The 115343-nt window shown below is 69.0% G+C and carries 83 protein-coding genes and 2 pseudogenes (2 of these 85 cut by a window edge); 41 read left to right on the top strand and 44 right to left on the bottom strand.

All coding sequences use genetic code 11. The features are described from left to right. From nirB to FOB47_RS02955, 3 genes are all read right to left on the bottom strand, one after another. A protein-coding gene (nirB, locus tag FOB47_RS02945; RefSeq protein ID WP_174779901.1) for a nitrite reductase large subunit NirB crosses the window boundary here: on the bottom strand, positions 1 to 1766 show its 5' portion. It extends 841 nt beyond the left edge of the window; the window shows 1766 of its 2607 coding nt (coding positions 1-1766); the start codon lies at positions 1764 to 1766; the stop codon falls past the left edge of the window. Positions 1767 to 1844: 78 nt separating this feature from the next. Next, positions 1845 to 3197: an MFS transporter gene (locus tag FOB47_RS02950; RefSeq protein WP_053824255.1), complete on the bottom strand. Its 1353-nt coding sequence runs from the start codon at positions 3195 to 3197 to the stop codon at positions 1845 to 1847. Positions 3198 to 3492: 295 nt separating this feature from the next. Further along, positions 3493 to 4059, bottom strand: a complete 567-nt coding sequence (locus FOB47_RS02955) for a winged helix-turn-helix transcriptional regulator (protein WP_053824254.1) — start codon at positions 4057 to 4059, stop codon at positions 3493 to 3495. Positions 4060 to 4120: 61 nt separating this feature from the next. Between FOB47_RS02955 and FOB47_RS02960 the strand changes: the two genes are divergently transcribed. After that, complete coding sequence (locus FOB47_RS02960; RefSeq protein WP_174779902.1) at positions 4121 to 4741, top strand: GNAT family N-acetyltransferase; 621 nt, start codon at positions 4121 to 4123, stop codon at positions 4739 to 4741. 15 nt (positions 4742 to 4756) lie between these two features. On the opposite strand, the gene FOB47_RS02965 is transcribed toward FOB47_RS02960, so the two are convergent. From FOB47_RS02965 to FOB47_RS02975, 3 genes are all read right to left on the bottom strand, one after another. Beyond that, complete coding sequence (locus FOB47_RS02965) at positions 4757 to 5416, bottom strand: DsbA family oxidoreductase (protein WP_174779903.1); 660 nt, start codon at positions 5414 to 5416, stop codon at positions 4757 to 4759. A 113-nt stretch (positions 5417 to 5529) separates the two neighbouring features. Continuing rightward, positions 5530 to 5772: a hypothetical protein gene (locus FOB47_RS02970; RefSeq protein WP_144425978.1), complete on the bottom strand. Its 243-nt coding sequence runs from the start codon at positions 5770 to 5772 to the stop codon at positions 5530 to 5532. After that, complete coding sequence (locus FOB47_RS02975; RefSeq protein ID WP_174779904.1) at positions 5769 to 6224, bottom strand: DUF6932 family protein; 456 nt, start codon at positions 6222 to 6224, stop codon at positions 5769 to 5771. Before FOB47_RS02975 ends, FOB47_RS02970 begins: the two co-directional genes overlap by 4 nt. Positions 6225 to 6471: 247 nt before the next feature. On the opposite strand from FOB47_RS02975, the gene FOB47_RS02980 reads away from it, so the two are divergent. The 3 genes from FOB47_RS02980 to FOB47_RS02990 all read left to right on the top strand — a co-directional run bounded on the left by FOB47_RS02980 (position 6472) and on the right by FOB47_RS02990 (position 9072). Further along, the gene (locus FOB47_RS02980; protein ID WP_053824250.1) at positions 6472 to 7065 is read left to right on the top strand and encodes a TetR/AcrR family transcriptional regulator; all 594 of its coding nucleotides are present in this window, start codon (positions 6472 to 6474) and stop codon (positions 7063 to 7065) included. Between the two features lie 129 nt (positions 7066 to 7194). Then, complete coding sequence (locus tag FOB47_RS02985) at positions 7195 to 7884, top strand: type 1 glutamine amidotransferase domain-containing protein (RefSeq protein WP_174779905.1); 690 nt, start codon at positions 7195 to 7197, stop codon at positions 7882 to 7884. A 90-nt stretch (positions 7885 to 7974) separates the two neighbouring features. Further along, complete coding sequence (locus FOB47_RS02990; protein WP_174779906.1) at positions 7975 to 9072, top strand: NADH:flavin oxidoreductase/NADH oxidase; 1098 nt, start codon at positions 7975 to 7977, stop codon at positions 9070 to 9072. A 40-nt stretch (positions 9073 to 9112) separates the two neighbouring features. On the opposite strand, the gene FOB47_RS02995 is transcribed toward FOB47_RS02990, so the two are convergent. The 3 genes from FOB47_RS02995 to FOB47_RS03005 form a co-directional block, all read right to left on the bottom strand. Then, positions 9113 to 9967, bottom strand: a complete 855-nt coding sequence (locus FOB47_RS02995) for an EamA family transporter (RefSeq protein ID WP_174780839.1) — start codon at positions 9965 to 9967, stop codon at positions 9113 to 9115. 230 nt (positions 9968 to 10197) lie between these two features. Further along, the gene (locus FOB47_RS03000) at positions 10198 to 10509 is read right to left on the bottom strand and encodes a hypothetical protein (RefSeq protein WP_244959266.1); all 312 of its coding nucleotides are present in this window, start codon (positions 10507 to 10509) and stop codon (positions 10198 to 10200) included. Between the two features lie 108 nt (positions 10510 to 10617). Beyond that, a complete protein-coding gene (locus tag FOB47_RS03005) occupies positions 10618 to 11040 on the bottom strand; it encodes a VOC family protein (protein ID WP_244959267.1) in 423 nt (140 codons plus the stop codon). Positions 11041 to 11553: 513 nt separating this feature from the next. Between FOB47_RS03005 and FOB47_RS03010 the strand changes: the two genes are divergently transcribed. Next, a complete protein-coding gene (locus FOB47_RS03010; RefSeq protein WP_174779907.1) occupies positions 11554 to 12942 on the top strand; it encodes an FAD-binding oxidoreductase in 1389 nt (462 codons plus the stop codon). 66 nt (positions 12943 to 13008) lie between these two features. Here the strand turns inward: FOB47_RS03010 and FOB47_RS03015 are convergent, their stop codons facing one another. Beyond that, the gene (locus FOB47_RS03015; protein ID WP_232963429.1) at positions 13009 to 14178 is read right to left on the bottom strand and encodes an MFS transporter; all 1170 of its coding nucleotides are present in this window, start codon (positions 14176 to 14178) and stop codon (positions 13009 to 13011) included. Positions 14179 to 14489: 311 nt separating this feature from the next. Between FOB47_RS03015 and FOB47_RS03020 the strand changes: the two genes are divergently transcribed. From FOB47_RS03020 to FOB47_RS03050, 7 genes and pseudogenes are all read left to right on the top strand, one after another. Beyond that, complete coding sequence (locus tag FOB47_RS03020; protein WP_174779908.1) at positions 14490 to 16166, top strand: RecQ family ATP-dependent DNA helicase; 1677 nt, start codon at positions 14490 to 14492, stop codon at positions 16164 to 16166. An 82-nt stretch (positions 16167 to 16248) separates the two neighbouring features. Then, positions 16249 to 17463: an efflux RND transporter periplasmic adaptor subunit gene (locus FOB47_RS03025; RefSeq protein ID WP_174779909.1), complete on the top strand. Its 1215-nt coding sequence runs from the start codon at positions 16249 to 16251 to the stop codon at positions 17461 to 17463. A 13-nt stretch (positions 17464 to 17476) separates the two neighbouring features. Further along, on the top strand, positions 17477 to 20632 hold the full coding sequence (locus FOB47_RS03030; RefSeq protein ID WP_174779910.1) for an efflux RND transporter permease subunit: 3156 nt from the start codon (positions 17477 to 17479) through the stop codon (positions 20630 to 20632). Positions 20633 to 20824: 192 nt separating this feature from the next. Continuing rightward, a complete protein-coding gene (locus FOB47_RS03035) occupies positions 20825 to 21163 on the top strand; it encodes a hypothetical protein (RefSeq protein ID WP_174779911.1) in 339 nt (112 codons plus the stop codon). 82 nt (positions 21164 to 21245) lie between these two features. Next, positions 21246 to 21770: a host attachment protein gene (locus FOB47_RS03040; RefSeq protein ID WP_053824242.1), complete on the top strand. Its 525-nt coding sequence runs from the start codon at positions 21246 to 21248 to the stop codon at positions 21768 to 21770. 13 nt (positions 21771 to 21783) lie between these two features. After that, positions 21784 to 22746, top strand: coding sequence for a YihY/virulence factor BrkB family protein (locus FOB47_RS03045; RefSeq protein WP_174779912.1), 963 nt, complete (start codon positions 21784 to 21786; stop codon positions 22744 to 22746). A gap of 95 nt (positions 22747 to 22841) precedes the next feature. Beyond that, a pseudogene (locus tag FOB47_RS03050) lies at positions 22842 to 23573 on the top strand (YoaK family protein); the annotation flags it as partial. 17 nt (positions 23574 to 23590) lie between these two features. Here FOB47_RS03050 and FOB47_RS03055 read toward each other — a convergent pair. The 4 genes from FOB47_RS03055 to FOB47_RS03070 all read right to left on the bottom strand — a co-directional run bounded on the left by FOB47_RS03055 (position 23591) and on the right by FOB47_RS03070 (position 28565). Then, on the bottom strand, positions 23591 to 24478 hold the full coding sequence (locus tag FOB47_RS03055) for a DUF3626 domain-containing protein (protein ID WP_174779914.1): 888 nt from the start codon (positions 24476 to 24478) through the stop codon (positions 23591 to 23593). 127 nt (positions 24479 to 24605) lie between these two features. Beyond that, on the bottom strand, positions 24606 to 26885 hold the full coding sequence (locus FOB47_RS03060; protein ID WP_217488903.1) for a xanthine dehydrogenase family protein molybdopterin-binding subunit: 2280 nt from the start codon (positions 26883 to 26885) through the stop codon (positions 24606 to 24608). After that, positions 26878 to 27876, bottom strand: coding sequence for an FAD binding domain-containing protein (locus FOB47_RS03065; RefSeq protein WP_174779915.1), 999 nt, complete (start codon positions 27874 to 27876; stop codon positions 26878 to 26880). Before FOB47_RS03065 ends, FOB47_RS03060 begins: the two co-directional genes overlap by 8 nt. Beyond that, positions 27873 to 28565: a 2Fe-2S iron-sulfur cluster-binding protein gene (locus FOB47_RS03070; protein ID WP_174779916.1), complete on the bottom strand. Its 693-nt coding sequence runs from the start codon at positions 28563 to 28565 to the stop codon at positions 27873 to 27875. Before FOB47_RS03070 ends, FOB47_RS03065 begins: the two co-directional genes overlap by 4 nt. Before the next feature lie 367 nt (positions 28566 to 28932). Here FOB47_RS03070 and FOB47_RS03075 point away from each other — a divergent pair, with 367 nt between their 5' ends. Beyond that, positions 28933 to 29877 carry a LysR family transcriptional regulator gene (locus FOB47_RS03075; protein ID WP_174779917.1) on the top strand — a complete coding sequence of 315 codons (945 nt, stop codon included), beginning with the start codon at positions 28933 to 28935 and terminating at the stop codon, positions 29875 to 29877. Between the two features lie 36 nt (positions 29878 to 29913). On the opposite strand, the gene FOB47_RS03080 is transcribed toward FOB47_RS03075, so the two are convergent. Beyond that, a complete protein-coding gene (locus tag FOB47_RS03080; protein ID WP_174779918.1) occupies positions 29914 to 31350 on the bottom strand; it encodes an alpha/beta hydrolase family protein in 1437 nt (478 codons plus the stop codon). Between the two features lie 221 nt (positions 31351 to 31571). Beyond that, the gene (locus FOB47_RS03085) at positions 31572 to 32276 is read right to left on the bottom strand and encodes a glutathione binding-like protein (RefSeq protein WP_053824236.1); all 705 of its coding nucleotides are present in this window, start codon (positions 32274 to 32276) and stop codon (positions 31572 to 31574) included. A gap of 237 nt (positions 32277 to 32513) precedes the next feature. Here FOB47_RS03085 and FOB47_RS03090 point away from each other — a divergent pair, with 237 nt between their 5' ends. Both FOB47_RS03090 and FOB47_RS03095 read left to right on the top strand, forming a co-directional pair. Beyond that, entirely contained in the window at positions 32514 to 35261 is a 2748-nt protein-coding gene (locus FOB47_RS03090; protein ID WP_174779919.1) for a penicillin-binding protein 1A, read from the top strand. 66 nt (positions 35262 to 35327) lie between these two features. Next, positions 35328 to 35999, top strand: a complete 672-nt coding sequence (locus FOB47_RS03095) for a MarC family protein (RefSeq protein ID WP_006578648.1) — start codon at positions 35328 to 35330, stop codon at positions 35997 to 35999. Between the two features lie 34 nt (positions 36000 to 36033). On the opposite strand, the gene FOB47_RS03100 is transcribed toward FOB47_RS03095, so the two are convergent. After that, positions 36034 to 37467: a methyl-accepting chemotaxis protein gene (locus tag FOB47_RS03100; protein WP_174779920.1), complete on the bottom strand. Its 1434-nt coding sequence runs from the start codon at positions 37465 to 37467 to the stop codon at positions 36034 to 36036. 428 nt (positions 37468 to 37895) lie between these two features. Here FOB47_RS03100 and FOB47_RS03105 point away from each other — a divergent pair, with 428 nt between their 5' ends. Together FOB47_RS03105 and FOB47_RS03110 are read left to right on the top strand one after the other, a co-directional pair. Continuing rightward, positions 37896 to 38753 carry an SDR family oxidoreductase gene (locus FOB47_RS03105; protein WP_174779921.1) on the top strand — a complete coding sequence of 286 codons (858 nt, stop codon included), beginning with the start codon at positions 37896 to 37898 and terminating at the stop codon, positions 38751 to 38753. A gap of 179 nt (positions 38754 to 38932) precedes the next feature. Then, the gene (locus FOB47_RS03110) at positions 38933 to 41080 is read left to right on the top strand and encodes an ATP-binding protein (RefSeq protein WP_174779922.1); all 2148 of its coding nucleotides are present in this window, start codon (positions 38933 to 38935) and stop codon (positions 41078 to 41080) included. A 27-nt stretch (positions 41081 to 41107) separates the two neighbouring features. Here FOB47_RS03110 and treY read toward each other — a convergent pair whose 3' ends face one another. The 4 genes from treY to FOB47_RS03130 all read right to left on the bottom strand — a co-directional run bounded on the left by treY (position 41108) and on the right by FOB47_RS03130 (position 50434). Further along, positions 41108 to 43690 (bottom strand): malto-oligosyltrehalose synthase, encoded by a 2583-nt coding sequence (gene treY / locus FOB47_RS03115; RefSeq protein WP_174780844.1) that lies wholly within the window; start codon positions 43688 to 43690, stop codon positions 41108 to 41110. 85 nt (positions 43691 to 43775) lie between these two features. Further along, positions 43776 to 45836: an alpha-amylase family glycosyl hydrolase gene (locus FOB47_RS03120; protein ID WP_174779923.1), complete on the bottom strand. Its 2061-nt coding sequence runs from the start codon at positions 45834 to 45836 to the stop codon at positions 43776 to 43778. Positions 45837 to 45923: 87 nt separating this feature from the next. Next, the gene (gene glgA, locus FOB47_RS03125) at positions 45924 to 47705 is read right to left on the bottom strand and encodes a glycogen synthase GlgA (RefSeq protein ID WP_174779924.1); all 1782 of its coding nucleotides are present in this window, start codon (positions 47703 to 47705) and stop codon (positions 45924 to 45926) included. A 239-nt stretch (positions 47706 to 47944) separates the two neighbouring features. After that, entirely contained in the window at positions 47945 to 50434 is a 2490-nt protein-coding gene (locus tag FOB47_RS03130) for a glycogen/starch/alpha-glucan phosphorylase (RefSeq protein ID WP_390884822.1), read from the bottom strand. A 542-nt stretch (positions 50435 to 50976) separates the two neighbouring features. Here FOB47_RS03130 and FOB47_RS03135 point away from each other — a divergent pair. Next, a complete protein-coding gene (locus tag FOB47_RS03135; RefSeq protein WP_151022023.1) occupies positions 50977 to 51996 on the top strand; it encodes a DNA topoisomerase IB in 1020 nt (339 codons plus the stop codon). 7 nt (positions 51997 to 52003) lie between these two features. Here FOB47_RS03135 and FOB47_RS03140 read toward each other — a convergent pair whose 3' ends face one another. From FOB47_RS03140 to FOB47_RS03175, 8 genes are all read right to left on the bottom strand, one after another. Then, positions 52004 to 52369, bottom strand: coding sequence for a response regulator (locus tag FOB47_RS03140; protein ID WP_144425974.1), 366 nt, complete (start codon positions 52367 to 52369; stop codon positions 52004 to 52006). A 128-nt stretch (positions 52370 to 52497) separates the two neighbouring features. After that, positions 52498 to 54702 carry a 4-alpha-glucanotransferase gene (malQ, locus tag FOB47_RS03145; RefSeq protein WP_174779925.1) on the bottom strand — a complete coding sequence of 735 codons (2205 nt, stop codon included), beginning with the start codon at positions 54700 to 54702 and terminating at the stop codon, positions 52498 to 52500. A gap of 75 nt (positions 54703 to 54777) precedes the next feature. Next, positions 54778 to 56907 (bottom strand): glycogen debranching protein GlgX, encoded by a 2130-nt coding sequence (glgX, locus tag FOB47_RS03150; RefSeq protein WP_232963153.1) that lies wholly within the window; start codon positions 56905 to 56907, stop codon positions 54778 to 54780. 11 nt (positions 56908 to 56918) lie between these two features. Further along, positions 56919 to 59186: a 1,4-alpha-glucan branching protein GlgB gene (gene glgB, locus FOB47_RS03155; protein ID WP_244959269.1), complete on the bottom strand. Its 2268-nt coding sequence runs from the start codon at positions 59184 to 59186 to the stop codon at positions 56919 to 56921. A 9-nt stretch (positions 59187 to 59195) separates the two neighbouring features. Beyond that, a complete protein-coding gene (gene treS, locus FOB47_RS03160) occupies positions 59196 to 62621 on the bottom strand; it encodes a maltose alpha-D-glucosyltransferase (protein WP_151021886.1) in 3426 nt (1141 codons plus the stop codon). Beyond that, a complete protein-coding gene (locus FOB47_RS03165; RefSeq protein ID WP_174779926.1) occupies positions 62618 to 65956 on the bottom strand; it encodes an alpha-1,4-glucan--maltose-1-phosphate maltosyltransferase in 3339 nt (1112 codons plus the stop codon). Before FOB47_RS03165 ends, treS begins: the two co-directional genes overlap by 4 nt. Before the next feature lie 273 nt (positions 65957 to 66229). Beyond that, positions 66230 to 67429, bottom strand: coding sequence for an ATP-binding protein (locus tag FOB47_RS03170; protein WP_174779927.1), 1200 nt, complete (start codon positions 67427 to 67429; stop codon positions 66230 to 66232). Positions 67430 to 67457: 28 nt separating this feature from the next. After that, a complete protein-coding gene (locus FOB47_RS03175; protein ID WP_053824227.1) occupies positions 67458 to 68069 on the bottom strand; it encodes a type 1 glutamine amidotransferase domain-containing protein in 612 nt (203 codons plus the stop codon). A 332-nt stretch (positions 68070 to 68401) separates the two neighbouring features. Here FOB47_RS03175 and FOB47_RS03180 point away from each other — a divergent pair, with 332 nt between their 5' ends. Genes FOB47_RS03180 through pdeM form a run of 4 tightly spaced genes read left to right on the top strand, consistent with a single transcriptional unit; the run spans position 68402 to position 74671 of the window. After that, positions 68402 to 69604, top strand: coding sequence for a ligase-associated DNA damage response exonuclease (locus FOB47_RS03180; protein ID WP_174779928.1), 1203 nt, complete (start codon positions 68402 to 68404; stop codon positions 69602 to 69604). Next, entirely contained in the window at positions 69601 to 71298 is a 1698-nt protein-coding gene (locus FOB47_RS03185; protein ID WP_174779929.1) for an ATP-dependent DNA ligase, read from the top strand. The genes FOB47_RS03180 and FOB47_RS03185 overlap by 4 nt, the downstream gene beginning before the upstream one ends. Further along, on the top strand, positions 71295 to 73988 hold the full coding sequence (locus tag FOB47_RS03190; protein WP_174779930.1) for a ligase-associated DNA damage response DEXH box helicase: 2694 nt from the start codon (positions 71295 to 71297) through the stop codon (positions 73986 to 73988). Before FOB47_RS03185 ends, FOB47_RS03190 begins: the two co-directional genes overlap by 4 nt. 8 nt (positions 73989 to 73996) lie before the next feature. Further along, positions 73997 to 74671, top strand: a complete 675-nt coding sequence (gene pdeM, locus FOB47_RS03195) for a ligase-associated DNA damage response endonuclease PdeM (protein WP_244959270.1) — start codon at positions 73997 to 73999, stop codon at positions 74669 to 74671. 29 nt (positions 74672 to 74700) lie between these two features. On the opposite strand, the gene FOB47_RS03200 is transcribed toward pdeM, so the two are convergent. Continuing rightward, positions 74701 to 75459 (bottom strand): IclR family transcriptional regulator, encoded by a 759-nt coding sequence (locus FOB47_RS03200; protein WP_151021889.1) that lies wholly within the window; start codon positions 75457 to 75459, stop codon positions 74701 to 74703. Positions 75460 to 75558: 99 nt separating this feature from the next. On the opposite strand from FOB47_RS03200, the gene FOB47_RS03205 reads away from it, so the two are divergent. The 7 genes from FOB47_RS03205 (at position 75559) to FOB47_RS03235 (ending at position 82176) form a co-directional block, all read left to right on the top strand. Continuing rightward, positions 75559 to 76542 (top strand): tripartite tricarboxylate transporter substrate binding protein, encoded by a 984-nt coding sequence (locus FOB47_RS03205; protein ID WP_174779932.1) that lies wholly within the window; start codon positions 75559 to 75561, stop codon positions 76540 to 76542. A 90-nt stretch (positions 76543 to 76632) separates the two neighbouring features. Beyond that, positions 76633 to 77316 carry an RraA family protein gene (locus FOB47_RS03210; protein WP_053824225.1) on the top strand — a complete coding sequence of 228 codons (684 nt, stop codon included), beginning with the start codon at positions 76633 to 76635 and terminating at the stop codon, positions 77314 to 77316. After that, positions 77316 to 78245, top strand: a complete 930-nt coding sequence (locus tag FOB47_RS03215) for a hydroxyacid dehydrogenase (RefSeq protein ID WP_174779933.1) — start codon at positions 77316 to 77318, stop codon at positions 78243 to 78245. The genes FOB47_RS03210 and FOB47_RS03215 overlap by 1 nt, the downstream gene beginning before the upstream one ends. Positions 78246 to 78380: 135 nt before the next feature. Next, positions 78381 to 79322: a Bug family tripartite tricarboxylate transporter substrate binding protein gene (locus FOB47_RS03220; RefSeq protein ID WP_053824223.1), complete on the top strand. Its 942-nt coding sequence runs from the start codon at positions 78381 to 78383 to the stop codon at positions 79320 to 79322. A gap of 37 nt (positions 79323 to 79359) precedes the next feature. Further along, entirely contained in the window at positions 79360 to 80295 is a 936-nt protein-coding gene (locus tag FOB47_RS03225; protein ID WP_174779934.1) for an SMP-30/gluconolactonase/LRE family protein, read from the top strand. 34 nt (positions 80296 to 80329) lie between these two features. Beyond that, entirely contained in the window at positions 80330 to 81124 is a 795-nt protein-coding gene (locus FOB47_RS03230) for an amidohydrolase family protein (protein WP_174779935.1), read from the top strand. Between the two features lie 50 nt (positions 81125 to 81174). Next, positions 81175 to 82176: a Bug family tripartite tricarboxylate transporter substrate binding protein gene (locus FOB47_RS03235; protein WP_174780847.1), complete on the top strand. Its 1002-nt coding sequence runs from the start codon at positions 81175 to 81177 to the stop codon at positions 82174 to 82176. A gap of 36 nt (positions 82177 to 82212) precedes the next feature. On the opposite strand, the gene FOB47_RS03240 is transcribed toward FOB47_RS03235, so the two are convergent. The 7 genes from FOB47_RS03240 to FOB47_RS03270 all read right to left on the bottom strand — a co-directional run bounded on the left by FOB47_RS03240 (position 82213) and on the right by FOB47_RS03270 (position 91351). After that, positions 82213 to 83622 carry an efflux transporter outer membrane subunit gene (locus tag FOB47_RS03240; RefSeq protein WP_244959271.1) on the bottom strand — a complete coding sequence of 470 codons (1410 nt, stop codon included), beginning with the start codon at positions 83620 to 83622 and terminating at the stop codon, positions 82213 to 82215. Beyond that, complete coding sequence (locus FOB47_RS03245) at positions 83619 to 84809, bottom strand: HlyD family secretion protein (RefSeq protein WP_244959272.1); 1191 nt, start codon at positions 84807 to 84809, stop codon at positions 83619 to 83621. The genes FOB47_RS03240 and FOB47_RS03245 overlap by 4 nt, the downstream gene beginning before the upstream one ends. Positions 84810 to 84842: 33 nt before the next feature. Beyond that, a complete protein-coding gene (locus tag FOB47_RS03250; RefSeq protein ID WP_053824220.1) occupies positions 84843 to 86510 on the bottom strand; it encodes an MFS transporter in 1668 nt (555 codons plus the stop codon). A gap of 190 nt (positions 86511 to 86700) precedes the next feature. Continuing rightward, positions 86701 to 87507, bottom strand: a complete 807-nt coding sequence (locus tag FOB47_RS03255) for a sterol desaturase family protein (RefSeq protein ID WP_174779936.1) — start codon at positions 87505 to 87507, stop codon at positions 86701 to 86703. Positions 87508 to 87687: 180 nt separating this feature from the next. Next, complete coding sequence (locus FOB47_RS03260) at positions 87688 to 89067, bottom strand: MFS transporter (protein WP_174779937.1); 1380 nt, start codon at positions 89065 to 89067, stop codon at positions 87688 to 87690. A 182-nt stretch (positions 89068 to 89249) separates the two neighbouring features. Beyond that, complete coding sequence (locus tag FOB47_RS03265) at positions 89250 to 90560, bottom strand: iron-containing alcohol dehydrogenase (protein WP_174779938.1); 1311 nt, start codon at positions 90558 to 90560, stop codon at positions 89250 to 89252. Beyond that, positions 90557 to 91351, bottom strand: coding sequence for an alpha/beta fold hydrolase (locus tag FOB47_RS03270; protein WP_244959273.1), 795 nt, complete (start codon positions 91349 to 91351; stop codon positions 90557 to 90559). The genes FOB47_RS03265 and FOB47_RS03270 overlap by 4 nt, the downstream gene beginning before the upstream one ends. 220 nt (positions 91352 to 91571) lie before the next feature. Between FOB47_RS03270 and FOB47_RS03275 the strand changes: the two genes are divergently transcribed. The 7 genes and pseudogenes from FOB47_RS03275 to purT all read left to right on the top strand — a co-directional run bounded on the left by FOB47_RS03275 (position 91572) and on the right by purT (position 99366). After that, a complete protein-coding gene (locus FOB47_RS03275; RefSeq protein ID WP_174779939.1) occupies positions 91572 to 92645 on the top strand; it encodes a type IV toxin-antitoxin system AbiEi family antitoxin in 1074 nt (357 codons plus the stop codon). 55 nt (positions 92646 to 92700) lie between these two features. Continuing rightward, positions 92701 to 92892 (top strand): annotated as a pseudogene (locus FOB47_RS26080) (hypothetical protein); the annotation flags it as partial. A 90-nt stretch (positions 92893 to 92982) separates the two neighbouring features. Continuing rightward, positions 92983 to 93705, top strand: coding sequence for a GntR family transcriptional regulator (locus FOB47_RS03285; protein ID WP_053824214.1), 723 nt, complete (start codon positions 92983 to 92985; stop codon positions 93703 to 93705). Between the two features lie 93 nt (positions 93706 to 93798). After that, positions 93799 to 94809, top strand: coding sequence for a hypothetical protein (locus tag FOB47_RS03290; RefSeq protein ID WP_174779941.1), 1011 nt, complete (start codon positions 93799 to 93801; stop codon positions 94807 to 94809). A gap of 175 nt (positions 94810 to 94984) precedes the next feature. Next, positions 94985 to 95776, top strand: coding sequence for an SDR family NAD(P)-dependent oxidoreductase (locus FOB47_RS03295; protein WP_174779942.1), 792 nt, complete (start codon positions 94985 to 94987; stop codon positions 95774 to 95776). Between the two features lie 196 nt (positions 95777 to 95972). After that, a complete protein-coding gene (locus tag FOB47_RS03300; protein ID WP_174779943.1) occupies positions 95973 to 98003 on the top strand; it encodes a gamma-glutamyltransferase family protein in 2031 nt (676 codons plus the stop codon). Between the two features lie 157 nt (positions 98004 to 98160). Beyond that, positions 98161 to 99366: a formate-dependent phosphoribosylglycinamide formyltransferase gene (purT, locus tag FOB47_RS03305; protein ID WP_174779944.1), complete on the top strand. Its 1206-nt coding sequence runs from the start codon at positions 98161 to 98163 to the stop codon at positions 99364 to 99366. A gap of 265 nt (positions 99367 to 99631) precedes the next feature. Here purT and FOB47_RS03310 read toward each other — a convergent pair whose 3' ends face one another. Then, on the bottom strand, positions 99632 to 101065 hold the full coding sequence (locus FOB47_RS03310; protein WP_174779945.1) for a sensor histidine kinase: 1434 nt from the start codon (positions 101063 to 101065) through the stop codon (positions 99632 to 99634). A gap of 3 nt (positions 101066 to 101068) precedes the next feature. After that, positions 101069 to 101776, bottom strand: coding sequence for a response regulator transcription factor (locus FOB47_RS03315; protein ID WP_174779946.1), 708 nt, complete (start codon positions 101774 to 101776; stop codon positions 101069 to 101071). A 352-nt stretch (positions 101777 to 102128) separates the two neighbouring features. Here FOB47_RS03315 and FOB47_RS03320 point away from each other — a divergent pair, with 352 nt between their 5' ends. Continuing rightward, on the top strand, positions 102129 to 104081 hold the full coding sequence (locus tag FOB47_RS03320; protein ID WP_174780851.1) for a ligand-gated channel protein: 1953 nt from the start codon (positions 102129 to 102131) through the stop codon (positions 104079 to 104081). Positions 104082 to 104177: 96 nt separating this feature from the next. On the opposite strand, the gene FOB47_RS03325 is transcribed toward FOB47_RS03320, so the two are convergent. Further along, the gene (locus FOB47_RS03325) at positions 104178 to 104678 is read right to left on the bottom strand and encodes a DinB family protein (protein ID WP_390884819.1); all 501 of its coding nucleotides are present in this window, start codon (positions 104676 to 104678) and stop codon (positions 104178 to 104180) included. Positions 104679 to 104814: 136 nt separating this feature from the next. Beyond that, on the bottom strand, positions 104815 to 105168 hold the full coding sequence (locus FOB47_RS03330; RefSeq protein WP_174779947.1) for a thioredoxin family protein: 354 nt from the start codon (positions 105166 to 105168) through the stop codon (positions 104815 to 104817). A 168-nt stretch (positions 105169 to 105336) separates the two neighbouring features. On the opposite strand from FOB47_RS03330, the gene FOB47_RS03335 reads away from it, so the two are divergent. Beyond that, complete coding sequence (locus FOB47_RS03335) at positions 105337 to 106941, top strand: methyl-accepting chemotaxis protein (protein ID WP_174779948.1); 1605 nt, start codon at positions 105337 to 105339, stop codon at positions 106939 to 106941. 39 nt (positions 106942 to 106980) lie between these two features. Here FOB47_RS03335 and FOB47_RS03340 read toward each other — a convergent pair whose 3' ends face one another. The 3 genes from FOB47_RS03340 to FOB47_RS03350 form a co-directional block, all read right to left on the bottom strand. Next, positions 106981 to 109578 (bottom strand): PEP/pyruvate-binding domain-containing protein, encoded by a 2598-nt coding sequence (locus FOB47_RS03340; protein WP_174779949.1) that lies wholly within the window; start codon positions 109576 to 109578, stop codon positions 106981 to 106983. After that, positions 109575 to 110279 carry a TetR/AcrR family transcriptional regulator gene (locus FOB47_RS03345; RefSeq protein WP_244959274.1) on the bottom strand — a complete coding sequence of 235 codons (705 nt, stop codon included), beginning with the start codon at positions 110277 to 110279 and terminating at the stop codon, positions 109575 to 109577. The genes FOB47_RS03340 and FOB47_RS03345 overlap by 4 nt, the downstream gene beginning before the upstream one ends. Before the next feature lie 75 nt (positions 110280 to 110354). Further along, on the bottom strand, positions 110355 to 110822 hold the full coding sequence (locus FOB47_RS03350) for a YybH family protein (protein ID WP_174779950.1): 468 nt from the start codon (positions 110820 to 110822) through the stop codon (positions 110355 to 110357). A 316-nt stretch (positions 110823 to 111138) separates the two neighbouring features. On the opposite strand from FOB47_RS03350, the gene FOB47_RS03355 reads away from it, so the two are divergent. The 3 genes from FOB47_RS03355 to FOB47_RS03365 all read left to right on the top strand — a co-directional run. After that, positions 111139 to 112479 (top strand): PQQ-dependent sugar dehydrogenase, encoded by a 1341-nt coding sequence (locus FOB47_RS03355; RefSeq protein ID WP_174779951.1) that lies wholly within the window; start codon positions 111139 to 111141, stop codon positions 112477 to 112479. After that, on the top strand, positions 112476 to 114602 hold the full coding sequence (locus FOB47_RS03360; protein WP_244959275.1) for a TonB-dependent receptor family protein: 2127 nt from the start codon (positions 112476 to 112478) through the stop codon (positions 114600 to 114602). The genes FOB47_RS03355 and FOB47_RS03360 overlap by 4 nt, the downstream gene beginning before the upstream one ends. Before the next feature lie 162 nt (positions 114603 to 114764). Continuing rightward, positions 114765 to 115343, top strand: partial view of a DUF4382 domain-containing protein gene (locus FOB47_RS03365; RefSeq protein ID WP_174779952.1) — the 5' end (the start) only. It continues 591 nt past the right edge of the window; the window shows 579 of its 1170 coding nt (coding positions 1-579); its start codon is at positions 114765 to 114767; the stop codon falls past the right edge of the window.

A 115343-nucleotide genomic window follows, 5' to 3' on the forward strand; every position in this document is an offset into this window, starting at 1 on the left:
TATTTCTTCGCCACCCGGCCCACCGCGATCAGCCCGTCGGGCGTGACCTCGCCGCCGGGCATGCGCGGCACCACCGAATAGGTGCCGTCCTTCTGGATATTGGCCAGGAAGTAGTCGTTCGAATCCTGCAGGCTGGCGTGCTCGGGCTTGAGCACGAATTCGTTCCAGCACGAGGCCAGGATGCTGGCGACGGTCGGCTTGCAGATATCGCAGCCGTGGCCCTTGCCGTGCGCGGCCAGCAGCGCGTCGAAGGTACGGAAGCCGCCGACTCGGACCAGGTGGTACAGCTCCTGGCGCGAGTAGGCGAAGTGCTCGCACAGGTGGTTGTTGACCGCCAGGCCCTGCTTCTTCATCTCAGCCTTCATCAGCTGCGTGACCAGCGGCACGCATCCGCCGCAGGCAGTGCCGGCCTTGGTGCAGGACTTCAGCGCGCCGATGCTGGTGGCGCCGCCGCCGACCGCGGCGCAGATCTCGGCCTTGGAGACGTTGTTGCACGAGCAGATCTGCGCGCCGTCGGGCAGCGCATCGACGCCGAGGCCGGGCCTCGCCTTGCCGTCGGACGACGGCAGGATCAGGAATTCCGGGGATTCCGGCAGCGGCATCCGGTTCAGCATCATCTGCAGCAGCGTGCCGTATTCCGCCGCGTCGCCGACCAGCACACCGCCGAGCAGATAGGTGCCGCACTCGGAGACCACCAGCTTCTTGTAGACCTCCTTGCGCTCGTCGGCGAACTGGTAGACGCGCGCGCCGGGAGTGTGGCCGTGCGGGTCGCCGAGGCTCGCCACGTCCACGCCCATCAGCTTGAGCTTGGTGCTCATGTCGGCGCCGGTGAAGGCGGCCTCGTCGCCGAGCAACTGGCTCGCGGTCACGCGTGCCATGTCGTACCCGGGCGCGACCAGGCCGAAGATCTTGCCTTGCCACAGCGCGCATTCGCCGATCGCGAAGATGTCCGGGTCCGAGGTACGGCACTGGTCGTCGATCACGATGCCGCCGCGCTCGCCGATCGCCAGGCCAGCGGCGCGCGCCAGTTCGTCGCGCGGGCGGATGCCGGCCGAGAACACGATCATGTCGGTGTCCAGGTGCGTGCCGTCGGCAAAGCGCATCCGGTGCGTGCCGTCCTCGCCGTCGACGATCTCGACGGTGTTCTTGCCGGTATGCGCGGTGACGCCCAGCGCCGCGATCTTCCGCCGCAGCATCTGGCCGCCGGCATCGTCGACCTGCACCGCCATCAGCCGCGGCGCGAATTCGACCACATGGGCTTGCAGGCCCATGTCGCGCAGCGCCTTGGCACATTCCAGGCCCAGCAGGCCGCCGCCGACCACCACGCCGGTGCGCGAGCGCGCGCCGCATTCGCGCATCGCTTCCAGATCTTCGATGGTGCGGTAGACGAAGCAGTCGGCGCGATCGCGGCCCGGCACCGGCGGCACGAACGGGTAGGAACCGGTCGCCAGCACCAGCTTGTCGTAGTGCAGCGTCTCGCCGGTCGACACGGTAACCGTGCGCGCGGCGCGGTCGATCGCGGTGGCGCGCGCGTTCAGCCGCAGCGCGAAACCGGTCTCGTCGAAAAAGCCCGGCTCGACCAGCGACAGGTCGTCGGCGCTCTTGCCCGCGAAGAATTCGGACAGGTGAACGCGGTCATAGGCCGGGCGCGGTTCCTCGCACAGCACGGTGACCTGCAGGTTGGCGCCGCCTTCGTCGCGCGCCTGCGCCAGGCATTCGAGCAGTTTGTGGCCGACCATGCCGTGGCCGATGATGACGAGCTTCATGATGCGTTCCTTGTTCGTGGGCGCCTGCGTGGGCTTCTCGTGGTGCGTTCTTGTCGGGAGTAGGGCGGGCGGTATCGGCTAGCTGGCGAGCGCGTTCTCGAGCAGTGCCTGCTCGCGGGCCTTGTGCTCGGCCGAGAAGCGCACCGCCACCGCGCACAGCGCCGACAGCACGACCAGCACACCGAGCACCATCAGGGTCTGCTGCAGGCTGCCCAGCCCCTTCATCAGCAGGCCGGCGGCGACCGCGCCGACGTTGCCGCCCGCGCCGATGATTCCGGACACGCCGCCCAGCGCCTTGCGGTCGATGAACGGCACCAGCGCATAGGTCGCGCCGCAGGCCATGTGAGTGAACAGGCCGAAGGCCAGCATCGCGATCACCGCCAGCACGACTGAACTCGATTGCGAGAACCACAGCAGGCCCAGGCCCTCGCCGAGCATCAGCACGAACAGCAGCGTGGTGCGGGCGCTCAGGCCGTGCGTGCGCGCGACCCTGTCCGAGGCCCAGCCGCCCAGCGCGCGGGCGAACAGCGCCAGCAGGCCGAAGCTGGCGGCGGCCAGTCCCGCGGCCTTCAGCGACAGCTCGAAGCGGTCGACGAAGTACATTGCCGCGACGTTGTGGATGAAGATCTCGACGCCGAAGCAGGCGCCGTAGGTCACGAACAGCAGCCACACGCGATAGTTGGCGCTGGCGGCGACGAAGCTGGCCCAGCCGCCCTTCTTGCCGCCGTCGATGGCGATGCCCTGCGCGCGCAGCTCGGCGTAGTTGCCCTGCGGGCAGTCCTGCGTGAAGCGCCAGTACAGCGCGGCCATCAGCAGCATGGCAATGCCCGGCACCAGCAGCGCCACGCGCCAGCCCATCGTCTCGCTGACGCCGAGCATCAGCACGCCGGCCAGCAGCAGCGGCATCAGGCCCTGCGCGGCGCCGCCGCCGGCATTGCCCCAGCCGGCAGACGCAGCATTGGCGGTGCCGACCACGTTGGGCGCGAACATCACCGAGGTGTGGTACTGCGTGATCACGAAGCTCGCGCCGATCGCGCCGATCAGCAGCCGGAAGAACAGGAAGGCCTCGTAGGTCTGCGCCATCGCCACGCCCAGTACCGGAATCGAGCCGAGCACCAGCAGACCGGTATATGCCTTGCGCGGTCCGTACCGGTCGCACAGCGGGCCGATGATCAATCGCACCAGGATCGTCACGGCGACGGCCGCGATATTGATGTTCGCGACCTGATCGGGCGTCAGGCCGAATTCGCCGCGCAGCATCGGCATCAGCGGTGCGCAGGCGAACCAGGCGAAGAAGCAGACGAAGAACGCCATCCACGTCATATGAAAGGCCCGCATCTGCGGCGTGCGGAAGGAGAACAGCGCGATGCGGGTCGCTTTGCTTTGCGCGCTGGAATTCAGGCTTGCATCCGGGCTGAGGGTCGCTGCCATGCTGGCTCCAAGAAAACAAAAGGCGTCCCGAGAGCCGATGCGGTCAATGCGATCGATTCAGGGGACGCCGTTGTCCTGACGCCGGCGGTGAAGACCGCCGGCGCGCTGTGTGTCTGGAGCGGGCCGCCGTTGGTCCGCTCGCGTCACAATTCAGCAAGCGGCATGCCAGCGCGTTTTGTGCTGTTCGATGCGGATACAGCGCTGCCGCAGCGCGGCGAAGGTCACGCGATGCGCGCTGTTGGGGCGGGGCGGCACGACGATGGTGCGCCGCAATGCGCGGCGGCGGTGCGCGGGGTCAGCCGGCGCTGGCGAGATCCGGCGCGTCGGGTGTGGCGTCCGCTTGAGCGGCGGAGGGCGACGCGTCCGAGTGGTCTGCCCGGGCCGGCATCGCATGACGCGAGCGCACGGTCTTCAAGTCGTTCAGGGGCACTTCATTGCCGGCTTCGTCGATCAATGCGGCGTGGACCTTCAGCCCGCTGGTGGCCGAGCGAACCTCCACCAGGCCGCAGCCGTCCCGCAGATGGCGATCGCCCCACTGCATCAACCCGATCAGCACGGGCAGCAGCTCGACGGCGGCCCGCGTGGGCCGGTAAGCGAAGCGCTCGCGCGCGCCCGGCTCACGGTAGCTGACCCGACGCAGCAGGCCCGCCTCGGTCAGCGTCTTGAGCCGGGCGGACAGCACGGCCGGGGAGCATTGGAGCCGGGACAGGAAGTCGTCAAAGCGGCTGACGCCGCTCAGCACGTCGCGAAGGATCAGCATCGACCATTTCTCGCCGATCAGGGCGAGCGTGCCGGCGATCGAACAATGACGGAGGTCTTCGGAGGTCGGTTCCATGATCGCAGCATAGCAGGCTGACTTCATTTGCAAAAGTCAGGATCTCGCCTATACTCTGGCTACGATAAATGAAGTCAAGATGCCAGCCATGCCCGCCGTCTTGCGTGCCGCCGAGATCGCTCCCTTCCTGTTTGCCAAGCCCCTGGCCTTCGGCGACTTTCCGCAGACCTGGACCGTCAACGGTGGACAGACGTTGACGGCGCGGGCCGTACGTCTCGACGACTTTGTCCGCCAGCGGGCCTTTGTCGACGGCCTGTCGCGCGAGAGCCGCTACTACCGTTTCCTGACCGGTGGGCTGGTGTCCGACGATCTGGTCAGGCAGTTCGTCCGCAGCCGTTCCGCGCTTGTGCTGACCGCCCGCGGCGATGGCGATGGCGAGGAGATCATCGTCGCCAATGGGGAATACGCGGTGGGGGAAGGGGGCGTCGGCGAACTGGCCCTGGTCGTCACCGACCGCTGGCAGGGGCGCGGTATCGGCCGCCGATTGGTGCAGGCGCTGGTGCAGGGCGCCCGCACGCAACGTCTGCGTGTCTTGCGTGGCGAGGTATTGAGCGAGAACCGCCGCATGCTGGCGATCCTGCGCGAGCACGGCTTCTCGGTGCGGCTGCATCCGGGCGATGCGTTGCTGCACGAGGCCACGCTGACACTGAGCTCCCCGGCCCGGCAGGCCACCGAGTGGCTGCCGGAGGATTGGTTTGCAATGCGCTGAGCCGCGGCGGCGCGTTCAGCGTTCAGCGCCTTCGGCGCTTTCGGCGAGGATCTGCCGGATCGCCTGTTCGAACGCTTCCGCCGGCTGGCCGCCGGTGACCAGGTAGCGATCGTTGAAAATGATCGACGGCACCGACTGGATGCCCATCGACTGGTATTCCCGCTCCTCGGCGCGGACCTCGTCGGCATAGTCGCCGTTCTCGAGCACGCGGCGCGCCGCGGCACCATCGAGGCCCGCGGATTGCGCCGCCTCGACCAGCACGCCATGGTCGCTCGGATCCTTGCCCTCGCCGTGATAGGCCCGCAGCAGCGCCAGCTTCAGCGGTAATTGCCTGCCTTCCAGGCGGGCCCAATGCAGCAGGCGATGCGCGTCGAAGGTGTTGTAGACGCGCTCGCGCGGACCGAACGAGAAGCCGACGTCGGCGCCGCGCTCCCGGATCATTGCCTGCGTCTCCGCAATCTGCGCCGGCGTGCGGCCGTATTTCTTGCCGAGATAATCGACGATGGCCTCACCGCCGGGCCCCATGTCCGGGTTCAGTTCGAAAGGGTGCAGCACCACCTCGGCATCGACCTGATCGCCAAGCCGGGACAGCGCCAACTGCAGCGAGGACAGGCCGACCGCACACCACGGACAGGCGATGTCGGAGACGAAGTCGATTTTCAGGGACTGGGGCATGTGGGGGTTCCTGACAGAGGAGTGGATCCGAACAACGGTCGGAATCTTCAATTCGAGCGCGACAGGGTAGCGCGAATATCCGAACCCCGCAGGAACGGCTTGCATGGAGCGATTCAGGTGCTGCTCCAACCCTGGGCCTTCGTGGGAGGCGCAATCAAGCGCAATTCGCATGGTTGCCGCGTCTGTGCTGCTCGTGCAACGGCAAGCTCGTGCCAAGCTTTGGCGATGGCTTGGTACTGTACTTTTAGCGCTGCAGCACACCAGAAGTCATGAGGATCCTTCGCTAGTTGTTCCTCTGTTTCCCTGGCAAACGCAATCAAGGCCTTTACATGCTGTTCGAGAAATTCGGCGCTCACAATGCGATCTCCACGAATCCTTTCGCTGTAATCCGGTCGTGGCAAAAACCAAACACGCCAGACCAGTAAGCCTCTCTCTGGAAGCGGTCGCCGCTCCAGGGTCCCTCCATAAAAAAATCCAGCCCAAACTCACTGTCTACGTGGTCCTTGTCGATTAGCGGTCCAAGGAGTTCTTTTGTAGCCTGTGTCATCTCGCCCTCCACTCGGGGATTCCAAAGGATGCAATCGATGTCGCGCGGGCCGGGTTTTTCCGTGGCGAACGAGCCGTCGAGCCAGAGTGTTGCCTTGACACCAAGGGACTGAAGCCTCTTTATCCAGGCTTCCAGACGAAGGTACAACTCTCGCCGCCGCCCATCGCGCGGAAACCGTTCCACCGCGACGGCGCGAAAGTCCGGAAGCGTAATCCTGTGACGCCCGGGAGGCCACAAAGACGGATAGTCCTGCTTGGGCAAGGCTTGTTCCCTCACTAGCGAGTGCCTGGCAGTTCGCGCAGTGGGGCACGATTTGTCCAGACGGAGCCATTTGCGACCCTTTCATACAGAAAGGAGGTCACGAATATACTGTGCATCCATACAGCCAGTGCGGCGCATCGGGACAAAAACGAACAAGAATGCCGATTCGCAGAACTACCGGTCCTTACGCTGTCCGGGTCCATCGCCCTACTAGACGACCGGTCTAATTCTGCTATCATTCGATCCCATGCCACCCTCCACCACCGCTGACGTCCGCCAGCACATTCTCGACACGGCCAAGCCGATCATGCTCCGCAAGGGTTTTTCGGCGGTAGGGCTGAACGAGATCCTGCAGGCCGCCGGGGTGCCGAAGGGGTCGTTCTATCACTATTTCGGCTCGAAGGAAGCGTTTGGCGAGGCGTTGCTCGAATCGTATTTCGCCGACTATCTGGCGCATCTCGAGCAAATGCTGGTGCGCGGCGAGGGCAGTCATGGCCAGCGGCTTTTGCGCTACTGGACCGAGTGGCAGAACGCGCAGAATGCAGAGGATCCGGAGGGCAAATGCCTGGCGGTGAAGCTGGGCGCCGAGGTGTGCGACCTGTCGCAGGCGATGCGCGGCGTGCTGGAGCGCGGCACCGGCCAGATCGTGCAGCGGCTGGCGGCCTGTATCGAAGCGGGTTTGCGCGATGGCTCGCTGCGCGGAATCGACGACCCGTATGAGCTGGCGACCACGCTGTACCAGTTATGGCTCGGCGCCACGCTGTTGGGGAAATTCCGGCAGGACGGCAAGCCGTTTGCGCTGGCGATGGCCGCGACACGGCAATTGTTGAAGCTGTCGTAGCAAAGCAGGGCCGGCGGAAAAGAAGCCGCCGGTGGCGACGCGGAAGGCGCGTCGCTTTTTTTGACTTCGTCACTAGACGACCGGTCTAATTCCGGTCTTCGTCCGACTGAACCGACAAGGATTCGCATCATGAAACTGCTGATCGTACTGACTTCGCATGACCGTCTTGGCGACACCGGCCAGAAGACCGGCTTCTGGCTGGAAGAGCTGGCGGCGCCGTACTACGTGTTCCGTGATCAGGGCGTCGATATCACGCTGGCATCGCCGCAGGGCGGACAGCCGCCGCTGGATCCGAAGAGCAGCGACCCGGCCTCGCAGACCCACGCCACCCGGCGTTTCGAGGCCGATGCCGAGGCCCGGGCCGCGCTGTCCTCGACGCGCAAGCTGGCCGACGTGTCGATCGACGATTTCGATGCGGTGTTTTACCCGGGCGGCCACGGCCCGCTGTGGGATCTCGCCGAAGACCGCCATTCGATCGCGCTGATCGAACGCGCCATCGCCGCCGGCAAGCCGGTCGCGGCGGTGTGCCATGCGCCGGGCGTCCTCCGCCATGTCAAGGGGCCTGACGGCAATCCGCTGGTCCACGGCAAGTCGGTGACGGGCTTTTCGAATACCGAGGAAGCGGCGGTCGGCCTGACCGATGTGGTGCCCTTCCTGGTCGAGGACGTGCTGAAGGCCAATGGCGGCCGCTACGAGAGGGCCGCCGACTGGCAGCCGCATGCCGTCACCGACGGCCTGCTGATCACCGGCCAGAATCCGGCCTCGTCGGAGGCCGTCGCGCATGCGTTGCTGGACGCCGTGGCGGTACGAGGCCGTTGAGCCGGCCGCCTTTTCCCCATTTGCCAATCTGGCAATTTGCTGTTTTGCCTTACCCGCTGCTGTTTCGATCTCACTGAAGGAAAACGATAGATGTCCGCGCTGTTCCAACCGTTCCAACTGAAAGATGTCACGCTGCGCAACCGGATCGCGGTGCCGCCGATGTGCCAGTACGTCGCCGAGGATGGCGTCATCAACGACTGGCACAAGGTGCACCTGGCCGGCATCGCGCGCGGCGGCGCGGGTCTGGTGATCGCCGAGGCGACCGCCGTTTCGCCGGAAGGCCGTATTACGCCGGGATGCGCCGGCCTGTGGAACGACAGGCAGGCAGAAGCCCTGGCTCCGGTCGTGGGCGCGATCAAGGCCGCCGGTGCGGTGCCCGGCATCCAGATCGGCCATGCGGGACGCAAGGCCAGCGCCAACCGGCCCTGGGAAGGCGATGATCACATTCCCGAGGGGGATCCGCGCGGCTGGCAGACCATCGCGCCGTCGGCCGTTGCCTTCGGGGCCGGCCTGCCGAAGGTGCCGCGCGCGATGACGCTCGACGATATCGCTCGTGTCCGCGCCGATTTTGTCGCAGCGGCCGAACGGGCACGCGACCTCGGCTTCGAATGGCTGGAGTTGCATTTCGCGCATGGCTATCTGGCGCAGAGCTTCTTCTCGCCGCACTCCAACCAGCGCGATGACGCGTACGGCGGCTCCGCCGAGAACCGCGGCCGCTTCCTGGTCGAGACGCTGGCGGCGGTGCGCAAGGTCTGGCCCGAGCGCCTGCCGTTGACCGCGCGTTTTGGCGTGATCGAATACGACGGCCGCGACGAGGAAACGTTGAGCGAAGCGATCGCGCTGACGCAGCGGCTCAAGCAGGAAGGGCTGGACATGCTCAGCGTCAGCGTCGGCTTCTCGACGCCGGAGGCCAACATTCCATGGGGGCCGGCATTCCTTGCGCCGGTGGCCGAGCGGGTGCGGCGCGAGACCGGCCTGCCGGTGGCGTCGGCCTGGGGCATCGATACGCCGCAGCTCGCCGAACGCGTCGTCGCCCAGCAGCAGCTGGATCTGGTGATGGTTGGTCGTGCCCATCTGGCCGATCCGCACTGGCCGTACCACGCGGCCAAGGTGCTCGGTGTCGAGCGCGCCGCGTGGACCCTGCCCGCGCCGTACGCGCACTGGCTCGAGCGCTACAAGGTCGCCTGAGCGTGACGGAGGCCCGGCCGCCGCAGGGCCTCCGCCGACCTCACGCCGCGGTGCCGGTACCGCGTGCGTCCGCCTTGGCAGCCGGGCGGCGCGCACCGGCCGTCGCGGTGCAGCCGATCGACGCGACGATGATGCAGCCGATCGCCAGCCACTGCGTGGCGCTCAGCTGCTCGTGCAGCATCACCAGTCCCGCCAACGCGCCCATCGCCGGCTCCATGCTGAGCAGGATGCCGAAGGTCCGCCGCGGCAATCGCTTGAGCGCGACCATCTCCAGCGAATACGGAATCGCGCTGGACAGCACGCCCACGGCCAGCCCGGCCAGCAGCAGCGCCGGGCTGAACAGCGCCGTGCCCGCATGGGCGAGGCCGAACGGGAATACCACCAGCGACGCCATCAGCAAGCCTAGCGAAGTCGCCTGGCCCCCGTGCGCATTGCCGGCGCGTTGGCCGAAGATGATGTAGAGCGCCCAGCCGACCCCGGCCGCGAGCGCGTAGCCGATACCGACCGGATCGAGATTGTCGGTGTGTTCCCGCAGCGGCAGCAGCAACAGCAGTCCCGCCACCGCGAAGGCGATCCAGACGAAATCGATCGCCCGCCGCGACGAGGCGATGGCCACGGCCAGCGGTCCGGTAAATTCGATCGCAATCGCCAGTCCAAGCGGCACCGTCCGCAGCGACATATAGAACATCAGATTGGTCGCGCCCAGCGCCGCGCCGTACAGCGCAATGGCGCGCGCATCCGCCCCCTTCAGCGGCCACCGCCACGGCCGCCACGCCACCAGCAGGATCAGCGCGGAAAACCCGACCCGCAGCGCGGTGGTGCCCTGCGCGCCAACCGCATCGAACAGGCTTTTGGCAAACGACGTGCCGACGCACAGCGATGCCATCGATCCCATCAGGGCGAGCACGGCGAGCAGGGTGGAGCGGTCTTGGGACGATGGGGAGGACACGATTTCTTGTTGTTCAACTCGGCCGGCGAGCCGAGGGCTGGAACGATGCCGGCACGGAATAGGGAAGCCGCAAGTGTAGTGGAAGGTGGGGTGCGGGGCATACCGCGGGATGGGTGGAGTCTGGTTGCGCGGAACGACGCTGATCCGCTACCGGGGCATTTCACTCGGGGCCACGGCTACTGCGCCTCCGCGCTCCCCGCCGGCCCCGGTTGCGTTTCCCCGTTCTGTTCGATCTGCCTGGCCTTGCGCATCCCGCGCAGATTGAGCGCGGCCAGCGCGAACTGCAGCACCACCAGGGCGTAGGCGCTGGTGTGCAGGCCCCATACGACCCACAGCACGTTGCTCAGCAGGAAGATCCAGAAGCCGATCTTCCGGCGCGTGGCGACTCGCGAACCGATCAGCCAAGTGGCCGCGACGGTGATGGCCATCGCGGGCCATTGCAGCATGTCGATCCAGTCCATCGCCTCTCCCGGTTGCGTGCCGCCCATGCGGGCCAAACGTGGCCAGCATAGGCGGGCGCGGCGATGGCAGGACACCGGCGTCGGGCCGCATCGGCTGTCAGCCGATTCCGACAGCGACGCCGTTCGCACCTGCGATCAGCTGGCGAAGGTGACGTAGCCCTCGGGCGAGATTGGCCAGGCGGGGTTGTGGGCCACCTCCCAAAGATGCCCGTCCGGGTCGGCGAAATAGCCGGAATAACCGCCCCACGGCAAGGCGCGCGCCGGCGACACCAGTGCCGCGCCGCTGGCGACTGCCTGCGCGATCAACCGGTCCACTTCCTCGGGCGATTCGACGTTGTGGCCGAGCGCCGAGCCGCGCGCGCCCGGGCTCGATGGACCATGGATTTCCGCTTCGAATGAGCTCTTGTTCCACAGGCCGACGATAAAGCCGTTGAACTGGAAGAACGCGATATCGCCGTTGTCGAATACCGGCGACCAGCCCAGTCCACCGCAATAGAACGCCTTGGCGCGGTCGAGATCGGCGACGGGCAGGGTAACGACGGAGATGCTCTGTTTCATGATGGCCTCGCTGAATGGGCGGAACGGCATGCCGATGCGGCAGCCGGACCAGCGTCGAACGAAAGGCATCGCCGCAACAAGCGGGCAGGGATCGAGGCGGCAGACGAAGTGGACGCGCGCGACCCAGCCCGCTCGCACGCGGGCGAAGGTCGCGGGTCGGCGGGCGCCGACAGAACTCCGGGAGCCGGAGCGGGCGGACTAACCGATACCGCCGCTGTCTTTTTCGACCGTGCGATTTTAGCGCTTGGCGGTGGCGATACGGGCAAATCCTGCTTGCCTTTGCCTCCAATGTCCGGGCGGCGGCGTGGCTTTACATTTGCCGACCTCGTGCCTTAAATGTTCCGCACCAGCGCCCTCCGCCGATCCCGCCTTCCACCCTCATCCCTCGCAGGTCGCAGACCGATCGATCCGGGCACACACACCACGTGATGGCCATCACCCCGCCACCGCGCGGCCTCCAGGCCGGACAGCCTGTCGAGGACGCTGCGTCCAGAGCAAGACGAGAGGTGCGCCATGACCAGTGCGAGCAGGGAAACCATCGACCAATGGAAGTCGGGGATGCGGGGAGCGGTGTTGCAGGCCGACGATCCCGGTTATGAAGAAGCGAGAAAGGTGTGGAATGCCACGGTGGATTGCCGGCCGACAGCGATCGCGCGCTGTGCCGGCGCCGCCGACGTGATCAGCGCGATCGGCTTTGCCGCAACACATGGCATGCGCGCGGCGGTGCGGGGCGGCGGCCACAACATTGCCGGCACGGCGGTCTGCGACGAGGGGCTGGTGCTCGATTTATCCGGCATGCGGTCGGTCGTGGTCGATCCGCAGGCACGGGTCGCCTGGGTCGAGCCCGGTGCGACGCTGGCCGATTTCGACCACGAGGCGCAGGCATTCGGGCTGGCGACGCCGCTGGGCATCAATTCGACGACCGGCGTTGCGGGGCTGACGTTGGGCGGCGGTTTTGGCTGGATCAGCCGCAAATATGGGACGACGGTGGACAACCTGCTCGGCGCGCACATGATCACCGCCGATGGAAGGCACCACCGTGTCGATGCCGACAACGATCCCGACCTGTTCTGGGCTATCCGGGGCGGCGGCGGCAACTTCGGCGTGGTCACGCAGTTCGAGTTCGAGCTGCATCCGGTCGGCCCCGAGATCTACGGCGGCCTGGTGGTGTACCCGTTCGAGCAGGCCGCACAGGTGTTTCCGCGCTATCGCGACTTCATGGACGCCGCCCCGGACGAGCTCACGGTATGGGCCGTGTTCCGGCTGGCGCCGCCGCTGCCCTTCCTGCCGGCCGAGGTGCACGGCAAGCCGGTGATGGTGCTGGCCAGCTGCTATATCGGCCCGTCGGCGCAAGGTGCCGACGCCATCGCGCCGATCCGCGAATTCGGTCAGCCCTATGGCGAGCATCTGGGGGCGATGCCCTATGCCGCCTGGCAGAAGGCCTTCGATCCGCTGCTGACGCCGGGCGCGCGCAATTACTGGAAGTCGCACAATTTCTCGCGGCTCGACGACGGCATGCTGGCCGTGCTGGAAGACGGGCTGGCGACGTTGCCATCGCCGGAATGCGAAATCTTCATCGGAGCGCTGGGCGGACGGGTCGGCCGCGTGCCGGTCGATGCCACCGCCTATGCGCATCGCGACGCCAACTTCGTGATGAATATCCACGGCCGCTGGCAGCAGGCCGAGGACGACCAGCGCTGCATCCAGTGGACGCGCGGCCTGTTCGAGGCGCTGACGCCATTCGCGCTGGGCAGCGTCTACGTGAATTTCCTGACGCAGGACGAAACGGCGCGGGTCGATGCGGCGTATGGCGCCAACTATGCGCGGCTGGCGCAGATCAAGCGCGAATACGATCCGGACAATCTGTTCCGCGGCAACCAGAACATCCGTCCGGCGCAATAAGGCGTCGCGCAAGTCGGCGCGCATGAAGTGTCACCAACGCGCGGCGCGACGCCGTGCGTGACGCGGCTAGGCCGTCGCCACCCGCGGCGGCCGCGGCCGCGTGACGACGGCGAACGCGATCTGCGCGAGGCCGGCGGCCAGGCCCAGCGATACGCCGACCTGCCATGCCAGCGTGTACGAGCCGAGCGCATCGAACAGCAGGCCGCCGCCGAAGGCGCCGACGAAGCTGCCGATCTGGTGGCTGAAGAACGCCACGCCGCCCAGCATCGCCTGCCAGCGCAGCCCGAAGGTCTCCGCGATCCAGCCGGCAACCAGCGGTGCCACGCCGAGCCACAGGAAGCCCATCACCGCGGCGAACAGCAGCGTGCTTTCCGGCGTCGGCGCCGACGAGAAGTACCAGATCAGCGCCAGCGAGCGCAGCGTGTAGATCCCGCCGAGCAGCAGCAGCTTGTTGACGCGCCCGCCGGCCCAGCCGAAGAACAGGCTGCCCAGCACGTTGAAGCCGCCGATCACGCCGAGCGCCTGCGCGCTCAGCATCGCGTCCATGCCGCAGACATCGAGATAGGACGGCAGATGCGTGGTCAGGAAGACCAGCTGCATGCCGCAGACGAAGTACGCCAGCGCCATCACGAGGAAGGGCGCATGGCGCAGCGCGGTCCCCAGCGCCTGTCGGGCGTTCTGTTCGATGCCGCTCGGCGACACCGGCGCCGGCAGCCGGTCGACCCGGCCGGCGAACCACGCGGCCGGCAGCATCGCCAGCGCCAGCACGACGAAGGCGACCATGCCGACGCGCCAGCCGTAGCCCTGCGCAACGACCTGTCCGATCGGCGCGGCGATCAGCGCGCCCAGCGACCCCGCGGCCGACACGATGCCCAGCACCGTGCTGCGCAGCGTCGGCGAGATCGGGCGGGCGGCGACCGCCATCGCGATCGCGCTGCCGGTGCAGGCCATCGAGGCGCCGATCGCGACGCCGGCGCCCAGCGTGACGCCGATCATTCCTTCGGCCCCGGCAAGCAAGGCCAGCCCCAGCACATAGAGCGAGGCCCCGCTCATCATCAGCGGGCGAAAGCCCACTCGCACCGCCCACGCGCCGGCGATCGGCTGCAGCAATCCCCAGGCGAGGTTCTGCACCGCGATCGCGACGGTGAAGTCCGATACCGAGATGCCGATATCGCGCGTCAGCGGCGGCATGAAGATGCCCAGGCTTTGCCGCAGGCCCATCGCCAGGCTCAGCATCACGGAGGCGCCGATCAGGATCGGCAGGGCGGGGCGCAGCTCGCTGAGCAGCGAGGGGTTCAGGCGGGAGGAAGGCACGGCGGGGCTGTCTCGGAGAGTCTTGTCGTTATGGGTATGGAGGAACTGCGTGGCCCGGAAGGGCTTGCGGCGCGGCGGCGCGAGGCGGCGGGCGGGGCATGTCCAGGGACGACCGAGCGTAAGTCCGTCCATTCGGGGGTGTCAATTTTTCTCAAAGACGGACCGCGGCGGCCGCATCGTGGAACGAGCGCGGCAGCGGCGTGCGGCACGGAAATTGCTGCCGCCGCTCTGACATGACCTCCACGCTGCCCGACTCCATCCGGCGCCTGCTGCGCGAGCGCTTCGACATCCAGCAGCTGCGCCCCGGCCAGGCCGAAGTCATCGACAGCGTGCTCAAGGGGCACGACACGCTGGCGGTGATGCCGACCGGCAGCGGCAAGTCGCTGTGCTACCAGGTACCGGCGCTGTGCCTGGACGGCCTGACAGTCGTCGTCTCGCCGCTGATCTCGCTGATGCAGGACCAGGCCGAGAAACTCGAAAGGCTGGAACTGGATCCGGCGGTCGTCAACAGCGCCGTCGGCGATGCCGCGGCCGATGCCGCGCTGGACAGCGTCGCCCGCCGGGACGACCGGATCGTGCTGACCACGCCGGAACAGCTGCAGGACCGCGAGGTCATCGCGTCGATCCAGCGCAATCGCGTCGCCCTGCTGGTCGTCGACGAAGCGCACTGCATCTCGCAATGGGGCCATGATTTCCGGCCGGCGTATCTGGGCATTCCCGAGGCGGCACGCGCGCTCGGACGGCCGCCGGTGCTCGCGCTGACGGCGACCGCCACCGACGCGCTGATCCACGACATCGCCGCGCAGCTGGACCTGCAGTCGCTGTGCGTGGTCAAGGCCGGCCTGTACCGGCCCAATCTGATCTATGCGGTCCAGCATGTCGCCGGCGACGACGAGCGGCTCGCGCAGGTACGCAGCCTCGTCGCGCGCGAGAAAGGCGCCGGCATCGTCTACACGGCCACGGTGCGCGAAGCCGATCGGCTGCATGCGGGCCTGAAGGAGGCAGGGCAGCAGGTGGCGCTGTATCACGGCCGCTGCACCGCGGCGCAGCGCCGCGACAGCCAGGCCGCCTTCATGACCGGTGAATGCCGCGTGATGGTCGCCACCAATGCGTTCGGCATGGGCATCGACAAGCCCGACGTCCGCTTCATCGTCCATGCCCAACTGCCGGGCAGCCTCGATGCCTACTACCAGGAGACCGGCCGTGCCGGCCGCGACGGCGAGCCGGCGCGCTGCACGCTGCTGCATGACGAACGGGACAAGCGGGTCCAGCAGTTCTTCCTGTCGAACCGCTATCCCGGCGCCGATACGCTCGAACAGATCGTCGCGCAGATGCGGGACATCGATGCCGCCGAACCGCTGTCGCTCGACGCGATGCATCAACGGCTGCCGAACGTGGCCCGGCGCAAGCTTCAGGTCGCGCTGACGATGCTGTGCGAGGCCGATGTCGCCCACCGTCACGAGGACGGCCGCTACAGCCGCCAGCCCGGCAAGAGCGACGTGCAGGCGGTGCGGACCATCGCAGCGCAGTACGCCGAACGCAGCGACAAGGACCGCGCCACGCTCGAGGCCATGCTGCACTATGCGCGCAGCGGCCGCTGCCGCTGGGCGATGCTGCTGGAGTACTACGGCGAGCACGGCGGCCCGGAGCGCTGCGGCACCTGCGACAGCTGCGTGCGGGCGGCCGAGGCCGCGCGCCATCCGGTCGAGCCGCTGCCCGAATCGAAGCGCGGCGCGAGCGCCCCGCCTTTCGCCGAAGGGGACAGGGTGCGCGCGCGCCGCCATGGCGTCGGCACCGTGGTCGCGACCACGCGCGAACGCGTCGATGTGCGCTTCCCGGATGGCACGGTCCGCCGCTTCGTGCCGCGCTATCTGAAGCGCGAGGCCCAGGCGGCAAGCCGTGCTACATGACAAAACCGTCAGGCTGGCGCCAGCGGCCTGACCGGCATGGACGGCTAGCATCGGTGCCGCCCGATGTATTCCGATTCCCGCCATGCCCGCCGATCCCACCTTCGCCGCATCGCCCTCGCCGGCTGCACCGGTTTCGTCTCTTCCCTGCAGGCTGCGCGCCACCTCGCTGGTCCTGCTGACGGCACTGACCGTGGCCGCCTGCGGCAGGGGGGAGGCCCCCGCCGCCGCCCGGACCCCCGAGGTCGCCTATGTCACGCTGCAGCCCCAGCCGGTGGCGCTCAGCACCGAACTGCCCGGCCGTACCGTGGCCTACCGTATCGCCGAGGTTCGGCCGCAGGTCGACGGCATCATCCTGAAGCGGCTGTTCAAGGAAGGCAGCGAGGTCCGGCAGGGTCAGCAGCTGTACCAGATCGATCCGTCCACCTACCAGGCCGCGCACGCCAGCGCCGCCGCAACGCTCGAGTCGGCCCGGCAGACCGCACAGCGCTACGAGCGGCTGGCACGCGAGCGGGCGGTCAGCCAGCAGGAATACGAGCAGGCGCGAGCGGCCTGGCTGACGGCGCAGGCGGCGGTGGACCGCGCCGCGATCGACCTGCGCTACACCCGGGTGCTGGCGCCGATCTCCGGGCGCATCGGCCGCTCCTTCGCCAGCGAGGGCGCGCTCGCCACCAACGGCCAGGCCAACGCGCTGGCCACCGTGCAGCAGCTCGATCCGATCTACGTCGATGTCACGCAGCCGTCGTCCGCGCTGCTGGGCCTGCGCCGCGATCTCGCGGCCGGTCGTCTGGAAGCGGCGGGGGAGAACGCGGCCCGCGTGCGGCTGATCCTCGAAGACGGCAGCGAGTACGCCGAGCCCGGCCGGCTGGAGTTCACCGAGGTGGGGGTGGACACCGGCACCGGCTCGGTGACCCTGCGCGCGGTGTTTCCCAATCCGCGGCACGAGCTGCTGCCCGGCATGTTCGTGCGCGCTCGGATGCAGCAGGGCGTGCGGCCCGCCGCGATGCTGGCGCCGCAACGCGGCGTGACGCGCGACGCGAAGGGGCAGGCCACGGCGCTGCTGGTCAATGCGAACGACGAGGTCGAACTGCGCCGGATCGACGCCGAACGCGTGATCGGCGACAACTGGCTGGTCAGCGCGGGCCTGCAACCGGGCGAGCGCCTGATCGTCGATGGGCTGCAGTTCGTGCGGCCGGGCATGAAGGTGCGTGCGCTGCCGCTGGCGGGGGCAGCGCCGGCCAGCGCGCCCGCCTCCGCAGTCGCGGCCCCCCCGGCGCGCGCCGCCGTCTCGCAGCGTTGAACGGAGCGCCCCGATGTCCCGCTTCTTTATCGAGCGCCCGATCTTCGCCTGGGTCATTGCGCTGGTGATCATGCTGGCGGGCGCGCTGTCGATCGGCGCGCTGCCGGTCAGCCAGTATCCGGCCATCGCGCCGCCGACCATCGCGATCCAGGTCAACTACCCCGGTGCGTCGGCGCAGACGGTGCAGGACACCGTGGTGCAGGTCATCGAACAGCAGCTCAATGGGCTGGACCGGCTGCGCTACATCTCGTCCGAGAGCAACGGCGACGGCAACATGACCATCACCGTCACCTTCGAGCAGGGAACGAACCCGGACATCGCCCAGGTGCAGGTCCAGAACAAGCTGCAGCTGGCCACGCCGCTGCTGCCGCAGGAGGTGCAGCAGCAGGGCATCCGCGTGACCAAGTCGGTGCGCAACTTCCTGATGATCGTCGGCGTGGTGTCCAGCGACGGCAGCATGACGCGCGAGGACCTGGCCAACTACATCGTGTCGAACATCCAGGACCCGCTGTCGCGCACGCCGGGCGTCGGTGACTTCCAGGTGTTCGGCGCGCAGTACGCGATGCGGATCTGGCTCGATCCGGCGAGGCTGACCGCCTACCAGCTGACGCCGTCGGACGTCAGGGCCGCGATCCAGGCGCAGAACGTGCAGGTCGCTTCGGGCCAATTGGGCGGGCTGCCGTCGGTCGCCGGCCAGCAGCTGAACGCGACGGTGGTCGGCAAGACGCGCCTGCAGACGCCCGAGCAGTTCCGCGAGATCCTGCTCAAGGTCAACGGCGACGGCTCGCAGGTCCGGCTCAAGGATGTGGCCGAGGTCGGCCTCGGCGGCCAGGATTACAACATCAACGCGCAGTACAACGGCCGCCCCGCCTCCGGCATCGCGATCCGGCTCGCCAGCGGCGCCAACGCGCTCGATACCGCCAAGGCGATCCGCGCAACGCTGGGCGAGCTGGAGCCGTTCTTCCCGCCGGGCATGCAGGTGGTCTATCCGTACGACACCACGCCGGTGATCTCCGCGTCGATCGAAGGCGTGGTGCGCACGCTGCTCGAAGCCGTAGTGCTGGTGTTCCTGGTGATGTATCTGTTCCTGCAGAACGTCCGGGCCACGCTGATTCCGACCATTGCGGTCCCGGTGGTGCTGCTCGGCACCTTCGGCGTGCTGGCGGCGTTCGGCTATTCGATCAATACGCTGACGATGTTCGGCATGGTGCTGGCGATCGGGCTGCTGGTCGACGATGCCATCGTGGTGGTCGAGAACGTCGAGCGGCTGATGGCCGAGGAAGGACTGCCGCCGAAGGAGGCCGCGCGCCGGTCGATGGGGCAGATCCAGGGCGCGCTGGTCGGCATCGCGCTGGTGCTGTCGGCGGTGTTCCTGCCGATGGCGTTCTTCGGCGGTTCGACCGGCGTCATCTATCGGCAGTTCTCGATCACCATCGTGTCGGCGATGGTGCTGTCGGTGCTGGTCGCACTGGTGCTGACGCCGGCGCTGTGCGCGACGATGCTGCGCCCGCTGCCAAAACATGGCGATGGACTTGGACACGGCGCACCCGGGCGCGGCCCGCTGGGCTGGTTCAATCGCGGCTTCGAAGCCGCCACGCGCGGCTACGAGCGCGGCGTGGTGGCGGTGCTCAATCGGCGCGGCCGCTACTTCGCCGTCTACCTGCTGATCCTGGCGCTGGCGGCGTGGATGTTCACGCGGATCCCGACCTCGTTCCTGCCGGACGAGGACCAGGGTGTGCTGTTCGCGCAGGTGCAGACGCCGCCGGGCGCGTCGGCGCAGCGCACGCAGCAGGTGCTCGACCGGCTGCGCGACTATCTGCTGCAGGAAGAGGGCGGCGTGGTGCAGTCGCTGTTCACCGTCAACGGCTTCAATTTCGCCGGCCGCGGACAAAGTTCCGGCTTCGCCTTCGTGCTGCTCAAGCCGTGGCACGAGCGCATCGGCGAGGCGACCAGCGTGTTCGATCTCGCCCGGCGCGCGCAGGCGCGGTTCAGCGGCATGCGCGATGCGATGGCCTTTGCCTTCGTGCCGCCCGCCGTGATGGAGCTGGGCAACGCGACCGGCTTCGACGTCTATCTGCAGGACCGTGCCGGCGTCGGGCGCGGGGTGTTGATGCAGGCGCGCGACCGCTTTCTGCAGCTCGCCGCTCAACGTCCCGAATTGCAGCGGGTACGGATGAATGGGCTGAACGACGAGCCGCAATATCGGCTGGAGATCGACGACGAGAAGGCGCGCGCGCTCGGCGTGTCGCTGGCCGAGATCAACAGCACGGTGTCGATCGCCTGGGGCTCGAGCTACGTCAACGATTTCATCGACCAGGGCCGCGTCAAGCGCGTCTATCTCCAGGGCCGGCCCGATGCGCGAATGCATCCCGATGACCTCGCCAAATGGTTCGTGCGCAACGACCGCGGCGCGATGGTGCCCTTCACCGCGTTTGCCAGCGGCAGCTGGGGCCATGGCTCGCCCAAGCTGCAGCGCTACAACGGCGTGGCGGCAATCCAGATCCTGGGCGAGCCCGCGCCGGGCCACAGCTCCGGCGAGGCGATGGCCGCGGTCGAGGCCATCATGGCGCAGATGCCGGCCGGCGTCGGCTATTCGTGGAGCGGGCTGTCTTACGAGGAGCGGCTCTCGGGCGCGCAGGCACCGGCGCTGTATGCGCTGTCGCTGCTGGTGGTGTTCCTGTGCCTGGCCGCGCTGTACGAGAGCTGGACCATTCCGTTCTCGGTGATGCTGATCGTGCCGCTGGGCATCGTCGGCGCGCTGGCGGCGACGCTGCTGCGCGGGCTGCCCAACGATGTGTTCTTTCAGGTCGGCCTGCTGACGACGATGGGTCTGTCGGCCAAGAACGCCATCCTGATCGTCGAGTTCGCCAAGGCGCTGCACGACCAGGGCAAGGGCATCGTCGAGGCCGCGATCGAGGCGAGCCGCATGCGCTTGCGGCCCATCGTGATGACATCGCTGGCCTTCGTGCTCGGCGTGGTGCCGCTGGCGACGTCGGTCGGCGCCGGCTCGGGCAGCCAGCATGCGATCGGCACCGGCGTGATTGGCGGCATGATCACGGCGACGGTGCTGGCGATCTTCTGGGTGCCGCTGTTCTATGTCGCGGTGCACCGCTGGTTTGGCGGCCGGCGCGGCACGCCCGCCAGCGAAATTTCGACAAGGACCGCGTGAAGAACCTTACCGCCCGCGTATTTGTTACTCGCGGGTGCGACGCGCAGGCCCGGGCGCATCGGTGCCACCGCAGCCCGAAGCCCGCCCCACGCGCGCGCCGACAAGTATTGCGGCCCCGGCTGCGCATCCGTATCGGCCAATGGCAGGCTTCTTGCAGCTTGACTCCAGACATCGTGACGTATGGAGGACACCATGGCACAGCAATCGCAGGGTGGGCAGGGCGGACAAGGCGGCGGTGCGAAACAGCAGAACCCCGCCACCGATCCGGCGCAGCGTCCCGATCCCGAGGGCGCCAATACCGATGAAACCGTACAGGCGGAGGAGCGCGCCGCGGGCGGCGTGTCCGGCAGCGGCAACACGCTGGGCGACGGCATGACCGCCGGCGGCGCGGAGAACGTCGAGGAGCGCAAGGTCTTCAAGCAGGAGGACCAGCAGGACCAGCAGGGTCAGCAGGGCAAGAAGCCGCAGGGCCCGGTGAAGATCGCTGTCGCGGGAGACGAACACGGGGACGAGGACGCAACCAGCCAGTAGGGCGCGATCGCATCGATCCATCGACGGGGGCCGTCACGTCCCGCGCGTCGGACGTCAGGCACCCACAGCAGAGGAGCATCCGATGAAAACCACCTGGGTCCTGGTGGCCGACGAGGCCATCGCCCGTATTCTCGAAGGGCACAAGCCCGGCCAGGAACTGGCCTGCATCGATGAACTGACCGACGCCGGGGCGCATGCCGACGCCGCCGACCTGCGTCGCGACGCGTACGGACGCCGCGCCGGTGCCGGAGCGGGCCCCGGCGCGGGGCCGGCGGTGGGCGGCGGGACCGGCCGCCAGCGTGCGCCGTCGAGCGTCACGTCGTCGGCCGGCGAGGACGAGCTGCATCTCGAGGCGGAGGGCTTTGCCCGCCGTGTTGCCGAGCATCTGGCCGACGCGCTGCAGAAGCAGCGCTACGACGAGCTGCGCATCGCCGCGGCCCCGCGTTTCCTGGGCCTGCTGCGCAAGCACCTGCCCGCGCAGGTCGCCAACGTGGTGACCGAGGAAGTCGACAAGGACCTGGTACATCTGCCCGAGCGCGAACTGACCGAACGGCTGTTCGCGGCCAGGTTCGCCGGCGACCGGTCCGGCGGCCAGGCCGCGGGCTGAGCGCGAGGCCGCCATGCCGCGCCGCGCGGTGGGCGCGGTCCGTAACCTCTACGGACTGCTGAAGGACACGGTCAGCGCGTGGATCGACGACTACGCGCCCAGCATGGGCGCGGCGATCGCCTACTACACGGTGTTTTCGGTGGCGCCGCTGCTGCTGATCGTCATTTCGGTGGCGGGCGTGGTGTTCGGCGCCGAGGCGGCGCGCGGGGCCATCGTCACCGAGCTGCAGGGCTTTATCGGTACCGAGGGCGCGAAGGCGATCGAGGACATGCTCGCGGCCGTCAGCGAACCGGCCACCAGCACGCTGACGACACTGGCCGGTCTGGTCACGCTGCTGATCGGCGCGACCACGGTATTCGCGGAACTGCAGAGCGCGCTCGACCGCATCTGGCGCGTGCCGGAATGGCAGAAGAGTTCGGGACTATGGGGATTGCTGCGCGCGCGCGTGCTGTCGTTCGGCATGATCCTGGGCATCGGCTTCCTGCTGATCGTGTCGCTGCTGGCCAGCGCCGCGCTGGCGGCGCTGTCGCGCGGATGGGCGCCGCTGTTCGGCGAAGAAGAGGCCCTGGCCCATGCCGTCGATTTCGTCTTCAGCCTGGCGGTGATTACCACGGGCTTCGCGATGATCTACAAGATCATGCCGCGCGCCCGCGTGCGCTGGCCGGACGTCTGGCTGGGCGCGCTGGTGACCGCGCTGCTGTTTACGTTCGGCAAGTTCCTGATCGGCCTGTATATCGGCAAGACCGGCGTGGCCTCCGGCTACGGCGCCGCGGGCTCGCTGGTGGTGCTGCTGGTCTGGGTCTACTACTCCGCGCAGATCTTCCTGCTGGGGGCGGAATTCACCTGGCTGTACGCGCACCGCTACGGCTCGCTGCGCGGGCAGCAGCCGGCCGAGCGGACGGTGCAGGTCAAGACCGGGCGCTTTGTCGAACGGCAGCCGGCCGAGCATCCAGGCGAGCGCCCGGGCCAGTCGTAGGCGCGGATCCGGCGGCCGTCGCGGCGGGACGCCATGGTAGAGTACCCGCGGCCGCTGCCCTGTGCGGCGGTGCCCCTCCGCCGAGCGCCCGCACCATGCCGATCACGTACCTGCGCAATCTGACCGGAAAGGACAGGAGTACCCTGGCCAACTGGCAACTGGCCCGCTACCTGGCCTTCGTCGCCGGGGCCATCAATGCCGGCGGCTTTCTCGCGGTACACCAGTACACCTCGCACATGACCGGCATCGTGTCCGCGATGGCCGACGACCTCGCCGTCGGCCATGCCGCGCTGATGCTGGCCGGATTGGGCGCGTTGATCTGCTTCGTGGCGGGCGCCGCACTGTCGGCGATGCTGGTCAATTGGGCGCGGCGGGTGCGGCTGCACAGCCAGTACGCGCTGCCGCTGATGGTCGAAGCCGCCCTGCTGCTGTGCTTCGGTCTGCTGGGCGGCAATCTCGAACGTCGCGAATGGCTGTTCGTGCCCGCCACCGTCGCGGTGTTGTGTTTCATCATGGGTCTGCAGAACGCGTTGATCACCAAGCTGTCGCGCGCCGAGATCCGTACCACGCACGTGACCGGCATGGTCACCGATATCGGAATCGAACTCGGCAAGCTGTTCTACTGGAACCTGACCGAAGGCGAGGGCGCGGCGCGCGTCGTCGCCGATCGGCGCAAGCTCGTCATGCTGGCCACGCTGGTTGGCCTGTTCTTCGTCGGCGGCGCCGCCGGTGCGTTGGGTTTCAAGCAGGTCGGTTTTGGCATGACGGTGCTGTTCGCGGCGCTGCTTGGCGCGCTGGCGGCCGTACCGGTCTGGGATGATCTGCGCCGGCTCGCATCGCGCCGCTAGTCCGCCGCCGGCTCGCGGCCCCGCTCGCCGAAACGGGCGAGGTAGTGCCATACCTTCTTCAACTCCTGCGAGTCATGCTGTCCGCCGCGGGCCGCTTCGCCGATCAGCGCGGGCGTCAGCCAGCCGTCGCGCGCCAGCGCGCAGCCCAGTTCGACGTAGCGCGGGCCGCGATAGTCCGGGTGGCGGCGCAGCTCGTCAACCGACAGCATGAAGCCCGCATGCCATTCCAGCGCGCAAGGCAGTGCGCGTGCCATCGTCTCGACCTCCGTGCCGCGATAGCAGGGATCGAGCACCAGCGCCTCGACATCGCGCGCCAGCTCGACCGGCCCGTGCACCTGTGCCTCGATATAGTCGTCCAGTGGATCCGGCTGCGGCGTGGCTGCCAGCGCCATCAGGCCCATGCGCTCGGCCACGCCGAACGCGGTGGGCTCGTAGACGCTGTCGGGATAGCAGAAGGTGGTGCGGCCCAGCACCGCGCCGGTCAACCGCAGATGCGCCGAGCCGAAGCGCGGCGAGCCCCCGGTCGCGCGGCGACGGAAATTCAGTGCGCCGTACTTCGGGCGCTCGGCCGGCGCGGCGTCATCGTAGGCACCGCCGAACAGCCGGCTCTCCCACTGCCAACGGTCGCCTCCGGGATGCGCGGTCAGGCCGCCATTGCTGGTGCCGGTCTCGAACTGCGAGCGATAGACCCCGTCGTTGGCGAGCGCCTGCAGGAACGGCATGCCGTGGTGCAGGCGGTCGGGATGGAAATTGAGCGTGACGCGCAGCGTCGGGTCGACCGGCTCGCCGAGGCTGCGTGCGGCGACATGGGCGAGGGCGCGCGCCTGCGGAGAATCCGGGGGCGGCACCCATGCATTGCGGGCATCGATGGCGTGGACGGGCATGACGGTCGCTCGGCGTTCGGCTTGCTTGCGGCTTGATCTTGCGCTCACCGCGTCGGCGCTCACTGCGCGCCTTGCATTCTAACGTCGCCGATGTCGATGCCGATGCCGATGCCTGTCCTTCGTCCCATCAAGCCTGCATGCCGTCCAGCACCTTGTCCAGCGTCAGCGGATAGCTGCGCAGCCGGATGCCGGTCGCGTTGAACACGGCGTTGGCCAGCGACGCCCCCGCCCCGCAGATGCCGAGCTCGCCGACGCCCTTCGCCCCGAGCGGATTGGCCTTGTCGTCGTATTCGTCGAGAAACACCGCGTCGATGGCCGGGATGTCCGCGTGCGCCGGCACGTGGTAGCCGGCCAGGTCGCGGTTGACGAAGGCGCCATGGCGCGGGTCCACCATGGTCTCTTCCATCAGCGCCGCGCCGACGCCCCAGATCATGCCGCCGATCATCTGCGAGCGCGCCGTCTTCGGGTTCAGGATGCGGCCGGCCGCGAACACGCCGAGCATGCGCCGCAGCCGGATTTCGCCGGTATCGATGTCGACGCCGACCTCCGCGAAATGTGCGCCGTAGGCGTGCTGCGAGTAGGTCTGATATTCCGGGCCGCGCTGCACTTCGCCGATGACGCCGAGCCCGTCGGGCATCGCACGGGCCAGCAGCGCGCCGACAGGCTCCGATCTGCCGCCGGCATGCAGGCGGCCGTCCGCCAGGCGAGCCTGCGCCGGGTCGGTGCCGAACAGCGGCGAGGCACGGTCGGCCGAGGCGACTTCCGCCAGCCGGCGGCACAACGCCGCGCAAGTATTGAACACCGCCGAGCCGGTGCTGGCCGCGCCCCACGAGCCGCCCGAGCCCGGCGTCGGCGGGAAGTCGCTGTCGCCCATCTCGACCTGCACCGCCTGCAACGGCAGCCCCAGCGATTGCGCCGCGATCTGCGTCAGGATCGTATAGGTGCCGGTGCCGATATCGGTCATCGACAGCCGCACGCGTGCGGTGGCATCGCGGTACAGCGTGACCTCGGCCTTCGACGCCTGCAGGTAGTTGGGCCGGATCGCCGCCGACATGCCGTAGCCGATCAGCCAGCGTCCATCGCGCATATTGCCCGGCGTCGTCGGCCGGCGCGACCAGCCGAAGCGCTCGGCGCCCTCGCGCATGCAAGCGACCAGTCCGCGCGTGGAGAACGGAACGTTGCGCTCGGGATCGACACGGGGCTCGTTGCGGATGCGCAGCTCGATCGGGTCCATCCGCAGCGCATGCGCCAGCTCGTCGACCGCGCACTCCAGCGCCAGCGCGCCCGGGGCCTCGCCCGGCGCGCGCATGATGTCCGACGGCGGCAGGTCCAGCCGCACCAGCCGATGGCTGGTGCGCCGGTTCGGCGCCGCATACAGCGAGCGCGTAAAGGCCGCGGTCTGCTCGGCGAATTCGTCGTACATCGCGGTCTGCTCGATGACGTCGTGCGCCAGCGCCGTCATGCGGCCATCGCGGCCTGCGGCCAGGCGGATGCGCTGGCGCGTTTCGGTGCGATGGTTGGTGTTGGCGAACATCTGCTGCCGCGTCAGTGCGACCTTGACGGGCCGGCCCGTCATGCGCGCGCCGATCGCGGCCAGGATTGCGTCGGCATGGGTCGGCACCTTGGAGCCGAAGCCGCCGCCGACATGCTTGCATACGACGCGCACGTTCCCGGTCGGCAGATTCAGCGTGCGGGAGACCGCGATCCGGCAGGTGTCAACCATCTGCGTCGAGGTGTGGATCAGCAGCCGGTCGCCGGACCACTGCGCGATGGTGCCGTGCGGCTCCATCGGGTTCACGTGTTCGTACGGGGTCGTGTAGGTGGCATCGATCCGCACCGGCGCGGCGGCAAACGCGGCATCGAAGTCGCCGACCGCGGTGTCGTGCGGCATGCCGGCATTGATGCCGTCCGGCACGTAGGCGTTGCGCAGCTCGGCCGTCATGTCGAACTTGCCGCCCCATTCCGGCGCGTAGCGGACCCGTACGCGCGCGGCAGCGTCGCGCGCGGCCTCAAACGAGTCGGCGATCACCAGCGCGACCGGCTGGCCGTAGTGGCGCACCTGGTCGCTGTCGAGCATCGGCTTGGGCCGCTCGAAGCGCCGCGCCACCTTGGGCGGACCATAGGGGGACTGGGCCGGCGCGTTGCGATGGGTGACGATCAGGATCACGCCGGGCATCTGCGCCGCATCCTCGGTATCGATGGCGGCGATGCGGCCGCGCGCGATCGTGCTTTCAACCAGATAGCCGTAGGCGAGCGGGCCATTGGGCACGTGATCGCAGGCGTAGACAGCCCGGCCCGTGACCTTGAGGCGCCCCTCGACCCGATCGACCGGCGCACCGATCCATTGCTGGCCGGCGTTCTGGCCCATGCTCCACGCCGTGTTCTGGCGCTGCTGAAGTTCATCCATGGTGGGCTCCGTCGCGTTGCGATGCCTGCGTCAGGCTGGCCTGCAATACCCGCCTGGCCAGCGGAATCTTGAAGTCGTTGCCGCCGAAGCCGCGGGCGCCGGCCAGCGCCGCATCGGCGGCCCGGGCGAACAGCTGCGCCGACGGCGCCTTGCCGGTCAGCATGGCCTCGGCCTCCGGCACCCGCCAGGGCCGGTGCGCGATGCCGCCGAAGGCCGCGCGCACGTTCTGCAGGCGGCCGCCTTCGGCCTGCGCGATCAGTGCCACCGACACCAGCGCGAAAGCGAACGACGCGCGGTCGCGCACCTTGCGGTACGACTGCACGCCGGGCGGGGGCGGCGGCAGCACGACTGCACCGATCAGCTCGCCGGGCGCCAGATCGGTTTCCAGATGCGGTGTCTGTCCCGGCGCGCGATAAAGCTGGTGGATCGGGATGACGCGCATGCGCCCATCGGGCTGCACGGTCTCGATGCGCGCGTCGAGCGCGCTGAGCGCGACCGCCATGTCGGATGGATGCACGGCGATGCAGGCCTCGCTGTGGCCGATCACCGCATGCATGCGGTTGCTGCCGCGCAGCGCCGCGCAGCCCGAACCGGGCTGCCGCTTGTTGCACGGCATTGCCGTGTCATAGAAGTAGGGGCAGCGCGTGCGCTGCAGCAGGTTGCCGGCAGTGGTGGCCTTGTTGCGGATCTGCGCTGACGCGCCCGACAGCAGCGCGCGCGTCAGCAGCGGATAGCGTTCGCGCACCAGCGGATGGGCCGCCAGATCGCTGTTGCGCACGGTCGCGCCGATCCGCAGCGTGCCGTCGGCCCCGGCCTCGATGCGCTGCAGCGGCAGCGCATTGACGTCGACCAGCCGAGCCGGCCGCTCGATCTGCAGCTTCATCAGGTCCAGCAGATTGGTGCCGCCGGCGATGAAGCGCGCGTCGGGCTGCGACGCGGACGCGATCGCGTCGCGCAGCGCCGTCGGGCGCTCGTAGCTGAATGGCATCATCGCTGGCTCCCGGCCGCGCTGCGGATCGCGGCGACGATATTCGGATAGGCGCTGCAGCGGCACAGGTTGCCGCTCATGCGCTCGCGCACTTCGGCCTCGCTCAGGTCCTGCAGCGATACCGTGCGGGCGCCGCCCAGGTCGGCGCTGGCATGGCTGGGCACGCCGTCCGCGACCTCGCGCAGCATGCCGACCGCGGAGCAGATCTGCCCGGGCGTGCAGAAGCCGCACTGGAAGCCGTCGTGCGCGATGAAGGCGGCCTGCACCGGATGCAGTTGCCCGTTGCGCTCCAGCCCCTCGATCGTCGTGATCTCGTCCTGCTGGTGCATCACCGCCAGCGTCAGGCACGCGTTGATGCGCCGGCCGTTCAGCAGCACCGTGCAGGCGCCGCATTGCCCGTGGTCGCAGCCCTTCTTGGTGCCGGTCAGATGCAGCGACTCGCGCAGCGCATCGAGCAGCGAGGTGCGGACATCGAGCGCGAGCCGATGGCGTTTGCCGTTGACCGTCAGCGTGACCGGTGCGTTCGGGGTGCCGCCGGCAGCCGGCATCGGCTCGCTGGCGGCGGCGCCTGGCGTTTGCGCGCAGGACGGAGCGGCCGGCAATACCGTGATGCCGCCTGCGGCCACCGTGGTGCCGAGAAACGCGCGCCGGCTGAGCCGCGGCGTGCCTGTATCGTCGTTGCGATGTCTCATCTGTGGGCTCCCGAGTCGAGGTGGCGGGGCGCGATGCTGGCGTCGATGGATCGGGGAGGAACCGGCACGGCAGCAGCGCGATCGGGCGCAGTTTGCGCAATCGCTCGAACGGCCGGTAGCCTCGGCGCGGTTGAAACCTCTTCAACCGAATGGCGGGGAACGAGGCGGGGCCTGGGGTTGGCGGCGATGGCGTCAGCGCATCGTCACGGCGCTGTCAGCGTGCTGACAGTTTCGGGTCAGCGGCCTGTCAGCGCGTTGCCGCGATACTGCAGGCCAGGATGCCGCCGGGCGCGACGCGGGGGCGATCGAGCCCCACGCGGCGGGCGGCACTTGCCCCCAACTCGACCCGCACCGACAGGATGGCGCGATGGACCGCTTGCGAGCGCTGACCGTATTCGTGCGCGTGGCCCAGGCCCGCAGCTTCAGCCAGGGCGCGCGCGAACTGGGCATGACGCCGCAGGCCGCCAGCAAGCAGGTGATGCTGCTGGAACGGATGCTCGGCGTGCGGCTGCTGCACCGTACCACGCAGAAGGTCGGGTTGACGCGCGAAGGCGAGTTGTTGCTGGCGCAGTGCCAGCGTCCCGTCGAATCGCTCGAGGTCGCGCTGCGCCATATCGACGGCGAGCGCGAGCAGGTCGCGGGCGTGGTGCGCGTCGCGGCGCCGTATTCGCTGGCGCGCAGCTATGTCGCGCCTGCGATCGGCCAATTCGTGCAGGCCTATCCCGACGTCGCGGTCGAACTGATGGTCGGCGACCATCTGACCGACGTGATCGAGCAGGGCATCGATATCGGGCTGCGCACCGGCACGCTGCCCGACAGTTCGCTGGTGGCGCGCCGCATCGCGCCGCTGCAGCTGATCGTCTGCGCGGCACCGGCCTATCTGGAACGGCACGGTGTGCCGAAGCGCATCGCCGAGCTGGAGCGGCATCGCTGCACCAGCTTCCTGCATCCGCGCACGGGCAAGGTGTTTCCCTGGGAATTCCTGGTCGATGGGGCGATCGAGACGCGCATCTTCGCGCCGTTCGTCGCGACCAACGATGTCGATGCCGAGGTCGAGGCGGTGGCCAGCGGCGCCGCGATCGGGCAGTTCTTCCAGTATGCGGTGGCGCAGCATCTGCGCGCCGGGCGGCTGGTGCCGGTCCTGCCGCAGCATGTCACCGAGCGCTACGGCGTGTTCCTGTACATGCCGGCACGGGCGCATGTGCCCCGGCGCAACCGCCTGCTGGCGGATTTTCTGGTGCAGACGCTGGCCGGACATCAGGATTTCCGGCGGCTTGCGCTGGAGATTCCGCCCTTGCGGCGGCGCGCCTGAACGACGCGCCGCCGCGGTTGCACTACGCGGCTGGCCTTACGACGCCGGGCAAGGCAGTGCCGCCGCGATCTGCGGCCGGCCTTGGGCGATGGCCGGCGAATCGTCCGCGCTCACCGTGTTGTCGGTGAACCGGCAGCCGTAATCCGGCCGCGCCACCGTGGCCGCGTCGAGCACGTCGTCGCCCGCGGGTCTCGGGCCGCCCTGTTCCCACTGCACCATCGCGTCGAACGCCGCCTTCTGCTCGGCCACGGTGAAGTCGCAATGGCTGACGCCGCGGATCGCCCGCTGCACCAGCCACTGCGCGGTGCCTTGCGCATCGGCCCGCCGCTTGTAGATCTGCTGCATGCTGAACGGCACGTACATGTCGCCGAGCGTATGCAGCGTGACGACCGGCACGTTGATGCGCGCGTTGGCCTTCGGGATCCAGCGCAGTCCGTCGCGCCGCAGGCGATTGGCCTCGGGGTCGGCCCGGGCGCGCAGGATGGTGTCGTTCAGCGTGGTCTCCTCGGCGGACAGCGCCGGATCGCTGTCGAGCTGATACACGATGCTGGTGGTCGACACGCCGTTGCGGTTCAGGATGCCGTTGATGGTGCCGTCGCCGCCGAACGTGCCCCACACCGTGTTCTGCACCGGGCCGGCAAAGCCCTGATCGAACATGGGCCGGGCGCCGCCGGTCAGGTTCTGCACGATCGCCTTGACCTTGTCGCCCTGCGCGGTGGTCGCGCTCGGGAACGTGGTGAACAGCGCGTCCCGTACCGCCGGTGCGATCTCGGCCCAGTTGGTCACCGGCCACGCCGTCGCCGGACGCCCCGCATACTGCTGCGCCGCCAGCTGATAGGCCGCGAAGTAGTCGAACAGTTCGGTGTCGCCCATCACGCCGCACATCGGCACCGCGCCGTGATAGCGGACCTTGTTGTTGGCGGTATCGAGCGTTTCCTGGTCGACGGCCGCGGCGGCGATATGGCCGCCCATCGAGTGGCCGACGATGTAGATGCGGCTGGGCGGCGCGAGCGGGCGCCGGTTCTGCGCGGCGATCTGCACGAAGGCCAGCGCCAGCGCATTGGTGTCCTCGACGCCGGCGCGCACGTCGTAGTAGTTCTTGCTGTAGCTTGACGCCGCCCACGCGTAGCCGGCCTCGATCAGATGGCGGCGGATGCTCGGCGTGGTGACGCCCAGTGCCGCGCCGGTGCCGGCATAGCCGTGCGCGTACATCACCAGCTTGCCGTTCCACTGCTTCGGAACCTCGATCCGATAGCCGGAGCCCTTCAGCGTGCCGGTCCAGCGGTCGGTCTCCGGGGCGTTGGGCAGTGCCTCGAAGGCGAGGGCGGCTTCGTTGACGGTGAAGGTGCGGCTGTCCTGGGCGCGGGTCTCTTCCGGCTGGCGCGGGGGATCGTCGTCGTCCCCGCCGCAGCCGGCGAGCGGCAATGCGGCGGCCAACGCCAGCGCCAGGGCGGCGCGCGTGGTGAGCTGCATGGTTGTCTCCTCGTTATCTCGTTGTCGATTTCGGGAGGCCTTCGCCTTCATGCCGCACTGCCACATCGCTTCGTCACGAAAACGAACGACCGTGCACGAAGTCTAAAGACGAGGAGACAAAAAGTAAAAGAAAAGCCGCCCGATGTTTCGCGTAGCGAAATCAACGCCGGCGGCTTGATCGTCGCCGCGGAAGCGCGGACGACGGTGAAAGATGCAGCTGTTCAGCCGCGCTTCGGAATTTCCAGGCCGCGGATCACCGCCGGCCGCGCGACAAAGGCGTCGAGCACGCGTTGCACCTGCGGGAAATCGTCGAAGCCGACGAGCTCGCGGGCCTCGTAGAAACCGATCAGGTTGCGGATCCACGGGAAGGTCGCGACATCGGCGATGGTGTACTGGTCCCCCATGATCCAGTCGCGGCCCGCCAGATGTTTGTCGAGCACGCCCAGCAGGCGCCGGGATTCGGCGACGTAGCGGTCGCGCGGGCGCTTGTCCTCGTATTCCCGGCCGGCGAACTTGTGGAAGAAGCCGAGCTGGCCAAACATCGGGCCGACGCCGCCCATCTGGAACATCACCCACTGGATGGTCTGGTAGCGCGCGGCCGGATCGGCGGGCAGCAGCTTGCCGGTCTTCTCGGCCAGGTACAGCAGGATCGCGCCGGATTCGAACAGGGCCAGCGGCTTGCCGCCCGGGCCGTCCGGATCGAGGATGGCCGGAATCTTGTTGTTCGGATTCAGCGACAGGAATTCCGGCGACAGTTGATCGTCGGTGTCGAACCGCACCAGGTGCGGCTCGTAGGGGAGCCCGATTTCCTCCAGCATGATCGACGCCTTGACGCCGTTGGGCGTCGGCAGCGAATAGAGCTGCAGCCGGTCGGGATGTTGGGCGGGCCATTTACGGGTGATCGGGTATGCGGAAAGATCGGGCATGGTTCCTTGGGTTGGGCTTGAGCCTGGGCTGGACAGGGCGCTCGCCGCCACGGCGGGCACACGCGATCATAAGCGCATTGGCGGCCGGGCGCCGGGGCGGCGTCTGGCGCGGACATCGGCGGATCGTCGGTCTGGGCCGCCGGCCGTTTTGGTACGATGCACGCTTCCCGAATCCGCAGTACTCCGTGTGAAGCGTCTTTCCCTACTCAGCGCCGGCCATGCCGGCGAGCGCGCGCCATGATGCGCGACCGTCTGCGCAGCACCCTCGCCGACTGGCGTGCGCGGCTGCGCCGGCCCACCGGCCGCCAGATCGCCTGGGGCGTGGCCGCGGTGCCCGTCCTCTTTCTCGCCTATACGCTGGTGCTGGTGCCGTTCACGCCCGGCATCAGCGATATCCGCAAGGCCAAATCGGAACGGCCGGCCCAGGTGCTGTCGGCCGACGGCAAGCTGCTGGCCGAGTTCAAGCGCGCGAACCGCGACTGGGTGCCGCTGGACAAGATCTCGCCCAACGTGGTGGCGGCCTTGATCTCGACCGAGGACCACCGCTTCTACGAGCATTTCGGCCTGGACTGGCGGCGTACCGCGGCGGCGGCCTGGTACACGTTGTCCGGCGACCGGCAGGGCGGCTCGACGCTGACCCAGCAGCTGGCGCGCAATCTGTATCCGGAGGAGATCGGCCGCGCGGCCAGCGTGACGCGCAAGATCAAGGAAGCGATCACGGCGCTGAAGATCGAGGCGCTGTATTCGAAGGACGAGATTCTCGAGACCTATCTGAATACGGTGCCGTTCCTGTACAACGCGACCGGCATCGAGATGGCGGCGCGCACCTATTTCGACAAGCCGGCCGACCGCCTCGACGTACTCGAGAGCGCGACGCTGGTCGGCATGCTCAAGGGCACCAGTTACTACAACCCGGTGCTCAATCCCGAGCGCGCGGTCGAGCGCCGCAATACCGTGCTGGCGCAGATGGTCAAGCGCGGCAAGCTCAAGAGCGCGCAGTTCGAGGCGTTGAAGAAGCGCCCGCTGCGGATCGACTTCGAACGGCAGACGCCGGAGGAGGGGCCAGCGCCGCATTTCGCGCAGCAGCTGCGCAAGTGGCTGATCGACTGGGCCGACCGCAACGACTACAACATCTACACCGACGGCCTGGTCGTCCATACGACCATCGATTCGCGGCTGCAGGCGATGGCCAACCAGGCGGTGGCGCGCCAGGGGGCGCGGCTGCAGGGCATCGCCGATGCCGCGTGGTCCCCGCGCGGCGGCTGGAGCGCGAACCGCGCACTGGTCGAGGCCTTCATGCGCGAGACCGCCCAGTACCGGGCCGCGCGCGAGGCGGGTCTGAGCGATGCCGATGCGCTGGCGCAGCTGCGCAAGGACGGCGACGCGATGCGCAAGCTGCACGAGCAGAAGACGCGCATCCAGGCCGGCTTTCTTGCGCTGGATCCGCGCAGCGGCGAGATCCGCGCGTGGGTCGGCAGCCGCGACTTCGCCGACGATGCCTTCGACCACGTGCAGCAGGCGCGCCGCCAGCCCGGCTCGACCTTCAAGCCCTTCGTCTATGGCGCTGCCTTTGCGCAGGGCATCGGCCCGGACACGACGTTGCGCGACGAGGCGGTGGAGATCCGGCTGGCCGGCGGCGAGGTCTGGCGCCCGACCGACGGCGGTCCGCCGAGCGGGCGCGACCTGACGCTGCGCGACGGCCTCGTCTATTCGAAGAACACCATCACCGCGCAGCTGATGCAGCAGGTGGGCCCCGTGCGCGTGGCCAATCTGGCGCGGGCCATGGGCGTGCGGCAGAGCCGGCTCGATACCGTGCCGTCGCTGGCGTTGGGCACCAGTCCCGTGACGCTGAAGGAAATGGTCGCGGCCTACGGCACCATCGCCAACGGCGGCGCCTATCTGCAGCCGACCATGGTGACCCGCATCGAGGACCGCGACGGCCATCTGCTGGAGTCCTTCCGCCCGGCTTCGCCGGAGCGCGTGTTGCCGCCCGCCGTCGCCTACACGCTGCTCGATGTGATGCGCGATGTGGTCGATCGCGGCACCGGTGCCAGCATCCGCAGCCGCTATGGCATCCGTGCCGACGTCGCCGGCAAGACCGGCACCACGCAGGACAACGCCGATGGCTGGTTCATCCTGATGCATCCGCAACTGGTGGCCGGCGCCTGGGTCGGCTTCAACGACGCGCGCGTGACGCTGCGCAGCGACTACTGGGGCCAGGGCGCGCACAGCGCGCTGCCGATCGTCGGCGACGTGGTGAGCCGCGCCTTGCGAACGCGGGCCATCGACCAGCGCGTGCGCTTCGAGAACCAGCAGCAGCCCGGCATGCTGGATCCTTGGCTCAAGTCGGTGGAAGGCTGGTGGGCGCGCACCTTCGGTCCCGCGTCGGAGCCCGAGGCGGCGGCCGAGGTCCACGTCGCGCCGGCACCGGCGGCGCGGCACGAGCCACCGGCCGACAGCGGCATGGCGTCCGAGCCCGAGGTCCTGGACCAGGCCGAGCCGGTACCGGTGCCGACCGATCCGCAGGCATCGGCGCCGTTCGGGGAACCGGTGCCCGGGTCCGGCCAGCCGGCATCGGCCGCGGCAGCGCCTGGGGCGATCAACGGAACGAACGGTGCGGCTGGCGCGGCCGGCACCAATGCGGGGCCGAATCCGGGGGGCTACCCGGGCACCTATCCGGGAGCGGCTGTCGGTACGGGCACCGGCACCGGCGCTGGCACCGGCACCGGCACTGGTACCGGCAACCCCACGCCGCCCGCGGTGCAGGGCAATGGCGCCGCGCAAGGCGCGGCCAACGGAGCGGCCGGGGCACGGCCATCGGCAACGTCGCCCACGCCGTCTGTTGCGCCGCTGCCGCAAGCGGCACCGCCCGCCGCGCCGTCGGCACCGCCATCCACGCCGGCCGCATCGCCGGCACCGGTTCCAACACCGGCCCCGGCACCGCCGGCCAACAACGGCACGGCGAGCCCCAATGCCCCCGGCTGACCGCAGTAGTCGCCGCAGTGCCCCATGCGCTATGCTTGCGCGATTTGGTGAGGATAGGCGCGCACAATGGGCATCCTGAGCTTGAGCAACCTGGTCGCGGAGTTCCTGCTCGCGTTCTCCGCGCTGCTCAGTATCATCAACCCGTTCGGCATGGCCTTCGTGCTGTTCGACCGGACGCGCTTCCTGACCGTCGAGGAGCGCCGCAAGCTCAGCCGTCAGGTCGCGATCAATTCGCTGATCGTGCTGCTGGTGACGTTCTTCCTCGGCACCGCCATCCTGGGCTTCTTCGGCATCTCGCTGCAGGCGTTGCGCCTGGCCGGCGGCTTCGTGGTGGCGTTCAGCGGCTGGACCATGCTGAATGCGCCGACGCAGCCGGCCGAGAAGCGCATCGAATCGGTGTCGACCGGCGATGTCACGCAGATGGCGTTTTTCCCGCTGACGATCCCGCTGACTACCGGTCCCGGGTCCATCGCCACCGCGATCGCGCTGAACGCCAGCCGCAGCCGCGAATGGCGCGATGCGATCGAGTCGGCGGTGGTGTCGGTGACGGTCAGCGTGGCGGTCGCGATCGTCGTCTACGTCGTCTACAGCCGCGCCGAGCTGCTGGCCCGCGTGCTCGGGCCGGAAGGCACCAATGTCGTCACGCGGCTGTCGGCCTTCCTGCTGCTGTGCATCGGCGTGCAGATCATGATGACCGGCATCAGCGAATACCTGACGTCGTTGCCGGGCCTGGGCTGATCCGCGCGGCAGCCGTCGGCACGCCGGCTGCCGGTCAATCCAGACGGAACTGTCCCACCGCGCCGGTCAGCCGCGCCAGTTGCTGCTGCTGGCGCGCGACCTCTTCGGCGGTCTGGTCGACATGGTCGGCGTTCTGGCGCGCTGCCGCGTCGATGCCGGCGATATTTCCATCCACCTGATCGATGCCGGCGCGCTGTCCGCCGGTGGCGAGCGCCATCTGGTCGACGATGGCGGCGAGCCGCGCGACGCTGGCCTCGAGTTCGCCCATCGTGCTGCCGGCGGTGCCGACCAGCGCCGAGCCCGCGCGTGCGCGATCGACCGATTCGCCGATCAGCGCGCGGATTTCCTTGGCGGCCGCTGCGCTGCGCTGGGCCAGCGTGCGCACCTCGCCCGCCACCACGGCAAAGCCGCGGCCCTGCTCGCCGGCGCGCGCGGCTTCGACCGAGGCGTTCAGCGCCAGGATATTGGTCTGGAACGCGATGCCGTCGATCACGCCGATGATGTCGGCGATCCGTTCGCTGGCGGCATGGATTTCGCCCATCGTGCGGATGACCGAGCCGATCACCTCGCCGCCCTGCGCCGCCACCGCGCGCGACGTGCCCGCCAGCGTATGCGCCGCCTGCGCGTGGTCGGCGTTCTCGTGGGCGCTGCGGCGCAGTTCGCTCATCGCCGTGACGATTTCCTCCAGCGCGTGCTGCTGGCTGTGGGTGCGTTCGGCCAGCACCGCATTGCGCTGCAGGATGTCGCCGGAGGCGGCCGCCGCCTCGGCGGCGCTGTCACGCACCTGCAGCAGCGTGCCGCGCACCGCATCGAGCGTGGCCTGGAACGAGCGCGCCAGCGCGCTGACGGGCTGCGGCTCGCCGGCGCGCGCCGGCGTCAGCGTCAGATAGCCGGGATCGCGGCCGATGCGCGCGGCCAGCGCCGCCAGCTCGCCGGCGGAGCGGGCGTCGGCCTCCATCCGATAGGCCAGCACCACCAGTACCGCTGTCTGCACCACGACAAAGGCGGCATGCAGCAGCACGATGCCCAGGCCCGGCTCGGTGAAGCAGATCACGCCCCAGCCCCACGTCTGAAAGTAGTTGAAGCTCAGGTGGTGCACGGCGATCAGCGCCGCCGCCAGCAGGATCGGGCGGAAATCGCGATACGCGAGCAGCACGGACAGCAGCACGAATACCGCGAAGTGGTACTCGGCCTGTCCGTGCGCCTGGTGGATCAGCAGCCCGACCATCGCCATCGAGATCGCCGCGGTGGCCAGCCGCGTGCCGAGCCGGCCCGGCAGCGCCGCGGCCCACAGGCTGGCCGCCGCCGACAGCGGCAGGCCGACCGCCAGGCTCGGGCCGACCGTACCGTAGCGCCAGCCCGCCAGCAGCGAGGCGGCCCACAGCAGCCAGATCGTACCGACCAGCAGGCGGTCGGCGCGACGGTGAACGGCGGCCAGCAGCGTGCCGCCGGCCTCCGCCTCGGCCATCTGTTGATCCGGTCGGGCCGCGGCGCGATCCGTTTCGGCGCGCAAAGCCAGTGTGCTGCTACCCATTCGATCCCCCTGTCGTTGCAATCAGTACGCACTCGTTGTGGATGTTGTTATCGCGGCTGCACGACGGCATGCCGCCGCACCGACGATATCGGCAGATTCGGCGCGGACCTGAGGCCGGATGCGGTCATCGTTTACCCGCAGGAAGACGGCGTTTGCCGGTAAGGATTGCCAGCGCCGTTGTAAGGACGCATCGGCGGGCCGGCGTCGCGCGGATCGGCGTGCGGGGGGTGAGCTGGCAGCGGGCCCGCCTGGGCGGCCGCCAAGGGGCATATGGCGGCGGCGGCATGAAAGTTGCGGCCGCACGGCCAGGTGCCACGCGAGGGCGTGGCGTTCGCCAACCTTTGCCAGACAGGAGACAGCCCATGGCCACACCCGAGCAACTCCCGCCGCAGCATCAGGACCGGCAGCCCGGCCTGGAAAGCGAAATGCATCCGAAGCCCGACAGCGGCGCCGACGACTATGTCGGCAGCGGCCAGCTGACCGGCAAGGTCGCGCTGATCAGCGGGGGCGACAGCGGCATCGGCCGCGCCGTCGCGGTGGCGTTCGCGCGCGAGGGCGCCGATGTCGCGGTGGCCTATCTGAACGAGCACGAGGATGCCAGGGAGACTGCGCGCCTGGTCGAGGCAGCGGGCCGCCGCTGCCTGCTGATGGACGGCGACCTGGGCGACAGCGCCCATGCCGCGCAGGTGGTCGAGCGGACCGTCAAGGAACTCGGCAAGCTCGACATCCTTGTCAACAACGCGGCCGAGCAGCATCCGAAGCAGCAGCCCGAGCAGATCGACGAGGGCCAGCTCGAGGCGACCTTCCGCACCAACGTCTTCGCGATGTTCCACCTGACCCGCGCCGCGCTGCCGCATCTGCAGCCGGGCTCGGCCATCGTCAATACCACGTCGGTCACCGCCTATCGCGGCAGCGCGCACCTGCTCGACTACTCGTCGACCAAGGGCGCGATCGTCTCGTTCACGCGCTCGCTGGCGCTGCAGGTGGTCAAGCGCGGCATTCGCGTCAATGGCGTGGCACCGGGGCCGATCTGGACGCCGCTGATCCCGTCGACCTTCCCGCCGGAGCAGGTCGAGAAATTCGGCAAGGAGACGCCGATGGGCCGCCCCGGCCAGCCGTTCGAGGTGGCCGCCGGCTTCGTCTTCCTCGCCTCGCACGCGGCCAGCTATATCACCGGGCAGGTGCTGCATATCAACGGCGGCGAGGTGATCAACGGCTAGCGCGAAGGCAAGTTTCGTTGTGGCAAGGGAACCGATGGGCCGGGCCGGCACCGGCCCGGCGGGGTGGCGTTCGCGCTTGACGTTCGGGGCTCGGCGTCTAACCTGAAGGCTTGCTGGGGTAAGCTGCGCATTCGTGCAGTGCGCCGCCATCGCGGTTGCCCGGTCCAGTCCTTGCCACCATGGCCCACAGCTATCTCGGTACGCGCCACTACTTCGCCACGCAGCGCCGCACCCTGGTGGCGCTGCTGTTCGGCGCGATCCTGTTCCCCGCGGCGGTGCTGGCAACCTGGGCGTGGCTGTCGCTGCGCGCGGACATGTCCGAGGCCGAGCAGCGCTCGGCGCGGCTGGCGCGGGTGATCCAGGAGCACGCCAGCAAGGTCTTCGAAGGCAATCACCAGATCAACAGCCGCATCCGCGATGCCACCGCCGGCTGGAGCAACGCGCAACTGCGCCAGCACGAGGACGACATCCACACCCGTCTTGCCGATATCGTCGGCGGGCTGCCGCAGGCGTCGTCGCTGGCGGTCTACGACGAGCAAGGGTTGCTGCTGGCCAGCAGCCGCTTCTATCCGGTGCCGCGCGTATCGATCAGCGAGCGTGAGGATTTCCGTGCGATCGTCGGTGGGCTGCGTCCGTTCGACGTGACCGGTGTCGTCACCGACAAGGTGGTTCCCGAACGCGTGATCAACGTCAGCATGCCGCGGCTCGGGCCCGACGCGAATGTCGCCGGATTGGTGTCGGTGGCAATGCGCCCCTCGTATTTCGCCGACTTCTATCGCGACGTGCTGAGCCAGGAGACCGGCGCCGAGGCCGCGCTGGTGCGCAGCGATGGCGTGGTGCTGGCCGCGTATCCGGACAGCGTGCCCGAACAGGTGCCCGATGCGGTGCGCGAGGGACTGCAGCAGGTATCCGAGGGTTCCGGCGACAGCGTCGCGCGGATGGCGGGTCCTGGCGGCGACGACAGCATCGTCGCGCACTGGTCGATCGGCGGCGGACAGCTGCACGCCGTGGTCGGCATTCCGATGCGCGTGATTCACGCCCAGTGGCGGCACCGCCTGTATATCGGCGCGACCGTGGCGGCGATTCCCGCCTTCGCGCTGTGGGCGCTGGCCTGGATGAGCCTGCGCCGGCTCAAGCGCGAAGAGCAGTCGTATCTGCGATGGCAGGAGGAGGTCACGCGCCGCCAGGAAGTCGAGGAACGCTATCGGCAGTCGCGCAAGCTCGAGGCGGTGGGACATCTGATCACCTCGGTCGCGCACGACTTCCGCAACGTGCTGTCGGTGATCTCGTTCAATACCGATCTGATGATCACGCGTCCCGATGTCGCGCGCGAGAAGGCGCTGGCCGGCATCAAGCGCAGCGTGGCGAGCGGCGTCGCGCTCAGCAACCAGCTGATCGGCATGGCGCGCAAGCGCCAGCACCGCAAGGAGGTGTTGCTGCTGCCGCAGGAGGCCGAGGGCTGGACGCCGCTGATCCGCTCCGCGCTGGGGCCGCGCGTGCAGCTGCGCTACGAGGTCGACCCGGCCTGCTGGCCGGTCTGCGCCGACCGCAACGAGCTCGAACTGGCGATGATGAACCTGGCGTCGAACGCGCGCGACGCGATGCCCGGCGGCGGTCAATTCGTCGTCGCGGCCTCCAACGTGACGCTGGACGGCAGCCGTCCCGGAGGCGTGCGCGGCAATTATGTCTGCCTGTCGGCGCGCGACAACGGCAAGGGCATGCCGCCCGAGGTGGTGGAGCGGGTCTTCGAGCCGCTGTTCACCACCAAGACCGCGGGGCTGGGCAGCGGCCTCGGCCTGGCGCAGGTGCACGACTTCTGCCGCGAAGTCGATGGCGTCGCGGTGATCGAGTCCGAAGTCGCCAAGGGCACGACGGTGCGGCTCTATCTGCCGGCCTGGGAACATGGCGACAGCCATGCGCGGACACGCTGGGGGGCCGGCGCCAGCGCCGTGCTGATCGTTGCCGATCAGCCGCGCAGCGTGCAGAGCGCCGTCGAATCGCTGCAGGCCACCGGCCACCGGGTCACGCTGGTGCGCGACGAGGCCGAGGCGATGGCGGCGACCGACCGTTACGGCTTCGATCTGGTGATCGCCGATGCGCGCCTGGGTCCCGCGCTCGGGGGACTGGCGCTGCGCGACCGGCTGACTCGCAGCTTTCCCTTCCTGCCGGTGATCCTGATGACCGACGACGCCGACATGATCGCGCTGGCGTCGGTATCCGGGCTGCCGTTCCTGCTCAAGCCATGGAACGCGCAGACGCTGGTCAAGGCCGGCATCCTGGCGCCGACCCGCGCGGTGGACGGGCAGTCGAGCCCGTCGCGGCTGTAGCGCTCGGCCGCGCCTGCCCGCTGCCGTTCAACCGGTACGGCGCAACAGCGCGACCGGCAGCGGATCGAGTATGTCCGCGACGCGCAGCCGGCCGTTCGGCGCGGACAGCGTGCGCCCGGTCAGCGCATCGGTCCAGCGGCTGGCGCCTGGCTCGCCGACGCACAGCAGCGTGTCGCCCCATGCCGCCTGCGCGATCGCCGGCCGGTCCTGCACCAGCCGGGCGGCCAGCCGCGCGGTGATCGCGATCGCGCGATCGTCGCCGCGCCGCCGCTCGAACGCCAGCAGATGCGACGCCGCCGGGCCTTCGCCATGCAATTGCCGGTAGCCGCCATCGCGGAACAGCGCGGGCTGTTGCTGCCGCGCGGCCAGCAGTGCGCGCACCAGCTGCACCTTGATGCGGCCGTCGCGCCATTGTTCGAGCCACGCTTGCCAGCCCGCCGAGCAGGCCAGTGCCGCGCGCAGCGAGTCGTAGTCGACGGGGCGGCGGTTGTCGGGATCGACGAGGCTGAAGTCCCAGCCCTCCGTGCCCTGATACCGGTCCGGCACGCCTGGGGCGGTGAGTTGCAGCAGCGTCTGCGCCTGGCTGTTCAGCGCGCCGGCCGGTGCGATGCGTTGCGCGAAGCGCGCGATGCCGCCGAGCAGGTCGCTGTGCGCCATCGCCTGCAGCAGCCCCGCATAGGCCTGTTCGTAACCCTCGTCGGGCCGCGTCCAGTGGCCGTGCCGCTTGGCTTCGCGCACCGCCTTGGTCTGCCACGCGCCGACGCGTTCGAGCAGTGCCTGCACGGCCGGGTCGCCGGCATCGCGGTCGGCGCGCAGTTCGGGCGGCCAGGCGCCGACCAGGGTTTGATACAGCATCAGCCGGTCGGCGCCATCGGGACCGGCGCGCTGGGCCGAACCTGCGAGCCGCAGCGCGCGGGCTTCCCACTCCCCGACCGCGGCCTGCCATTCCGGCGCGAGTTCGCTCAGCACCGCCAGCCGCATCCGCATGTCCTCGCCGCGCTTGTGGTCGTGGGTCGCGGTCGCCAGCATCGCGTGCGGCCAGACCTGCGCGCGCACCGCCATGCGGGCATGGAAGCGGTCCGGTGGCATCGCCAGCGTGGCGGGGTGGCTGCCGACCTCGTTGCGCGACAGCAGCCGGCCGTAGCGGTAGAACATCGTGTCTTCGGCGGCCTTGGCGGCCAGCGGCGGCATCAGTTGCTGCACGCGGGCGCGCGCCTCGCGCAGCGCGGCGTCGCCATGCGGACCCGCGCAGAGCCAGGCCAGCAAGCGATCGACGGTCGCGCTGTCGTCGGGACGGACCGCGCGCCGGGCCAGTTCGGCGGCGGTCTCCAGCCGCAGGCGGTCCTCGCGCGACCACGCGTGTTCTCCCAGATAGGTCCGGTAGACCTCCAGCGGTTCGAGCAGCGCCGCCAGCGCGCGGCGCCAGCTCGCCAGCGTCAGGTCGCGCGTGGCGGGCTCGGCGCGGGCACAGGCATGCAGGCGGCGGCAGGCGCCTTCGAATTCGGTGACCAGAAAGCGCGACAGCAGGTGGCGGCGTGCCTCGCGCACCTGCTCGCCATATTCGCGGCTGTCCCCGCTGACCTGCTGCCACAGTGTGGTCAGCGCCGTTTCGCCGGCGCCGTCGTGCAGCACCGCGCCGACCTCGTCCATGAAGTCGTAGCCGGTGGTGCCGTCGATCTGCCATTCGGTGCGCAGCGTTTCGTGCTCGGCCAGGATCTTTTCGATGACGATCCAGGGCCGCGCGCCGCGCGCCGCCATCGCGGCGTTCAGTTGCCCGCGCAGCTGCTGGCAATAGCCGCCCGGGTCGGCCAGGCCATCGACATGATCGACGCGCACGCCGTCGATCAGGCCATCGCGCGCAAGACGAAGCACCAGCGCATGCACGTCGTCGAACACCTGCGGCTGTTCGACGCGTACCCCCACCAGCTCGCTGACCTCGAAGAAGCGCCGCCAGTTCAGTTCGTCGGCCGCGGTGCGCCACCAGGCGAGCCGATAGTTCTGCTGCTCCAACAGCGCGTGCAGCCGCTCGACTCCGCCGGGCGCCGCCGCATCGAAGCCGTCGCCGCCGGCGTCGAACGCGGCCATCGACTCGTCGGACAACGGTACCTCGTGCTCGCCGTACTGCAGCCAATGGCGCTGCCCGTCGCCGCGGACCGCAATTTCGCCGGCCTGCAGCGTGTCCCAATACGGGCGTCCCAGGATCGGCAGCAGTACCTTGCCATGCAGTTCGGGATCGGGCGAATGCCAGTCGATATCGAAGTGTCCGGCGTAGGGGCTCTCCGCGCCGCGCGCCAGCACGTCGGCCCACCAGCGGTTGTGGGTCGAGCTGGCCGCCATATGGTTGGGCACGATGTCGATGATCACGCCCAGCCCCGCGGCGCGCGCGCGTCCGGCCAGCGCCTGAAAGGCGGCGTCGCCGCCCAGCTCGGGGTTGATCCGCTGGAAGTCGATGACGTCGTAGCCGTGCGTCGAGCCGGGTTTGGCCGCGAAGATCGGCGACAGGTACAGATGGCTGACGCCGAGCGAGGCGAGATAGTCGACCTGGCGCTCGGCGTCGGCGAAGGTGAAGCCCGCATGCAGCTGCAGCCTTGCCGTGGCGCGCGGCACCAGGGTGTGGCCGCGGTCGGCGGCGTGATCGGCGTCGGAATGCGATTCGTTGCTGGAGGCTGACGACATGGTGGCAAGCGGCCGGCGTTCAGCCGGTAGTGTCTTCGGACCGCGTCTGCTGCCCGGATTGCAGATAGGCGACCGTGGCGCCGGCGGACAGCGTGCCCGCTTCGAGCAGACGCGCGGCGCCGGGCTCGCTCTCGGCCAGCAGCTCGCCTAGCGGCGCGTCGCCGCAGGAAACGACGGCGTCGCCGAGGTTGGCCCACAGTGTCAGCAGCGCGCCGTCCCCCAAGCGCCAGCTGGCGCGCACCGCCGCGTCGCCGAGCACGGCGGCGCCTTCGCTGCGCGTGCCGGGCAGCCGCGGCAGCAGCTCGCGCCGGCGCAGCGTGATCAGCGACTTGTAGTACTGCGCGTATTCGCCGTCGGGGTCGAACTCGGGGCGCGATGCCTCGAAGGTGGTCGGCGCATTCGGGTCCGGAATGCTGTCCGCGCGCGCGCCGTCGGCAAAGCCGGCCATCGAGCCGAATTCGCGGCGGCGGCCTTCGCGCACGGCGTCGGCCAGTTCCGGCGGATGGCTGGTGAAATAGAGGAATGGCGTCTGCGTGCCGCCTTCCTCGCCCATGAACACCATCGGGATCTGCGGGCACAGCATCTGCAGCGCGATCGCGGCGCGCAGCGGGCGTGGCCGGGCCAGCGCCGCGATGCGCTCGCCGAACGCGCGATTGCCGATCTGGTCGTGGTTCTGCAGGAAGCTGATGAACGCGGTCGGCGGCAGATGGGCGCTGCGCTGGCCGCGGTGGACAGGCTTGTCGCCGCCCGATTCGCGCGTGCGGTGCGGCGACGCCTCGCCCTGATAGGCGAAGCCCTCGGCCAGCACGCGCGCCAGATGGCGGGTGGTGGGGCCGAGCGGCTGGTGGTCGCCCCGCGGTGCCGCGTCCTGGTCATAGGCGCGGCCGTAGTCCGGACCGGGATGGCTGCCGGAATCGGCGCGATGCGCGGCATCGGCGCCGGCGCCGAATTCGGGCGCGACCACCGCGCCATAGTCGGCGTAATAGCCGTCGTGTTCGCCGGTCAGCAGCACGTGCAGCACGTGGTGCGCGTCATCGTTCCACTGCGCGTCGTAGCCGCCGGCCAGCAGCGCGGCGTCGTTGTTGTCGTTCTCCAGCACCAGATGGATCTGGCGGCCGGCGCAGCGCTGCCGCAGCGTCGGCGCCAGTTCGGCCAGCCAGCCCTCGTCGGCGATCGCATGCACCGCATCGAGCCGCAGCCCGTCGAAGCGGAAGTCCTGCAGCCAGTAGCTGGCGTTCTCGGTGAAGAAGTCGCGCACCTCCTGCCGGCGGAAGTCGATGGCCGGGCCCCACGGCGTGCGCACATCCTCGCGGAAGAAGGCGCTGGCGTAGCGCGGCAGATAGTTGCCCTCGGGGCCGAAGTGGTTGTAGACCACGTCCAGCAGCACCATCATGCCCAGGCCGTGCGCCGCATCGATCAGCGCCCGCAGCTGGTCGGGCGTGCCGTAGCTCGATTCGGGCGCGAACGGCAGTACGCCGTCATAGCCCCAGTTGCGGCTGCCGGGAAACTCGGCCAGCGGCATCAGCTCGACCGCGGTAAAGCCCAGCGCCGCCAGCCGCGGCAGTTCGCGCATCGCGCCGGCGTAGCCGCCGCACAGGCCGACGTGCATTTCGTAGACGATGGCTTCGTGCCAGGGCCGCCCCTGCCAGTACGGATGGCACCACTGGTAGGTGGCCGGATTGACGACCACGCTGGCGCCGTGCACGTCGCCGGCCTGGGCCCGCGAGGCCGGGTCCGGCACGATGGTGCCGTCGCCCAGGCGGAACCAGTAGCGCGCGCCCTCGCAACAGGCCACGGTGGCCTCGAACCAGCCGTCGCCGGCCGGCGTCATCAGCACTGGGCCGGCGTCGTGGATCTCGAGCCGGGGAATCTCGCCCTCGGCCGCCATATCGGGCGCCCACAGACGGAAGCAGGTGCGGCCGTCGGCCAGCCGCAACGGTCCGAAGCGCGGCTGGCTGGCCGGCGCCGCTTCAGGCGCGCTGCCCAGCGGCGCGGCCGCCGGCGCGGTGCCCAACGTTTCCCAGCCGCCGCGCGGCTGGGCCGCGGCCGCCGCGGCAGCGGGATTCGGCTCTACGTTCATGATGATTTCCGTATCGATGAAAGGCGGGCGGCGGCAGCGGCGATGGCGCGCGGCCCGCGCACCATGCCGTCCCGCCGGCCTCGGACATCAGGCGGCCGCCGTGGGCAGCGCATCGCCGAATCCGCCGTTGTTGGCAGTCGCGTTGGCCTGCGCGGGAACCGGGCCGCGATCGACGCGCGCGCCGCGGCTGCGCCGCCGCGACGGCGAGGCCTGGATCGCCAGTTCCGGCGCCGGCTCCGGCGCCATGGCACGGGCCATGGCGGGAGCGATGGCGGGCGTGGAGCGCGGCACCGGCTGCGGGAGGCGTTGCGGCTGCGGCGCGGCTTCGACCTGCGCCACCTCCGCTGCCCGCTGCGTGGCGCGCTGCATCGCCAGCGCGGATGCCAGCGCGGGCGACAGCGCGCTGTACAGCGACAGGTATTGCTCGGCAGGCCGGGTCCAGCAGAACAGCGCCTGCATGCCGGCGCGCTGCAGTACCTTCCACGCGCGCGGCCGCCGCAGCCATTGCAGCGCGCGCTCGATCGCCGCGCTCATTGCCTCGACGGTCTCGCCGTCGAACAGGAAGCCGGTGGCCCCTGAGCGCGGGGTCGAGCCGTGGCCGGCGTCGCGGACCGTATCGACCAGGCCGCCGACGCGCGAGGCGACCGGTACGGTGCCGTAGCGCATCGCATAGACCGGTGTCAGGCCGAACGGCTCGAAGCGGCTGCCGTGCAGCAGCACGTCGGCGCCCGCATGCAGCAGGTGCGCGGTTTCTTCGCGATAGCCGATCGACACGCCGACGCGCTCGGGATGACGGGCGGCCAGCGCCTCGAAGCCGCGCTCGATCGCCGCGTCGCCGCAGCCGAGCACCGCGAACTGCACGGTGTCGTCGGCCTGCAGCGCGCGCTCGATGGCACCGAGCGCGACATCGGCCATCTTCTGATGCGTCAGCCGGCTGCCCATCGCGACCAGCGGCGCGGCGGGATCGGCCGGCAGCCCGAAGCGGTTTTGCAGCGCCGTCTTGCAGGCGCGCTTGCCGGCCATCGAATTGGCCGTATAGCAGTGCGGCAGCAGGTCGTCGCTGGCCGGGTCCCAGTCCTCGGTGTCGATGCCGTTCGGGATCGCGCCCAGCACATCGCGCCGCGCCTGCAGCAGTCCTTCGAGCCCGTGGCCGAACTGCGGCGTCAGCATCTCCTGCGCATAGTTGTGGCTGACCGTGGTGACGCGGTCCGCGTAGCGGATGCCGGCCTTCAGGAAATTGAGCTGGCCCCAGAACTCGACGCCGTCGGCGCTCAGGCTGTCTTCCGGCAGACCCAACTGCCGCGCCAGGCACAGCGGGAAGATGCCCTGGAAGGCGAGGTTGTGGATCGTCAGGATGCTCGGCGTATCCAGCCCGGCGGCGCGCATCAGCAGCGGCGTCAGTCCCGCATGCCAGTCGTGCGCGTGCACGGCCGCGGGCATCGGCAGCGGCGTGCGGCCGGCGGCGATCGCGGTGGCGGCATGGGCCAGCGCGGCAAAACGCTGCGGATTGTCGGCGAAGTCGCGCCCGGTCGGGTCGGTGTACGGCGTGCCGGCCCGATCGTAGAACGACGGGCAGTCCAGCAGGGCGACCTGCACGTTGCTGCCCGGCATTCGGCCGAGCATCAGTCGCATCTGGCTGTGGCCGGGCGGCAGCGCCAGCCCGGGCGCGTGGTCGCCAAGCTTGAGCGCGCCGAGACTGCGCAGTCCCACGGCGCCGGCCAGGGCCTGCGGATAGCCCGGCATCAGGATCGTGACATCGAGGCCCCGCTGCTGCAGGGCGCGGGCCAGCCCGCTGACGACATCTCCCAAGCCGCCTGTCTTGGCCAAGGGCATGGCCTCGGCCGCCACGAATAGCACGTTCGTGTTCAAGTTGATCTCCGCCATTCTGAATGCGCTGGTGGTGGGGCGGCGGTCGGGCTGCACCGCCGCTGCTGCGCTTCACTTGCGGAGCGTCGTGCGGGCCCCGGCGCGTGAAGCGTTGGAGCCATGCGAATGGCATGCCAGCGTGGCGTGTTTTTCGCAAAGGCTTTGCGTTCAACGGTTTGCGTAACCGGTTCGTAACTGTTGAAACAAGCGCTGCGTAAAGGCTCCGCCGGCCGATGTAAGAACTACATGCCTGGGCCGCCCTTGTGGCGGGTGCCGGCGGTGCTCATCGCCGCGCGATGCAGCAGCGGCACCGGCACCGGCTTGACGCGCCAGATCCGCTCGCAGTACTCGCGGATCGCACGATCGGACGAAAAACGCCCCGAGCGCGCGCACGACAGCACCGACATCCGCTGCCAGCGCGGTTGGTCGGTGAAGGCGGTCGACACATCCTGCTGGCAATGCAGATAGGACGCGAAGTCGGCCAGCAGCATGTAGGGGTCGTGCTGCAGCAGTCCGCCGAAAATCGGCTGGAACACCGACGGATCGCCGCGCGAAAAGAACCCCTGGGCGATCAGGTCGATTACCGCGCGCAGCTCGGCGTGACTTTCGTAGCAGGCGGCCGGCCGGTAGCCGGCGGCCTTCAACGCGTAGACCTCCGAGGCCGAGAGCCCGAACGGGAAGAAGTGATCGGCGCCGATCGCGTCGCGCAGCTCGATATTGGCCCCGTCCATCGTGCCGATCGTGATCGCGCCGTTCATCGCGAACTTCATGTTGCCGGTGCCCGAGGCCTCCTTGCCGGCCAGCGAGATCTGCTCGGACAGGTCCGCCGCCGGGTAGATCTTCTGCCCATAGGTCACATTGAAGTTCGGCAGGAATACCACCTTGAGCCTGTCGCGCACCTGCGGATCGCGGTTGATCACGTCGCCCACCGAGGTGATCAGCCGGATCATCAGCTTGGCGTAGTGATAGCCGGGGGCGGCCTTGCCGGCAAACAGGAACGTGCGCGGCACAATGTCTGCGTTCGGGTCGGACTTGATCCGGTGGTATAGCGCGACGATATGCAGCACCGCCAGATGCTGGCGTTTGTATTCGTGGATGCGCTTGACCATCACGTCGAACATCGACGCCGGATCCACGACGACGCCGGTGGTCTCGCGCACCAGCCGCGCCAGGTCCTCCTTGTTCTCGCGCCGCGCCGCCTGCCACCTGTCGCGAAAACCCGTGTCGTCGGCGTACGGCTCCAGCTCGCGCAGCTTGTCGAGGTCGCCGATCCACCCATCGCCGATCGACTCGCACACCAGCCGCGACAGCCGCGGATTGGACAGCGCCAGCCAGCGGCGGGGCGTGACGCCGTTGGTGATGCTGGTGAATTTCTCCGGCCACATGGCGTAGAAATCCTTCAGCACGTCCTCGCGCATCAGCCGCGAATGCAGCTCGGCGACGCCGTTGATGGTATGGCTGCCGACGCAGGCAAGGTGCGCCATCCGCACATGGCGCTGGCCGCGCTCGTCGATCAGCGACAGGCGCGACAGCTGCGATTCGTCGCCGAAGAAGCGGATCCGGACCTCGTGCAGGAAGCGCGCGTTGATCTCGTAGATGATCTCCAGATGGCGCGGCAGCGTGCGCTGAAACAACGGCAGCGGCCACATTTCCAGCGCTTCCGGCAACAGCGTGTGGTTGGTATAGGCGAAGGCCTGGCGGGTGATCTGCCAGGCCTCGTCCCAGGGCACATCGTGCTCGTCGACCAGCAGCCGCATCAGCTCCGCGATGCCGATGGCCGGATGGGTGTCGTTCAGCTGGACGGCGAACTTCTCGTGAAAGCGCGTGACCGGAATGCCATGCGCATCGAGCAGCCGCAACATGTCCTGCAGCGAACACGACACAAAGAAATACTGCTGTTCGAGACGCAGTTCCTTGCCTTGCTCGGTCTCGTCGTTCGGGTAGAGGACCTTGGTCAGGTTCTCCGAAGTCACCTTCTTGCTGACGGCGCCGAGATAGTCGCCGCGATTGAACACGCCGAAGTCGAAGGCCTCGGTCGCCTCCGCCCGCCATAGCCGCAATGTGTTGACCGTGTTGACGCGATAGCCCAGGATCGGCGAGTCGAACGGCACGCCGACCACCGTCTTGGCCGGCACCCAGCGCACCCGGTAGTGGCCGCGATCGTCGGTGTAATGCTCGGTCTGGCCGCCCAGCTTGACCTGGACCGCCCATTCCGAGCGCTGGATCTCCCAGGGATTGCCGTGGCGCAGCCAGGTATCGGTGCTCTCGACCTGCATGCCGTCGATGATCGACTGATGGAAGATGCCGTACTCGTAGCGGATGCCGTAGCCGAGCGCGGGGATCTGCATCGTCGCCAGCGAATCGAGGAAGCAGGCCGCCAGCCGGCCCAGGCCGCCGTTGCCCAGGCCTGGCTCGAGCTCCTGCGCCAGCACCGTGTCGAGGTCCAGGCCAAGCTCGGCCATGGTTTCCTTGACCTCGTCGAAGATGCCCAGGTTGACCAGGTTGTTGCCCAGGTGGGGGCCCAGCAGGAATTCGGCCGACAGATAGGCGACGGTGCGCGAAGGCTGGCCCAGGTAAGTCTCGGCCGTACTGATCCAGCGCTGCACCAGCCGGTCGCGCACCGTATGGGCAAGTGCCTGATACAGATCGTTGGGGCTGGCAAGGCCCGGCAGCTTGCCCTGCGTATAAAAGACATGGTCGAGGAAGGCGCGGCGGATGGTCGCGCCGGACATCGCAGTGCGGGTGTCCTCGTGGCTGTCTGGGGGCATGGTCTCGGCGAGCTGCGCCCGGGCGGCTTGCGGCATGGCGGTCCTCCGGTTGGAAAACCGCAAGCAGCTGCAAGAGGCGTACCTTGCCGTCGGTAAGCGCGTTTTGCTTGACCAGACGGGCATCGGCGCCGGGCAGGTCTTGCCAATTATTGGCGAGTTTGTAGAAAACGGTAGATCTGACGAGGCAAGCGTTCGGCTCCTCCCGCTGGCGGGAGAGGGAGAACCCATTTGGCGACGCGCGTGTTGTCCCCATGTCATCCCATTCCTACAAAGGATTGCGCGCGCGGCGGGATGCATCGGGCGCCGCCCCGGACTAATGTCGGAATGCCATCCCCCGCAATGCCGCAACGACGGCGCAACAACGGACCGACAGGGCGCTGCAGGGAAGGGCGGAGACGGGAGCCACGATGCGCGCTTCGACGCCAGCCGCTGAAAGCGTGACAGCAGGAACGACTGCAGGATCGACGGGAGCGACCGCGGCAACGACGACGGCGGCGCGCGAGGCGCTGCCGCCCGGCGTCCGCTATGTCAACGACACGGGGCCGGGCATTACCCGGCGCCTGCTGCGCGGCCGCTTCGCCTACTTCGCGCCGGACGGCACCCGTATCCGCGATCGCGACACCATCGCCCGCATCGACGCGCTGGCGATTCCCCCCGCCTACCAGGACGTCTGGATCTGTCCCGATCCGCGCGGCCATATCCAGGCCACCGGCCGCGACGCGCGCGGCCGCAAGCAGTATCGCTACCACCCGGCGTGGATCGCGCTGCGCGACGAAAACAAGTACGACCGCCTGCTGGCGTTCGGGCGCGCGTTGCCGCGGCTGCGCCGGCGCGCCCGGCGCGACCTGCAGCGCAACGGCATTCCGCGCGAGAAGGTGCTGGCCGCCGTGCTGCTGCTGCTCGACGCGACGCTGGTGCGGGTCGGCAGCCGGCGCTACGCGCGCCAGAACCGCACCTACGGTCTGACCACGCTGCGCCGTCGCCATGTGCAGGTGCGCGGCAGCCGGCTGCGCTTCCTGTTTACCGGCAAGAGCGGCGTCGAGCATGACGTGACGCTGCAGGACCGCCAGCTGGCGCGGCTGGTGCGCACCTGCGCGGACCTGCCGGGCCAGCACCTGTTCAAGTACCGCGACGAGGACGGCCAGCTGCGCGAGGTCGGTTCCGACGATGTCAACGCGTACCTGCGCGAGCTGGCCGGCGAGGACTTCACCGCCAAGGACTTCCGCACCTGGGCCGGCAGCGTCCACGCACTGGCCGAGCTGCGCAAGGCGCCGGCGGCCGAGACGGACGCGGCCCGCAAGCGCGCGGTCGCCGCGACGATCAAGATCGTGGCCCGGCGCCTGCGCAATACGGTAGCGGTATGCCGCCAGTGCTATGTCCACCCGGCGGTGGTCGATGCCTATATGAACGAGCGGATGGCGGCCTGCGCGCAGTGCCGTCGCGCCGTCGCGGCGCTGAGCATGGATGAGACCCGGCTGCTGGCGTTGCTCGAAGCGCAGGGCGCGGCGGCGGGCGGCCGCGGCTAGCGCGGCCTCACGAGGGCTCGCTGTGCTCGAGCAACTCGTCGATGGTGCGGATCAGCGCATCCGGCGCGCACGGCTTGCGGCAGTAACGCACGTTCGGATTGGGCACCTCGGGCAGCGTCTGGATGCTGGTGAAAACGACAATCGGTGTATGACTTAGCGACGCGTCGCCGAGCAGCAGATGGCATAGCAAGGCACCGTCGCCGCGCGGCATGACCCAGTCGGTGACCACCACCGCTGGGTGCAGCCGCTGCGCGGCATCGAAGCCGGCCAGTCCATCTTCGGCCAACTCGACGGTAAATCCCGCGCGGCTCAGGGCACTGGCCATCGCGTGAGCCACGGCGGGATCGTCGTCGACGACGAGTACGGTTCGCACGGTGATACCTTGTGTTGGCAGATCGCAATGGTGTCGCCGTTGCCATGCAAGCCGCGCGCCAGGGTCATGCTTGCCGCCGCGCGGCAACCGGGGCGCGCCAGCGGACGGTGCGGTCTTCCGTCCGGCGTTCAACTCTTCGGGGCACGCCCCGTGCGCAGCGCATCGATGCGCCGCTGCACGCCCGGCTGGCCGAACAGCGCCTGCACATCGAAGCGCAGCCGGCGCTGCCAGTTCGGATGGCCGCTGGTAGTGCCCGGCAGATTGGGCTGCTCGACGTCGGCCAGCAAGTCCTCGACGGGCACCAGCCGCAGCGGCGTGCGCGTGCGCGACAGCCAGGCGAGGATCGTGGCGACCGGCGCGCGGTCGGGGTCGGGCGCCTGGCCCCTGGCCAGTCCGGCATCGCACAGCGCCTGCCACAGCGCCTGCCGGTCGCGGGCGCGCTCGGCGCGCGCGCCTGCCTCGGTGACATCCGGGCCAAGCTGGTCCAGACGCGCGCGCCAGGTGATGTCCTGCCCCGCCCACCAGCCGGCGATGGTCGGCAGGTCGTGCGTGGTCGAGGTCGCCACCGCGTTGGCCGGCCATCGCTCCGGCGGCACGAAAGGCGCGGGAGCCGGCGGGGGCTCGGCCGCCTTGCCGTTGTCCTGTCCGTCCGGCTGCTCGCGCTCGAACCACAGCACGTCGATGCCCAGCATGCCGCGCTCGGCCAGCGTGGCGTTGAAGGTGTCCGGCACCGTGCCGAGGTTTTCGCCGATGATGATGGCGCGATGGCGCCACGATTCGAGGGCAATCAGCCGCAGCAGGTCGTCCATCGGATAGCGCAGATAGGCGCCCGATTCCGGCGGCATGCCCTCGGGCACCAGCCAGACGCGCGCGAGCCCCAGCGCGTGGTCGATGCGCAGCCCGCCGACATGCGCGAGGTTCGCCCGCAGCATCTCGATGAAGCCGGTGTAGCCGTGCCGGCGCAGGCCGCGCGGCGAAAACACCGTGATGCCCCAGCTTTGGCCCAGCGCGTTGTACACGTCGGGCGGGGCGCCGGCGGAAAACCCCTGCAGCATTTCGTTCTGCCGCGTCCAGGCATGGCTGCCGGTGGGGTCGGTGCCGACCGCCAGATCGCCGATCAGGCCGATCGCCATGCCGGCATCGCGCGCGCTGCGCTGCGCCGCGCGCAGGCCGTCGTCGGCCAGCCATTGCAGGAACACGTGGTAGCCGATCTCGTCGGGAAAGGCGCTGGCGAAGGCCGACAGCGCCGCGTCCTGCGGCGAGCGATGCGTGACGGGCCAGCGCCGCCAGTCGCCGGCCACCTGCAGCTCGGCGCGGGTGCCGGCCTGCGCCACGTGCTGGGCCTGCAGCGCTTCGAATGCGGCGTGCGCGAGCAGCGGCGTGCCGCCATTGGCGCGGAACTTGGCCAGATCGTCGGCGGCGTCCGCGGGTAGCAACTGGTCGCGGTGGTCCCACAGCCAGCGCGTGATTTTCAGCCGTGCCTGCGCGACCGCCGGCCAGTCGATCTCGGCCTTCGATTCCAGCGTCTGCGTCAGCCCGCCAAGCTGCAGCGCCGAGATCGCGCGCGCCACCGCCGCCTGGCCGAACACCGGCGCCGGATCGGCGTACAGCACGTTCAGGAACAGCCGGCTGGACGGCGAGTATGGGCTGTAACGCTCGGGAAAGGCCGCAAAGCCGGCGTGCAGCGGACTGATGGCGACCGCGTCGGCGCCTTCGCGGGCGGCCGCCTCGGCGAACATCGCCAGCGCGCTCAGATCGCCGATGCCGGCCGGCGCGCCGCGGCGCAGCCCGTAGACCTGTACCGACGGGCCCCAGGGCTTGCGGCTGATCCGCTCCTGCTCGGACAGGCCGATGCCGCGCAGCGCGTCCTGCACGCCGAAACAGCGCAATGGCGCGACCGCCACCTTGACCTCGACATCGCCCATCAGCAGCCGATGATAGCCATGGCTCTGCACCGCGGGGACGATCAGCGCGCCATGCGCATCGCGCCGCGCGACGCCGGTCTGCACGCTGCCGTCTTCCAGTTCGAGCCGGAACGGCTGCTCCTGCCGGGTATGGACGAGCGGCACGCGGATCGGCTTGCCCTGGTCGGCGGTCAACAGCGGCGCCAGCGCGGTGGCGGCATCGTCGGCCAGCATCCGGGCACGCGAGGCCTCGCACTGGCCGATGGTCCTGCACGGCAGATCCAGCCGTTCGAGCACGGCCCGCAGCGATGCCTCGGGGACCACGCGTTCGCGTCCCTGAGCGTCCTGCCAATGGACCAGCAGGCCGGCGCGCTGGGCGAGCAGATGCAGCGATGCGAGCGCGGCATCGGGATTGGCTTGGCGCGGCATGGTGAGACTCCTTTGTGGCTGGCTGGTCGGGATGGCGGACGATGGCAAGGATGGCCGTTGAACCGGGTCCGTCCGCTACGACGGCCCCGACGGCGCCAGCGTGGCGGCCAGCAGCACCGCGGCATGCGGCGCGACAGGCTGGACCGGGTGATCGAGCGGCGCTTCGGGCAGCTCCGGCCGGGCGCTGTCGAACAACCGGGACCAGATCAGCGCCGGCGGCGGCAGCTGGTATTCGACCGGCTCGGTGCCGGCGTTCAGCAGCAGCACCGTCACATGGACCTGGCCGTTGGCGTCGCGCGTCGCGCGCCTGAGCGCCAGCGTCCGCTCCTCGGGATTGGACCACTGTTCGGGTGTCAGCGGTTGGCCGTCGACGCCGAACCAGCCGATATCGTGAAGTCCCGGTGCGAATTCCTGACGACCGTGCAGGAAGTGGCGCTCGGCATAGGCGGGCAGCCGCGCGCGCAGGCCCAGCAGCCGGCGCACGCACTCGACCATGCCTCGCCCGGTGGGCGTCCGTGCCTCGTCCCAGTTCAGCCACGACAACTCGTTGTCCTGGCAGTAGGCGTTGTTGTTGCCCTGTTGACTGCGCAGCCATTCGTCGCCGGCGGTCAGCATCGGCGTGCCTTGCGACAGCAGCAGCGTGGCCATCATCGCGCGCGCGACCTGGCTGCGGGTGGCGAGGATGGCCGGATCGTCGGTCGGGCCTTCCACCGTGCCGTCGGGGCTCCAGTTGGCGCTGGCGTTGTCGTCGGTGCCGTCGCGGTTGTCCTCGCCGTTGGCCTCGTTGTGCTTGGCGGCGTAGCTGACGAGGTCCGCCAGCGTGAAGCCGTCATGCGCGGTGACGAAGTTGATCGAGGCCCAGGGCTTGCGGTGGCGCCGGTCGAACAGATCGGCCGAACCGGTCAGCCGCGCGGCCAGATCGCCGCGCTGGCCGGGGTCGCCGCGCCAGTAGCGCCGCACGGTGTCGCGGAACTTGTCGTTCCATTCGGCGAAGCCGGGCGGCTGGTTGCCGACCTGATAGCCGCCCGGACCGAGGTCCCAAGGCTCCGAGATCAGCTTGACCCGCGACAGCACCGGGTCCTGCAGCACCGCGTCGAAAAAGCCGGCACCGGGATCGAAGCCGTTTCCCTCGCGGCCCAGCGTGCTGCCCAGGTCGAAGCGGAAGCCGTCCACGTGGTAGCACTGGACCCAGTAGCGCAGCGAATCGAGCACCATCTGCAGTACGCGCGGATGCGACAGGTTCAGCGTGTTGCCGCAGCCGGTGTCATTGATGTAGTGGCGCTCGTCGCCCGGCACCAGCCGGTAGTAGCTGGCGTTGTCCAGTCCGCGCCACGACAGCGTCGGACCCAGCTCGTTGCCCTCGCAGGTGTGGTTGTAGACCACGTCGAGAATCACCTCGATGCCGGCCGCGTGCAGCCGGCGGATCGCGACCTTGACCTCGTTGAGCTCGCCGCCGCTCAGGTAGGCGGGTTCGGGCGCGTAGTAGCTCAGCGTGCTGTAGCCCCAGTAATTGCGCAGACCACGCTGGACCAGGAAGCGGTCCTGCAGGAAGGCGTGGATCGGCAGCAGCTCGATCGTCGTCACGCCGAGGTGGTGCAGGTGGTCGACGAAATGCGGGTCGGCCAGCGCCGCGAAGGTCCCGCGCTGATGGGGCAGCAGATCGTCGCGCCGCATCGACAGCCCGCGCAGGTGCGCCTCGTAGATGACGGTGCGCTCCCACGGCACCGCCGGGGGACGGTCGTCGCCCCAATGAAAGCTTTCGTCGACGACGATCGCCTTGGGCATCATCGGCGCGCTGTCGCGCCGGTCCGGCGTCAGGTCGGCGCGCGGGCTCTGCAGCCGGTAGCCGAACAGCGCATCGGCCCAGCGCAGCGGCCCGGTCAGCTTGCGCGCATAGGGGTCCAGCAGCAGCTTGGCGGGGTTGAAACGATGGCCGTGGTGCGGTTCGTACGGGCCGTGCACGCGATAGCCGTAGACTGTGCCGAGCGCGGCGTGCGGCAGATAGCCGTGCCAGACCTCGTCGGTGCATTCGGGCATCGTCAGCCGTGCCAGCTCCTTGCGGCCGTTGCGCGAGAACAGGCACAGCTCGACCCTGGTGGCGTTGGCCGAGAACACCGCGAAGTTGATTCCCAGGCCGTCCCAGTGGGCGCCGAGCGGGTAGGGTTTGCCGGGAAGCAGCGTGCTGGCGATCGGGGAACGCGACAAGCAGGACCCTCCTAGTCGGGCAGATGGCGCAGCAGCAGCGTCGCCAGCGGCGGCAGCGTCAGCGACAGCGAGGCGGGCAGCCCATGCGACGGCTCGGCTTGCGCGAACAGTTCGCCGCCGTTGCCGACATTGCTGCCGCCATAGCAGGCGGCATCGGTATTGACGATTTCCTGCCAGCGCCCGGCATGCGGCACGCCGAGCCGGTAGCCTGGCCGCGGCACCGGCGTCATGTTGACCACCGCGAGCACCACGTCGCCGCTGTCAGGCGCCGCGCGGCGCAGATAGGCGAACACGCTGTTGTGGCTGTCGTCGCCGATCACCCAGCTGAAGCCGCCTGGATCGTGGTCGCAGGCGTGCAGCGCGGGCAGCTCGCGATAGACGCGGTTCAGGTCGCGGATCAGCATCTGCATGCCGCGATGGCTGGGATGGTCGAGCAGCGCCCAGTCGAGCTGGCTCTCGTGGTTCCATTCGAGCCATTGCGCGAGCTCGCCGCCCATGAACAGCAGCTTCTTGCCCGGGTGGGTCCACATGAAACCGAAATACGCGCGCAGGTTGGCCAGCTTCTGCCAGTGGTCGCCCGGCGCCTTGTTGATCAGCGAGCCCTTGCCGTGCACCACCTCGTCATGCGACAGCGGCAGCACGAAGGCCTCGGACCACGCGTAGACCATGCCGAAGGTCATGTCCTGGTGATGCCAGGCGCGGTGCACCGGATCGTGCGACAGATAGCGCAGCGTGTCGTGCATCCACCCCATGTTCCACTTGAAGGTGAAGCCCAGCCCGCCGCTGTCGACCGGCGCGGTCACGCCCGGCCACGCGGTCGATTCCTCGGCGATCGTCATCGCGCCATGGCAGCGCTCGCGCACCACCGTGTTCAGCTCGCGCAGGAACGACACCGCTTCCAGGTTTTCGCGTCCGCCAAAGCGGTTCGGCACCCACTGGCCGGCCTTGCGGCTGTAGTCGCGATACAGCATCGAGGCCACTGCGTCGACCCGCAGTCCGTCGATATGGAATTCGCGCAGCCAGTGCAGCGCGCTGGCCAGCAGGAAGCCGCGCACCTCGTTGCGGCCGAGGTTGTAGATCAGCGTGTTCCAGTCCTGATGGAAACCTTCGCGCGGGTCCTGGTGCTCGTACAGCGCGGTGCCGTCGAACTGCGCCAGGCCGTGTGGGTCCGTCGGGAAATGCGCGGGCACCCAGTCGAGGATCACGCCGATGCCGGCCTCGTGGCAGCGGTCGACGAAGGCGGCGAAGGCCTGCGGCGGCCCGAAGCGCGCGGTCGGCGCGAACAGCGACAGCGGCTGGTAGCCCCACGAGCCGCCGAACGGATGCTCGGTGATCGGCAGCAGCTCGATATGGGTAAAGCCCAGGTCGCGCACATACGGAATCAGGCGTTCGGCCAGGATCTGCCATCCGCGCGAAGGATCGTTGACCTCGCGCAGCCACGAGCCGGCATGGACCTCGTAGATCGACATCGGCGCCGAATAGGGGTCCTGGCTGGAGCGGCGGCTCATCCAGGCCTGGTCTGTCCAGCCGAACGGCGGTGCCGACACGCCGGTCTGCGTGACCACCGACGCGGTGCCGGGCGGCAGCTCGGTCGCCAGCGCCAGCGGATCGGCCTTGTCGGGCAGCGGATGGCCATTGGCGTCGCTGAGGTCGAATTTGTAGCGGCTGCCGGGCTGTACGCCGAGTCCGGCCGGCACGAACAGCTCCCACACGCCGGCGCCATAGCGCAGCCGCATCGGATGGCGCGCCGGATGCCAGCCGTTGAAGTCGCCGATTACCGAGACGCGGCTGGCGTTAGGCGCCCACACCGCGAAGCGCACGCCCTCGATGCCATCGACCGTCATCCATTGCGCGCCCAGGCAGCGGCCCAGCTCGAAATGCCGGCCTTCGCCGATCAGGTGCAGGTCCAGCTCGCCGAGCAGCAGGTCGAACGAATACGGATCGGCGCTCAACTGGCGGGTGCCGTCGCCCCAGGTGATATCGAGCCGGTATTCGCGGCGGCCCAGCTTGTCGGGCAGCGTGCCGGCGAAGATGCCGCCGGCGTGGATGCATTGCATCGGACCGATCGCGTTGCCTGCGTTGTCGGCCAGCGCGACCGACTGCGCGCCGGGCAGGCAGGCACGCACCACCATCCGCTCGCCCTCCCGGTGCGGGCCGAGCAGCGAAAACGGATCGGCATGCCGCGCGCCCAGCAGGGCGTCGAACTGGGCGGCGGTGTGTTCCGATTGCCCGTGCTGGCCCCGCGTCGACGCGGGGCCGGAAAAAGTCGTCGTGGCCATGATTGCGTCTCAGACGTGAGGGGCGGGAGGCGGTGAGGCCGGCGGGGGCGCGGCCGTGCCGGCGGGCGCGCCGGTCAGCGTGCGGATCAGCCGCGCCAGTCCGTGCACCGGCAGGTCGATCCAGGTGACCCGATTGTCGGCCTCGTACTTGACCTCGTAGGCGGCGCGCTCGAGCAGGAACAGGTCGAGCAGCGGCTGCATCTGGCCGGGAGCGGCCCACGGGTGCAGCGCGGTCTCGGCCACCTCGCGGTAGCCGCCGAGGAAGGCCTCGGTGGCGGTCTGGCGGAAGCGCTCGAGCAGGCCTTCGCGCCGCTCCGCCTGCGCAGGCGGCAGCGTCGAATGCGTGCGCTCGCTGCGGTCGGTGCCGACCGTCGCGGCGGCATAGTCGAACGAGCGCAGGATGCCGGCCACGTCGCGCAACGGCGACGTCTTGCGGCGGCGGTAGGCCAGCGGCAGGCCCGGCTCGCCCTCGAAGTCGATGATGTAGGTGTCGTTCTGCGCGATCAGCACCTGGCCCAGGTGCAGGTCGCCGTGAATACGCGTCTGCAGGCTGCCCGGTGCCGCCGCGGCCAGCGCGGCGACCAGCTCGGGCAACCGTTCGCGGCTGTCGAGCACCGCCTGCACGTCGGCGCGGTAGCGCTCGCCGATCGCGCCCTGCGGCGGCTGGCCGGCGCCGGCGCTCATCAGCTGCAGCGCGGTGTTCAGCGCGGCCATCGCATCGTCGGTCCACTCCCGTACCTGCGCCTCGCCGGCCGGCACCGGCGCGAAGGCCTCGTCTTCGCTGGGCCGCGCCAGCACCGCGTGCAGCTCGGCCAGGCGCCGGCCCAGCGTCGCCGCCATCGCCGCGAAGCCATGCATCGCTTCGGTGAACTCGTCGTCGCCGTTCTCGTTCTCCATCGGCAGCGCATCGTCGATCGCGCGGCCGATATAGTCGAGCGTCCAGTTCCAGCCGTCGCCCTGGTTCAGGATGTAGCCCTGCAGCAGCATCAGCGTATGCGGCGTACCGTCGGCGCCGGTGCGCACCACTTCGCCGAGCAGCGCGGCGGCGTTGGCATAGCCCTGCTCGGTCAGATAGCGCGTCATCTCGGCTTCCGGATGGATGCCGCCGGAGACGCGCCGCACCAGCTTGAGCACCGCCGAGTTGTTGAACGACAGGGAACTGTTCGATTGCTCCGCCGACATCCACTGGACCGGATCGTCTTCCAGCGCCAGCGCCGCCAGGCCCGGGCCGCCCCGGAAGTGGATCTGCCCGTGCGGCGTGGCGATCTCGGTGCCGGCGCGCAGCGCCTTGACGACCTCGCGGGCGAAGCGTTCGACCACGAAGCCGTCGGTCGCAAGGCCGACCCGGCTGCCGCGGCGCACGCGCGCCATCGCGAGCCCGTGCGCCAGTTGCGGCACGCTCGCGCCGGGCGCGTCGTGGTCCCACAGCACGCTGACCGGCAGCTGGTAGCACTCGCTGCGCCCCTGCAGCGCGACCTCGACCTCGGACAGATAGATCGCTTCGCCGGGCGCGGCGGCGCCGAACGGCACCGCATAGGCAATGGTGACGCCCTGGATCTTCTCGCTCTTGGCGCCGAACCAGCGGCGCCGCGCGATGTAATCGGGCAGTACCTCGTTCGACAGGATGCGACGCGACGCTTCGGTCAGGTCGGCTTGCGCGGTGTTTTGCATGATCAGCGTGATCAGCTCGGGCATCTGCTGCGGCGCGTCGACGTGCCAGGACGGCGGCTGCGCCTCGGTGGACAGCACGAACCAGTAGAAGCCATAGGGCGGCAGCGTCAGCAGATAGGTCAGCTGGCCGATTGCCGGGAACGGGGTCGCGCCGAGCATCTCGACCGGCACCCGGCCCTCGAACTCGGACAGGTCCAGCTCGACGGCCTGCGGCGCGCGCGACAGATTGGCCACGCAAAGAATGTGCTCGCCCTCGTATTCGCGCAGATAGGCCAGGATCTTCCGGTTGCCGGGGAACAGGAAGCGGAAGCTGCCGCGGCCGAACGCCCGGTGCTGGCGCCGCAGCGCCAGCATGCGGCGCATCCAGTTGAGCAGCGAATGGGTGTCGCGCGACTGCGCCTCGACATTGACGGCTTCGTAGCCATACAGCGGGCCCTGCAGCGGCGGCAGCACCAGCCGCTCGGGATCGGCATGCGAGAAGCCGCCGTTGCGGTCCGGCGACCACTGCATTGGCGTGCGCACGCCGTCGCGGTCGCCCAGGTGGATGTTGTCGCCCATGCCGATCTCGTCGCCGTAGTAGATCACCGGCGTGCCGGGCATCGAGAACAGCAGGCTGTTCATCAGCTCGATGCGGCGCCGGTCGCGCTCCATCAGCGGCGCCAGCCGGCGGCGGATGCCCAGGTTGATGCGCGCGCGGCGGTCCGACGCATAGACCTCCCACAGATAGTCGCGCTCGCTGCTGGTCACCATCTCCAGCGTCAGCTCGTCATGGTTGCGCAGGAAGATTGCCCACTGGCAGTTCGGCGGAATTTCCGGCGTCTGGCGGATGATGTCGGTGATCGGGAAGCGGTCCTCCCGCGCGATCGCCATGTACATGCGCGGCATCAGCGGGAAGTGGAACGCCATGTGGCATTCGTCGCCGTGCGCGGGCCGCTCGCCGGTGGCCGGCGCGCCGCCGAAGTACTGCTGCGCATCCTCGGGCCACATATTGGCCTCGGCCAGCAGCAGCCGCCCCTGGTAGTGGTCGTCCAGATGCTTGCGGATCTGGCGGATCACCGCATGGGTCTCGGGCAGGTTCTCGTTGCTGGTGCCCTCCCGCTCGACCAGATAGGGCACGGCGTCGAGCCGCAGCCCGTCGATGCCCATATCGAGCCAGAACCGCATCACCGACAGCACGTCGCGCAAGACCAGCGGATTGTCGAAGTTCAGATCCGGCTGGTGCGAATAGAAGCGGTGCCAGAAATAGGCCCCGGCCACCGGGTCCCAGCTCCAGTTCGACTTCTCGGTATCGCAGAAGATGATGCGCGTGCCGCTGTAGGCCTGGTCGGTGTCGGACCAGACGTAGTAGTTGCGCGCGGCCGAGCCTGGCTTTGCATGGCGCGCGCGCTGGAACCACGGATGCTGGTCGGAGGTATGGTTGATCACCAGCTCGGTGATCACGCGCAGCCCGCGCGCATGCGCCGCCGCGATGAAGCGCCGCGCCTCGGCCAGCGTGCCGTATTCCGGGTGGACATTGCGGTAGTCCGCGATGTCGTAGCCGTCGTCCCGGCGCGGCGATGGATAGAAGGGCAGCAGCCAGATCGTGTCGACGCCGAGGCTGACCAGGTAGTCGAGCTTCGCCAGCAGCCCGGCGAAGTCGCCGACCCCGTCGCCATTGGCGTCGTAGAACGACTTGATGTGCAGCTGGTAGATGACCGCGTCCTTGTACCACAGCGGATCGGCGTTCAGCAGCGCGGTGCTGCCGCGCTCGGAGAGGCGCTTCATGCAGACTCCTCGCGTCTTGGCTTGACATGCCACAGGGCGAACGGCAGCGCGTGCGGATCGAGCCGGATGCGCTGATGCTTGCCTTGCCACTGGAAGCGATGGCCGTGCATCAGATCCTCGGCGGCCAGCGCGCCGTGATCGGGCAGGCCCCACTCCCACAGCGGCAGTTCGATATCGGCCTCGCGCACCGCGCGCGGGTCCAGGTTCACCGCGGCCAGCAGCACGTCGTCGCCGAAGCCCGCGTCCGGGTCGTGCGAGGTCGGCACATAGCGCGCGAAGTACAGCACCGCGTCGTCGCTGGCATGCAGGAAGCGCAGGCCGAGGTGGTTCTGCAGCGCCGGATGGCTGGCGCGGATCTGGTTCAGCCGCGTGATCTCGGCAACGATATTGCCGGGCCGGTTCCAGTCCCAGGCGCGCAGCTGGTACTTCTCCGAATCGAGATACTCCTCCTTGGTCACGCCGTTGACCACCAGCGGCGTGCCTTCGCACAGCTCGAAGCCGTTGTACATGCCCCAGAGCCCGGACAGCAGCGTTGCCAGCGCGGCGCGGATCAGAAAGCCGGGCCGCCCCGAGTCGTGCAGGAAGTAGGGATTGATGTCCGGCGTATTGACGAAGAAGTGCGGGCGGAAGTATTCGCGCAGCGGCGTGCGCGTCAGCTCGGTCATGTACTCGATCAGCTCGCGCTTGTGGTTGCGCCAGGTGAAGTAGGTGTACGACTGGCTGAAGCCCAGCTTGGCCAGCCGCGCCATCATCTTCGGCCGCGTGAAGGCCTCGGCCAGGAAGATGGTGTCGGGATGGCGCTCGCGCACGTTGGCGATCATCCATTCCCAGAACGGCAGCGGCTTGGTATGCGGGTTGTCGACGCGGAAGATGCGCACGCCTTCGTTGACCCAGAACATCACCACGTCGCGCAGCGCGATCCATAGCGCGGGTGCGGCGCCGCCCTTGGCGTAGAAGTCGACGTTGACGATGTCCTCGTATTTCTTCGGCGGATTTTCCGCATAGCGCAGCGAGCCGTCGGGCCGGTGCGCGAACCATTCGGGATGCTGGCGCAGCCACGGATGGTCGGGCGAACACTGGATCGCGAAGTCGAGTGCCAGCTCGAGCCCCGCCTCGGCGCTGGCCGCGCGCAGCCGGCGGAAGTCCTCGATCGTGCCCAGTTGCGGGTGGATCGCGTCGTGGCCGCCCTCCGGCGAGCCGATCGCGTACGGGCTGCCCGGATCGTCCGGTGCGGCCCGCAGGCTGTTGTTGCGGCCCTTGCGGTTGGCATGGCCGATCGGGTGGATCGGCGGAAAGTACAGCACGTCGAAGCCCATCGCGCGGATGGCCGGCAAGCGCGCGATCACGTCGTCGAAGGTGCCGTGGCGCTCGGCATCGCCGCTCTGCGAGCGCGGAAACAGCTCGTACCAGCTGGCGAAGCGCGCCGCCAGCCGGTCCGCCTCGACCGGCATCGCGACCGGATGGCGCGTGGCGAAGTGGCGCGGGTCGGCTGCCTGCATCAGCGTGCGGGTATGCGGCGACAGCAGGATCTCGAGGCGGCGCAGGTCGTCGCCGGCGGCCGCCTCCAGCTGCGCGGCGACGTCGCGCAGTGCGCGCGATGCTTCGCGCTCACCGCTGCGGCCGTGCCGCAACGTATTGGCGACCAGGCGCGCGCCTTCCTCGATTTCCAGCGTCACGTCGACGCCGGCCTGCTTCTTCTTGGTGACCTCGTCGCACCAGGTGGCAAACGCATCGTGCCATGCCTCGACGGTGAATTCGTGCCGGCCCAGCGCGGTCAGCGCGAAGCTGCCGACCCAGCGGTCATTGACGGTGGGCACCATCGGCGCCTCGTGCCAGCTTTGCTCGCCGGGGCCGCGCCACAGCACGACGGCGGCGAGCTTGTCGTGGCCGTCCATCCAGATATCGGCGCTGACCTCGACGCGCTCGCCGGTCACCCGGCGCACCGCGAAGCGGCCGTTGTCGCAGGCCGGGGCGATGTTTTCGATGGCGATGCGCGGCGCCTGCACGGCGGCGGCGACGCTGCGTTCGAGCGCGGCGCGCACCGAGGCGCCGAAGCGCTTGCCCTCGCGCCGGGCCGGCTCGGCCAGCGCCGCCGACGGGGCGGCATGGAACAGCTGGACGCCGGCCGGAGCCAGCGTGATGTTGTCCAGCGCATCGAGCAGCGTGCCCGCCTCGACGCCGCCGCCCGGTCCGCCGTCGGCGGCCAGCAGCGTGCCCGCGCCATGCGGCAGGGCGCTGAGGATGCGATCGGCGCCGAGGCTGGCCGGCTGCTGCGTATCGGGATTGATCACGATGGCCAGCGGCAGCGGCGCGCCTGCGGCGGGCATCGGCAAGCGCGCCAGCGCGATCAGCGTGCCATCGGCGCCGCTCAGCTGGCGCACGGCCAGCGCAGGAGCCGGACCGCGCGCGGCGATCCAGGCGTTGGCATGGATCAGTTCGTGCGACAGGTCGTAGCTCAGGCCCGGGTCGGCATCCCCATCGCCATCGCGGAGGCCGGGCCGGTCGTCGGGCTGGTCGCGCGGAGGGTCGTCCTCGCAATCGCCGCCGCCGCATTCGAAGCCGGCGGGCACCAGGATGCCGTCGCCCAGCGCTGCCGCGGTCCACAGCGCGCGCCGTGCGGCCAGCGCGTCAAGGCCCCGGGCCTGGATCGCCGGCGCCGCCAGCACCGCGCCGAAGGGGCGCAGCCGGGCGATTTCCTCGGCCAGCCAGGGGCTGCGGTAGTCCCACCACGGCAGCGAGCAGAAGGCGCCATCGAAGCCCCCGCCGCTCAGATCGGCCAGCTGCGCCGGGCTGGTGCCGGGCGTCCACGCCAGCATCAGCGGCGGGCGCCGTCCGCCCGTGTGGCTGCCGCCCGTGCTTGTGTCACTGGTGCCCTTCAACGCGGCGCTCAGCCTGGCCCAGTGCCGTCCCGCCACGCGGGCCGGCGCCCGGCACACATAGCCGGCGATATCGAGCTCGGCCAGCCCCTGCAGCCGCTCGGTCCACCACGACACCAGCGCGGCGGCGACCCCTTCGTCGTGCCAGCGCAGCCGTGCGCCCGGCAGATGGTTGTCGGTGTCGCGCGGATCGAGCATCGCGCCGTCGTGCCGCCAGAGCGGATCGATCGGCGCGGCGCTGTCGGGATAGCGGTCCAGCGCCAGTTCGAGCAGGCAGGCGAGCCCTTGCGCCCGGCAGTGGGCGGCGAGCGCGGCCAGTGTCTCGGGCGGGGTATGCAGCGCGGAGGCGCCTGTCAGCAGCACATGATCGAAGCCGAGCGCCTTGGCCCGGGCCAGGGCCCCGAGGGTGCCGTCATTGGCCTGGTGGACAACATTCGGATCGATCTGGCAGATGCGCACGGATTGGCTCGTCGGAGGCGATGGACAGTCCGGGCACTGATGCGAAGCGCGTGCCAATATACCGCCGCGTCGGACAAGCACCGACGCGGCGGCGGAGCCGCCCTTGCCGGGCAAGGCATCGCGCAGGATTGCGGCAAGGACGCCGCTTGCCGATATGACAAGCCACGAAATGTGGCCTGTAAAAACTACAGTGCCGCGCTGGCAGAAAGTATCCGAAGGCGTATCCGCCGCGTGTATCCGCGGCAAGTATTCGAGCCGTCGGCGGGACCGGGTTCAGGCGGCCGGACGTCCGGTCGCCGCACCGCGCCGGCGCCGGCCGCTGCTGGCGGGCCGCCGTGCGGCCGCAACGGGGCGGCCGCCGTCTCCGTCGGCGGACATCGCGGCAACCGCGGCGCCATCGACTGTGGCCGCGGCCGGCAGCGCGGCGCGGCCAGACGCCGGCACGGTGCATTCACAGCTGCGGCGGCACACCAGCACGCAGCCATGGCCTGGCTGCCGGCAGTAGTCGCGATGCAGCACCGCGGCAACGATGGCCGGATGGCAGGCCATCAGGCCCGGATAGGACTCCAGCGCCCACGGCCAGGACAGGCCGTCGTCATGCAGCACCAGCAGCGCCTGCGGCGGCCAGCCGGTTTGCGCCTGCGCCAGCGGCCCGCGCACCATCGCGCCGCCGTCGACCAGGGCCTCGCGCTGGCGCAGCAACGGTTGCACCGCGATCGGGCCCGTCACTTCGGTGCCCGCCTGTATCACGCAGGCGCAGAAGCGGCCCGCACCGCCGACGCGGACGTGTCCGGCCTGCGCTTCGATCTGCGCGGCCGCCAGCGCCATGTCGCCGCCTCCGGGCAGCGTGGCGCGGACGCGATCGATCTGCTGCATCTGGGCACCGAAGCCCTGCAGAGCGGCGACGCGCCGCGCCGCTTCCGCGCCGCGGCCCAGTCCGAGCACCACCGTCGACAGTCCGCGCGCCGAATGGATGTTCAGACCGCCCGGGGCCGGATCGCCGTCGGACGGTGCCCATACGACCCCCACCGCCACGGCCGGCAGCGTCACCGGGCCGGGCCGATCGGCGGGGGACAGCGTCATCCGGATGACCGAACCGGCCGGGCTGTCGTATCGATCGAGCGCGGTCACCAGTTCGTACAGCGCGGCCAACCGGCCGCCCGCGCGGGCGCCGGCGTGCCTGCCATCGCCGCCTCGCGATGAATCGCACGCGCCATCGCGGGGGCGGGGCCGGTCCACCGCAAGGATCTCGACCTGCGGCGCGGCGGCGCCAGTGACCTCTTCCTGCAGCGGCCGCAGGTGCAGCACACCTCCGCCGGCGTGGCCGAGCATGCCGGTGGCCGCGGCGACCGCTGCGCGGCCGAGCCGTTCGGTGGCGATTTCGCCGAAGCCGCAGCGCACCGCCAGTTCCGTGGCCGCGTCATGCGCGTGCGCGAGGTCGTCGGTGCCGTCGATCGCAAGTCGGGTCTGCATGGCTGCGTGGTGCGGTGAACAGGCGCGATCAGGTCTGGCCGGCGCGGGCTTCGCTGCCCTGCGCCGTGCGTTTGCCCAGCTCGGCAAACAGCGTGACGATCTGCTGGTTGAACGCCGGGATGTCGTCCGGCTTGCGGCTGCTGACCCAGTTGCCGTCACGCACGACCTCGCGGTCGACCCATTCGCCGCCGGCGTTGCGGATATCGTCGGCGAGCGACGGCCAACTGGTCAGTGTGCGGCCCTTGACCAGCCCGGCGGACACCAGCAGCCACGGACCGTGGCAGATCACCGCGATCGGTTTGCCGTCGTCCTGCATTTTCTTGACGAAGCGCTGCGCGGCCTGGTCCATGCGCAGCGCATCGGCGTTCATGGTGCCGCCGGGCAGCACCACGCCATCGAAGTCGTCGGGATGGGCGTCGGCCAGCGTCGCCTGCACGCCGAAGCGGTCGGCCTTCTTGTCGTGCTGGGCGCCTTGCACCTCGCCATCGTGCGGCGCAACGATGACGGTTTCGGCACCGGCCTGTTGCAAGGCCTGGCGCGGGCCTGTCAGTTCGACCTGCTCGAACAGGTCGGTGACCAGGAACGCGATGCGCTTGCCGGTCAGCGGATGATTGGCGTCGGGAGACGTGTTCCGGTTCATGTTGCGGTCCTCGTTGCGGTCCTCGTTGCACAGGGAAGTCGATACGTCGATTCATCGAATCGCCGAGATGGAGCCGGACGCGGCCCGACCTTGTAGCTTTTGCGGCCGGCGGTAAAAAAGCGCTCGCCGCCGCGCCGCCGGTCTTGCGGGATGGCGGCGTCCGTGCCCACTTCGGTCCAGAGCGGCAAGAAGCGTGCCCCCGAGGCGCAGGTGCCGGGCCACGTCGGCCGCAGTCCGATGGGCCCGCAGCGGCCGCTGGCATAACATCGTCTTATCGATGTGCCGGCCGATGGACTCGTCGGCAAGGCCATCGCAGCCGGAGTCCGCACCCCATGGACCTTGTCGTAGCGCGGCCCGAGGGCCTGTACTGCCCGCCGGGCGACTTCCATATCGACCCGTGGCGCCCGGTGGCGCGCGCGGTTATCACGCACGCCCATTCCGACCATGCGCGCGCCGGCAGCGGCCACTATCTGTGCGCGGCGCCAGGACGCGGCGTGCTGCTGTCGCGCCTGCCCGATATTCATCTGGACAGCCTCGGCTATGGCCAGGCCATCGTGCACAACGGCGTTCGCATCAGCCTGCATCCGGCCGGGCACGTGCTCGGCTCGGCCCAGGTCCGGCTCGAGTACCGCGGCCAGGTGTGGGTGGCATCGGGCGACTACAAGCTCGCGCACGACGGCACCTGCGCGCCATTCGAGCCGGTGCGCTGCGATACCTTCATTACCGAGAGCACCTTCGGCCTGCCGATCTATCGCTGGCAGTCGCAGGCCGAGCTGATGGCGCAGATCCTGTCGTGGTGGCGCGCCAATGCCGAACAGGGCCGGGCCAGCGTGCTGTACTGCTACGCCTTCGGCAAGGCGCAGCGCATCCTGCATGGACTGATGACGCAGGCCGGCGAAGCGGGCCTTCCCGGTCCCATCGTCGAGCATGGCGCGATGACCGCGTTGAACCGGGCCTATGCCGCTGCCGGCGTGGCGTTGCCGGCGACGATGCATGCCTCGGAACTGCCGGCACGCAGCCCGCTGCTGCGCCATGCATTGGTGATTGCGCCCCCGTCGGCCCAGCGCTCGCCGTGGCTGCGGCGCTTCGGCGATGCCTCGCAGGCCTTCGCCAGCGGCTGGATGCGGATTCGCGGCACGCGCCGGCGGCGCGGCGTCGATCGGGGCTTCGTCATTTCGGACCATGCGGACTGGCCCGGCCTGCATGCCGCCATCGAGGCAACCGGCGCGCAGCGGGTCTTCGTCACGCACGGCTATGTGCATGCGATGGTGCGCTACCTGTGCGAAAGCGGGTTGCAGGCGCAGGGTTTCGAGACGCAGTACGGCGACGAGGAGGATCACGATCGGGACGAGCCGGATGGTGCGGCCGGTGCCAGCGGCGAGGGCGGAGCAACCGGCCAGGCGGCGGAGGCAGCGAACGGCGAAATGGAGCCCAATGCGGACGCAAATGCAGACGCCAATGCGGACGCAAATGCAGGCGGCAAAGCGGGCGGCAAAGCGGGCGCCGTTTCCGCCGGCACGAGGGAGGCATCGTGAAGGCCTTCGCCGAGCTCTACGCCGCGCTCGACGCGACCACCTCGAACAACGCCAAGCTCGCAGCGCTGCGCGGCTATCTGCAGGCCGCGCCGCCGGCCGATGCCGCCTGGGCGGTCTATTTCCTCGCCGGCGGCAAGCCGCGCCAACTGGTGCCGGTGGCGATGCTGCGCACGCTGGCCGAGCAGGCGGCGCGCCTGCCGACCTGGCTGTTCGAGGAGAGCTACCAGGCCGTCGGCGATCTGGCCGAAACCATCGCGTTGCTGCTGCCCGAGTCCGAGCATACCGACGATGCCGGTCTGGCCGAATGGGTCGAACAGCGGCTGCTGCCGCTGCGCGGCCTGCCGCCCGACGTGCTGCTGCCCAGGCTCGACGCGCTGTGGCGGCCGCTCGATGCGCAGGCGCGGCTGGTGCTGTTCAAGCTGATCACCGGCGCCTTTCGCGTCGGGGTCTCCCGGCTGCTGGTCACGCGCGCGCTGGGCGAGGTGGCCGGCATCGATCCGAAGCGCGTGGCCGAACGGATGGTCGGCTATACCGATATCTCGGCGCGGCCCGATGCCGAGCACTATCTGGCGCTGATTGCGCCGGACGGCAGCGGCGGGCACGGCCAGGACCTCGGCGATGGGACGAACGTCCCGCGCGGCCGGGGCGGCCAGCCTTATCCGTTCTTTCTGGCCCATCCGCTGCAGGCCCCGCTCGAGCAGTTCGACGCGGTGCTGGGCCCGGTCTCGCAATGGCAGGTCGAATGGAAATGGGATGGCATCCGCGCGCAGATCGTGCGGCGCGACGGCCAGACCTGGATCTGGTCGCGCGGCGAGGACCTGATCACCGAACGCTTCCCCGAACTGGCCGAGGCCGCCGCGCCGTTGCCGGACGGCACCGTGATCGACGGCGAGATCGTGGTCTGGCGCGACGATCGCGTGCAGCCGTTCGCCTTGCTGCAGCAGCGCATCGGCCGCAAGAACCTGGGAGCGAAGCTGCTGCGCGACGCGCCGGCGGCGCTGCTGGCCTATGACCTGCTCGAATGGCAGGGCGAGGACTGGCGCCGCCGCGCACAGGGCGAGCGCCGTGCCGCGCTGGAGCGCGTGCTGGCCGCGCATCCGCATCCGTCGCTGCGGCTCAGCCCGCTGGTGCAGGCCGAGGACTGGCCGGGGTACGCTGTGCTGCGCGAGTCGTCGCGCGAGCTCGGCGTCGAGGGTTTCATGCTGAAGGCGCTCGATGCCGCCTATGGCGCTGGCCGGACCAAGGATGTCGGCGTCTGGTGGAAATGGAAGATCGATCCGTATGCGGTCGATGCGGTGCTGATCTACGCGCAGCGCGGCCACGGCCGGCGCGCCAGCCTGTACACGGACTTCACCTTCGCGGTATGGAGCGCGCCGCCGGGTACCGAGGGCCGGGTGCTGGTGCCGTTCGCCAAGGCGTATTCGGGCCTGACCGATCAGGAGATGCGGCAGGTCGACGCGATCGTGCGGCGGACCACCATCGAGACCTTCGGGCCGGTTCGCAGCGTCGAGCCGACCCAGGTGTTCGAGCTGGGCTTCGAAGGCATTGCCCGCAGCAGCCGGCACAAGAGCGGCATCGCGGTGCGCTTTCCGCGGATGCTGCGCTGGCGTACCGACAAGACGATCGACGAGGCCGACACGCTGCAGACACTGCAGGGCATGCTGCCCGCCGGCGAACGAGGGAAGGCGGCATGAACGCGCGCGTCGCCGATGCGCCGGCCGTGCCCGCCGCGCCGCTGGCGCAGGCGCTGCCGCAATGGTTCGCGCGGCGCGGCTGGCAGCCGTTTCCGTTCCAGCAACAGGTGTGGCAGGCGATCGCCGCCGGCCGCAGCGGCCTCGTGCATGCGACCACCGGCACCGGCAAGACCTATGCGGCATGGCTCGGCGCGCTGCTGCGCCATGGCGAGCCGGCGGCGCAGTCTTCCATTGCGCCGCCGCTGACCGTGCTGTGGCTGACGCCGATGCGCGCGCTGGCCGCGGACACCGCGCGTGCGCTGCAGGCGCCGCTGGCCGAGCTCGGCCTGAACTGGACCGTCGGCCTGCGCACCGGCGACACGGGCAGCAGCGAGCGCGCCGCGCAGGCGCGGCGGCTGCCGACCGCGCTGGTCACCACGCCGGAGAGCCTGTCGCTGCTGCTGACGCGGGCCGATGCCAGGGAAGCGCTGGGCCGCGTGCGCATGGTCGTGGTCGACGAATGGCACGAGCTGATCGGCAACAAGCGCGGCGTGCAGGTACAGCTGGCGCTGGCGCGGCTGCGCCGCTGGTGTCCCGATCTGGTGGTCTGGGGTTTGTCGGCCACGCTGGGCAATCTCGAACACGCCAGCGAGGTGCTGCTGTCCGGCATGCCGGCCGATCGGCGCGAACTGGTGCGCGGCAAGATACCGAAGCAGCTGATCGTCGATACGCTGCTGCCTGACGCCGCCGGACGCTTTCCGTGGGCCGGGCATCTGGGCCTGTCGATGCTGCCGCATGTGGTGCGCGAGATCGAGGCCAGCAGCACCACGCTGGTGTTCCTGAACACCCGCTCGCAGGCAGAGCGCTGGTACCTGGCGTTGCTGGAGGCGCGGCCGGATTGGGCGGGACAGCTGGCGCTCCATCACGGCTCGCTGGATCGCGACGTGCGCGAATGGGTCGAGGCCGGCCTGAAGACCGGCACGCTGAAGGCGGTGGTGTGCACCTCCAGCCTGGATCTGGGCGTCGACTTCCTGCCGGTCGAGCGCGTGCTGCAGGTCGGCTCGCCCAAGGGCGTGGCACGGCTGCTGCAGCGTGCGGGACGCTCCGGCCACGCGCCGGGCCGGCCGTCCCGCGTGACGATCGTGCCGACCCACAGCCTCGAGCTGGTCGAAGCGGTGGCGGCGCGCCACGCGGTGATGGCGGGGCGCATCGAAGCGCGCGAGTCGCCCGACAAGCCGCTCGACGTGCTGGTCCAGCATCTGGTCACGGTGGCACTCGGCGGCGGCTTCGTTCCCGAAGCGCTGCTCGACGAAGTGCGCGGCGCCTATGCGTACCGCACGCTGACCGACGCCGAATGGCAGTGGTGCCTCGACTTCGTGCGGCAGGGCGGCAGCAGCCTGTCGGCCTACCCGGACTACCGGCGCGTACAGCCCGACGAGCAGGGCGTCTGGCGCGTGCCGGACGTTCGCCTCGCGCGCCGCCACCGGATGAGCGTCGGCACCATCGTCAGCGATGCAACGATGCAGGTACGCTACTGGAGCCGCGCCGGGCGCGGCGGCGCGTCGCTTGGCACGGTCGAGGAAGGCTTTATCGCGCGGCTGTCGCCGGGCGACTGCTTTCTGTTCGGCGGCAGGCTGCTGGAACTGGTGCGCGTGCAGGAGATGACCGCCTATGTCCGCCGTGCCGACAAGGGCCGCCCCGTGGTGCCGCGCTGGAACGGCGGACGCATGCCGCTGTCGACCGAACTGGCCGATGCGGTGGTCGCGACGCTGGAGGACGCCGCCGCTCGCCGGCTCGATCCCGCGGACACGCCCGAGCTGCCATTGATCCAGCCGCTGGTCGAACTGCAGCAGCGCTGGTCGGCGCTGCCGACGCGCACCACGCTGCTGGCCGAGACGCTGAACTCGCGCGAGGGCTCGCATCTGTTCCTGTATCCCTTTGCCGGCCGCTCGGTGCATCTTGGGCTGGGCAGCCTGCTGGCGTGGCGGCTCGGCTCGCAGTTGCCGACGACGATTTCGGTTGCGGTCAACGACTACGGGCTGGAACTGTTGTCGGCCGCGCCGCTCGACTGGGCCCGCTGGCTGCCGCTGGTGCTGGCGCAGGAGCGGCAGCGCGATCTGGTCGCCGACGTGCTGGCCAGCCTCAATGCCGGCGAGCTGTCGCTGCGGCGCTTTCGCGAGATCGCGCGGGTATCGGGGCTGGTGTTCCAGGGTTATCCCGGCGCGCACAAGAGCGCGCGGCAGTTGCAGGCATCGTCGAGCCTGTTCTACGAGGTGTTTCGCAAGCACGATCCAGAAAACCTGCTGCTGGGCCAGGCCGAGCGCGAGGTCCTGAACCAGGAACTCGACGCCGCGCGCCTGTCGCGGACGCTGGATCGGCTCGCCGGGCTGCGGCTGGACTTGCGCGTGCTGAAGCGGCCGACGCCGCTGTCGTTCCCGCTGATCGTCGAATTCCTGCGCGAGAAGCTGAATACCGAGAAGCTGGCCGACCGCATCGCGCGGATGCTGGCCGATCTCGAACGGGCGGCGGGGCCGGAGGGCGAGGGCGACGAAGTATTGGTGCCGGCGAACGAGCCGCCGCCCGATCGCGTCGCGGAGATTGCGCGCTTCGGCATGGCCGATCATGCCGGCCGCTCGTCGTCGCCCTCATCATCGTCATCGTCCCGGCGTCGGCGCCCGCGCAAGGTCTCGAAGCCGCTGCCGCCGCTATGAGCGTGCCGATGTCATCCGCTTCTTCGTCCGCACGGCAGGTGGAGGTCGCCGGCGAGACGCTGTGGCTGCTGCCCGAGCGCGCGCTCTGGTGGCCGGCCGCCGCGATGCTGCTGGTGGCCGACGTCCATTTCGGCAAGGCTGCCGCCTATCGCGCGCTGGGTCAGCCGGTGCCCGCCGGCACCACGCGCGACAACCTGGCACGGCTGGCGGAGCTGGCGGCGCGCTATCCCGCGCGCGAGCTGGTCTTTCTTGGCGATTTCCTTCATGCCCGCGCGAGCCGCACGCCGGCGGTGCTGGCGGCCCTTGCGGATTGGCGCCGTGGGTTGCCATCGACGCTGCGCTGCACGCTGGTACGCGGCAATCACGATGCGCGCGCCGGCGACCCGCCGTCCTCGCTCGATATCGCGGTGGTCAGCGAACCGTGGCGGCGCGGCCCGTTCGCGCTGTGCCACCTGCCGGGCGCGGCAAACGGCGGCTACGAACTGGCCGGGCACCTGCATCCGGCCTATACGCTGCGCGCCGGGTCCGATTCGGTCCGGCTGCCTTGCTTCGTCTTCGATGCGCATGCCGGCATCCTGCCGGCGTTCGGCGCCTTTACCGGCCATGCGCCGGTCAGTCGGGCGCCGGACCGGCGCCTCTATGTCGTCGGCGACGGCCGGGTCTGGACGGTGCCGGCGCGCTAGCGTAGCGGAAGAAGGCGTCGAGATCGGCCTCATGGGTGCCAGGTGGCCGGCGCGTCGATGCGCGGCGCCGGCCGCTGGCTTCCCGCCATCGCATAGGAGAGCCGGTTCGCCGCCTCCACCACGGTCTTGGCCATCTTCAGCAGCCGGGCCTCCGTCAGCCGGGAGGTCGGGCCGGAGATGCAGATCGAGCCGAGCAGCCGCCAGTGCAGCCCGAACACCGGCGCCGCCACGCTGGACACCTCGGGCTCGCGTTCGCCCATCGAAAGATGAAAGCCCCGCTGCCGGATGGCTTCGTACGGCCGGCCTGACGCCCCGGAGAAGGCCAGGATCACGCGGCCCGGCGCGCCCTTGTCCAGCGGCAGCGTGGAACCGATCCGCACATGGTGCCGGATGGCCTGCGGCCCTTCGACGCGCAGCAGGCAGGCCCGTTCGTCGCCCTCCCGCACGTAGAAGGACGCGCTTTCGCCGGTCTTGCGCGACAGTTCGCGCAGTACCGGCTCGACCACTTCCTGCACGTTGAACGTGGCCTGATAGCAGGCGCCGAGCCAGCCGGCCGCGCGCCCCAGTCGCCAGTTTCCGTCCTCCTTCTGCACCAGGTAGTTGTGCGCGGCCAGCGTTCTGGCAAGGCGCAGCACGGTGGTCTTGTGGATTCCGGTGCGCCGGCTGATCTCGGCCAGCGGCAGATCGGCGTCGTTGACGCCAAACGCTTCCAGCACCATCAACGCCCGCGAGACGGCCGTCACGCCGCCCCGGGCGTCGTCGTCGTCGCGCTCCGCGGAGCCCTTCATCGCGTCCCCTCTGAAATGAAGTGCGTTTTGCACAATGCAACGGCATTGTATGAGGTGAAACGACGCAACACAATGCATCAAAACCATACGGAGACAACCATGCAAGGGCCCTGCCGCTTACCGATCGCCGCCATCTGCCTGGCAACCGCGTTCGTCACTTCCACCGCTGCCGCCGCCGCTCCCGGCTATCCCGCCAAGCCGATCCGGGTCGTCGTGCCGTTTCCCGCGGGCGGCGGGACCGACATCATTGCCCGCGAGGTCGCGAACCGGGTGGCGCTGTCGACCGGATGGACCTTCGTCGTCGAGAACAAGCCCGGCTCGGGCGGCAACCTTGGCATCGATGCCGTGGCCAAGGCGGCGCCCGATGGCTACACGATCGGGCTGGGCCAGACCAGCAATCTGGCGATCAACGCCACGCTTTATCCGCGCCTTCCCTACAAGCCGATGACCGACCTCGCGCCGATTGCGCTGGTGGCCAGCGCGCCGCTGGTGCTGGCGACGTCGACGACCTCGCCCTACAAGACCCTGGGCGAAGTCATCAGCGCCTCGCGTGCCAAGCCATCGGCAATCAATTTCGCCTCGCCGGGCAACGGCACCGTGGCACACCTCGCCGGCGAGCTGTTCCAGAAAACGGCTGGCATCGAGCTGACCCATATCCCGTACAAGGGCGCGTCGCAGGCGGTCAACGATCTGATCGGCGGCCAGGTCGACCTGTACATGGCCTCGGTGCCAAGCCTGCTCGGCCATATCCGCAACGGCAAGCTGCGCGCGCTGGCCGTTACGTCGACCGGCCGCGTCGCGGACCTGCCGCAAGTGACGACCTTCGCCGAATCCAACGTGAAAGGCTTCGAGGCCTCGACCTGGTTCGGTTTCGTGGCCCCGGCCGCTACGCCCAAGGACATCGTCGTGCGCCTGAATTCGGAGTTCAACAAGGCGCTGCAAGCGGCGGAGCTGAAGAAGAAGCTGAACGACCAGGGTGCAACCGTTCTCAGCGGTACGCCCGATCAATTCGGCGCGCTGATCCGTCAGGACATCGCGCGCTGGGCGGCGGTCGTCAAGGCGTCCGGAATCACGCTGGATTGACGTCTCCGGTCATCCCGCCCGCCGTCGCCATTCGATCGATCCGATTCCATCCGATTTCATCCCACCCTTTCTGCCTCACGGAGTAGCACCATGGCCCTGCCCAACATCCTGAAGTCGTTCGAGCGCGTGTCGCCCGATATCGTCGCGCGCGCCGCCCGATTTCAACCCGCCATCCTTGCCGACGTCGCGGGTCGCCGCGGTGCGGTGCACGGCCGCATCAAGCCTCTGCGTCCGCAGATGAAGCTGGCCGGCCCCGCATTTACCGTGGAAGTGCGGCCCGGCGACAACCTGATGATTCACGCGGCGCTGGCACTGGCGCAGCCCGGCGATGTGCTGGTCATCGACGGGAAGGGCGACCAGACCTCGGCGCTGATGGGCGCGATCATGATGAACGCGGCGCGGCAGCGCGGTCTTGCCGGCGTGGTGATGGATGGCGCGGTGCGGGACAGCCTCGAGATCGAGGCGCTCGATTTCCCGGTGTTCTCGGTTGGCACCAATCCCAACGGTCCGACCAAGGAAGTGGCCGGCCGCATCGGCCACCCGGTCTCGATCGGCGGCGTCACCGTGAATCCGGGCGACTTCGTCAGCGGCGACGCCGATGGCCTGGTGGTGGTCGAGCGCGAGAAGATCGAGTCGCTGCTGCCGCTGGCCGCGCACAAGGAAGAGGCCGAGGCCCGCCGGATTGCGCAGATTCGCGAGGGCAATACCAATGCGCCGTGGCTGGCCGCCGCGCTGGTGACCGCGGGCGTGCTGAAGGAAGGGGAGGTGCTGTAATGACCCGCTCCGTCATTCTGGTCACCGCCGCCGATCTCGCGCAGCCGGCGCTGGACCTGCTGCGCGACTACGACGTCGTGTTCGCCGGCAAGGCGCCGCAGCCCGACGATCTCGTGGCGCTGGCCCGGCAGATCAATCCGGCCGGCATCATCGTCCGCTACGGCAAGGTGGGGGCCGACATCATGGACGCCGCCCCGGCGCTGAAGGTCATTTCCAAGCATGGCAGCGGCATCGATGTGATCGACCAGGCGGCAGCCGCCAAGCGCGGGATCGCGGTGAAGGCCGCGGTCGGCGCGAACGCGGCGGCCGTCGCCGAACATGCCTGGGCGCTGATCCTTGCCTGTGCCAAGTCCGTACCGCAACTGCATGACAGGATGCGGGCCGGGCACTGGGACAAGGCCACCCACAAGACGATCGAGCTGTCCGGCCGCACGCTGGGTATCGTCGGCCTCGGCGAGATTGGCCGCCGCGTGGCGGTCATCGGGCAGGCAATGGGCATGCGCGTGCTCGCCTTCGATCCCTTTGCCCGCGCGGTGCCGGAGGGCGTCGAACTGGTGGAACTGCCGGTGCTCTATCGCAACGCCGACGTGGTGTCGCTGCATTGCCCGCTGACGGACGAGAACCGCCGGATGCTCGATCGCGGAACGCTGGCCACCTTCAAGGATGGCGCGATCCTCGTCAATACGGCGCGCGGCGGACTGATCGACGAGGCGGCGCTGGTCGAGGCGATGGCGTCCGGCAAGCTGTATGCGGCCGGGCTCGACAGCTTCGAAACAGAACCGTTGCCGTCATCTCATCCGTTCCGCGACGTGCCGCAACTGATTCTGTCGCCGCACATCGGCGGGGTCAGCGATGCCGCCTACGTGAAGATGGGCATCGGTGCCGCGCGCAACGTACTGGACGTGCTGGAGGCCACGGTCGCCACCTGAGGACTTCTTGCCGCTGGCGCCGCCATCGCGCCGCGCCAGCCGCGACACAAGATCGCCGCGGCCAACCGCGTTATGGAGACAACTGTGAAAACCACTTACCGCTTGGCTGCCGCCGCAGCCGCTATCGGCCGCACCATGCTGCTGGCCACGACCCTGACCAGCGCCGGCGCCGCGCTTGCAGCCTATCCCGACAAGCCCGTCCGCATCATCGTGCCCAACCCGCCCGGTGGAGCGGTCGACGTCGTGACGCGCAAGGTGGCGCAGCAACTGTCGGTCCAACTCGGCCAGAGCTTCGTCGTCGAGAACAAGCCCGGCGCTTCGGGCACCATCGGCACCGGCACGGTCGTCAATGCGCCGGCCGACGGCTATACGCTGCTCGCCAACGATAATTCGTACACGACGCTGCCTTACGTGTTCCGCAAGCTGAATTGGGATCATCAGTCCGCGCTGGTGCCGATCGCACCGTTTGCGTTCTCTCCGGTGGTGCTTGGCGTCAAGGCGGATTCCCGCTTCAAGGACCTGGCCGCGCTGGTCGCCCACGCGCGGGCGCACCCGGATACCGTGACGTTCGGCTCCGGTGGGGCCGGCAGCGCGCCGCACTTCGCGACCGAGGCGTTCCAGCAGGCCGCCGGCATCCAGCTGAGGCATGTACCGTACAAGGGCGCCGGAGACGCCATGGTCGGGCTGTTGTCGGGCAACATCGACGTGCTGGTGCTGTCGACGCCCAGCGTGCTGTCGCAGGTCAAGGGCAAGCAGATCCGCCTGCTCGCGATCAGCGGCAAGCAGCGGGCGGCAGCGCTGCCCGATGTGCCGACTTTCGCCGAGGGCGGCGTGCCGGGCTTCAGCCAGTTCAACTGGTCGGGGCTGGCCGCGCCGAAGGGGACGCCGCCCGAAGTCGTGCAGACGTTGCAGAAGGCAGTTCACCAGGCGCTCAGCACGCCGGACATCAAGGCGTTTCTCGCCAATATGGGTTCTCAGCCAGGCAATCTCGACACCGCCGGCTTTGCCAGCCTGATCCAGCGCGAGACCGCGCAATGGGCGACGGTGGCGCAGCGTGCCAACATCGAGAAGCAATGAGCCGGCGCGGGCCGACGGATAACAGGGAGCCGAACCGATGCTGTTACTGACCCAACCTGCGCTGCGCGATGCCGAAGTCTTCACGTCGCTTCCCGATGTCCTGCGATGCCGGGGCGTTGTCTCCGATTGGGCGCGCGCCAATCGCGGCGGCGCCGCGATCGACGCCTTCCTCGAAGGGCCGGTTTGGGCCAACGGCTGCCTGTGGGTCACCGACATCCCGTTCGGCCGGATCTTCCGGATTTCGCCACGGGGCGATTGGGAACTGGTCGCGCAGTACGACGGCGAACCGAACGGCATGAAGTGGCTCGGTGGCGATGCGTTCCTGATCACCGACTACCGCAACGGGCTGATGCTGCTCGATGCCCGCTCGGGCACCGTGCGGCCGTGGCTGGAGCGGCGCAACAGCGAGCGCTTCCGCGGCGTCAACGACCTGACCTTCGACTCGCGCGGCAATCTGTACTTTACCGACCAGGGGCAGACCGGCATGCACGATCCGACCGGCCGCGTCTATCGGCTGGCGCCGGACGGCAAACTCGACGTGCTGATCTCCAACGCGCCGAGCCCGAACGGACTGGTGCTGTCGGCGGACGAAACCGTGCTGTTCGTCGCCATGACGCGGGGCAACTGCGTCTGGCGCGTTCCGCTGCAGGCCGACGGTTCGGTCAGCAAGGTCGGCCAGTTCTTCACGAGCTACGGGCCCAGCGGCCCGGATGGCCTGGTGATGCGTGCCGACGGTCATCTGCTCGTCGCCAATCCCGGCTTGGGCTATCTGTGGGTGCTGAACCCGCGCGCCGAGCCGGTAGAGGTGATCCGCAGCCCCGCCGGGACATCGCTGACCAATGCCTGCTTCGGCGGCGACGATGGCAGCACGCTGTTCATGACCGAATCGACCTCCAGCTCGATCCTGCGGATCGAAATGCCGCAGGGCGGCGCGCCGGTGCATGGCGCGGGGAGCGGCCGGTATGGCAGGTGAGGGCGCCGCGTTGGCGCACGCTTGCGATTGCCACATGCACGTCTACGACCGTCGCTACCCGGTCGCCGCCGGTGCGACGCTGCGGCCGCCGGACGCCACCGTGGCGGCGTATCGGATCGTGCAGCGAGCACAGGGTACGACGCGGACGGTCGTCGTGACACCGTCGACCTACGGCAGCGACAACCGCTGCACGCTGGATGCAATTGCGCAATTGGGCGCGGAAGCCCGCGGCGTGGCCGTCGTCGGCGCGGACGTGGACGATGCCGAGCTGGACCGGCTGCATCGAGGCGGCATCCGTGGGATCCGTTTCAACCTGACGATGCCGGGGCCGGTCGATGCCGGTGCGTTGCCGGCGCTGGCCGCGCGCATCGCGCCCTTGGGCTGGCACGTGCAGCTCAATCTGCCGGCGGGGTGGCTGCCCGATATGGCCACGACGCTGCGGCGGCTGCCGGTGCCGATGGTGTTCGATCACTACGGCCATTTGCCGTTCGGCACCGCGGAGGCCGAGCGCGGCTACGGCGTGATTGCCGATCTGATTCAGGCCGGCAAGGCATGGGTCAAGCTGTCGGCCCCCTATATCGAGTCGCGCGATGGTCCACCGCACTATCGCGACGTCGCCGAACTGGCATCGCGGTACATCGCGCTGGCGCCGCAGCGGATGGTCTGGGGCTCGGACTGGCCACACCCGACGCTGCGCGCGGCCGGTGCCGCGCCGATCGACGATGCGGCGATGCTCGCGCTGTTTCGAGACTGGTGCGGCAACGAGGCCGTCTGCCGGCAGATTCTGGCCGACAACCCGCGACAGCTATACGGCTTCGGTCGATCGTGAAGAACATCAACGACATCAACAACATGAACAAGACAGAACAGGAGACCCTTATGGCAGGGAACCGCGGCATCCGCCGGCACCTTTGCTCGTCGCTGGCCTTCGCGATGCTTGCCGCATCCGTCGGCGCACCGCTGTCAGCCTCGGCGCAATCCGACTGGCCGAGCAAGCCGATTACCTATGTCGTTCCCTATCCGGCCGGCGGGACCACCGACATCATCGCGCGGCTGGTTGCGCAGAAGCTCGGCAAGGCGTTGCAGACCACCGTCGTCGTCGAGAACAAGCCGGGTGCCACCGGGGCCATCGGCTCGGCCTTCGTTGCGCGGGCACAGCCCGATGGCTATACGCTGCTCGGCGCATCGACGGCGTCCCATGCCATCGGGCCCGCGTTGAACCCACGGCCAACGTACGATGCCGTCAAGGGATTCACGCCGATCGCTCTGGTGGGCACGATTCCGAGCGTGCTGGTGGTCGGGGCCGACAGCCCGTATCGCGATGTCGCCAGCCTGCTTGCCGCCGCGCGCAAGCAGCCGGGCAAACTGAGCTATGCCTCCGGCGGTACCGGCACGATCCTGCAGATGTCGGCCGAGCTGCTGAAGGAGCAGCAGAAGCTGAACATCACCCACGTGCCGTACAAGGGCGATATTCCGGCGATCCAGGACGTGATGGCCGGGCATGTCGACTTCATGTTCGCACCGACGGCGCCCATTCTGCCGCTGGTGCAGTCCGGCAAGCTGCGGGCCCTGGCCGTGGCGACCAAGGCGCGCGTCGCCAACCTGCCCGCGGTGCCGACCATGGCCGAGGCCGGCGTGCCCGACTTCGAGGCGGAGCATTGGCAGGGAATCTTCGCGCCGGCGGGGACGCCGTCCGCGGTGGTGCTGCGGCTGAACACCGAGATCAACCGTGCGCTGAAGGACCCGGAGGTCGTGGCGCAACTGGATCGGCTCGGCATCAACGTAGTGGGCGGCACGCCGCAGCGGCTTGCCGACTTCCAGAAGGCGGACATCGACAAGTGGAGCCGGGTCGGGAAGGCGGCTGGCGTTGTTCTGGAATGAGGTCGGACCGGCGATCAATCGACCCCTGATCGACCCTCACTCGGTGCGCGACCAGCCGCCACCCATCGCCTGGTACAACGCCACGCTGGCATTGAGCCAGTCCGCCTGTGCCTGGATCAGGCTCAGCTCCGCGCTCAGCAGTCCGCGCTGCGCATCGAGCTGCTCCAGATACGGCGAGTAGCCGGCGCGATAGCGGTTGGTCGCGTGGCGCAGCGCGGCCGCGAGGGCATCGCGCTGCTGGCCCAGATGCAGCACCTGCGCCTCCAGCTGGCGCAGCGCCGCGAGGTTGTCGTTGACCTCGCGAAAGGCGGTCAGCGCGGTGCGGCGATAGGCGAAGGCCGCCTGATCGCGCTGGGCCGTGGCGACCTGGGCGCCGGCCTCGATGCGCCCGCCCTCGAACAACGGTGCCAGGACGCTGCCGCCGAGCGACCAGATGCGGACCGGGCTGGCGACGCCGCTCGCATACAGCAGGCCGGCCGATCCCGACAGATGCAGCCGCGGCAGGAAGGCCTTGCGCGCGGCGCTCAGATTGGCATCGCTCGCGGCCAGCTGGAATTCGGCCTGCGCGATATCGGGCCGCCGCCGCAGCAGGTCGGCGGGCAGGCCGTCGGGGATCGGCGGGGGCCGCAGCACGGACAGCGCGGCGCCCCGCGCAATCTCTCCCGATGGCGACTCGCCGATCAGCAGCAGCAAGGCGTTCTCCTGGCGGGCGACGGCCAGCTCGGCCTGGGGCACCGCCTGCGCGGTCGATTCGTACTCGGCGCGCGCTTGCGCGAACTCGAGTTGCGAGGTGTAGCCGGCATCGGCACGGCGCCGCGCCAGCCGCAAGGCATCCTCGCGGGCGGCCAGCGTCTGGCGTACCACGGCAAGCTGGGCATCGAGCGCGCGCAGCGTCAGATAGGCGCGCGCCGTGGCCGCTGCGACCGACAGCACCGCCGCGTCGTGCGCCGCTTCGCTGGCCTGCGTGCCGGCGCGCGCCGCCGTCGACTGGTCGGCCAGGCGCCCGAACAGATCGACCTCATAGGCGGCCTGGAACTGCGGCTCGAATGAATTCGAGATCGATTCCCTTCCGAGCGCATTGAGGCTGCGCGAGCGCCCGCCGGTCGCGGTGGCGTCGAGCGTCGGCAGGAACTGGGCCCGCGCCAGCCGCTGCTGCGCGCGCGCTTCGGCGACGCGGGCCGCGGCGATGCCGAGATCGGCATTGCTGGCCAGCGCGCGCTCGACCAACTGCGCCAGCACCGGGTCGCCGTAGCGGCGCCACCAGTCTCGCTCGAGCGGCGCGCTGGGACCCGGGTCGACGCGCCATGCGGGCGGCGGCGTCAGCGCAGCGCCGGCCGGCGGCTGGGGCCGCGGGCCCATGCACGCGAACAGCAGCGGCAGTGCCGCGGCGCACAGCGCCATGCGCAACGATGCCCGAATACGCGGGAGGCGGGTGGGGGCCGTCATCGCGTGCGGGACTCCGCTCCCCGCGTATCGACCTCGACCCGCACCGACATGCCGGGCCGCAGCCGCGCCGCGAGAGGCTGGTCCGGGTCGATGGCGATACGCACCGAGATCCGTTGCGCGACCTTGACGAAGTTGCCGGTCGCGTTGTCCGGCTGGATCACCGCGAACTCCGAACCCGCGGCGGGCGCCAGCTGTTCGACGCGGCCGGTCAGCCGGGCATCGTCGAGCCCGTCGACGCGGAAGCTCGCGGGCTGGCCCGGCACCATGTGCGAGGTCTGTGCCTCCTTGTAGTTGGCGATCACCCACAACGTCGGCGGCACCAGGAACATGGCCTGCGTGCCGGCCGTGACGTACTGGCCCAGGCGCGCGCCGATCTGGCTCAGCTGCCCGTCCTGCGGGGCACGCAGCACGGTATTGGCCAGGTCGATCTCGGCCAGCTTCAACGCCGCGCGCGCCGCTTCGACTGCCGCCTGCAGCCCCTCGCGGCTGACCGCGACGGCCTGCACGTCCTGACGGGCAATCTCGGTGGCGGCGCGGGCCTGGCGCACCGCCGCCTCGGCCTGCCGCAATGCGGCGCGGGTCTGGTCGCGTTCGCGCAGCGACACCGAGCCGTCCGCCACCAGCTCGTCGACGCGCCGCATATCGGCCTGCGCCCGCAGCAATTGCGCCTGCGCGTTGGCAAGGCTCGCCTGCTGCGCCAGCACCGTCGCTTCGCGCGAGCGGCGCGTCTGGTCGGTGTTGTTCAGGTTGGCGATCTGCGTGTCGAGGTTCGCGCGGGCCTGATCGACCCGCTGGCGATAGATGCGGTCGTCGATCTTGAGCAGCACCTGTCCCGCCTTGACCTGCTGGAAGTCGCGCACCGGAACATCGGTGACATAACCGCTGACCTGCGGGCTGATCACGGTCGTCTGCCCGCGCACATAGGCGTTGTCGGTGCCCTGGATCACGCGCGTGAAGGGCGGCAGTCCCCACGCGTACAGGATGATCAGGATGCTGACGAGCGCGATCGCGACGACGATGATCGTGGCCCGCCGCGTGCCCTTGGGCGGCGACCAGCCGGTCGGCGGGGCCGAGGCCTGTTGGGGGACCTCGACGGGATCCTGCAGGCGCTCGTGCGAATCCGTCTGCCCGGTCCCGTGCGCGGAAGGGGCGGGGCCGGGTTCGCGGCGCGGCGTTGGGTCGGTCACCGGTGGCTCCAGATGTTGTTCTTGTTGTCGATGCTATTGCTGGCGCTGCCGCATTCTGGCCATCGCTTCCAGCGGCTCGGCCATCGGATTGTGGCCACGAATACGATCGCGGATATAGAGCGCCAGCAGCCAGGCGAAGGTCGCGGACGCGATGATGCCGATCGTCAGGAACACGTCGTTGAACGCCAGTACATTGGCCTCGCGCGTGACCTGCTGGGCCAGCAGCGCCGAACCCTCGGCCTGCCGCAGCGCGGGATCGGTCAGCACGCGTCCGTAGGCGCCGCCCAGCGCCTGGATGCGGGCTGCATCGAGCGGGTCGGTCAGCGTGATCGACTGCACCAGCGAGTGCGAATGGAATTTCTCGCGATGGATCTGAAAGGTGCCGAGCAGCGCCGAGCCGGCGAGACCGCCCAGCGCTTGCGTGATGCCGAACAGCGCCGAGAAGCTGACGATATGGCTCATGCCCCTGGACAGCGCGCGTAGCATGCCGATCAGCAGCGTCGGCCCCATGAAATAGACCGCGGCGAAGGCGATCAGCGCCTGGCTGAAATACATGTTGGCCGGCCGCGTCAGATTGTTGGAGTGCGCATCCATGAAGGCGCCGATCGCGATCAGCAGCAGGGAGATGCGGATCGGCCGCTCGAGATTCAGCGGATTGACCGTCAGCGCGCTGACCGCCAGGCCCGCGATGGTCGCCAGCGAAACGACGACGTACAGCGGCACCAGCTGGTCGTTGCCCATGCCCAGCGCGGTCAGCAACCCGACCGCGCCGTAGGCCTGCTCCGACAGCAGCACGCGCACGGCGATCGCCACCAGCGCAAAGCGCAGCATCGCGCGGCTGCCCAGCCAGCGTGTGTTCAGCAGCGGGTTGGCACGGTTATGCTCGATCCACAGGGCCGCGGTGATCAGCGCCACCGCTCCGCACAGCGCATAGCCGAGCCAGGCGGCCTCGGTCCACCACAGGATGCGGCCCTGGCTCAGCACCGCGCACAACAGCGCCATGCCGGGCGCGAACAGCGCGAACGTCAAGAAATCGAGCTTCTCGAAGGCGCGGATGCGCTCGCTGGGCGGCAGCCGCAGCAGGCCCACCGCGACCAGCGACAGCAGCGCGAGACCGAGCTCGAACAGGTACAGCGCCTTCCAGTTGCCGGCCTCCAGCATGCCGGAGGTGAGGACGCGGGCCAGCGGCGTGGCCAGTTGCGGCACGCCGATGCCCAGCACGATCGCCTTGAGCCGGTGCGCCGCCGGCATCGACTGGATCATGTAGTACAGCGCCAGCGTGCTCAGTCCGCTCGCCGCGATGCCATTGGCCGCGCGGACCAGCAACGCGGTCTCGAAGGTATGGACGAAGATGTGGGCAAGCGTGATGACGACGTAGCCGAGCAGGAACAGCCGCGCGAAATGCTGCAGGCCGTACTGCTGCCGGAACTTGATCAGCAGCATGCTGGCGCAGACGTTGGTCATCACGTAGACCGTCGACAGCCACGCCGCCTGGTCGCTGTAGAGACCGAACACGCCCTGGATATTGTTCAGGTTGGCGATCACCAGCGCGTTGCCGAAGCCGCCGGTCAGGCCGATCAGCACGCCGACACAGAAATAGCCGATGCGCCGTGGCATCGGATGATCAGGCGTCGCGGGAGAGCCCGGAATGGTGGGCCGCTCGTGCGGCTTGAACTGGTATTCGGCCGTGGCAGCGCCCATTGGCATGACGGGGAAGCGGGTTCAGCGAAGGTCCGGCGGGATCGATGATTGCCGCTGCCGGGCTGAAGTGTCAAGCCGTCGTTTGCTGTCGGGGCAAGCAGGGACGGAACGCAGTCCGATCCGGTCGGCCATCGAAGACAATGGCCGGGACGTCGATCCCGGCCATCGATCGATGGAAGGCGGTCCGCTGTCAGGAGGCCATGGCGCGCCGTTCGTCTTCCGTCAGTTGCGGACCATCGAGCGTCACGCGCGAATCGTCGTGACGGAACTTGCGGATGATCGGCTTCAGTTCCTCCTTGATATGGTCCTCGCTGTAGCCGTTGAACAGGTGGCCGAGCAGGCCGCGGCGCAGATCGCTGGTGCCCATCAGCCAGTCGGCGATCGGGAAGGTCAGGTTCATGTTGTAGTGCATCATGATTCCCTGGTTGTGGTGCGCGGTATGGTGCCGGCGAATGGTGTTGATGAACGGCATGTTGCGCACGAACCAGTTGTCGTGGACATGGCAGCAGTAGTGGAAGACCTCGTAGACCAGGTAGTGCCCGACCATCGTCATGAAGACGATATAGGCGGCGTTGGCATTGATCAGCAGATAGGCCAGATAGCCGAGCAGACCGCCGCCGACGCCCAGCGTGATCAGCACGCGCCAGGGGAAGAACACGATGCGGAATTCGCGCGTGGTGTCGATCGTGGGTTCGTTGTCGGTGAAGTACTGGTGATGCTGGCGTGTGTGCCGCTCGTAGATGGCGCGCAGCGCAAACACGTCGATGCGCCGGTGCATCACGTACTTGTGCATGAACCATTCGACCAGATTGCCGGCGAGAAAGACCGGCAGCACCAGCAGCCACTCCCAGGTTGCGTTCTCCAGCCGCGTCGCGCAGTAATAGAGCGCCGCGATGCCGGCGGCGAAGATCACGCCGATATGCAGCAGGCCGTTGTACAGCGGGCTGATATCGGCCTGGTATTGCTCGCGAAATTTGCGTTGGCGTTCGCTCATCATGATGTTGTCTCCTGTCTATGCCGAACTGACATCGTACTAATATATTAGTGGTATATGGCGAGGTGTCAAACGATTTGTGTCGATCGGCCGTGCCGCGCCCATCAAGCAAACGGCCCTCGCAAGCGAGGGCCGTCGACGTTCTGTCGTCCCGCCTGCCCGCGGAACGACATGGCGGGCCGGTCATCTCGACACTTCCTCCAGGCACCGGCCCTTGGTTTCGATGCCGAGCCACAGCACGGCGATCGCGGCGATCGCGAACGACAACGCGCCCAGCGTGAAGATGCCGCCCTGGCCCGTGACGGGCAGCAGCACGCCGACCAGATAGGGGCCGACCAGCGAGCCGATGCGGCCGATCGACGAGGCGAAGCCGGAACCGGTGGCACGCGAGCGCGTCGGATACAGCTCGGGCGTGTAGGCATACAGCACCGACCACATGCCGAACAGGAAGAACTGCATGCACAGGCCGGCGGCGATCAGTTGTTCGACCGGCAGCTTCAGCACCGCGGCCTGTCCGTACAGATAGGCGGACGCGGCGCTGCCGAGCAGCATCAACGCACAGGTTGGCTTGCGCCCCCATTTCTCGAGCAACCACGCCGAGAAGATGAAGCCGGGAATACCGGCCAGCGAGATATAGACGGTGTACAGCACCGACTTGGTCACCGCGTAGCCGGCCTGTTGCAGCAGCGCGCCGAGCCACGTGGTCAGGCCGTAGTAGCCGAGCAGCGCGAAAAACCACACGCCCCACAGCATCACGGTGCGCCTGGCGTACGGGCCTTTCCACAGCTCGCCGAACATCGTCTTTCGATCGTGGACCGCGGCCGGCGCAAAGCCCTGCTGGACGGCGGGCAACGGCTTGCCGCTGGCACGCTCCACGCGTGCCTCGATGCCGGCCATCACCGCCTCGGCTTCGCGCTGCCGTCCCGCTCCCTCGAGCCAGCGCGGGGATTCCGGCACCATCCGGCGCACCACGAAGACGAACGCCGCCGGCAGCGCCATCGCGATGAAGATGCCGCGCCAGCCGATCACCGGCAAGGTCAGGTAGGCCAGCAATCCAGCGGCGATAAAGCCGATCGGCCAGAAGCCCTCGAGGATCGCGACATACTTGCCGCGGCTCCTGGCCGGCACGATCTCCGACACCATCGACAGTCCGATCGGAAACTCCATGCCCATGCCGAAGCCGAGCAGCACGCGATACAGCATCAGCGAGGTCACGCTGTCCGCCAGCCCGCACATCAGGCTGCCCACGCCCCAGAAGATCATGCTGACCTGGAACACCGGCTTGCGGCCGAAGCGGTCGGCCAGCATGCCGGCCACGGCGGCGCCGGCAAACATGCCCAGAAAGCTGGAACTGGCAAGCAGGCCGGTCTGCGCCGCGCTCAGGCCGAATTCGGCTTTGATCGAGCCGAGCACGAAGGTCATCATGCCGAGGTCCATCGAATCGAAGAACCAGGCGGTCGCGATGATGCCGAACAAGGTGCGTTGATAGCGGGTCATGGGAAGGCGCTCGAGCCGCGCCGCGACTCCGGGGGTCAGCGCCACACTGCCTGCCGACATGTCCATGGTTGTCTCCTGTCGTTGTCGTGGGGCCGCCTGTCGGCGGCCTGGCTAATATATTAGATGGATGCGATGGGTATGCAAGCTGCGTGCGGCCGCGGATGTGCCGGGATGGCGCCGGGAAGGCCGTGTTTTCAGCCGGAAAGCGTTATTGGACGCGGCCTGCCGGGCGCCGCTCGGGATTTGCCCTAGGCCACCCGGCGCGAGGTCGGAGCCGCTCGATGGGCGGCGAGTTGGCCGCGCCACGCATGCTCGATCACCCGCGCATAAGTACCCGGCACGTCGTCGACTGGAAACGCCTGTGCCAACCGGGTGACGCCCAATGCGTCGCGCGTCAGAGCGGGCAACGCGTCGCGCGGGACGCCGAAGGCCTGCAGGTTCGACGGGATGTCGAGCGCGTCGATCAAATTGCGCACGGCCAGCGGCACGCCGGCGATGCGCTCGGCGTCGCTGTCCGCGTCGACACCGAACAACGGCGCGAGCGCCAGCAGATCGGCGCCGCGCGTGGTGCGCAGCGCGTCCAGCACATAGGGCAGCATCACCGCATTGGTACTGCCGTGCGAGCGGTGGGTCAGGCCCGCGACGGCATAGGCGATGCCATGCACCGCATTCAGGCCGGCGCTGCCGTAGGACAACGCGGCGTAGAGGCTGGCATAGGACATGCCGATTCGCGCTTCGATATCGCGGCTGCCGGCAGCACCGTGGCCCGTGTCGCCGACGTTGCCGCTGTCCCGATAGGCGCGCAGCAGGTAGCGGCTGCACAGCGCGATCGACTCGCGGGCGAACAGCAACGTCAGCGCCGAGCGGCCGCTGTAGCCGGGATCGGCGTTGCCTTGCCGCGGGTAAGACACGCTGTCGACGGTCAGGTACGACTCGATCGCATGCGTCAGCGCATCGATGCCGGCATCCGCCGTCACGCGTGGCGGGCAGGTGTAGGTGAACTCGGGATCGATCAGCGCGATCTGCGGACGCAGCGCGTTGTCCATCACCGCGATCTTGGTCGCGTTGTCGGGGTCGACGAGGATCGCGCCGGGGGTCGCCTCGGAACCGGTGCCGGACGTGGTCGGCAGCGCGATCAGCGGTATCGAGCGCGTGCCGGCGGACAACGCACCGGCGAACTCGCGCACAGGCCGGCCTTCCAGCAGCGTCAGGCTCAAGGCCTTGGCAAGGTCGATATTGCTGCCGCCGCCCAGCGCGACCAGATGATCGGGAACACGGCCACCGAGCCGCGCGCGCAGCGCCAGCGTGGCCTCGTCGCACAGCGTCGTGCTCGGGTCCGGCATGCCGCCGTCGTAGACCACCGTGTCGATGCCAGCCGCACGCGCGGCCTCGACGTATTCGGCGACCCACGGCGTGCGCTCGGTGAAAAAGGTGTCGGTGACCAGCACGCCGTGACGATGGCCGAGCCGCTGCAGCAGCGCGGGCAATTGCGCGCGCGTACCGGCGCCGACGATCAGACGCGCCGGCGCGCAGAAGTAGACCAGGTCTTCGATTCTCATGGCAGCTCCAGGGGGATGGACGAAGAGGGGAGGGGCGTGCCCGCCGTGTGGATCGAGTCGGCGAGCTGTCGCAGCCACGGCGAGGCGAACTCGCAAACCGCATCCGCATGGCCGGTCAGCAGGCCATGGCCGGCTCCTTCGATGGTGGCCAGACGGCCGGCGGGCAATCCATTGGCCAGCGCCTGCGCATGGGACCAGGGGCAGTCGTCGTCATCGCGGCCATGGATGACCAGGGCCGGCATCGGCAGCGTAGCCAGGCGCGACCGCTGATCGGTCTGCCGGATCGCCTGCCACGTCAGCGCGACGGCGGCGTGGTCGGCTGCCTCGCTCAACCCCAGGCGACGCTCGCGCGCGGCGATCTCATCCAGCAGTGCCGCACCTTCGTCGGCGCGAAACCAGCGCGTTTCGCACAGGGCAGGCGAGCCCGACAGCAACCACAGCGCGAGCGGCGCGCGTGCCTGGCCACGGCCGTCGCGGTAACGGTCCGCGTACTGCAGCGCCACCGACACCCCCATGCTCCATCCCGCCAGCACGAAGCGACGCCCACCGGCATGCCGTTCCCCGACCTCGCGTACCGCGGCCGCATAGCGCTCCAACGTGTACCCGCCGGCCGTCGCCGGCCGCGGTGCCGCCCCTCGTCCCTGCAGATTCGGCAGCACGAAGGTACAGAGCGCGCTCAATCGCTGCGCCACCGGCAACCACGCCGCCCGCGTCCCCTGGATGCCGTGCAGCGCCACCACGCACAACGGCCCGCTGCCGACTTCGATCACGTCCATGGAGTCTGCCGCCATGGTGTCTCCTGTACATCTAATATATTAGATGGATCATAGTAGTGTAGGGAATGGCGGGAAGGCAAGCGGACAGTCGGCATGCGGAGGGAGGCCAGTGGACTGCCTGCATCGGCTCCATGCAGGTTTTCACTGAAACCACCACTTTCAGCATTTGCTGAAAGGGCTCGTTTCAGTGAAAATCTGGCACACAGACTGTCGAGCAACGCGCCCCTTCCATCAGATGACGTTCACCGAAGTCGCGACCCCGGCACTTGAACGCGAGGCGACCGCGTTGCGCACGCTATTGCGGCAGGTGCCAGTGATCGAACGCCTCGAGTTCGCGACCGCCTTTCCCGAAGACTTGGGGCCGGGCGTTGTCGCCGACATTTGCGTCGAGGACCGGCGCCATACGCTGGTCTGTCGCGTTGTCACAAGCGGCCAACCCCGCCATGTGCGAGCCGCATTGCTGGAGCTTCGGCATCTCGCGGCGGTTGGCGGTCGGGACGACGCGACGCCAGTGCTGATTGCACCGTATCTCTCCGCCGCAGCGCGGGCCTTGTGCCGCGAGCACAATGCGGGTTACCTCGACCTCGAGGGCAATGTTCACCTCGTATTCGGCAGCGTCTTCATCGAGCGGACGGTGACAAGCAAGCCGTTGGCCGAACGCCGCGACCTCCGTTCCTTGTTCAAGCCGAAGTCGGCGCAGATGCTGCGCGTGATGCTGCGTGAGCCAGGGCGCGCGTGGCGCGTCACGGCACTGGCCGAAGCCGCCGGCATCAGCCTCGGCCACGCCAGCAATGTCCGAGCCGGCTTGCTCGATCGCGAGTGGGCGAAGGTCTCGCGCGACGGTCTATCCCTGAGCGATCCCGATGCGCTGCTCGATGCCTGGCGCGACGCCTACGAGCCGCCGGTCGGCAAGCGTCACGGTTTCTATACCCCCCTGCATGGCAGTGCCCTCGAGCATGCGGTACGAGATGCGATGCGGACGCGGACCGGCCTGATGACGCTTGCCTCATTCTCGGCGGCGCAATGGCTAGCCCCCTATGCCCGCACGGCGACGCAGTATTTCTATGCCGACGAGGCGGGACTCGAACAACTGCGCTCGGCGTTGAAATTGTCACCGGCATTGAAAGGCGAGAATGCCGTGGTGATGACGCTGGAGGACCATGGTCCGTTCCGCGATACGGTCGAGCCGGCCCCCGGTGTCACCTGCACGAGTCCCGTTCAGACCTACCTCGACCTCGCGAATGCCGGCGAACGGGGCAGGGAAGCGGCCGATCATCTGCGGCAACATCAGCTCGCCTGGCACACATGAAATCCGGTGAACCGCAATCCGCGGTGGACTACGACGATCGCACGACAGCGGCGGTCACCCGAGTGGCGCGATCGGCTTCGATTGCATCGCGCGCAAGTTCGATACGGTAGAGGGCTTCGGGCCGACCTGTGTGCGAAGGTTTGTCGAGGATACCGATGTCCTGCGCGACCGGACGCCCGAACAGCGGCAGCAGGATGCGTTCGGACAGGTCGATGCCTGGCTGCGGGCGCTTGGCTTGCGTCGCTGAGCGTCGCGGCCATATCGCTGCCGGGTTTCCCGCTCGCACGCAAAATGACTCATATACAATTTGCATTCGTCAAACATGCAAACGACGTCAATGGTCAAGAAAGCGGCGACAGTCAGGCGGGCGGCGGCCCATGTCGAGGATGACGGCAGCGAGAACGGGGCCGGGCCGCGGGGGCGGCTGACGGACCAGGCCTATCGGTGGATCGAGGAAGCGATCGTCACGCTGCAGCTTGCGCCTGGATCGTCGGTCTCCGAATTCCAGTTGAGCGAGATGACGGGCATCGGCCGCACGCCGATCCGCGAGGCGATTCAGCGGCTGGCGCGCGAGCATCTGATCGTGGTGCTGCCGCAGCGCGGCCTGCTGGTTCCGCCGATCGACGTGGCCAAGCAATTGCGGCTGCTGGAGACGCGGCGCGAGGTTGAGCGGTTGATCTGCCGCAGCGCGGCTCGCCGTGCCACGGTCGAGGAGCGCCAGGCCTTCCGGCGCCTTGCCGCCGAGTTCGAGCGCGCAGTCAAGAAAGGGGACGAAGTCGCGTTCGTGCGCGCCGATGCGGGTTTCAACGAGCTCTGTCTGCAGGCCGCGCGCAACGAATTCGCCGAAGGCGCGATGCGGTTGATGCATGGGCTGTCGCGCCGCTTCTGGTATTTTCATTACAAGCAGGCCGCCGATCTTCCGGAGATGGCGCGCCTGCACGCCCGTGTTGCTGCTGCCATCGCCGAGGGCGATGTCGATGGCGCGGGCGAGGCGCTCGACGCGCTGCTGGACAATATCGAGGACTTCACCCGCGCAACCGTGCTGGGCGACCGCCGCTAGGGGTTGCGAAGCGCAGCCGGCCCAGGCCATGCAAGACCATTCAGGCATTCGGCCGGCACGGCGCGGGTTTGCAAACAAGGAACCCACCAACGCATGCCACGTCGTCAGACTCGCCAGATCCGCCCGTTTCATCTGCTCCCGGCCCTGCTGTTCAGCCTGCTGACTGCCCCAGCCTTCGCGCAAGCCCCGACGCCGGCCGCGTCGACCGATCCCGTTCCGGCCGCGGTCGAGGTCCGCAATCTGACCACGCCCACCACCTGCGCCGAAGAGGACAACGTCTCCTTCGCGCTGTCGGCACCGTCGATCCAGCGCTTTCGCGTCGAGGCGCTGCATCCCGCCTATATCGGCAAGATTCGCAAGGACAGTTCGGCGCCCGACTTCTCGGGCTGCAATTTCGGCGATACCCCACATCCGACCGATCCGCGCCACACCTTCAAGCCGCGCAAGGTCCGCCTTTATGACGGCAAGGATCTCGCGATCGTGGGCATCACCTTCGACAGCTTCTGGCGGCCGCAGCGCGTGCCGGTCACCGTGGGCGGGCGCAAGGACGGCGGTTTCCATCTGATTCAGTTCTTCGACAAGCGCAAGGGCGCCAAAGGCAAGGTTGTCGAGACCGAAGTGCTGGTGCTCTATCCGTCGGACGGCTACTGGCGTGCCAAGCCGCTGCCGGCCGCCCATCTGCCCGACAACGCCTACGGATCGTCGTTCCTGATGGGGCCGGTGCAGCAGGACCTGCGGCCGATCGTCGATATCGCCCACATCGATATCGATCCGCGCCAGCGCACGATCGGCCTGCGCTTTACGGCCGGTGGCGAGGCGCAGGTGGCGATCCGCGAGATCAGCCGCACGCGCACCGCGCTCGACGTCGCCTTCAACCCGCCGTATCGCACGCAGGCGCCGTTCGCCATGCTGCGCTCGATGTATGTGACCGAGGACAACGCCGACATGAGCCGCGTGGCCTGGCAGGACCCGGCCGGCCAGCGCCGCGATGCCACGGTCGCCGAGGTGTCGAACTGGCAGGCCAGCGATATCCGTTTCGGCCGTACCGTGCCGTCGCGGCACAACACCAGCGCACCGGACATCCGTTTCAGCGATTTCCGTTGATCTGCCTGCACGGCCTGCCGCTTTTGTAATTCCGGCCACCGGAGCGACGTAGCGGCCGGCGTGCCATGGCACCGCCACCGGCGGAACGAAGTTTGCTTGATGACCCGGTTGGTCATGCCGCCGCGCACAGGGTTGCGCCGGGCGGCGTGCGCCGAGCCGCCATCAGGAGACCGCCGTGAACCAAGCCGCCCGTCCCTTTGCCGTCGTCACCGGTGCCTCGTCAGGCATCGGCTTCGAGCTTGCGCGCTGTTGTGCGACGCAAGGTTACGATTTGCTGATCGCCGCGGATGAGCCCGCGATCGACACCGCGGCAGTGGCGCTGCGCGATACCGGCATGGCCGTCGATGCGCTGTGCGTGGACCTGGCCGATCCGGCCGGCGTCGAGGCGTTGTATCAAGCCACGCGCGGACGTCCGGTCGACGTGCTGTGCGCCAACGCGGGCCGGGGACTGGGCCGCGCCTTTCTCGACCAGGACTTTCACGATATCCAGCGCGTGGTGGAGACCAATGTCACCGGCACGCTGGACTTGCTGCACCGCATCGGCCGCGACATGCGCGATCGCCGCACCGGGCGCATCCTGATCACGGGCTCGATCGCCGGCTTCATGCCGGGCACCTATCAGGCGGTCTACAACGCGACCAAGGCCTTCCTCGATTCCTTCTCGTTTGCGCTGCGGCATGAATTGCGCGATTGCGGGGTCACGGTGACCTGCCTGATGCCGGGCGCGACCGAGACCGAATTCTTCGAGCGCGCGGACATGGTCGATACGCGCTTGGGCCAGCAGAAGAAGGACGATCCGGCCGACGTCGCGCGCCAGGGCTTCGAGGCGATGCTGCGCGGCGAAGGCGACGTCGTCACCGGCTGGCAGAACAAGCTGCGCGCCGCGATTTCGAACGTGACACCGGCCGATCTGCTGGCCGAACAGCACCGCCGCATGGCCGAGCCAGGCGGCGGCATCGAGCGCTGAATCTGCCCGAGCGCGAGTTCGCCGCGAGCCAGATCGTCGATACGGACCATTGCATAGCGGCCTCGCGCGTACTAGCGTCGTAGTTGTCGTTCCCCACCGCCGCCGATCCGGCGCCAGATGCGCGCCGGCGGACGCGTTCGCATCCCGGGCACAGAGCCAGCCCTTCCAGCCGATGCCCGACAACAAGGAGACAGCCATGCGACAGCGCACGACCCTCGATCCCGCTTTCCCCGCACCCCCGCCGCGCAGACGTTCCCGCGGCTGGCTGATGATGGCCACCGCCGCGCTGCTGCTGTCCGCGTGCGGCGGCGACGATGACGACGACCACCATGGCCACAAGCCGCCGCCTCCGCAGCCGGTGGCGGGCTGCGAGCTGAACGGCACCACCGGCGGCGAAGTGATCGTACTGCCCGGCGAGCCCGGCGCCCCCGAGGTGGCCACCGGCTACGCGCCGAAGCGCACGGTCTACGCGAAGACCTACATGGCGGTGACCAACAACCCGGTCTCGACCAAGGTGGCCTGCGACATCCTGAAGGATGGCGGCACCGCGGTCGATGCGGCAGTGGCTGCGCAGATGGTGCTGAATCTGGTCGAGCCGCAGTCGTCGGGCATCGGCGGCGGCGCCTTCATCATGCATTACGATGCGCAGACGAAGAAGGTCATCGCCTACGACGGCCGCGAGACCGCGCCGGCCGGGGCCGACGAGAACTATCTGCGCTGGAAGTCCTCGACCGACCAGACCCCGCCGCTGCCCAATGCCGTGCGCAGCGGCCGCTCGATCGGCACGCCGGGCACCTTGCGCGTGCTCGAACTCGCCCATCGCGACTACGGCAAGAAGACGTGGAAGGAGCTGTTCTCGCCAGCGATCAAGCTGGCCACCGACGGCTTCGCGATTCCGCCGCGCATGGCCGCGTCGATCTCCAGCGCCACCACCGTGCAGAACATCAAGCGCGATCCGGAGATGGCCGCCTACTTCCTGAATCCGGACGGCACCCCGCGCGCGGTCAATACGATCCTGAAGAATCCGGCGCTGGCGCAGACCTTCACCGCGGTGGCCGAGGGCGGGGCCGATGCGTTCTACAAGGACGGGCCGATCGCGCGCGCCATCGTCGACAAGATCCGCACGACCTACGACGGCGGCACCACGCCGGGCGTGACCACGCTCGACGACCTTGCCAACTACCAGGCGAAGAAGCGCGAGCCGGTCTGCACCACCTACCGGCAATACGAGATCTGTGGCATGCCGCCGCCGTCGTCGGGCGGCATCGCGGTCGGCCAGATTCTCGGCATCCTGGAGAACTTCGACATGGCCAGCCATGCGCCCACCAGCATGGACCAGAACGGCGGCAAGCCCAGCGTCACCGGCGTGCATCTGGTTGGCGAGGCGGGCAACCTGGCCTATGCCGATCGCAACCAGTACGTCGCCGACACCGACTTCGTGCCGTTGCCCGGCGGCAGCCCGGACACGATGCTCAACAAGAGCTATCTGGCCCAGCGCGCCGGCATGATCAGCCTGACCGCGGCGATGCCGCGGCCCGTGCCGGCCGGCAACTTCGGCGGGGCGCCGATGGGCGCGCCGATCATCGCCGAGCGCGGCACCACGCATCTGTCGCTGGTCGACAAGTATGGCAACGTGGTGGCGATGACCACGACGATCGAATCGGGACTGGGCTCGTACCACATGACCGGCGGCTTCCTGCTGAACAACGAGCTGACCGATTTCAGCGCGGAGCCGGTCGATGCGAACGGTGCGCAGATCGCCAACCGCGTGCAGCCGCTGAAGCGGCCGCGCAGCTCGATGTCGCCGACGCTGGTGTTCGAGCGCAAGGGCGACGGCAGCCGCGGCGACTTCAAGATGACCACCGGTTCGCCCGGCGGTGCCACCATCATCCAATACGTCGCCAAGACGCTGGTCGGCGTGCTGGACTGGAAGATGGACGCGCAGCAGGCGGTGTCGATGATCGACTTCGGTTCGAACAACGCGACGATGATCGTCGGCGGCGAGCATCCGAACGTCGATACCAGCACGCCGCAAGGCGGCCTGCCGGGCGACAACGACCCGCTGGTCAAGGGTCTGCGCAACCTGGGTCACACCGTCAGCGTGGGCAACCAGTCGAGCGGCCTCAGTGCGATCGTGCGCGAGACGATCGGCGGCGCGCCGGCGCTGGTCGGCGGTGCCGATCCGCGGCGCGAGGGCGTGGTGCTGGGCGATACGTTCCGGCCGTGATGGCGGCGCGTTAGCGCGGCAGTGAAGGGGCGGGCCGGGTCCTGTACAGCAGGCCCGGCCCGCTTCGCTTGCAGCGGTGGTTCGGGCCGGCGCCGGCAGCGCCCCGGTACAATGGCCGCTTTCCGCTTGCGCGCTGACTCTTGAATCTCTCGTCCCCATGACCACGCTAGGAACGCCCCTGTCCCCCCGTGCCACCAAAGTGATGCTGCTCGGCTCCGGAGAGCTCGGCAAGGAAGTGCTGATCGCCCTGCAGCGGCTCGGCGTCGAAACCATCGCGGTCGACCGCTACGAGAACGCGCCGGGCCAGCAGGTCGCGCACCATGCGCGCACCATCGCGATGAGCGACCCCGAACAGCTGAAGGCGCTGATCGAGGCCGAGCGGCCCGATCTGGTGGTGCCCGAGATCGAGGCGATCGCCACGCCGATGCTCGAGGCGCTCGAGGCGGCCGGCACGGTGCGCGTGATCCCGACCGCCCGTGCTGCGCGGCTGACCATGGACCGCGAGGGCATCCGCCGGCTGGCGGCCGAGACGCTGGGCCTGCCGACCAGCCCATATCGCTTCTGCGATTCGCTGCAGGAACTGCGCGACGCGATCGACGGCGGCATCGGCTACCCGTGCGTGGTCAAGCCGGTGATGAGCAGCTCGGGCAAGGGGCAGAGCAAGCTTGACGGTCCGCAGGACGTCGAGCGTGCGTGGGAATACGCGATGGCTGGCGGGCGCGTCAGCCACGGCCGCGTGATTGTCGAAGGCTTCATCGATTTCGACTACGAGATCACGCTGCTGACCGTGCGTGCCCGCGGCGCCGACGGCAACATCGAGACGCATTTCTGCGAGCCGATCGGCCATCTGCAGCAGGCCGGCGATTACGTCGAGAGCTGGCAGCCGCATCCGATGCATCCCGCCGCGTTGCAGAAGGCGCGCGAGATCGCCCGTGCGGTGACCGGCGATCTCGGCGGTCAGGGGCTGTTCGGCGTCGAGCTGTTCGTCAAGGGCGAGCAGGTCTGGTTCAGCGAGGTCAGCCCGCGCCCGCACGACACCGGCATGGTGACGATGATCACGCAGTGGCAGAGCGAATTCGAACTGCATGCGCGCGCGATTCTGGGCCTGCCGGTCGATACCGCGCTGAAGAGCCCGGGCGCGAGCGCGGTGATCTACGGCGGCGTGGAAGGGGAGGGCGTGGTGTTCGACGGCGTCGACGAGGCGCTGCGCGTGCCGCGCACCGATCTGCGGCTGTTCGGCAAGCCGGAGAGCTTTACCAAGCGCCGCATGGGTGTGGCGCTCGCCTACGATGGCGATGTCGAGACTGCGCGAGCCAACGCGCGAGAAGCGGCAGGCAAGGTGTTGCCGCGGCTGCCTGGATGATCAGCCGATGATTGGATAGCAACCGCTATTTGCACCCCTCTCCCGCTTGCGGGACAGGGGCTGGGGGAGAGGGCAAGCGCGGCCGCCATGCCGGCGCCGTTGCCCCTCTCCCCAACCCTCTCCCCGATGGGGAGAGGGAGAACACCACCGCGTTGCAGGTGGCGCGCTCATGCGAGAGGGCAAGCGCGGCCGCCATGCCGGCGCCGTTGCCCTTCTCCCCAATCCGCTGCCCGGTGGTGAGAGGGAGAACACCAACGCCGTGCGCTCACGCCGCGGCCCGTTTCGATTGCGCGCTCGTCTGCGCCATCGCCCGCGGCAGCCACATGCCGACCCACAGCCCGCGCGGCAGCGCATTGCGGGCCGCGATGCCGCCGCCGTGCGCGGCGATGCTGGCCATTGCGATGCTGAGGCCAAGCCCCGAGCCTTCGCCATCGGGCCGCCCGTCGTCGCGTACTCGATAGAAGGGCTCGAACAGATGCGGCAGCGCATCGGCCGGCACGCCCGGACCGCCGTCGACGATATCGAGCTCGAGCCGATCGCCAACACTGCGCAGCGTCACGCGAATCGGCGAGGCCGGATCGGTGTGCCGGATCGCATTGCGCAGCACGTTCTCGATCGCACTGGCCAGGCGTACGCGATCGCCCGTCACCATCGCGGGAGGCGGCGCCGTCCATTCGATCGAGACGCCACGCGCCGCGGCCTCGAAGCGCGCGTCCTCGACCACGACCTGCACCACGCCGACCAGTTCCAGCGGCTGCAACGGCAAGCCCTTGGCGCCGAGCCGGGCCAGCGTCAGCGTATGCACGACCAGGCCGTCGAGCCGCTCGATCTCGCGCGCGATCCGATCGAGTTGCACCGACAGCCGGCCATCGTCGCGCCTGGCCAGTTCGGTCGAAACCTGCAGCCGTGCCAGCGGCGACCGCAGTTCATGGGCGATACTGCGCAGCATGCGTTCGCGCGATCTGACCAGCGCTTCGAGCCGCGCCGCCATGCTGTCGAAGTCGCGCGCCAGATGCCCCAGTTCGTCGGCGCGCGCGGCCAGCGCGGGCGGCATGCGCGCACGCAGATCGCCGCCGGCCAGCGCGCGGACCGCCTCGCGCAGGCTCTGCACCGGTGCGGTGACATGGCGCGTCAGCGCCCAGCACAGCGGCGCGCTGACGGCCAGCGCGAACAGGCCGAGCGCCAGCATCACCGGCGACAGATGCAGCATCTCCCAACGCGAGGAGTCGAACGGCAGGAACACCAGCAGCAGATCCTCGCCGTCGGGCAGCGGGATCGCCTGCGGGTCCCACCAGGACACGCTGGCGCCCGGGGCCAGCGGCAGCGTGGCGCGATCGTGGTCGAGCGGCGCGCTCGCGGCGAGCGCATGGCGCGGGCGCTCCAGCGTACTGACCCAGTCATGCACCCGTGTCGGCAGGCGGCGCTCGAGGATGTCGGCGTTGTGCTCGTCGACCAGGTAGATCTGCAGCGCGGAGAAGCGCGAGTCCATCGCGCGCACCCAGCGCTCCAGCCCCGGCCGTCCCTGCGTGCGGGCGATCTGCAGCGCGTCCTGCGTCAGGCTGGCCGGATTGAGACCGTCCAGCGCCTGGAAGCGATACCAGGCGACCGATGCGGTCAGCGCCATGCCGATCGCCACGATCGCGGCCATGCCGGCCCAGAAGGCGAGGAAGTTGCGCCAGAACAGCGGCAGCGATGCCATGGCTCAAGCCACCAGCACGTAGCCGCGACCGCGCTGGTTGCGGATGACCGTCGTGGCCCCGGACCCGTCCAGCCCCAGCTTGCGGCGCAGGCTGCTGATATGCGTATCGATGCTGCGGTCGTAGCGGTCCGGCACGCGCCCCAGCGCGTATTGGCCCAGCTGTTCGCGCGCCACCACCTGTCCCGCCGAGCGCATCAGCATTTCGAGGATCCGCGCTTCCGCGCCGGTCAGCGAGGTCTCGCCATCGGCCTGCGCGACCTTGCCGGAGATCAGGTGCAAGGTCAGCCCACCGACCGTCAGCGTGTCGGGTGCGCTGTCGGGCGTGGCGTCGAAGCGGCGCAGCACCGCGCCGATGCGCGCCTTCAGCTCACGTGGGCTGAACGGCTTGGCCAGATAGTCGTCGGCGCCGAGCTCCAGTCCGATCACGCGATCGGTTTCGTCGCCATGCGCGGTGAACATGATGACCGGGCGCTGCGAACGCGCGCGATGGCGGCGCAGCAGTTCGAGCCCGTTGCCGTCGGGCAGCATCAGATCGAGCAGCGCCAGGTCGTGGTCGTCGCGCGCGAGCAGCGCCTCGCCATCGGAGCCTCGATGCACCACCGAGAATTGCCAGCGCTCCGGCTCGAAGTATTCGCGCAGCATCTGCGTCAGTTCGACGTCGTCGTCGATCAGCAGGATGCGCCTTGGCGCTTCAGGCGAGCGTACTTGCATGCGAATCGGAAAGGGTAGGCACCGTCTCCGTGAGCGGCGATCGAGCCGCGATCGCGCGTCACGTCAAGAAGTGCAAAGAAGTCAAAAGCTGTCCAAAGCCCGTTGATGAGCCCGGCGGACCACATTCTAATATGAGAATGATTGTCATTCACAAGTCCGGTTACCTGTGACGTGCCGGGCATACGGGGAAATCGCGAGCATGGGCAGTAGCAGCAGTAGCAGCAATAGCGGCAATAGGGGCAATAGCGGCAGGAAGGCGGGATCGGCGGGCAGTACGACAACGAGGGGTCAACGCAGGCCGCGCGCCGTGGCACGAGTCGCCGCCACGCTGTGCGCGGGCGGCGCGGCATGGATGGCAGGCGGTGCGTTCGCGCAGCCGGCCGCCAGCGAGGCAAAGGCGCCGGCCGCGCCGGCCATGCTCGAGACCGTGGTGGTCACCGCCTCGGGCTACGAGCAGCAGATCAAGGAGGCGCCCGCGTCGATTTCGGTGATCACGCGCGAGGCGCTGGAGACGGGTGCCTATCGCGATATCCACGATGCGCTGATCGGCGTGCCGGGCGTGGTGGTCACCGGCGGCGCCGACCGGCAGGACATCAGCCTGCGCGGCATGGGCGCGAAGTACACGCAGATCCTGATCGACGGCAAGCGCCAGAGCTCGCGCGAGACCCGCACCAACTCGGACAGCGCCGGCGTCGAGGGCGGATGGACGCCGCCGCTGGCCGCGATCGAACGGATCGAGGTGGTGCGCGGGCCGATGTCGTCGCTGTACGGCTCGGACGCGATGGGTGGCGTGATCAACATCATCACGCGCAAGGTGCCGAAGCGATGGACCGGCGAGGTGCGCACCGATGCCACGCTGCAGCAGCACAGCGCCTCCGGCAACATCTACCAGGGCAACTTCTATCTGGCCGGCCCGCTGCAGACCGATCTGCTTGGATTGCAGCTGTACGGCCAGTACACGCACCGCGAGGAGGACGACATCGCCTACGGCTTGCGCGGCCGCGATACGCGCAACGTGACCGCGAAACTCGCGCTGACGCCGAACCGCAACCACGACATCGTGCTCGAGGCAACCTCGATGCGGCAGAACATCGAGGAGACGCTGGGCCGCACCGTGGCGCCGCTGCCGCCTGGCGCAAGCTGTCCGCGCACCGGCTGCCCGGCATCGTCGGAGACCGACTACCGCAGCGAGAAATACGCGCTGTCGCACACCGGCCGCTGGGGCTTCGCGACCTCGGACAGCTATATCCAGCAGGAGGAGTTCGACAACCGCTCGCGCCGGATGAAGGTCAAGAACCTGGACATGCGCACCAGCTGGACGATGCCGCTTGGCAACCACATGCTGACCGTCGGCGCGAACTATCTGAACCAGCGCCTGAACGACCAGACCGGCAACCAGATCGCGGGCGGGCCGAACCGGGTCGAGCGTTATCAATGGGCGCTGTTCGCCGAGGACGAATGGCGGCTGACAGAGCGCTTCGCGCTGACCGGCGGCCTGCGCATGGACAAGGACGAGAAGTTCGGCGACCACTACAGTCCGCGTCTCTACGGTGTCTGGCAAGTGGCAGACCGCTGGACCGTCAAGGGCGGCGTGTCGACCGGCTTCCGCGCTCCCGACCTGCGCCAGACCGTGGCCGGATGGGGCCAGACCAGCCGCGGCGGCAATATGTACGGCAATCCAGACCTGAAGCCCGAGACCTCGGTCACGCAGGAGATCGGGCTGCTGTACGACAACGGCACGGGCTTCAACGCGGGCTTCACCGTGTTCAACAACGACTTCAGGGACAAGATCACGCGCGTCGCCTGCCCGCTCACGCAATGCACCGACGGGCCGAACCAGTTCGGCGCCAACCCGACGACCTACATGAACGTCGACAAGGCGTACTCGCGCGGCATCGAGGCGAACCTGAAGTGGCCGCTGGCGCGCGACTGGTCGCTGGTCGGCAGCTACACCTTCACCAAGTCCGAGCAGGAAAGCGGCCAGTACCAGGGCCAGCCGCTGAACCAGCTGCCCAAACACCTGCTGACGGCCACGCTGAACTGGCAGGCCACCGGCGCGCTGCGCGCCTGGACCCGCGTCAACTATCGCGGCAAGGAAAGCCAGCCGATTACCGGACCGTCGTCGACTACCGTGGTGGCGCCGTCGTACACCTTCGTCGACCTGGGCGCGACCTATGCGGTCAACAAGAACGTGTCGGTGTTCGCCGGCATCTACAACCTGCTTGACAAGTCGGTGCGCTATGCCGACTACGGCTATGTCGAAGACGGCCGGCGCTACTGGATGAGCGTCTCGGTCAAGTTCTGAGCAGTGCGGGCATGCCGTCGATTCGGTGCACGATGCCCCCCGCGACGCGGGCCTTGCGCCGCGCCCGTGCACACGCGATCGGCGCCGCCGCGCCGCTCAGGCCGCCGGCTCGGCGTGAATCTTCCCCAGCAGCCACTGCAGTCCCGCCAAATGCTGCTGGTCGTGGCTGCACAGGTAATGCACCAGGCTGCGGACCGTCAGCGCTCCATAGCCTTCGAACTCGGCCGTGCGGGCAAGCTGCCGATCGTCCAGGCCGGCGATCAGCGCGACGGTCTTCTCGCGCGCCGCGCGGAAGTCCGCGAGTACCTGCGCGGCGTCGGCCGTCGCATACGCGCGCTCGATCGCCAGCGCGTCGCCGTCGATCGACGGCAGCAGCGGGTGGGTCTCGCTCAGTGCGCGCTCAAGGCGCAGGTGATAGCCGTCGATCTCGATATCGCGAACGTGGCACAGCTGGCCGATCGGGCTGAACGGCTCGCTCGGCACGCCGTCCCAGCTGGCCGGGGACCAGTTGCGATGCGTGGCCGGAACGGCCGCAAAAAAGACTTCCAGTTGGCGCGGGAATTCGCGCAGGGCGGCAAGGGTGGCGGCGTCGATCATGTCGTGGGGCGCTTGTGCCTGGCGTGGTGGAACGCATCGATTGAACCCATCGCGCAATGTACCGAGCCACGGCACACCTGCACAAGGATGACGCCGCTGTTTCCGTCCGGCGGACCGGAACAGAGCCGCGCCGCAGCTATGCGGCCGCCGCCTCGTCGCCGGCCATCCGGTCGATTTGCCGCAACGCCTTCTCGATCTCGTCGGCATCGGTTGGCCTGACCAGCCGCGCCACTTCCTTGCCGTCGCGCAGGAATACCAGCGTCGGCCACAGCTTGATGCGGAACGAGCGGCCGAGCGGACGGCCGCTGCCGTCCTCGACCTTGATGTGCCGCACCTGCTGATGGCGCGAGAAGGCCGAGGCGATCGGCGCCTGCGCGCGCATGCAGTAGCCACACCAGGGGGCGCCGAACTCCAGCACCGCGGCGCCCGGCAGCGCGTCGATATCCTCGCGTGGCGGTTCGATCGCCATATAGGTTTCGGACATGGCCATTTGTCGTCTCCGTCGTTGTCCTCGATATCCCAGAACTAGCGAAATTCACGCCAAGGACGGCTCAAGTGTGCGGCAGGGCTGACGTAAACCCTGAATGAAACCACACTAACATCAGAATTAAGCGTCTACTGAGTCGCTTTTCTGATGATAGCCGTCCCCTGGCCCATCATGAACATCAGTCAACGTCTGCTTTTCACGCTGTTCTTTTCCCTGCTCGCCTTGCTGGTCCTCGGCATCGGCGGCATCTGGCAACTGAACCAGGCCGAACAACGCCTCGAGTACTTCAACGGAAACACGCTGACCAGTGTGCGTCGGCTCAACGCGATCAAGGACAGCACTACCGCGATCCGGGTCCAGCTGTACCGCCACGCGCTGGCCGACGATGCCGGCGCCAAGGACGAAGCCGAGAAGGAAGTCGCCAGGGCGATCGCACGTTTCGACGAGCTGGCGGCCAAATACGAGCGCGAGGACATCTCCAACGATGCCGACCGCAAGCTGCTGGAAGAAGACCGTGCCGCGCTGGCACGCTATCGCGCACAGCATGCCGCGTTCTTCGCGCTCTCGCGCACCAACGACACCGCGGGACTGCACGCGATGCTGTCCGCGGGCGAGCTGCATCTCGCTTCGGCCGCGTTGCGCAAGCAGATCGACGCGCATCTGGACTTCAACAGCAAGATGGGCGACGACGCGGTGAGCGAGAACCAGCGCGCCAGCGCTATCGCGGTGCGCGTGTTCGGCACCGTGATCGGCGTGACCGTGCTGGTGGTCGCCGTGCTCGCATGGCTGCTGTATCGCCGCATCCGCGACAGTCTCGGCGAGATGCAGGCCAGCATGGAGCATGTCAGCGAAACGCTGGACCTGAGCCATCGTTCGCCGGTGCGCCGCCTCGACGAGGTCGGCCGCACCGCGCAGAGCTTCAACGCGCTGCTCGACCGCGTCGCCGCGGCAATGCGCGAGGTGCGGCAATCGAGCGATTCGGTCGGTGTGGCCGCACGCCAGATCGCGGCCGGCAACGCCGACCTGTCGTCGCGCACCGAGCAGCAGGCCGCGTCGCTCGAGGAGACGGCGTCCAGCATGGAAGAGCTGACCACCACGGTGCGCCACAACGCCGACAGCGCTCGCCAGGCCAGCACGCTGGCCGACAACGCCGCCGCCGTCGCGCAGCACGGCCACGTCGCCACCGGCCAGATGGTCCAAACGATGGGTGCGATCAGCACCAACTCGAACCGCATCGCCGAGATCACCGGCATGATCGAGGGCATTGCCTTCCAGACCAATATCCTGGCGCTGAACGCCGCGGTGGAAGCGGCGCGTGCCGGCGAGCAGGGCCGCGGTTTCGCGGTGGTGGCCGGCGAGGTGCGCACACTGGCGCAGCGCTCGTCGACCGCCGCCAAGGAAATCAAGGAGCTGATCGACGCTTCCGTGACGACGGTACGTACCGGGTCGGCGCAGGCCGAAAGCGTCGGCGCGACCATGAACGAGATCCAGCAGGCAGTCAAGCAGGTGTCCGACATCATCGGCGAGATCGCCGCCGCCACCGGCGAACAGAGCCGCGGCATCGAGCAGGTCAACCAGGCGGTCGGCCAGATGGACCAGGTCACGCAGCAGAACGCGGCCCTGGTCGAGGAGGCGGCCGCCGCAGCGCATTCGCTGGATGAACAGGCGACGCGCCTGCTCGACACGGTGGCGATGTTCCGCCTCGCGGCGGGCCATGACGCGGCCATGCCGTCGAAGGCCCCGGCGGCTGCCCGCGCGCAGCTGGCGGCGGCTTGAAGAACTTGAAGGACCTGAAGGACTGAAGGACCTGAAAGGCTAGCTCGCGGCGACCCGCTGTACGGTGCCGCGGTTGCCGTCGACGGCCAGCATGTCGCCGTCGGCGAGCTGCGACAGGATGCCCGGCAGATTGACCACCGCCGGAATGCCGAACTCGCGCGCGACGATCGCGCCGTGCGACAGGTAGCCGCCGGTCTCCATCACCAGGCCGCCGGCGCGCAGGAACAGCGGCGTCCAGGCCGGATCGGTACTGGGGGCGACCAGGATGTCCCCGTTCGCCATCGCGGTCGCCTGTTGCGGACTGCGCGCGACGCAGGCCGGTCCGCGCGCCTGGCCGGCGCCGACCGGCGTGCCGGCCCAGCGCCCGGCGGCCGCGTCGGCTACCGACGCGGCGCTCGGTTCCGCTGACGAGAACACCGCCGGCAACGCGCCCGGCTGTTCGACGATCACCGCAGGCTCGGTCTGCCTGGCCTGCCGCGCCAGCGTGTCGGCCCGTCGTGCCGCGCGCTGGGCGGCGTGCTGCAGTGGCAGGTGCCCTTCCGCGGCAGCGAGCAGTTCGGATGCGGTCAGATGGAACACATCGTCGGGCCGCTTCCATCCGGCATGCTCACCCCCATGGGCCAACCGCGTGCCCAGCGCCAGCGCGGTGCGCCGCACTGCTTCCAGATACCGCATCAACGCACTGCGCGCCGCTTCGCGCTGATTGCATTCGCGCGTGGCCACCCGCACCATCCGCCGCAGCAGCGGCAGCATCGCGGGGCGGGCCAACGGCGGGATCGCGGTACGCAGACGCTGCCATGCCTGGCGCGCGGCATCGCGCTGGCGCTGCCGCACTGCGTCGGCGTCGCTGCCGATCATGCCGAGCACGGTATCGAGCAGATAGTCGGGCGCCTCGCGCCAGCGCGGTTGCCGCACGTAGCTTTCCGCGGTGGCCCGATGGCCGTAGCGATCCAGGAACTCGGCGAACGCGCGCCGGAATGGGCTGTCCGCAGGCAGTTGCTGTGCCCACTGCGCGCCGATCCGCTGCGGACTGCGCAGCCACGCCAGCGCTTCGGCGTCGGCCGCGGCCGTTTCCGCCAGCGCGATCAGTGCGTAGCCCTGCTGCGCTGTCACGCTCGGCTCGCCCCCGGCCATCAAGGCCGCCGTCACGGCATAGCCTTCGCCGGGGCAGTACTTGTCGACCAGATCGACGAGCCCTGCCAGCGTGCCGCCGGCCGACCCCTGCAGGAAGAACAGCGGATCGGCCTGCGCCACCGTGCGGAACTGTTCGCGCAGCAGCCCGGCCAGCGCGGCGGGCTCGTCCGGCAAGGCTTGCTCGCGCCACTGACGCGCCTGCTCGGCGGCGCGCGCCAGGGCGGCCTCGCCGAGACGCCGTTGGCCCGGCGAGCGCGCCAGATACCGCAGCATGCGCAGGCCGCGTGCAAGCCGGTCGCGCGGGCCCGGCGGCGGCACGACGATTTCCGGCTGCGTGCCGCCGAGCAGGCGGTTGACGGCGTCCGGACGCACACCCAGCGCGTCGTAGCACTCCCATTGCATCAGCGACACGTCCAGATACAGCCTGCCGTCGAACAGCGCCGCGTGCTCGGTCCCGGGCAGGATCGGATAGCCGGACAGCGCGAAGCCCAGCGTCAGCATCCGGTTGGCCATCGTGCGGCAGCCGTGCCAGTCAAGCGCGGACAGCGGGTCGGGCATGATCTCGCGGGTATTGCCGCGCGACCAGTAGCGCGGCTGCTCGCGCAGTGCCGGATAGGTGTGCCGCGCCCGCGCGGTGACGGGCCGCGCCTGCACGATCCAGAAACGCTCGCCGTCCCAGACCCATTCGATGTCGTAACGGGGATTGGCGAAGTCGAGCGCGCCGGCGGCGTCGCGCGCCAGTTCGCCGAGCGCAATGGCCTGCGCATCGGACAGTACCGCCTCGGCGGCCCGCTGCGCAGGCGTGTCGATTACCGTGGTGCCGCCGCCGGACAGCAGCTGCGTCATCCGTTGTTTGCCGCCCAGGCGGCGCGCGATGACACGCAGCGCATCGCCGCCATCGGTGCTTTCGTTGCTCTGCAGCCGGTATTCGTCGCCATCGGCCTGCCCGCCGACCAGCGCTTCACCGAGCCCCCAATGCGCGTGGATCAGCATCTGGTCGTCGCGGCCGGACAGCGGATCGCAGGTAAAGGCGATGCCGGCCGCCACCGCCGGCAGCAGCGGCATCACGACCACCGCCATCGCCGGTGCTTCCCCATCGAGGCCGAGGCGTTGCCGGTAGGCGAGCGCCGCCGGCTCCCACACCGAATCCCATGCCGCCTGCACCGCCTCGGCGACGGCATCGACGCCGGTGACGTTCAGCCGCGACAGGTGGATGCCGGCGAACGAGGCCTGCGCCGAATCCTCCTGCGGGGCCGACGAGCGGATCGCCAGCGGGGTCCGTTCCCACCCACGCACTGCCAGCTCGCGTGCCAGCGCGTCGCGCAGCGCCCGCGGCACCGGATCGCCGGCCCGCCGGCCGCGGCTGGCATCGGCGTGGATCACGAAGCCATCGGGCACCGGCACGCCGAGCCGCGCCATCAGCGCCAGTTGCCAGCCCTTGCCGCCGGCGGCAGCCGGCCCTTGCGCGGCCGCGGCGGGCCAGTCGAGCAGCAGGGCGCTCATGGTGCGCGCTCCGGCTCGGCCGCGCGTGCCGCGCCGTGGAAGAACAGGTCGACGATGGCCGCGAACTCGGCGCGCAGGTCGCCGGCGGGCGCCGCAAGCCAGCGCATCAGCGCGCCCAGGTAGAGATGGTGGAACAGCGTCGCCAGTTGTCCCGACGGCAGGTCGCGCCGCAGTTCGCCGCTCTGCTGTCCCGCCGCCATCAACGCATCGAAGGCGAGGTCCATGCCGCTGCGTCCCGGCGCGCCTTCACCGTCGCCCTGCTCGAAGCGGCCCGGTCCGAGATCCAGAAAGCGGAAGCGCAGGTAGTGCGGCAGGTAGCCGCGGCGCGCCTCGCACCAGTCGGCCGAGGCCGACAGCAGATAGCAGAGCCGTGCCTGGAAGCTGCCCAGTCCCTCCAGCGCGCCGCGCAATTGCTGAAGCCCGGCGGCCAGCTCGCCGTGGAACTGATGGGCCAGCAGCGCCTCCTTGACCGGAAAGTGGTTGTACAGCGTGCCCTTGGCGACATCGGCCTGCGCGGCGATCTGCTCCATCGTCACCGCCTCGTAGCCATGCGCCTCGAACAGATCGAAGGCGGTGGCCGCCAGATGGTCCAGCGTCTGGTAGCGCTTGCGCTGACGCCGCCCCGCGGGCGGCGGGGCGGCGCTGGCGTCGATGGGCGGGTCGAACGGGGTCCGGATGGGGCGCTGAGGCGAGGTTTCCATTTGCACGTCGCTTAAATTTGAACGTCGTGCAATTTTATGCTCCGTTCTCCTCTTGTCAAGGCATTCGATGACGGCTTACGCCGTCGTCTCGGCCTCCGTGTCGCCGATGTAGACGACCTTCTCGGTCATCGGATCGAACGGCAGCGAGCCGTGCTCGTGCACCACCAGCCACCGGCCATTGCGCTTCTGCAAGCAGACCGTGATGCGGATCCAGGTGCCGCCGGCCGGATGGTCGGGCTCGTCCACCGGCGCGATGCGGCTCAGGCAATGGCAGAAGGCCAGGTCCGCGCCAACGGTCAGCACGATGTCCTTGCGCTCGGACCGGAAGCGCCGGGGCAGATACGGAAAGCAGGCTTCCCACGTGGCGCGGTACGCGTCCACGCCTTGCAGCGCGTAGGGCGGCTTGACGTCGAACAGCGCCACATCGGGCGCATAGTTGGCCGTCATGGCGGCGGCGTCGCGCCGTTCCAGCGCGCGGGCCCAGTCCTCCATCATCTGCCTGATGGTGCGTTCATCGGTCTGCTCGTCCTTGCTGATGCTCATGATGGGCTCCTTGTCGGTTCGGTTGCGAACCCGCTTCCGGGGCCTGTCGGTACGGCCCGCGGAGCGGCTCCTATCCCTTTGTCGAGTGGGAGCGTCGCAATTCGACAATCGTCGATCCCCCGTCGCCGCCGAGCAGGCGAGGGCCCAGTGGCTTGAGGCACCCTCGACAAGACACCGGGTCCCCGCCCGCGTGGGGCGCCGGAATTTTCGTGTCTTAAAATGCACAGAACCGGGTTTGCCACCGCTGGCAGCGGCGGCAATCGCGCCGATACTTGCTGGAAGACCTGTCAGGTCGCAAACCATCGAGGAGTGCGTCATGAGAAGGGTTCGCCTTGTCGTCGTGCTGGGTGCCGTCACGCTGCTGGTCGGCGGGTGCTTTCTGCTGGGCATGGGTGACCGCGCCACGCTGACGGTGGCGCAGGGCACCGGTCCGTCGCCGACCCTGCCGCCGCCGAACAAGACGCTGTTGCCTACCGTGGACATCGCGCCGGCGATCGGCTGGCCGGCGGGCGCCCGGCCGACACCCGCGCCGGGGCTTGCAGTGACGGCCTTCGCCGACGGGCTCGATCATCCGCGCTGGCTCTACGTGCTGCCCAACGGCGACGTGCTGGTGGCCGAGTCCAATGCACCGCCCAAGCCGGAATCGGGCAAGGGCATCCGCGATTGGGTCATGAAGCTGGTGATGAAGCGGGCCGGCGCCGGCACGCCCAGCGCCAACCGCATCACGCTGCTGCGCGATACCGACCGCGACGGCGTCGCGGACAAGCGCTCGGTGTTCCTGCAGGGCCTGAACTCGCCGTTCGGCATGGTGCTGGTCGGCAACGACTTCTATGTCGCCAATGCCGATGCGCTGATGCGCTTTCGCTATCGCCCCGGCGCCGACCGTATCGACGAACCCGGCGTCAAGGTCGTGGATCTGCCCGCCGGCATCAACCACCACTGGACCAAGAACGTGATCGCCAGCCACGACGGCCGCAAGCTCTACATCACGGTCGGCTCCAACAGCAACGTCGGCGAGAAGGGCATGGAGATCGAACAGGGGCGCGCCGCGATCTGGGAGCTCGATCGCGCCAGCGGCAAGATGCGGCTGTATGCGACCGGCCTGCGCAATCCGAACGGACTGGCCTGGGAACCCGTGACCGGCCAGCTGTGGACCGCGGTCAACGAGCGTGACGAAATCGGCAGCGACCTTGTTCCGGACTACATCACCGCGGTGCGCGATGGCGGCTTCTATGGCTGGCCATACAGCTACTGGGGCCAGCACGTCGACGTACGGGTCAAGCCGCAGCGGCCCGAACTGGTGGCCACCGCGCTGGTGCCCGACTATGCGCTCGGTCCGCACACCGCATCGCTGGGAATCACGTTTGCCGACGGGCTGCGCTGGCCCGAGCCGTTCCGCGAAGGCCTGTTCGTCGGCCAGCATGGCTCGTGGAACCGCAAGCCCAAGAGCGGCTACAAGGTGATCTTCGTCCCGTTCCGCGGCGGCGTGCCCAAAGGCGAGCCGATCGATGTGCTGACCGGCTTTCTCGATGCTTCGGAGCATGCCCATGGCCGCCCGGTCGACGTCAAGGACGATCGCCGCGGCGGACTGCTGGTGACCGACGATGTCGGCAACGTGGTCTGGCGCGTCACCGCGATGACGGCAAGACGCCGATGAGGAGCGGTGCAGCGGCATGGGCGGCCGGTGTCTTGCTGCCGCTGTCGGGATGGGCCGGTGCACAGCATGCGCCCGATGCGCCGGCGCCGGCCGCCGAGCGCGCGCTGGCGCCGGTGGTCGTGACCGCCACGCGCGTCGATGCCCCGGTGTTCGATACCCCTGCATCGGCCGACGTGGTTTCGGGCGGCGCGCTGCGCGACGACAGGCCGCAGATCAATCTGAGCGAAGGGCTCGGCGCCGTGCCGGGCCTGCTGGCCAAGGACCGGCACAACTACGCGCAGGACCTGCAGTTGTCGATCCGGGGCTTCGGTGCGCGTTCGAGCTTTGGCGTGCGCGGTCTGCGGCTGTATGTCGACGGCATTCCCGCGACGATGCCCGACGGGCAGGGGCAGACCTCGAATATCGACATCGCGTCGATCGATCGCGTCGAGGTATTGCGCGGCCCCGCCTCGGCGCTGTACGGCAACGCATCGGGCGGTGTGATCCAGGTCTGGACCGAGCCCGGTGCGCGGCCGCCGCTCGTCGAAGGCAGCGTCGGCGCCGGCAGCTACGGCACGTGGCGCTATGGCCTGAAGGCCAGCGGCGCGCCCGCGCAAGGGGAGCCGGGCCTGGATTATCTGGTCAGCGCCTCGCGTTTCACCACCGAGGGGTATCGCGACCACAGCGCGGCGCGCAAGAACCTCGGCAATGCGCGGCTGACGTGGCGACCCGATGCCGACAGCAGCTGGACGCTGGTGGCCAATGCCGTCGAGCTGAGCGCGCAGGACCCGCTCGGGCTGACACGGGCGCAGTTCGACGGCGCGCCGCGCTCGGCGCCGCTGGCCGAACAGTTCGACACGCGCAAGACGGTGCAGCAGGCGCAGGGCGGCCTGCGTCACGAACGCCGGATCGACGCCGACAACACGCTGATGGCGATGGTCTACTACGGCCGGCGCGAGACCCGCCAGTTCCTGTCGATTCCTCCGGCGGCGCAGCGCAGCCCGTTGTCGGCCGGCGGTGTCATCGATCTGGCGCGCGACTACGGCGGCGCGGACCTGCGCTGGACGCACCGTGGCCAAATTGGCCGCATGCCGCTGACGCTGATCGGGGGGCTCGCCTACGACTCGATGGAGGAAAGGCGCCGCGGCTACGAGAACTTCATCGGCAGCACGGAACAGCCGGTGCTCGGCGAGCAGGGCGGCCTGCGGCGCGACGAGCGCAATACCGTCTGGAATTTCGATCAGTATCTGCAGGCATCGCTGGACGCGAGCCCGCGCTGGACCGTCGAAGCGGGATTGCGCCACAGCACGGTGCGCTTCTCGTCGAGCGATCGCTATATCGTCGGCGCCAATGGCGACGACAGCGGCGCCGTGCGCTACGACAAATGGTTGCCGGTCGGTGCGGTGCGCTATCGCGCCAGCGAATCGCTGAATCTGTATGCGACCGCGGGACGCGGCTTCGAAACGCCAACGCTGAACGAGATCTCGTATCGGCCCGACGGTTCGGCCGGCCTGAATTTCGCGCTGCGCCCGGCCACCAGCACCTCGGTGGAGATCGGCGCCAAGCACAAGCTTGCCGGCGGCCTGCTGACGGCGGCGCTGTTCCAGACCCGCACCGATCAGGAGATCGTCACCGCCACCAGCAGCGGCGGCCGGGCCAGCTATCGCAATGCCGGCCGCACGCTGCGCCAGGGCGTGGAACTGGGCTGGAGCGGCGCGCTGCGGCGGCATTGGCAGGCGCAGCTCGCGTACAGCTATCTGGATGCGACCTTCCGCGACACGGTGCCGCCCGGCATCGTCGCCGGCAACCGTCTGCCCGGCACCGCGCGCCACGCTGTCTATGGATCGCTCGCCTGGGCCCCGCCGCGCGGCTGGCGCGCCGGCATCGATCTGCGCTACCTGAGCGCCGTGCCGGTCGACGATCGCAACAGCGATCGCGCGCCCGGCTATTTCGTGACCGGCATCCACGCCGGTTACACCATGCCCGTCGGCCGCTGGACCCTCAATGCGTTTGCGCGGATCGACAATCTGTTCGATCGCCGCTATGCGGGATCGGTGATCGTCAACGATGGCAATGGGCGCTATTTCGAGCCGGCGGCCGGCCGCAATGCGTTTGCCGGCGTATCGCTGTCGTATGCGTTCTGATTCCCCATCGCGGTAAATGCTCCGTTAATTGGAGGCGGCGGAAAAAAGCAAGAGCGTTCGCAAAAATGGATCGGTGTTTCAGGTCTTACAATATGTCACGCCTTTCCAGAGGGGCGGGAAATTATGCTCAAGATTCCCCATAAGGAAATCAAGGAGAGGGAAATGAGAACCAATTTCAAATACCGGGGGCTTGCATTCGGCGTCGCCGCTTCCGCTGCAATCCTGGCCGCCTGCGGTGGCGGCGGCGATGACGATGGCGGCGGCACCGGTACGCTCAGCGTGTCGATGACCGATGCGCCGGCCTGCGGCTTCGACCATGTCTTCGTCACCGTCGACAAGATCCGCGTCCATACCAGCGCCAACGCCGAGGATGGCACCGGCGGCTGGGCCGAGATCGATGTCAATCCCTCCCGCCGCATCGATCTGCTGTCGCTGCAGAACGGCACGCTGACCAAGCTGGGCCAGACCGTGCTGCCGGCCGGCCAGTATCAGCAGGTCCGCCTCGTGCTCGATCGCAATACCGGCAATTCGCTGGCCAATTCGGTGGTGCCGACCGGCGGCGCCGAACAGCCGCTCGATACGCCGAGCGCCACGCAAAGCGGTTACAAGATCATCCGTCCGTTCACCGTGCAGCGCGACACGCTGGTCGACCTGGTGCTGGACTTCGACGCGTGCCGCTCGATCGTGCAGCGGGGCAACGGCTCCTATGCGCTGAAGCCGGTGGTGACCGCGGTGCCGCTG

This window comes from Cupriavidus gilardii (assembly GCF_013347325.1).
Classification (GTDB): domain Bacteria; phylum Pseudomonadota; class Gammaproteobacteria; order Burkholderiales; family Burkholderiaceae; genus Cupriavidus; species Cupriavidus gilardii.

What these genes read in the sequence shown, in the direction of transcription:
- FOB47_RS03270 (WP_244959273.1), bottom strand. Translation starts at nt 91,351, where the DNA reads ATGGCGGCAGACTCCATGGACGTGATCGAAGTCGGCAGCGGGCCGTTG.
- FOB47_RS02995 (WP_174780839.1), bottom strand. Translation starts at nt 9,967, where the DNA reads ATGGGATCGATGGCATCGCTGTGCGTCGGCACGTCGTTTGCCAAAAGC.
- FOB47_RS03210 (WP_053824225.1), top strand. Translation starts at nt 76,633, where the DNA reads ATGGCCCTGCCCAACATCCTGAAGTCGTTCGAGCGCGTGTCGCCCGAT.
- FOB47_RS03020 (WP_174779908.1), top strand. Translation starts at nt 14,490, where the DNA reads ATGACCTCCACGCTGCCCGACTCCATCCGGCGCCTGCTGCGCGAGCGC.
- FOB47_RS03220 (WP_053824223.1), top strand. Translation starts at nt 78,381, where the DNA reads ATGCTGCTGGCCACGACCCTGACCAGCGCCGGCGCCGCGCTTGCAGCC.
- FOB47_RS02980 (WP_053824250.1), top strand. Translation starts at nt 6,472, where the DNA reads ATGCCACCCTCCACCACCGCTGACGTCCGCCAGCACATTCTCGACACG.
- FOB47_RS03320 (WP_174780851.1), top strand. Translation starts at nt 102,129, where the DNA reads ATGGCAGGCGGTGCGTTCGCGCAGCCGGCCGCCAGCGAGGCAAAGGCG.
- FOB47_RS03325 (WP_390884819.1), bottom strand. Translation starts at nt 104,678, where the DNA reads ATGATCGACGCCGCCACCCTTGCCGCCCTGCGCGAATTCCCGCGCCAA.
- FOB47_RS03215 (WP_174779933.1), top strand. Translation starts at nt 77,316, where the DNA reads ATGACCCGCTCCGTCATTCTGGTCACCGCCGCCGATCTCGCGCAGCCG.
- malQ (WP_174779925.1), bottom strand. Translation starts at nt 54,702, where the DNA reads ATGCCGCGCCAAGCCAATCCCGATGCCGCGCTCGCATCGCTGCATCTG.
- FOB47_RS03190 (WP_174779930.1), top strand. Translation starts at nt 71,295, where the DNA reads ATGAACGCGCGCGTCGCCGATGCGCCGGCCGTGCCCGCCGCGCCGCTG.
- FOB47_RS03290 (WP_174779941.1), top strand. Translation starts at nt 93,799, where the DNA reads ATGCCACGTCGTCAGACTCGCCAGATCCGCCCGTTTCATCTGCTCCCG.
- FOB47_RS02985 (WP_174779905.1), top strand. Translation starts at nt 7,195, where the DNA reads ATGAAACTGCTGATCGTACTGACTTCGCATGACCGTCTTGGCGACACC.
- FOB47_RS03070 (WP_174779916.1), bottom strand. Translation starts at nt 28,565, where the DNA reads ATGAGACATCGCAACGACGATACAGGCACGCCGCGGCTCAGCCGGCGC.
- FOB47_RS03035 (WP_174779911.1), top strand. Translation starts at nt 20,825, where the DNA reads ATGGCACAGCAATCGCAGGGTGGGCAGGGCGGACAAGGCGGCGGTGCG.
- FOB47_RS03170 (WP_174779927.1), bottom strand. Translation starts at nt 67,429, where the DNA reads ATGCAGACCCGACTTGCGATCGACGGCACCGACGACCTCGCGCACGCG.
- FOB47_RS03055 (WP_174779914.1), bottom strand. Translation starts at nt 24,478, where the DNA reads ATGCCCGTCCACGCCATCGATGCCCGCAATGCATGGGTGCCGCCCCCG.
- FOB47_RS03130 (WP_390884822.1), bottom strand. Translation starts at nt 50,434, where the DNA reads ATGTCCGGCGCGACCATCCGCCGCGCCTTCCTCGACCATGTCTTTTAT.
- FOB47_RS03030 (WP_174779910.1), top strand. Translation starts at nt 17,477, where the DNA reads ATGTCCCGCTTCTTTATCGAGCGCCCGATCTTCGCCTGGGTCATTGCG.
- FOB47_RS03350 (WP_174779950.1), bottom strand. Translation starts at nt 110,822, where the DNA reads ATGAGCATCAGCAAGGACGAGCAGACCGATGAACGCACCATCAGGCAG.
- FOB47_RS03010 (WP_174779907.1), top strand. Translation starts at nt 11,554, where the DNA reads ATGACCAGTGCGAGCAGGGAAACCATCGACCAATGGAAGTCGGGGATG.
- FOB47_RS03260 (WP_174779937.1), bottom strand. Translation starts at nt 89,067, where the DNA reads ATGGACATGTCGGCAGGCAGTGTGGCGCTGACCCCCGGAGTCGCGGCG.
- treS (WP_151021886.1), bottom strand. Translation starts at nt 62,621, where the DNA reads ATGAAGCGCCTCTCCGAGCGCGGCAGCACCGCGCTGCTGAACGCCGAT.
- FOB47_RS03000 (WP_244959266.1), bottom strand. Translation starts at nt 10,509, where the DNA reads ATGGGCGGCACGCAACCGGGAGAGGCGATGGACTGGATCGACATGCTG.
- FOB47_RS03060 (WP_217488903.1), bottom strand. Translation starts at nt 26,885, where the DNA reads ATGGATGAACTTCAGCAGCGCCAGAACACGGCGTGGAGCATGGGCCAG.
- FOB47_RS03110 (WP_174779922.1), top strand. Translation starts at nt 38,933, where the DNA reads ATGGCCCACAGCTATCTCGGTACGCGCCACTACTTCGCCACGCAGCGC.
- FOB47_RS03285 (WP_053824214.1), top strand. Translation starts at nt 92,983, where the DNA reads ATGGTCAAGAAAGCGGCGACAGTCAGGCGGGCGGCGGCCCATGTCGAG.
- FOB47_RS02955 (WP_053824254.1), bottom strand. Translation starts at nt 4,059, where the DNA reads ATGAAGTCAGCCTGCTATGCTGCGATCATGGAACCGACCTCCGAAGAC.
- FOB47_RS02965 (WP_174779903.1), bottom strand. Translation starts at nt 5,416, where the DNA reads ATGCCCCAGTCCCTGAAAATCGACTTCGTCTCCGACATCGCCTGTCCG.
- FOB47_RS03355 (WP_174779951.1), top strand. Translation starts at nt 111,139, where the DNA reads ATGAGAAGGGTTCGCCTTGTCGTCGTGCTGGGTGCCGTCACGCTGCTG.
- FOB47_RS03345 (WP_244959274.1), bottom strand. Translation starts at nt 110,279, where the DNA reads ATGGAAACCTCGCCTCAGCGCCCCATCCGGACCCCGTTCGACCCGCCC.
- FOB47_RS02990 (WP_174779906.1), top strand. Translation starts at nt 7,975, where the DNA reads ATGTCCGCGCTGTTCCAACCGTTCCAACTGAAAGATGTCACGCTGCGC.
- FOB47_RS03360 (WP_244959275.1), top strand. Translation starts at nt 112,476, where the DNA reads ATGAGGAGCGGTGCAGCGGCATGGGCGGCCGGTGTCTTGCTGCCGCTG.
- FOB47_RS03175 (WP_053824227.1), bottom strand. Translation starts at nt 68,069, where the DNA reads ATGAACCGGAACACGTCTCCCGACGCCAATCATCCGCTGACCGGCAAG.
- pdeM (WP_244959270.1), top strand. Translation starts at nt 73,997, where the DNA reads ATGTCATCCGCTTCTTCGTCCGCACGGCAGGTGGAGGTCGCCGGCGAG.
- FOB47_RS03065 (WP_174779915.1), bottom strand. Translation starts at nt 27,876, where the DNA reads ATGATGCCATTCAGCTACGAGCGCCCGACGGCGCTGCGCGACGCGATC.
- FOB47_RS03105 (WP_174779921.1), top strand. Translation starts at nt 37,896, where the DNA reads ATGGCCACACCCGAGCAACTCCCGCCGCAGCATCAGGACCGGCAGCCC.
- FOB47_RS03085 (WP_053824236.1), bottom strand. Translation starts at nt 32,276, where the DNA reads ATGCCCGATCTTTCCGCATACCCGATCACCCGTAAATGGCCCGCCCAA.
- FOB47_RS03330 (WP_174779947.1), bottom strand. Translation starts at nt 105,168, where the DNA reads ATGGCCATGTCCGAAACCTATATGGCGATCGAACCGCCACGCGAGGAT.
- FOB47_RS03235 (WP_174780847.1), top strand. Translation starts at nt 81,175, where the DNA reads ATGGCAGGGAACCGCGGCATCCGCCGGCACCTTTGCTCGTCGCTGGCC.
- glgB (WP_244959269.1), bottom strand. Translation starts at nt 59,186, where the DNA reads ATGGCCACGACGACTTTTTCCGGCCCCGCGTCGACGCGGGGCCAGCAC.
- FOB47_RS03075 (WP_174779917.1), top strand. Translation starts at nt 28,933, where the DNA reads ATGGACCGCTTGCGAGCGCTGACCGTATTCGTGCGCGTGGCCCAGGCC.
- FOB47_RS02950 (WP_053824255.1), bottom strand. Translation starts at nt 3,197, where the DNA reads ATGGCAGCGACCCTCAGCCCGGATGCAAGCCTGAATTCCAGCGCGCAA.
- FOB47_RS03265 (WP_174779938.1), bottom strand. Translation starts at nt 90,560, where the DNA reads ATGAGAATCGAAGACCTGGTCTACTTCTGCGCGCCGGCGCGTCTGATC.
- FOB47_RS03255 (WP_174779936.1), bottom strand. Translation starts at nt 87,507, where the DNA reads ATGATGAGCGAACGCCAACGCAAATTTCGCGAGCAATACCAGGCCGAT.
- FOB47_RS03275 (WP_174779939.1), top strand. Translation starts at nt 91,572, where the DNA reads ATGACGTTCACCGAAGTCGCGACCCCGGCACTTGAACGCGAGGCGACC.
- FOB47_RS03040 (WP_053824242.1), top strand. Translation starts at nt 21,246, where the DNA reads ATGAAAACCACCTGGGTCCTGGTGGCCGACGAGGCCATCGCCCGTATT.
- FOB47_RS03200 (WP_151021889.1), bottom strand. Translation starts at nt 75,459, where the DNA reads ATGAAGGGCTCCGCGGAGCGCGACGACGACGACGCCCGGGGCGGCGTG.
- FOB47_RS03250 (WP_053824220.1), bottom strand. Translation starts at nt 86,510, where the DNA reads ATGGGCGCTGCCACGGCCGAATACCAGTTCAAGCCGCACGAGCGGCCC.
- FOB47_RS02960 (WP_174779902.1), top strand. Translation starts at nt 4,121, where the DNA reads ATGCCCGCCGTCTTGCGTGCCGCCGAGATCGCTCCCTTCCTGTTTGCC.
- FOB47_RS03095 (WP_006578648.1), top strand. Translation starts at nt 35,328, where the DNA reads ATGGGCATCCTGAGCTTGAGCAACCTGGTCGCGGAGTTCCTGCTCGCG.
- FOB47_RS03335 (WP_174779948.1), top strand. Translation starts at nt 105,337, where the DNA reads ATGAACATCAGTCAACGTCTGCTTTTCACGCTGTTCTTTTCCCTGCTC.
- FOB47_RS03340 (WP_174779949.1), bottom strand. Translation starts at nt 109,578, where the DNA reads ATGAGCGCCCTGCTGCTCGACTGGCCCGCCGCGGCCGCGCAAGGGCCG.
- FOB47_RS03300 (WP_174779943.1), top strand. Translation starts at nt 95,973, where the DNA reads ATGCGACAGCGCACGACCCTCGATCCCGCTTTCCCCGCACCCCCGCCG.
- purT (WP_174779944.1), top strand. Translation starts at nt 98,161, where the DNA reads ATGACCACGCTAGGAACGCCCCTGTCCCCCCGTGCCACCAAAGTGATG.
- FOB47_RS03205 (WP_174779932.1), top strand. Translation starts at nt 75,559, where the DNA reads ATGCAAGGGCCCTGCCGCTTACCGATCGCCGCCATCTGCCTGGCAACC.
- FOB47_RS03230 (WP_174779935.1), top strand. Translation starts at nt 80,330, where the DNA reads ATGCACGTCTACGACCGTCGCTACCCGGTCGCCGCCGGTGCGACGCTG.
- FOB47_RS03090 (WP_174779919.1), top strand. Translation starts at nt 32,514, where the DNA reads ATGATGCGCGACCGTCTGCGCAGCACCCTCGCCGACTGGCGTGCGCGG.
- FOB47_RS03025 (WP_174779909.1), top strand. Translation starts at nt 16,249, where the DNA reads ATGCCCGCCGATCCCACCTTCGCCGCATCGCCCTCGCCGGCTGCACCG.
- FOB47_RS03080 (WP_174779918.1), bottom strand. Translation starts at nt 31,350, where the DNA reads ATGCAGCTCACCACGCGCGCCGCCCTGGCGCTGGCGTTGGCCGCCGCA.
- FOB47_RS03315 (WP_174779946.1), bottom strand. Translation starts at nt 101,776, where the DNA reads ATGCAAGTACGCTCGCCTGAAGCGCCAAGGCGCATCCTGCTGATCGAC.
- FOB47_RS03180 (WP_174779928.1), top strand. Translation starts at nt 68,402, where the DNA reads ATGGACCTTGTCGTAGCGCGGCCCGAGGGCCTGTACTGCCCGCCGGGC.
- FOB47_RS03015 (WP_232963429.1), bottom strand. Translation starts at nt 14,178, where the DNA reads ATGCTGAGCCTGGCGATGGGCCTGCGGCAAAGCCTGGGCATCTTCATG.
- FOB47_RS03100 (WP_174779920.1), bottom strand. Translation starts at nt 37,467, where the DNA reads ATGGCCGAGGCGGAGGCCGGCGGCACGCTGCTGGCCGCCGTTCACCGT.
- FOB47_RS03225 (WP_174779934.1), top strand. Translation starts at nt 79,360, where the DNA reads ATGCTGTTACTGACCCAACCTGCGCTGCGCGATGCCGAAGTCTTCACG.
- FOB47_RS03310 (WP_174779945.1), bottom strand. Translation starts at nt 101,065, where the DNA reads ATGGCATCGCTGCCGCTGTTCTGGCGCAACTTCCTCGCCTTCTGGGCC.
- FOB47_RS03045 (WP_174779912.1), top strand. Translation starts at nt 21,784, where the DNA reads ATGCCGCGCCGCGCGGTGGGCGCGGTCCGTAACCTCTACGGACTGCTG.
- FOB47_RS03240 (WP_244959271.1), bottom strand. Translation starts at nt 83,622, where the DNA reads ATGACGGCCCCCACCCGCCTCCCGCGTATTCGGGCATCGTTGCGCATG.
- FOB47_RS03120 (WP_174779923.1), bottom strand. Translation starts at nt 45,836, where the DNA reads ATGAACGTAGAGCCGAATCCCGCTGCCGCGGCGGCCGCGGCCCAGCCG.
- FOB47_RS03005 (WP_244959267.1), bottom strand. Translation starts at nt 11,040, where the DNA reads ATGAAACAGAGCATCTCCGTCGTTACCCTGCCCGTCGCCGATCTCGAC.